Annotated in this window: 111 protein-coding genes and 2 tRNA genes (2 of these 113 only partly in view); 57 read left to right on the forward strand and 56 right to left on the reverse strand. The window is 60.8% G+C overall.

What is annotated here, in order from left to right:
- On the forward strand, positions 1 to 601 hold the 3' portion of the coding sequence (locus N434_RS09020) for a crotonase/enoyl-CoA hydratase family protein (RefSeq protein WP_110757600.1). Its footprint begins 158 nt before the window's first position; only the last 601 of its 759 coding nucleotides appear in the window; its start codon lies off the left edge, out of view; its stop codon occupies positions 599 to 601.
- Positions 602 to 892: 291 nt separating this feature from the next.
- Positions 893 to 1207 carry a hypothetical protein gene (locus N434_RS09025; RefSeq protein WP_110757283.1) on the forward strand — a complete coding sequence of 105 codons (315 nt, stop codon included), beginning with the start codon at positions 893 to 895 and terminating at the stop codon, positions 1205 to 1207.
- A gap of 11 nt (positions 1208 to 1218) precedes the next feature.
- Here N434_RS09025 and N434_RS09030 read toward each other — a convergent pair whose 3' ends face one another.
- Together N434_RS09030 and N434_RS09035 are read right to left on the reverse strand one after the other, a co-directional pair.
- Positions 1219 to 2469 carry a class I SAM-dependent RNA methyltransferase gene (locus N434_RS09030; RefSeq protein ID WP_110757285.1) on the reverse strand — a complete coding sequence of 417 codons (1251 nt, stop codon included), beginning with the start codon at positions 2467 to 2469 and terminating at the stop codon, positions 1219 to 1221.
- Complete coding sequence (locus N434_RS09035; protein ID WP_110757287.1) at positions 2466 to 3218, reverse strand: TlyA family RNA methyltransferase; 753 nt, start codon at positions 3216 to 3218, stop codon at positions 2466 to 2468. Before N434_RS09035 ends, N434_RS09030 begins: the two co-directional genes overlap by 4 nt.
- 270 nt (positions 3219 to 3488) lie before the next feature.
- Between N434_RS09035 and N434_RS09040 the strand changes: the two genes are divergently transcribed.
- Positions 3489 to 5510, forward strand: coding sequence for a methyl-accepting chemotaxis protein (locus tag N434_RS09040; RefSeq protein WP_110757289.1), 2022 nt, complete (start codon positions 3489 to 3491; stop codon positions 5508 to 5510).
- Between the two features lie 83 nt (positions 5511 to 5593).
- Here the strand turns inward: N434_RS09040 and N434_RS09045 are convergent, their stop codons facing one another.
- Positions 5594 to 6556, reverse strand: coding sequence for a nucleoside recognition domain-containing protein (locus tag N434_RS09045; protein ID WP_110757291.1), 963 nt, complete (start codon positions 6554 to 6556; stop codon positions 5594 to 5596).
- 119 nt (positions 6557 to 6675) lie between these two features.
- Between N434_RS09045 and N434_RS09050 the strand changes: the two genes are divergently transcribed.
- The 3 genes from N434_RS09050 to N434_RS09060 are packed head-to-tail and all read left to right on the forward strand — an operon-like array spanning position 6676 to position 7942.
- A complete protein-coding gene (locus tag N434_RS09050; RefSeq protein ID WP_110757293.1) occupies positions 6676 to 7128 on the forward strand; it encodes an Lrp/AsnC family transcriptional regulator in 453 nt (150 codons plus the stop codon).
- A 27-nt stretch (positions 7129 to 7155) separates the two neighbouring features.
- Positions 7156 to 7539 (forward strand): ACT domain-containing protein, encoded by a 384-nt coding sequence (locus N434_RS09055; protein ID WP_110757295.1) that lies wholly within the window; start codon positions 7156 to 7158, stop codon positions 7537 to 7539.
- A 40-nt stretch (positions 7540 to 7579) separates the two neighbouring features.
- On the forward strand, positions 7580 to 7942 hold the full coding sequence (locus N434_RS09060; protein ID WP_110757297.1) for a nuclear transport factor 2 family protein: 363 nt from the start codon (positions 7580 to 7582) through the stop codon (positions 7940 to 7942).
- A gap of 113 nt (positions 7943 to 8055) precedes the next feature.
- Here the strand turns inward: N434_RS09060 and N434_RS09065 are convergent, their stop codons facing one another.
- Together N434_RS09065 and N434_RS09070 are read right to left on the reverse strand one after the other, a co-directional pair.
- Positions 8056 to 8364, reverse strand: a complete 309-nt coding sequence (locus N434_RS09065; RefSeq protein ID WP_110757299.1) for a putative quinol monooxygenase — start codon at positions 8362 to 8364, stop codon at positions 8056 to 8058.
- Positions 8365 to 8369: 5 nt separating this feature from the next.
- A complete protein-coding gene (locus tag N434_RS09070; RefSeq protein ID WP_110757301.1) occupies positions 8370 to 9164 on the reverse strand; it encodes a helix-turn-helix domain-containing protein in 795 nt (264 codons plus the stop codon).
- A 107-nt stretch (positions 9165 to 9271) separates the two neighbouring features.
- On the opposite strand from N434_RS09070, the gene N434_RS09075 reads away from it, so the two are divergent.
- Positions 9272 to 9634 (forward strand): nuclear transport factor 2 family protein, encoded by a 363-nt coding sequence (locus N434_RS09075; RefSeq protein WP_110757303.1) that lies wholly within the window; start codon positions 9272 to 9274, stop codon positions 9632 to 9634.
- A gap of 42 nt (positions 9635 to 9676) precedes the next feature.
- Here N434_RS09075 and dxs read toward each other — a convergent pair whose 3' ends face one another.
- From dxs to N434_RS09110, 7 genes are all read right to left on the reverse strand, one after another.
- Positions 9677 to 11596, reverse strand: a complete 1920-nt coding sequence (gene dxs / locus N434_RS09080; RefSeq protein ID WP_065115027.1) for a 1-deoxy-D-xylulose-5-phosphate synthase — start codon at positions 11594 to 11596, stop codon at positions 9677 to 9679.
- Positions 11597 to 11695: 99 nt separating this feature from the next.
- On the reverse strand, positions 11696 to 12619 hold the full coding sequence (locus N434_RS09085) for a pirin family protein (RefSeq protein ID WP_065115028.1): 924 nt from the start codon (positions 12617 to 12619) through the stop codon (positions 11696 to 11698).
- Positions 12620 to 12879: 260 nt separating this feature from the next.
- A complete protein-coding gene (locus tag N434_RS09090) occupies positions 12880 to 13134 on the reverse strand; it encodes an exodeoxyribonuclease VII small subunit (protein WP_003503059.1) in 255 nt (84 codons plus the stop codon).
- Positions 13135 to 13136: 2 nt separating this feature from the next.
- Complete coding sequence (locus tag N434_RS09095; RefSeq protein ID WP_110757304.1) at positions 13137 to 14072, reverse strand: histone deacetylase family protein; 936 nt, start codon at positions 14070 to 14072, stop codon at positions 13137 to 13139.
- Positions 14073 to 14097: 25 nt separating this feature from the next.
- Positions 14098 to 14661: a biotin transporter BioY gene (locus tag N434_RS09100; protein WP_110757306.1), complete on the reverse strand. Its 564-nt coding sequence runs from the start codon at positions 14659 to 14661 to the stop codon at positions 14098 to 14100.
- Positions 14662 to 14692: 31 nt separating this feature from the next.
- Positions 14693 to 15298 carry a CbiQ family ECF transporter T component gene (locus N434_RS09105; RefSeq protein WP_110757307.1) on the reverse strand — a complete coding sequence of 202 codons (606 nt, stop codon included), beginning with the start codon at positions 15296 to 15298 and terminating at the stop codon, positions 14693 to 14695.
- Positions 15295 to 15975: an energy-coupling factor ABC transporter ATP-binding protein gene (locus tag N434_RS09110; protein ID WP_110757309.1), complete on the reverse strand. Its 681-nt coding sequence runs from the start codon at positions 15973 to 15975 to the stop codon at positions 15295 to 15297. The genes N434_RS09105 and N434_RS09110 overlap by 4 nt, the downstream gene beginning before the upstream one ends.
- Before the next feature lie 113 nt (positions 15976 to 16088).
- Here N434_RS09110 and N434_RS09115 point away from each other — a divergent pair, with 113 nt between their 5' ends.
- Entirely contained in the window at positions 16089 to 17285 is a 1197-nt protein-coding gene (locus tag N434_RS09115) for a winged helix-turn-helix domain-containing protein (RefSeq protein ID WP_110757311.1), read from the forward strand.
- Between the two features lie 242 nt (positions 17286 to 17527).
- Here N434_RS09115 and ribB read toward each other — a convergent pair whose 3' ends face one another.
- Genes ribB through N434_RS25485 form a run of 3 tightly spaced genes read right to left on the reverse strand, consistent with a single transcriptional unit; the run spans position 17528 to position 20092 of the window.
- The gene (gene ribB, locus N434_RS09120) at positions 17528 to 18628 is read right to left on the reverse strand and encodes a 3,4-dihydroxy-2-butanone-4-phosphate synthase (RefSeq protein WP_065115034.1); all 1101 of its coding nucleotides are present in this window, start codon (positions 18626 to 18628) and stop codon (positions 17528 to 17530) included.
- An 11-nt stretch (positions 18629 to 18639) separates the two neighbouring features.
- Complete coding sequence (gene aroC, locus N434_RS09125) at positions 18640 to 19737, reverse strand: chorismate synthase (RefSeq protein WP_110757312.1); 1098 nt, start codon at positions 19735 to 19737, stop codon at positions 18640 to 18642.
- Entirely contained in the window at positions 19727 to 20092 is a 366-nt protein-coding gene (locus N434_RS25485; RefSeq protein WP_162540186.1) for a hypothetical protein, read from the reverse strand. The genes aroC and N434_RS25485 overlap by 11 nt, the downstream gene beginning before the upstream one ends.
- A gap of 83 nt (positions 20093 to 20175) precedes the next feature.
- Here N434_RS25485 and N434_RS09130 point away from each other — a divergent pair, with 83 nt between their 5' ends.
- Positions 20176 to 20436, forward strand: coding sequence for a DUF1344 domain-containing protein (locus N434_RS09130; protein ID WP_006309807.1), 261 nt, complete (start codon positions 20176 to 20178; stop codon positions 20434 to 20436).
- 161 nt (positions 20437 to 20597) lie between these two features.
- Here the strand turns inward: N434_RS09130 and N434_RS09135 are convergent, their stop codons facing one another.
- From N434_RS09135 to N434_RS09150, 4 genes are all read right to left on the reverse strand, one after another.
- On the reverse strand, positions 20598 to 21191 hold the full coding sequence (locus N434_RS09135) for a histidine phosphatase family protein (protein WP_110757313.1): 594 nt from the start codon (positions 21189 to 21191) through the stop codon (positions 20598 to 20600).
- Between the two features lie 32 nt (positions 21192 to 21223).
- Positions 21224 to 22042: an enoyl-ACP reductase FabI gene (fabI, locus tag N434_RS09140; protein WP_065115037.1), complete on the reverse strand. Its 819-nt coding sequence runs from the start codon at positions 22040 to 22042 to the stop codon at positions 21224 to 21226.
- Positions 22043 to 22173: 131 nt separating this feature from the next.
- Complete coding sequence (locus tag N434_RS09145; RefSeq protein ID WP_110757314.1) at positions 22174 to 23289, reverse strand: DnaJ C-terminal domain-containing protein; 1116 nt, start codon at positions 23287 to 23289, stop codon at positions 22174 to 22176.
- 212 nt (positions 23290 to 23501) lie between these two features.
- A complete protein-coding gene (locus N434_RS09150; protein WP_065115038.1) occupies positions 23502 to 23951 on the reverse strand; it encodes an RT0821/Lpp0805 family surface protein in 450 nt (149 codons plus the stop codon).
- A 56-nt stretch (positions 23952 to 24007) separates the two neighbouring features.
- On the opposite strand from N434_RS09150, the gene pdxH reads away from it, so the two are divergent.
- Entirely contained in the window at positions 24008 to 24628 is a 621-nt protein-coding gene (gene pdxH, locus N434_RS09155; RefSeq protein WP_065115039.1) for a pyridoxamine 5'-phosphate oxidase, read from the forward strand.
- A gap of 30 nt (positions 24629 to 24658) precedes the next feature.
- Here the strand turns inward: pdxH and N434_RS09160 are convergent, their stop codons facing one another.
- Positions 24659 to 25438, reverse strand: coding sequence for a sulfite exporter TauE/SafE family protein (locus N434_RS09160; RefSeq protein WP_161991142.1), 780 nt, complete (start codon positions 25436 to 25438; stop codon positions 24659 to 24661).
- 151 nt (positions 25439 to 25589) lie between these two features.
- On the opposite strand from N434_RS09160, the gene N434_RS09165 reads away from it, so the two are divergent.
- Positions 25590 to 25895, forward strand: coding sequence for a pyrophosphohydrolase domain-containing protein (locus N434_RS09165; protein WP_065115041.1), 306 nt, complete (start codon positions 25590 to 25592; stop codon positions 25893 to 25895).
- A gap of 53 nt (positions 25896 to 25948) precedes the next feature.
- Here N434_RS09165 and N434_RS09170 read toward each other — a convergent pair whose 3' ends face one another.
- The 5 genes from N434_RS09170 to N434_RS09190 all read right to left on the reverse strand — a co-directional run bounded on the left by N434_RS09170 (position 25949) and on the right by N434_RS09190 (position 29922).
- A complete protein-coding gene (locus tag N434_RS09170) occupies positions 25949 to 26326 on the reverse strand; it encodes a hypothetical protein (protein ID WP_110757315.1) in 378 nt (125 codons plus the stop codon).
- Positions 26327 to 26454: 128 nt separating this feature from the next.
- On the reverse strand, positions 26455 to 27129 hold the full coding sequence (locus N434_RS09175; protein ID WP_110757316.1) for an HAD family hydrolase: 675 nt from the start codon (positions 27127 to 27129) through the stop codon (positions 26455 to 26457).
- Between the two features lie 4 nt (positions 27130 to 27133).
- On the reverse strand, positions 27134 to 27571 hold the full coding sequence (locus N434_RS09180) for a bleomycin resistance protein (RefSeq protein WP_110757604.1): 438 nt from the start codon (positions 27569 to 27571) through the stop codon (positions 27134 to 27136).
- Positions 27572 to 27898: 327 nt separating this feature from the next.
- The gene (gene tldD / locus N434_RS09185; RefSeq protein ID WP_110757318.1) at positions 27899 to 29314 is read right to left on the reverse strand and encodes a metalloprotease TldD; all 1416 of its coding nucleotides are present in this window, start codon (positions 29312 to 29314) and stop codon (positions 27899 to 27901) included.
- Positions 29315 to 29397: 83 nt separating this feature from the next.
- On the reverse strand, positions 29398 to 29922 hold the full coding sequence (locus N434_RS09190) for an invasion associated locus B family protein (protein WP_065116144.1): 525 nt from the start codon (positions 29920 to 29922) through the stop codon (positions 29398 to 29400).
- Between the two features lie 432 nt (positions 29923 to 30354).
- On the opposite strand from N434_RS09190, the gene coxB reads away from it, so the two are divergent.
- The 12 genes from coxB (at position 30355) to N434_RS09250 (ending at position 40550) form a co-directional block, all read left to right on the forward strand.
- Positions 30355 to 31218 (forward strand): cytochrome c oxidase subunit II, encoded by an 864-nt coding sequence (gene coxB / locus N434_RS09195; protein WP_065115046.1) that lies wholly within the window; start codon positions 30355 to 30357, stop codon positions 31216 to 31218.
- A gap of 18 nt (positions 31219 to 31236) precedes the next feature.
- The gene (gene ctaD, locus N434_RS09200; RefSeq protein ID WP_065115047.1) at positions 31237 to 32937 is read left to right on the forward strand and encodes a cytochrome c oxidase subunit I; all 1701 of its coding nucleotides are present in this window, start codon (positions 31237 to 31239) and stop codon (positions 32935 to 32937) included.
- A gap of 387 nt (positions 32938 to 33324) precedes the next feature.
- A complete protein-coding gene (locus tag N434_RS09205; RefSeq protein WP_065115048.1) occupies positions 33325 to 34278 on the forward strand; it encodes a heme o synthase in 954 nt (317 codons plus the stop codon).
- On the forward strand, positions 34278 to 34409 hold the full coding sequence (locus tag N434_RS26090; protein ID WP_003521105.1) for a cytochrome c oxidase system small membrane protein: 132 nt from the start codon (positions 34278 to 34280) through the stop codon (positions 34407 to 34409). Before N434_RS09205 ends, N434_RS26090 begins: the two co-directional genes overlap by 1 nt.
- A gap of 28 nt (positions 34410 to 34437) precedes the next feature.
- Positions 34438 to 35055, forward strand: coding sequence for a cytochrome c oxidase assembly protein (locus tag N434_RS09215; RefSeq protein WP_065115049.1), 618 nt, complete (start codon positions 34438 to 34440; stop codon positions 35053 to 35055).
- Between the two features lie 58 nt (positions 35056 to 35113).
- A complete protein-coding gene (locus N434_RS09220; RefSeq protein ID WP_046798508.1) occupies positions 35114 to 35989 on the forward strand; it encodes a cytochrome c oxidase subunit 3 in 876 nt (291 codons plus the stop codon).
- 361 nt (positions 35990 to 36350) lie between these two features.
- A complete protein-coding gene (locus N434_RS09225) occupies positions 36351 to 36737 on the forward strand; it encodes a DUF983 domain-containing protein (RefSeq protein ID WP_065115050.1) in 387 nt (128 codons plus the stop codon).
- Positions 36738 to 36747: 10 nt separating this feature from the next.
- On the forward strand, positions 36748 to 37482 hold the full coding sequence (locus N434_RS09230; RefSeq protein ID WP_110757321.1) for an SURF1 family protein: 735 nt from the start codon (positions 36748 to 36750) through the stop codon (positions 37480 to 37482).
- A 75-nt stretch (positions 37483 to 37557) separates the two neighbouring features.
- Positions 37558 to 38604, forward strand: a complete 1047-nt coding sequence (ispH, locus tag N434_RS09235; RefSeq protein ID WP_065115052.1) for a 4-hydroxy-3-methylbut-2-enyl diphosphate reductase — start codon at positions 37558 to 37560, stop codon at positions 38602 to 38604.
- 89 nt (positions 38605 to 38693) lie between these two features.
- Complete coding sequence (locus N434_RS09240) at positions 38694 to 39662, forward strand: homoserine kinase (RefSeq protein WP_110757323.1); 969 nt, start codon at positions 38694 to 38696, stop codon at positions 39660 to 39662.
- Complete coding sequence (gene rnhA / locus N434_RS09245) at positions 39659 to 40099, forward strand: ribonuclease HI (protein ID WP_110757325.1); 441 nt, start codon at positions 39659 to 39661, stop codon at positions 40097 to 40099. The genes N434_RS09240 and rnhA overlap by 4 nt, the downstream gene beginning before the upstream one ends.
- A 142-nt stretch (positions 40100 to 40241) precedes the next feature.
- A complete protein-coding gene (locus N434_RS09250; protein ID WP_065115054.1) occupies positions 40242 to 40550 on the forward strand; it encodes a Dabb family protein in 309 nt (102 codons plus the stop codon).
- Positions 40551 to 40696: 146 nt separating this feature from the next.
- Here N434_RS09250 and N434_RS09255 read toward each other — a convergent pair whose 3' ends face one another.
- Positions 40697 to 41182: a peroxiredoxin gene (locus N434_RS09255; RefSeq protein WP_110757327.1), complete on the reverse strand. Its 486-nt coding sequence runs from the start codon at positions 41180 to 41182 to the stop codon at positions 40697 to 40699.
- A 121-nt stretch (positions 41183 to 41303) separates the two neighbouring features.
- Positions 41304 to 42152, reverse strand: a complete 849-nt coding sequence (locus N434_RS09260; protein WP_110757329.1) for a protein-disulfide reductase DsbD domain-containing protein — start codon at positions 42150 to 42152, stop codon at positions 41304 to 41306.
- A 161-nt stretch (positions 42153 to 42313) separates the two neighbouring features.
- On the opposite strand from N434_RS09260, the gene N434_RS09265 reads away from it, so the two are divergent.
- The 3 genes from N434_RS09265 to N434_RS09275 all read left to right on the forward strand — a co-directional run bounded on the left by N434_RS09265 (position 42314) and on the right by N434_RS09275 (position 44553).
- Positions 42314 to 42919 carry a YqgE/AlgH family protein gene (locus tag N434_RS09265; RefSeq protein ID WP_003521117.1) on the forward strand — a complete coding sequence of 202 codons (606 nt, stop codon included), beginning with the start codon at positions 42314 to 42316 and terminating at the stop codon, positions 42917 to 42919.
- Positions 42920 to 43044: 125 nt separating this feature from the next.
- Positions 43045 to 43236 carry a CsbD family protein gene (locus N434_RS09270; protein ID WP_065115057.1) on the forward strand — a complete coding sequence of 64 codons (192 nt, stop codon included), beginning with the start codon at positions 43045 to 43047 and terminating at the stop codon, positions 43234 to 43236.
- 222 nt (positions 43237 to 43458) lie between these two features.
- A complete protein-coding gene (locus N434_RS09275; protein ID WP_110757331.1) occupies positions 43459 to 44553 on the forward strand; it encodes a zinc-binding metallopeptidase family protein in 1095 nt (364 codons plus the stop codon).
- A 256-nt stretch (positions 44554 to 44809) separates the two neighbouring features.
- On the opposite strand, the gene N434_RS09280 is transcribed toward N434_RS09275, so the two are convergent.
- From N434_RS09280 to thrC, 4 genes are all read right to left on the reverse strand, one after another.
- On the reverse strand, positions 44810 to 47725 hold the full coding sequence (locus N434_RS09280) for a sensor domain-containing phosphodiesterase (protein WP_110757333.1): 2916 nt from the start codon (positions 47723 to 47725) through the stop codon (positions 44810 to 44812).
- Complete coding sequence (locus N434_RS09285; RefSeq protein WP_065115060.1) at positions 47722 to 48321, reverse strand: GNAT family N-acetyltransferase; 600 nt, start codon at positions 48319 to 48321, stop codon at positions 47722 to 47724. The genes N434_RS09280 and N434_RS09285 overlap by 4 nt, the downstream gene beginning before the upstream one ends.
- A 93-nt stretch (positions 48322 to 48414) precedes the next feature.
- The gene (locus N434_RS09290; RefSeq protein ID WP_065115061.1) at positions 48415 to 49713 is read right to left on the reverse strand and encodes a M16 family metallopeptidase; all 1299 of its coding nucleotides are present in this window, start codon (positions 49711 to 49713) and stop codon (positions 48415 to 48417) included.
- A gap of 21 nt (positions 49714 to 49734) precedes the next feature.
- Positions 49735 to 51132 (reverse strand): threonine synthase, encoded by a 1398-nt coding sequence (gene thrC / locus N434_RS09295; protein ID WP_110757335.1) that lies wholly within the window; start codon positions 51130 to 51132, stop codon positions 49735 to 49737.
- 294 nt (positions 51133 to 51426) lie between these two features.
- Here thrC and N434_RS09300 point away from each other — a divergent pair, with 294 nt between their 5' ends.
- Positions 51427 to 51966: a PilZ domain-containing protein gene (locus N434_RS09300; protein ID WP_161991645.1), complete on the forward strand. Its 540-nt coding sequence runs from the start codon at positions 51427 to 51429 to the stop codon at positions 51964 to 51966.
- Positions 51967 to 52164: 198 nt separating this feature from the next.
- Here the strand turns inward: N434_RS09300 and N434_RS09305 are convergent, their stop codons facing one another.
- Complete coding sequence (locus N434_RS09305) at positions 52165 to 52854, reverse strand: HAD family hydrolase (RefSeq protein ID WP_065115063.1); 690 nt, start codon at positions 52852 to 52854, stop codon at positions 52165 to 52167.
- Positions 52855 to 53089: 235 nt separating this feature from the next.
- On the opposite strand from N434_RS09305, the gene N434_RS09310 reads away from it, so the two are divergent.
- Complete coding sequence (locus N434_RS09310) at positions 53090 to 53770, forward strand: GntR family transcriptional regulator (protein ID WP_110757338.1); 681 nt, start codon at positions 53090 to 53092, stop codon at positions 53768 to 53770.
- Between the two features lie 47 nt (positions 53771 to 53817).
- Entirely contained in the window at positions 53818 to 54294 is a 477-nt protein-coding gene (locus N434_RS09315; protein ID WP_110757340.1) for a DUF1284 domain-containing protein, read from the forward strand.
- A gap of 58 nt (positions 54295 to 54352) precedes the next feature.
- On the opposite strand, the gene N434_RS09320 is transcribed toward N434_RS09315, so the two are convergent.
- Positions 54353 to 55465: a hypothetical protein gene (locus N434_RS09320; RefSeq protein WP_110757342.1), complete on the reverse strand. Its 1113-nt coding sequence runs from the start codon at positions 55463 to 55465 to the stop codon at positions 54353 to 54355.
- A gap of 233 nt (positions 55466 to 55698) precedes the next feature.
- Between N434_RS09320 and N434_RS09330 the strand changes: the two genes are divergently transcribed.
- The 3 genes from N434_RS09330 to N434_RS09340 all read left to right on the forward strand — a co-directional run bounded on the left by N434_RS09330 (position 55699) and on the right by N434_RS09340 (position 59739).
- On the forward strand, positions 55699 to 56844 hold the full coding sequence (locus tag N434_RS09330) for a site-specific DNA-methyltransferase (RefSeq protein ID WP_110757344.1): 1146 nt from the start codon (positions 55699 to 55701) through the stop codon (positions 56842 to 56844).
- 556 nt (positions 56845 to 57400) lie between these two features.
- Entirely contained in the window at positions 57401 to 57877 is a 477-nt protein-coding gene (locus N434_RS09335; protein WP_110757346.1) for a hypothetical protein, read from the forward strand.
- A 347-nt stretch (positions 57878 to 58224) separates the two neighbouring features.
- A complete protein-coding gene (locus tag N434_RS09340; RefSeq protein ID WP_110757348.1) occupies positions 58225 to 59739 on the forward strand; it encodes a Do family serine endopeptidase in 1515 nt (504 codons plus the stop codon).
- 66 nt (positions 59740 to 59805) lie between these two features.
- On the opposite strand, the gene N434_RS09345 is transcribed toward N434_RS09340, so the two are convergent.
- Positions 59806 to 60417 (reverse strand): HAD family hydrolase, encoded by a 612-nt coding sequence (locus N434_RS09345; protein WP_110757349.1) that lies wholly within the window; start codon positions 60415 to 60417, stop codon positions 59806 to 59808.
- On the reverse strand, positions 60414 to 61526 hold the full coding sequence (gene mutY, locus N434_RS09350) for an A/G-specific adenine glycosylase (protein ID WP_110757607.1): 1113 nt from the start codon (positions 61524 to 61526) through the stop codon (positions 60414 to 60416). Before mutY ends, N434_RS09345 begins: the two co-directional genes overlap by 4 nt.
- A 126-nt stretch (positions 61527 to 61652) precedes the next feature.
- On the opposite strand from mutY, the gene N434_RS09355 reads away from it, so the two are divergent.
- The 4 genes from N434_RS09355 to N434_RS09370 all read left to right on the forward strand — a co-directional run bounded on the left by N434_RS09355 (position 61653) and on the right by N434_RS09370 (position 67027).
- The gene (locus N434_RS09355; RefSeq protein WP_110757351.1) at positions 61653 to 62117 is read left to right on the forward strand and encodes a hypothetical protein; all 465 of its coding nucleotides are present in this window, start codon (positions 61653 to 61655) and stop codon (positions 62115 to 62117) included.
- A 26-nt stretch (positions 62118 to 62143) separates the two neighbouring features.
- A complete protein-coding gene (locus tag N434_RS09360; protein ID WP_065116149.1) occupies positions 62144 to 62665 on the forward strand; it encodes a DUF721 domain-containing protein in 522 nt (173 codons plus the stop codon).
- A 129-nt stretch (positions 62666 to 62794) separates the two neighbouring features.
- Positions 62795 to 63475: a DsbA family protein gene (locus tag N434_RS09365; RefSeq protein WP_065115071.1), complete on the forward strand. Its 681-nt coding sequence runs from the start codon at positions 62795 to 62797 to the stop codon at positions 63473 to 63475.
- 84 nt (positions 63476 to 63559) lie between these two features.
- Positions 63560 to 67027 (forward strand): chromosome segregation SMC family protein, encoded by a 3468-nt coding sequence (locus tag N434_RS09370; protein ID WP_110757353.1) that lies wholly within the window; start codon positions 63560 to 63562, stop codon positions 67025 to 67027.
- A 739-nt stretch (positions 67028 to 67766) separates the two neighbouring features.
- On the opposite strand, the gene N434_RS09375 is transcribed toward N434_RS09370, so the two are convergent.
- The gene (locus N434_RS09375; RefSeq protein ID WP_110757354.1) at positions 67767 to 68744 is read right to left on the reverse strand and encodes a VOC family protein; all 978 of its coding nucleotides are present in this window, start codon (positions 68742 to 68744) and stop codon (positions 67767 to 67769) included.
- A gap of 227 nt (positions 68745 to 68971) precedes the next feature.
- Here N434_RS09375 and ppdK point away from each other — a divergent pair, with 227 nt between their 5' ends.
- Positions 68972 to 71698: a pyruvate, phosphate dikinase gene (gene ppdK, locus N434_RS09380; RefSeq protein ID WP_110757356.1), complete on the forward strand. Its 2727-nt coding sequence runs from the start codon at positions 68972 to 68974 to the stop codon at positions 71696 to 71698.
- On the opposite strand, the gene N434_RS09385 is transcribed toward ppdK, so the two are convergent.
- The 4 genes from N434_RS09385 to N434_RS09400 form a co-directional block, all read right to left on the reverse strand.
- A complete protein-coding gene (locus N434_RS09385; RefSeq protein WP_080825678.1) occupies positions 71676 to 71948 on the reverse strand; it encodes a hypothetical protein in 273 nt (90 codons plus the stop codon). The genes ppdK and N434_RS09385 overlap by 23 nt on opposite strands.
- A 170-nt stretch (positions 71949 to 72118) precedes the next feature.
- On the reverse strand, positions 72119 to 72715 hold the full coding sequence (locus tag N434_RS09390) for a demethoxyubiquinone hydroxylase family protein (protein ID WP_110757358.1): 597 nt from the start codon (positions 72713 to 72715) through the stop codon (positions 72119 to 72121).
- A 191-nt stretch (positions 72716 to 72906) separates the two neighbouring features.
- On the reverse strand, positions 72907 to 73305 hold the full coding sequence (locus N434_RS09395; RefSeq protein WP_065115076.1) for a hypothetical protein: 399 nt from the start codon (positions 73303 to 73305) through the stop codon (positions 72907 to 72909).
- A 150-nt stretch (positions 73306 to 73455) separates the two neighbouring features.
- A complete protein-coding gene (locus N434_RS09400) occupies positions 73456 to 74820 on the reverse strand; it encodes a dicarboxylate/amino acid:cation symporter (protein WP_110757360.1) in 1365 nt (454 codons plus the stop codon).
- 411 nt (positions 74821 to 75231) lie between these two features.
- Here N434_RS09400 and N434_RS09405 point away from each other — a divergent pair, with 411 nt between their 5' ends.
- Positions 75232 to 76152, forward strand: coding sequence for a DUF1499 domain-containing protein (locus N434_RS09405; protein WP_110757362.1), 921 nt, complete (start codon positions 75232 to 75234; stop codon positions 76150 to 76152).
- Between the two features lie 258 nt (positions 76153 to 76410).
- Here the strand turns inward: N434_RS09405 and N434_RS09410 are convergent, their stop codons facing one another.
- A complete protein-coding gene (locus tag N434_RS09410; protein WP_065116150.1) occupies positions 76411 to 77319 on the reverse strand; it encodes an MBL fold metallo-hydrolase in 909 nt (302 codons plus the stop codon).
- Positions 77320 to 77522: 203 nt separating this feature from the next.
- Here N434_RS09410 and N434_RS09415 point away from each other — a divergent pair.
- Together N434_RS09415 and N434_RS09420 are read left to right on the forward strand one after the other, a co-directional pair.
- Positions 77523 to 77597 (forward strand) — tRNA-Gln (locus N434_RS09415).
- Positions 77598 to 77925: 328 nt separating this feature from the next.
- Positions 77926 to 78303, forward strand: a complete 378-nt coding sequence (locus N434_RS09420; protein WP_110757364.1) for a hypothetical protein — start codon at positions 77926 to 77928, stop codon at positions 78301 to 78303.
- A gap of 353 nt (positions 78304 to 78656) precedes the next feature.
- Here N434_RS09420 and mqo read toward each other — a convergent pair whose 3' ends face one another.
- Together mqo and N434_RS09430 are read right to left on the reverse strand one after the other, a co-directional pair.
- Positions 78657 to 80390, reverse strand: coding sequence for a malate dehydrogenase (quinone) (mqo, locus tag N434_RS09425; RefSeq protein WP_181423924.1), 1734 nt, complete (start codon positions 80388 to 80390; stop codon positions 78657 to 78659).
- A 388-nt stretch (positions 80391 to 80778) separates the two neighbouring features.
- Positions 80779 to 81201: a hypothetical protein gene (locus N434_RS09430; RefSeq protein ID WP_065115080.1), complete on the reverse strand. Its 423-nt coding sequence runs from the start codon at positions 81199 to 81201 to the stop codon at positions 80779 to 80781.
- Between the two features lie 264 nt (positions 81202 to 81465).
- On the opposite strand from N434_RS09430, the gene N434_RS09435 reads away from it, so the two are divergent.
- Positions 81466 to 81542: transfer RNA gene (locus N434_RS09435), tRNA-Pro, on the forward strand.
- A gap of 112 nt (positions 81543 to 81654) precedes the next feature.
- On the forward strand, positions 81655 to 82047 hold the full coding sequence (locus tag N434_RS25750; RefSeq protein ID WP_181423925.1) for a hypothetical protein: 393 nt from the start codon (positions 81655 to 81657) through the stop codon (positions 82045 to 82047).
- 269 nt (positions 82048 to 82316) lie between these two features.
- Here N434_RS25750 and cysN read toward each other — a convergent pair whose 3' ends face one another.
- The 3 genes from cysN to N434_RS09455 are packed head-to-tail and all read right to left on the reverse strand — an operon-like array spanning position 82317 to position 85562.
- On the reverse strand, positions 82317 to 83798 hold the full coding sequence (gene cysN / locus N434_RS09445; RefSeq protein ID WP_110757366.1) for a sulfate adenylyltransferase subunit CysN: 1482 nt from the start codon (positions 83796 to 83798) through the stop codon (positions 82317 to 82319).
- Positions 83798 to 84751, reverse strand: a complete 954-nt coding sequence (gene cysD, locus N434_RS09450) for a sulfate adenylyltransferase subunit CysD (RefSeq protein WP_065115082.1) — start codon at positions 84749 to 84751, stop codon at positions 83798 to 83800. The genes cysN and cysD overlap by 1 nt, the downstream gene beginning before the upstream one ends.
- A gap of 28 nt (positions 84752 to 84779) precedes the next feature.
- Entirely contained in the window at positions 84780 to 85562 is a 783-nt protein-coding gene (locus N434_RS09455) for a phosphoadenylyl-sulfate reductase (protein ID WP_181423926.1), read from the reverse strand.
- Between the two features lie 204 nt (positions 85563 to 85766).
- Between N434_RS09455 and N434_RS09460 the strand changes: the two genes are divergently transcribed.
- The 5 genes from N434_RS09460 (at position 85767) to N434_RS09480 (ending at position 90694) form a co-directional block, all read left to right on the forward strand.
- Complete coding sequence (locus N434_RS09460) at positions 85767 to 86207, forward strand: RrF2 family transcriptional regulator (RefSeq protein WP_003520468.1); 441 nt, start codon at positions 85767 to 85769, stop codon at positions 86205 to 86207.
- A gap of 488 nt (positions 86208 to 86695) precedes the next feature.
- Positions 86696 to 87721 carry a sulfate ABC transporter substrate-binding protein gene (locus tag N434_RS09465; RefSeq protein WP_065115084.1) on the forward strand — a complete coding sequence of 342 codons (1026 nt, stop codon included), beginning with the start codon at positions 86696 to 86698 and terminating at the stop codon, positions 87719 to 87721.
- 198 nt (positions 87722 to 87919) lie between these two features.
- Positions 87920 to 88777 carry a sulfate ABC transporter permease subunit CysT gene (gene cysT / locus N434_RS09470; RefSeq protein ID WP_010971172.1) on the forward strand — a complete coding sequence of 286 codons (858 nt, stop codon included), beginning with the start codon at positions 87920 to 87922 and terminating at the stop codon, positions 88775 to 88777.
- Positions 88770 to 89642 (forward strand): sulfate ABC transporter permease subunit CysW, encoded by an 873-nt coding sequence (gene cysW, locus N434_RS09475; protein WP_110757368.1) that lies wholly within the window; start codon positions 88770 to 88772, stop codon positions 89640 to 89642. Before cysT ends, cysW begins: the two co-directional genes overlap by 8 nt.
- Before the next feature lie 11 nt (positions 89643 to 89653).
- Positions 89654 to 90694 carry a sulfate/molybdate ABC transporter ATP-binding protein gene (locus N434_RS09480; RefSeq protein WP_110757615.1) on the forward strand — a complete coding sequence of 347 codons (1041 nt, stop codon included), beginning with the start codon at positions 89654 to 89656 and terminating at the stop codon, positions 90692 to 90694.
- A 780-nt stretch (positions 90695 to 91474) separates the two neighbouring features.
- On the opposite strand, the gene N434_RS09495 is transcribed toward N434_RS09480, so the two are convergent.
- The 4 genes from N434_RS09495 to N434_RS09510 all read right to left on the reverse strand — a co-directional run bounded on the left by N434_RS09495 (position 91475) and on the right by N434_RS09510 (position 95846).
- Positions 91475 to 92488 carry an NAD(P)H-quinone oxidoreductase gene (locus tag N434_RS09495; RefSeq protein WP_181423927.1) on the reverse strand — a complete coding sequence of 338 codons (1014 nt, stop codon included), beginning with the start codon at positions 92486 to 92488 and terminating at the stop codon, positions 91475 to 91477.
- Between the two features lie 336 nt (positions 92489 to 92824).
- Entirely contained in the window at positions 92825 to 94627 is a 1803-nt protein-coding gene (locus N434_RS09500) for a GGDEF domain-containing protein (protein ID WP_110757370.1), read from the reverse strand.
- A gap of 182 nt (positions 94628 to 94809) precedes the next feature.
- Positions 94810 to 95046: a ribbon-helix-helix domain-containing protein gene (locus N434_RS09505; RefSeq protein WP_065116152.1), complete on the reverse strand. Its 237-nt coding sequence runs from the start codon at positions 95044 to 95046 to the stop codon at positions 94810 to 94812.
- Between the two features lie 251 nt (positions 95047 to 95297).
- Positions 95298 to 95846 carry an HdeD family acid-resistance protein gene (locus N434_RS09510; RefSeq protein WP_065115088.1) on the reverse strand — a complete coding sequence of 183 codons (549 nt, stop codon included), beginning with the start codon at positions 95844 to 95846 and terminating at the stop codon, positions 95298 to 95300.
- Positions 95847 to 96068: 222 nt separating this feature from the next.
- Between N434_RS09510 and betI the strand changes: the two genes are divergently transcribed.
- From betI to betA, 3 genes are all read left to right on the forward strand, one after another.
- Entirely contained in the window at positions 96069 to 96689 is a 621-nt protein-coding gene (betI, locus tag N434_RS09515; RefSeq protein ID WP_065115089.1) for a transcriptional regulator BetI, read from the forward strand.
- Between the two features lie 12 nt (positions 96690 to 96701).
- Entirely contained in the window at positions 96702 to 98174 is a 1473-nt protein-coding gene (gene betB / locus N434_RS09520; RefSeq protein ID WP_110757372.1) for a betaine-aldehyde dehydrogenase, read from the forward strand.
- Between the two features lie 87 nt (positions 98175 to 98261).
- On the forward strand, positions 98262 to 99911 hold the full coding sequence (betA, locus tag N434_RS09525) for a choline dehydrogenase (protein ID WP_110757374.1): 1650 nt from the start codon (positions 98262 to 98264) through the stop codon (positions 99909 to 99911).
- Positions 99912 to 99914: 3 nt separating this feature from the next.
- On the opposite strand, the gene N434_RS09530 is transcribed toward betA, so the two are convergent.
- On the reverse strand, positions 99915 to 100214 hold the full coding sequence (locus tag N434_RS09530; protein WP_110757376.1) for a type II toxin-antitoxin system RelE/ParE family toxin: 300 nt from the start codon (positions 100212 to 100214) through the stop codon (positions 99915 to 99917).
- The gene (locus tag N434_RS09535) at positions 100211 to 100486 is read right to left on the reverse strand and encodes a YlcI/YnfO family protein (RefSeq protein WP_065115092.1); all 276 of its coding nucleotides are present in this window, start codon (positions 100484 to 100486) and stop codon (positions 100211 to 100213) included. Before N434_RS09535 ends, N434_RS09530 begins: the two co-directional genes overlap by 4 nt.
- Positions 100487 to 100631: 145 nt before the next feature.
- On the opposite strand from N434_RS09535, the gene N434_RS09540 reads away from it, so the two are divergent.
- The gene (locus tag N434_RS09540; protein ID WP_181423928.1) at positions 100632 to 101975 is read left to right on the forward strand and encodes a chloride channel protein; all 1344 of its coding nucleotides are present in this window, start codon (positions 100632 to 100634) and stop codon (positions 101973 to 101975) included.
- A gap of 4 nt (positions 101976 to 101979) precedes the next feature.
- Here the strand turns inward: N434_RS09540 and N434_RS09545 are convergent, their stop codons facing one another.
- Positions 101980 to 102732 (reverse strand): DUF3750 domain-containing protein, encoded by a 753-nt coding sequence (locus N434_RS09545; protein WP_181423929.1) that lies wholly within the window; start codon positions 102730 to 102732, stop codon positions 101980 to 101982.
- A 73-nt stretch (positions 102733 to 102805) separates the two neighbouring features.
- On the opposite strand from N434_RS09545, the gene N434_RS09550 reads away from it, so the two are divergent.
- Positions 102806 to 103804: an asparaginase gene (locus tag N434_RS09550; RefSeq protein ID WP_110757620.1), complete on the forward strand. Its 999-nt coding sequence runs from the start codon at positions 102806 to 102808 to the stop codon at positions 103802 to 103804.
- Between the two features lie 160 nt (positions 103805 to 103964).
- Positions 103965 to 104585, forward strand: a complete 621-nt coding sequence (locus tag N434_RS09555; RefSeq protein ID WP_065115095.1) for a glutathione S-transferase family protein — start codon at positions 103965 to 103967, stop codon at positions 104583 to 104585.
- A gap of 84 nt (positions 104586 to 104669) precedes the next feature.
- On the opposite strand, the gene N434_RS09560 is transcribed toward N434_RS09555, so the two are convergent.
- Positions 104670 to 105329, reverse strand: a complete 660-nt coding sequence (locus N434_RS09560) for a glutathione S-transferase family protein (RefSeq protein WP_110757380.1) — start codon at positions 105327 to 105329, stop codon at positions 104670 to 104672.
- Positions 105330 to 105411: 82 nt separating this feature from the next.
- Positions 105412 to 105927, reverse strand: a complete 516-nt coding sequence (locus N434_RS09565) for a MarR family winged helix-turn-helix transcriptional regulator (RefSeq protein ID WP_065115097.1) — start codon at positions 105925 to 105927, stop codon at positions 105412 to 105414.
- 240 nt (positions 105928 to 106167) lie between these two features.
- Between N434_RS09565 and N434_RS09570 the strand changes: the two genes are divergently transcribed.
- The 4 genes from N434_RS09570 to N434_RS09585 all read left to right on the forward strand — a co-directional run bounded on the left by N434_RS09570 (position 106168) and on the right by N434_RS09585 (position 111697).
- A complete protein-coding gene (locus N434_RS09570; RefSeq protein ID WP_065115098.1) occupies positions 106168 to 107697 on the forward strand; it encodes an MDR family MFS transporter in 1530 nt (509 codons plus the stop codon).
- Between the two features lie 269 nt (positions 107698 to 107966).
- Entirely contained in the window at positions 107967 to 108977 is a 1011-nt protein-coding gene (locus N434_RS09575; protein ID WP_181423937.1) for a ligase-associated DNA damage response exonuclease, read from the forward strand.
- Between the two features lies 1 nt (position 108978).
- Complete coding sequence (locus tag N434_RS09580; protein ID WP_110757381.1) at positions 108979 to 110604, forward strand: cisplatin damage response ATP-dependent DNA ligase; 1626 nt, start codon at positions 108979 to 108981, stop codon at positions 110602 to 110604.
- Between the two features lie 127 nt (positions 110605 to 110731).
- Positions 110732 to 111697: an alpha/beta hydrolase family protein gene (locus N434_RS09585; protein ID WP_110757383.1), complete on the forward strand. Its 966-nt coding sequence runs from the start codon at positions 110732 to 110734 to the stop codon at positions 111695 to 111697.
- A 45-nt stretch (positions 111698 to 111742) separates the two neighbouring features.
- Here the strand turns inward: N434_RS09585 and N434_RS09590 are convergent, their stop codons facing one another.
- On the reverse strand, positions 111743 to 113322 hold the 3' portion of the coding sequence (locus N434_RS09590) for a heavy metal translocating P-type ATPase (protein WP_110757385.1). Its footprint extends 1114 nt past the window's final position; 1580 of the gene's 2694 nt are visible here — the last part of the coding sequence; the start codon falls outside the window, past its right edge — the gene reads right to left on this strand; its stop codon occupies positions 111743 to 111745.

Consider the following 113322-nt stretch of genomic DNA (forward strand, 5'->3'; position numbering starts at 1 on the left):
CGTCGTCGCCTTTCTCGGCACGGAAGGCTGCTTCTCCGCCGGCAACGACATGGCCGATTTCCTTGCCTTCGCCATGTCGGGCGGGAAGGGCAAGCTTGCCGCGCTCGAGCTTCTCAAAGCGCTCGTCGCCTTCGACAAGCCGCTGGTATCCGGCGTGGACGGGCTCGCCATCGGCATCGGCACGACACTGAACCTGCATTGCGACCTGACGGTCGCCTCCACACGCAGCCTGTTCAAGACTCCGTTCGTGGACCTGGCACTGGTGCCGGAAGCGGCCTCCAGCCTGCTCGTGCCGAAGCTTGCCGGTCACCAGCGCGCCTTTGCGCTGCTTGCCATGGGTGAGGGATTCTCGGCTGAGCAGGCGGTGCAGGCCGGCCTGATCTGGAAAGTCGTCGCCCCCGAGCATGTGGAGAGCGAAACGCTGGCGCTTGCCACCCGGCTTGCGGCCAAACCGCAGCAGGCGCTGAAGATCGCCCGCGATCTGGTGCGCGGCAACCCGGCCGATATTCTCGCCCGTATCGAAGAGGAAGGCCGCCATTTCATCGCGCAGCTGCAAAGTGTCGAAGCGCGCGCCGCCTTCGAGGCATTCATGCGCCGCTAGGCGTTCCCGCAGAAACAACGGCGATTGCTGAACTGGGAGCGCGCCACTTGTGTCTTCTCCCCGCCGGGGAGAAGTCCGCGGCAGCGGGATGAGGGGGCAAGCTCCCCGAAATCCGGCAACGTTGCCCCCTCATCCGACCCTTCGGGCCACCTTCTCCCCGGCGGGGAGAAGAAACTCGCGGCATCGTCGGAGTTTGGAAGCCTCTGTGCTTTTGAATACGGATTATATATCGTCCATCAAACCGGTCCGGCAAAACGGATCGCACAGACTCTCCGTCCGAAGGCCACCCGCATGCGTCACCTCGTTTTCGCCCTGTCCGTCTTTCTCTCCGCCGCAACTGTTGCAGAGGCGGCAGCGATCACACGCTTGCCGGTTTCGAGCAGCAATATCATTCTGGCGCAGTCGAGCGATGACGACAGCCCGAACTATAATTCCGGCAGCAACCGCAGCCACCAGCGCCGCGCGCGCTTCGTCTGCGTCATCACCCCGCCGGAAAGCGCCAATCGCCGCCGACCCTATATCTGCCCGATAGAGCAGGGCCGCGTCGGCGGTGCCTGCCGCTGCTCGGGTGTTGTTGGCAACGGCACGGTTGATACGGCCTGGTGATGATTTCCTGATTATTTCTCCAGCACCGCCACCGCTTCCACATGCGGCGACCACAGGAACTGATCGACCGGTGTGACGCGGGTGATGCGATAGCCGCCCTCCGTAAGAATGGCGAGATCGCGCGCCAGCGTCAGCGGATTGCAGCTGACAGCAACGATTTTCTTCACCGTGCTGCGGGCCAGTTCCTTGCACTGGAATTCCGCACCGGCGCGCGGTGGATCGAACACGACGGCGTCGTAATTCTTCAATTCGCTGACCATCAGCGGCCGGCGGAAAAGATCGCGTTTTTCGACGCTGACCGGTTTCAGACCCTGCGTATTGCGGGCGGCGAAATCCAATGCCTTCAGCGCCTTGTCTTCGGCTTCCACCGCATGCACCTTGCCGATGCGTGCCAGTCTGAGCGCAAATGTACCGGAACCACAGAAGAGATCGGCAATGCGTTTGGATTTGCCGATATGGGCAAGCACCAGTTCCGCCATGGCGTCTTCGGCCTGTTTCGTCGCCTGCGTGAAACCGCCGGCGGGCGGTGAGACCGGAACGCCGCCGAATTCGATGATCGGTTTTTGCGGTTCGATCAGGATTTCACCTGACAGCGAGACACGCGCGATACCGCGCATGGCAAGCACCGTTTCCGTCAGCGTCCGCCGCTGCCTGTCGTTGACCGACTTGATACCCTCGACGGAAATATCCAGACCGGAAAGCGTTTCGAGAACGGTCATCCGGAACGGCTCGGCATTCGCCACCATCGAAAGCCCGATGGCGCGGATGGCATCGAGCCGCGAGACGATGCCGGGCGAGGTGACGGGACATTCCTCGATGGCGACGATGTGATGGCTGTTCGCCTGGCTGAAACCGAGCAGCAGGCCCTTTTCCGTCTTGCGGGCGGCAAACACCGCGCGGCGGCGCTCGCCGGGGCGACAGATGACGAGGTCGTCCACATCAGGCGTCAGCCCCTTCGATTTCAGCGCCGAAACCACCAGCTCCCGCTTGTAGGCATGGTAAGGCTGATCGGAAAGATGCTGTAGCGAACAGCCGCCGCAGGTGCCGTTCCTGCCATCGGGGCCGAAGTGGCGGCAGGCAGGTTCGCGGCGCTCCGCCGAGGCTTCCGTGATTGACATGACGGTGCCGTGATCCTTCACCCTGGCGATGGCGACCGTCTCGCCGGGCAGCGTGAAGGGCACATAGACCGGACCGTCGGGACAGTGCGCGATGCCATCGCCCTGCGCGCCGAGGCTCTTGATGGTGACGGTCTGTGTGCTCATGGCTTTTCGCCTCCGAGAAGAAATTCGATATTGCCGTCGCCGCCGGAAATCGGCGAGGGAATGAGGCCGAGGCTTTTCCAGCCCATGTCCTCGGTCAGCCAGCGTTCCAGCTCGGCGGCCACGGCGGGCGCCGTTTCCGGCTCCTTCAGAAGCCCGGCCTTGCTGATGGCATCGCGGCCCGCCTCGAATTGCGGCTTGACCAGCAGAACCGCAAGAGCGCCCGGTTCCGCAAGCTCGAGTGCGGGGGCAAGTGCGAGCTTCAGCGAAATGAAGGACACGTCGGAAACGATGAAGCCGATCACCCGGTCATCGATGTCCTCGGCCGTCAGGAAACGGGCATTCAGCCCTTCCAGATTGGTCACGCGCGGATCGTTCTCGATCCTGGCATGCATCTGCCCGTGCCCGACATCGATGGCGGTGACGTGTTCGGCGCCACGCTCCAGCAGCACCTCGGTAAAACCGCCTGTGGAAGCGCCGACGTCGAGACAGTCATGACCCGATGGATCGAGCCGGAAATGATCGAGCGCCGCCACGAGCTTGAGCGCCGCGCGGGAAACATAGGCCTGTGCCGGGTCGCTGATGGCGATCTGCGCATTGCCGGCAACGGTCTGGCTCGGTTTGGTGACGGTCTTGCCGTTGACGCTCACGGTGCCGCGCGCAATCGCGTCGCGCGCACGCGAGCGGCTGGCAAAGTGGCCGAGCGACACAAGAAGCTGGTCAAGCCGTTCATTTTCAGATGTTTTGGACATGGTCCCGTTCAATGACCGTCAAACCCCGCCGATGCAAGCGATTTATCGCTGGAATGGCCCGGAATGCCGCTGCCGCCGGGCAAGGTTACATTGCACCGCAAAGTCAGAATGTTCGATTAATCCAATATAAAGGCTTGTATTGCACTTTGTGCGCAAGGCCCGTGCGGCCACCGGAACCTGCCATGACGGCATCTCCTCCAATCCACAAAATTGCGACCGTTGCAGCGCAGACGCTTGCTCCGAGGCATCGGGTCGCCGAGAGAGTTTGCGATGTCGCTGAAAAACTTCCCTATCAACATAAAGCTCATAGTCACCTTCTGTGCATTGATGAGCGTGTGTCTGCTCGCCTCCGCGGTCGTATTCTGGCAGACGCTGGGAAGCGAGCGCGTTGCGATCGACAACAACCGGACCAAGGATATCATCCAGGCGGTGGATGGTGCGACGGCCGCCATGCTGGAGCAGGCCGTCAACCAGCGTGGTTTCCTGCTGTTTCGCAGCGACAGCACCTATAATGACGTTTTCGCCCAGCGCGACCTGATGCTGAAGAAGCTCGACGAAGCCCGTGCGCTGGCCGCCGGACAGCCGGATATCCTCAACTCCATCGACGACATGCAGAAGTCCGCCACCGTGTTCTTCAAGGAACTGGCGGAACCGCAGATCGCCGCACGCAAGACCACGGAAGCGCCGATTTCCGAAATCATCGAGATCGGCCGCAATCAGGCCAAGGGTCAGCTTGACGGCTTTCGTGCTTCCGCCGCCAAGATCAAGGAACAGCTGAACGGCCTGTCCACCGCTTACGCGGTAGAACAGCAGGCGGCGGCGCTCAATCTGAAATACGCCCTTCTGGGTGGCGGCGCCGTTGCCGGTCTGCTCGCCGTTGTGCTCATCTGGGCACTGTCGCGCTCGATCGTCACGCCGATCGTCGGCATGACGGCGGCAATGAGCCGGCTTGCCGATGGCGACATGACCACGGAGGTTCCGGCCGTCGATCGCGGTGATGAAGTCGGCAAGATGGCGAAGGCCGTTCTGGTCTTCAAGCAGGCCGGGCTGGAAAAATCCCGCCTTGCCGGCGAGACCGAGCGTATGCGTTCCGCCACCGAAACCGAACGCCGCCACAACGAGGAAGAAAAGGCCAGGGACGAAGCCGCCAACGCCTTTGCACGCGACGAGCTGGGCAAGGGTCTGGCCGCACTTGCGGATGGCGATCTGGCCTACCGTATCGAAACGCCCTTCGTCCCGGCCATCGATCCCATCCGTATCGATTTCAACAGCGCGGTTGAAAAGCTGCAGCAGGCCCTGCGCACGGTCGGCGAGAACGCGGCTGCGATCAATGCCGGTGCTTCGGAAATGCTTTCCGCCGCCGACGACCTGTCGCGCCGCACCGAACAGCAGGCGGCCTCCATCGAGGAAACCGCTGCCGCTCTGGAAGAAGTCACCACCACGGTGCGTGACAGTGCGCGCGGCGCGGAAGATGCCGGCAATCTGGTCCAGCGCGCCCGCGCCGGTGCGGAAAAATCCGGCGTTGTCGTTCGCAGGGCGGTTGCCGCCATGCGCGAGATCGAAAAGTCCTCGGGCGAAATCGGCAATATCATCGGTGTCATCGACGATATCGCCTTCCAGACCAACCTGCTGGCGCTGAACGCCGGCGTGGAAGCCGCCCGCGCCGGTGATGCCGGCAAGGGCTTTGCGGTGGTGGCGCAGGAAGTCCGCGAACTTGCCCAGCGTTCGGCCAATGCCGCCAAGGAAATCAAGACGCTGATCGGCGCTTCCAGCCAGCAGGTCGAAAACGGCGTCAATCTTGTCGACGAGACCGGCAAGGCGCTGGAGCTCATCGTTTCGGAAGTCGAAGAGATCAACGCCCATGTCAGCGCCATCGTTGTCGCGTCACGCGAACAGGCGACCGGTCTGCAGGAAATCAACACGGCCGTGAACACCATGGATCAGGGCACGCAGCAGAATGCCGCCATGGTGGAACAGCAGACCGCCGCCAGCCATTCGCTTGCCCGTGAGGCGGAAGCGCTGAACAGCCTGCTCGGCCAGTTCCGGGTGGGCGGCGCACGCGCTGCCGTTGCGAGTGCCGGTGGATATTCTGCACCGCGCCAGTCTTCAGCCAAGCCTGCCTTCCAGCCGGCACCGGCCGCACCGGCCCGCAAGGCTCCGGTAAAATCGGCCTCCGCAACCGCAAGACCGGTGGCTTCGCCGGCCCGGGCGCTTGGCCAGAGCCTCGCCCGCGCCTTCGGCGGTGCTGCGGAAGCACCGGCTGCGAAAGATCAGGACTGGACGGAGTTCTGAGCCGGATTTTCCGGATTGAACCTACGAATTGGGGGCCGAAAGGCCCCCTTTTTACATCGGCTGTTTCAGACGGGCAGCGCCGCCTAGGTGCCCTGTAGCCTGAACATCCGCTGGAAAAACACCTCGTCGGACAGGCGGTGAAGCAGGGCGGCAATGACGGCGGTTGCGGCGATGGCGAAAACCAGCCGTCCGACCAGAACGCCATAAACATCGGCCCCCAGCGACATCACCACAAGTGTGTCTTCGATCACGCTATGGGCAAAACCCATGAACACACAGGATAGAAACACCTGACGTGGTGAGATCGCTCCTGATTGCGCTTCGCGGATCAGAAAACCCGCGCCATAGGAAATTCCCAGAAACAACCCGATGGCGGTGAGATGTTCGGCCTCGCCGCGAATGCCGGCAAGCCGCAAAAGGGGCGAAAGCGCCTTCATCATCAGTGCCAGAAGCCCGGTCAGCCTGAGGATTTCGAGGCCGAGGGACAGCACGAGAAGGATGACGAACATCCAGATCATGGTTTTACCGAGACCCAGAAGATAGTCCGCCCATTCCGGCGTGGCGCTCATGGCGATCCAGGCAGGGTTCACCGGCGCAGACAACCACCCCGTTGCTTCCAGAACCTGATGCAGGAGGAAGGCATAGAGCAATCCGCCACCGATGCGCAGCGCCGTGGTGACGAGCATGCCGGGTCCTGCCTTTTCGATGATCTTCTGCTCGATGGGCAGGCCGTGCGCGAAGAGGATAAGCGCCGAAAAGACCGTGATATCCGCGCCGCTGAGCGAGGAGGCGGGAACGAGTGTGAAGATAAGCGGCACGGCGCCCCAGATGCCGACCAGCATCGCTGTCAGCCAGGCGAGACCAAGCTCCGGCGGCAGCCCGATGATGTTCATGACAGGCGCGAAGGCCGGCGCCACCGCCTCTATCGCACCCATTCTCGACAATAGTTCGGTGAGGATGGCAATCGGAACGGTGATCCGCACCAGCACCCAGTAGATATCAAGCGTCTCCCGGGTCTTCTGCCAGATGGTGACGAAAATGGGCATGTGAGGCTCCTCGAAGGTTGTCCTCATCCTCTAGGCCGAACCCATTCGCATTTGTGGTCAAAGATTGCAGCTTCATGCAATTTTATTGCAAATATGTTAGCGAGAGATATGCTGCTGGTATGGATCGGATCGACCGGAAACTTCTGAACCTCTTGCAGGGCGATGCGTCGCGCACCAATGTGGATATGGCCGATGAGGTGGGGCTGTCTCCTTCCAGCTGCCTGCGCCGCCTGCAACGGCTGCGCAAATCGGGGGTGATCGACCGTATCGTCGCGATCCTCAACCCCGCAAAGGCCGGGCGCGTGATCAAGGCGCTGGTGACGGTGGAGCTGAAACTGCATGGCGAGCAGCATATGCGCCGCTTTCTGGATATTGCCATTGCCGAGGAGGCCGTGTCGCATGCCTATGCCGTGACAGGCGCAAGCGATGTCGTGCTGATGCTGCGCCTGCGTGACATGGAGGAATTCGATACCCTGTGCGACAGGCTGTTCCGGGACCAGCACAATGTCGCACGCTTCTTCACCATGGTCGTCATCAAGACGGCGAAAGAGGAAACGGCTATCAGGCTTTGAGCGATTTTCAGGAAAGGGAATGTCCATATGGCGCCGCGCGTTAAATTGCAGGTTTTGGATGGCTCATACGGGGTGGCGCGGCTTCAGGCGTCTGATCCCATTCCGGCGTGGGCCGACGGCGGCGGATTTGTCAGCATCAGCCGAACCGATGACGAACTTTCCGTCGTTTGCCGGGAAGATCGCATACCGCAGGATGTGCGGGTCGATGCGGGCTGGTCGTGTTTCAAGTTTCAGGGGCCATTTGCATTTGATGAGACGGGCATCGTCCTGTCGGTCATCGCGCCGTTGTCGACCAACGGGATTGGAATATTTGTGGTTTCGACCTTTGATGGAGACCACCTGCTGGTGAAATCGCACGATCTCGAAAAAACACGCGGTCTGCTGGCGGATGCGGGACATTCGCTCATTTAAAAATCCATGTCGCCACAATGATTTTCTGAAGAGGTACGTTTTGAAGAGTGAAATTGAACTGCCGGTGCAAAAGCAGCTCGAGGCCTATAACGCCCGTGACATCGATGCATTCATGGGCTGGTGGGCGGATGATTGTCAGTATTATGCCTTTCCGGCGACGCTTCTGGCGGGAAGTGCTGCAGAGATCAGGGCGCACCACATCGAGCGCTTCAAGGAGCCTGATCTGCATGGAAAATTGCTGACGCGCATTACCGTCGGGAATGTCGTCATCGACCACGAAACGGTTACGCGGAACTTCCCCGAAGGCAGGGGAGAGATCGACGTTGTCTGCATCTATGAAGTTGAAAACGGAAAGATTGCCAAGGCGTGGTTCAAATTGAGCGAACCGCGGATATTGTCTTGAAAACTCAGGCGTTCAGGAAATAAACGCTTGCTGCGATGGATTGGGACCATAAGGAGGTCCGAATCCGACTTCTGACCCCGCGTTGTCTACGCGGGGCTTGTCTGTTCCCCTGCCTATGCAGCGTGATCGGCCCGCATGGGATACCAGACGGAGATATCCCGTGGGGCTTCCAGAAGCTCGGGCAAGGCATCGTGCCATGCCTGACGATAGGGGCGATGAATCTGGACATCGATGACGTCCTGATGGTCGCTCCAGGTCTCATGCAGCAGGAAGCGGTTCTCGTTTTCACCGTCTCGATGCAGGGTGGCGTTCACGAAGGTCTTTTCGTGCCGCATGGCGTCGAGAAGCGCATTCAGCAATTCAAGAAAGCGCTCGCGCTGGCCGTCGCGGACCTGGAAGCCGATGAGATAGGTAGTGTGCACGGGTCTTACTCCTTTGTGCCTGGCATCAGGGCGGCACGGGTTGCCGCATCGGCGGGGTAGAAACATTCCAGCACCAGTTCGGACAGCGTGACGTCGGTTGCCGTTCCGAAAACCGTGGTGGTGGAGATGAAGCTCAGAACGGCGCCCGAGGCCGGATCGCGCAGTTGCAGCGGTATGGCCAGCGGATCGGCCCCGGCGGCATGGGGCGAGGCCTTCGGCGCGGGATAGGCCGAAAGCTCCGCATGCAAGTGGCAAAGCATCTCGTCTCCCGTTTCCTCGACCTGACGGCGCAGGCGCTCCAGCAGGTGATGCCGCCATTCGGCGAGGTTGACGATGCGCGAACTCAAGCCCTGCGGGTGCAGGCTGAGCCTCAGTGCGTTGAGCGGCGGGCGAAGCAGCTCTTCGGAAACACCGGCCAGAAGCGACGTGATCGCCTCATTGGCGAGAACGACGTTCCAGTGCCGGTCGACGGCAAGGGCGGGGAAGGGCATGTGGCCCTGCACCACGGTTTCGACGGCCTGCCGGGCCGCCACCATGTCGGGCGCATCCAGCGACCGTTCGGAATGAACAGGCGCATAACCCGCCGCCAGCATCAGCCGGTTGGCGGCGCGGGCGGGCATGGAAAGCTGCTGCGCCAGTTTCGCGAGCATCTCGCGGCTGGGGGATGAACGCCCGCTTTCCACAAAGCTCAGATGCCGCGCGGATATGTCCGCCTCTGTCGCCAGATCGAGCTGGCTCAACCTGCGGCGGGCACGCCATTCCTTCAGCACCTGGCCGACATGTTCTTGATGATGTGTCATGCCCCGCAGCCTAGCAGAACATATCGGCAATGCGATTACCTCCGAGGTAATTGTTCTGCTTCCCGACCGCCGGCATGTTTGGGCCGTCAACCAGAAGGAGCGCAATCATGACGCAACATCTCACAATCGCCCAGACCTATCTCGCAGCGTGGAACGAAGAGGACAATGAACGCCGCAGGCATCTCGTCGGTCAGGCATGGGCAGAAAATACGCGCTACGTCGATCCGCTGATGCAGGGCGAAGGCCAGCAGGGGATTGCCGCGATGATCGAGGCGGCGCGGCAGAAATTTCCGGGATATCGTTTCGTTCTTGCCGGCACCCCGGATGGCCACGGCAACTTCACCCGTTTCTCATGGCGTCTCATTTCGCCTGATGGGGACGATGTCGCTGGCGGTACCGATGTCGTCAGCCTGAATACCGAGGGACGGATCGAAAATGTCGTCGGTTTTCTCGATGGCGCTGCATCCTGAGAAAGAGGCGGGATGGTCCCACCTCCTGTCCCGGCAATCGTGTCAGCCGGCGAAACCGACACCGGCCTGACGTTGGCCGAGCGCATTGAACACGGTGGAAACGATGCCGGCCCGGTCAAGGCCGGCATTGGCATACATGGTTTCGGGCTTGGCCTGCTCCACCCACTGGTCGGGCAGGGTCAGCGTCCGGACCTTCGGGCCATGGTCGAGCAGGCCGGCGCTGGCCATGAAATGCAGCACATGCGCGCCGAAACCGCCGACAGAGCCTTCTTCGATCGTCACCAGAACCTCGTGATGGCTGGCCAGCTGGCGGATGAGGTCGAGATCGAGCGGCTTGGCGAAGCGCGCATCGGCAACCGTGGTGGAAAGGCCGGCCGCTTCAAGGTCTTCGGCCGCCGCCAGGCATTCCGCCAGCCGCGTGCCGAAGGAGAGCAGCGCGACCTTGGTGCCTTCCTTGATGATGCGACCCTTGCCTATCTGGAGAATCTCACCACGCGCGGGCATCTCGACGCCCACGCCTTCACCGCGCGGGTAACGGAAGGAAATCGGGCCTTCATCATAGGCCGCTGCCGTGCGCACCATATGTTTCAGCTCCGCCTCGTCCGAGGCCGCCATCACCACCATGCCGGGCAGGGTGGCGAGGAAAGTCGTGTCGAAGGAACCCGCATGGGTCGGCCCGTCAGCACCGACAAAACCGGCACGGTCGATGGGGAAACGCACGGGCAGGCTCTGGATGGCCACATCATGCACCAGCTGGTCGTAACCGCGTTGCAGGAAGGTGGAATAAAGCGCGCAGAACGGCTTGTAACCATCAGCCGCAAGCCCCGCCGCAAAGGTGACGGCATGCTGCTCGGCAATGCCGACATCGAAGGTGCGAGACGGGAAAAGCTCGGCCATCTTGTCGAGGCCCGTGCCGTTCGGCATGGCGGCCGTCACACCGATGATCTTTTCGTCGAGCGTCGCTTCCTGGATCAGGGCTTCGGCAAAGACGCTGGTATAGCTCGGCGCATTCGGCTTGGCTTTCGCCTGCGCGCCGGTGATGACGTCGAACTTGTTGACGCCGTGATATTTGTCGGCTGCGGCTTCCGCCGGCGCATAACCCTTGCCCTTCTGCGTCACCACATGGATGAGGACGGGGCCTTTCTGGTTGTCGCGCACATTGCGCAGCACCGGCAACAGATGATCGAAGGAATGACCGTCGATCGGGCCGATGTGATAGAAGCCAAGCTCCTCGAACAACGTGCCGCCGGTCACGTAACCGCGCGCATGGGTCACGGCGCGGGTAATGGCGCGGTCGATGGTCTTGCCGAGATAGGCCGTCAGTTTCTTGCCGAAATCGCGGAAACCCATATAGGTGCGGCCGGAGGCGAGGCGTGCCAGATAAGCGCTCATCGCGCCTGTCGGCGGCGCAATCGACATGTCGTTGTCGTTGAGGATGACGATCAGCCGCGCATCGAGCGCGCCGGCATTGTTCAATGCCTCAAACGCCATGCCCGCCGACATCGAGCCGTCGCCAATGATGGCTACGACCTTGCGGTCGCTGCCATCAAGACCCGCCGCCACCGCCATGCCGAGACCGGCGGAAATGGAGGTGGAGGAGTGGCCGGCGCCGAAGTCGTCATAGTCGCTTTCGGCCCGCCGGGTGAAACCGGAAAGCCCGCCTTCCTGTCGCAGCGTGCGGATGCGATCACGCCGGCCGGTAAGGATCTTGTGCGGATAACATTGATGGCCGACATCGAAGATCAGCCGGTCCTCGGGCGTGTTGAACACCTTATGGATGGCAATCGTCAGTTCCACCACGCCAAGGCCGGCACCCAGATGGCCACCGGTCTTCGACACGGCGTCAATCATCTCGTCGCGCAGTTCCCGTGCCAGTTCCGGCAGGTCGCGATCATCGATCTCCTTGAGATCGGAGGGAAAATTCACCCGGTCGAGCAATGGTGTCTGTGGCATTCCGGTCAATCGTTCGGCCTTTTCTTGTCGTCAGCAGGGCGTGCCAGAGCGTCTTTCATGTCGAAAGCCGACGGTGCAGCCCTGCATGTCGTACACTTCTATAGAATTTCAACCTTCCGGCAAAGGGACAAACTCTTCTTCGTCGCCGGGAACGATGTCGAAGCGTCCGGTTCTCCACTCCTGTTTGGCCTGTTCTATGCGTTCTTTTGATGACGAAACGAAGTTCCACCAGATGTAACGGCGCTCATTCAGCGCCGCCCCGCCAAAGATCATGATGTGACAGCCATTGCTGCCGGCCTGCAGCGTGATGTCGTCGCCGGGCCGGAAGACGAGCAGTTGATCGGCGGCGAAAATATCACCGGCAACATCCAGCGAACCGGACAGAATATAGATCGCCCGCTCCTCATGATCGGCGGAGAAGGGGAATTTTACCCCCGGCTCCAGCGAAAGATCGACATAAAGCGTATCGGTAAAGGACGAAACCGGGGAGGTGAGGCCTTCGAATTCGCCGATCACCACCCGGCCTGTCGCGCCCTTGAGGTCGATCAGCGGCATGTCTTCCTTCGCCGTGTGGGCAAAGGCGGGGGCGATTTCTTCCATATGGTCTGGCAGGGCAAGCCAGGTCTGCAGGCCGGACATGGAAAGCGGATGGCCACGCAGATTTTCCGGCGTGCGTTCCGAATGCACGATGCCACGCCCGGCCGTCATCAGGTTGATATCGCCGGGGCGGATGACAAGCTCGGTGCCGAGACTGTCCCGGTGCTTGATTTCGCCGTCGAACAGATAGGTAACAGTCGAAAGCCCGATATGCGGATGCGGCTTGACGTCGAGCGCCTCGCCCGCCTTCAGGATCGCCGGGCCCATGCGATCGAAAAAGATGAACGGCCCCACAAGCCGCCGTTGCCGGGTCGGCAGGGCGCGGCGCACGGCAAAGCCGCCAATATCGCTGGTGCGGGGAATGATCAGGTTCTCGATGGCATCGCAGGCAAAAGCATCACCCGCGACGGGATCGTTGCCGGGAAAGAAGGACATCGCAAGCTCCTCGTATCGTCTGGCGGGAGTTTAGCATAACCGAGGGGGAGGGGGAGTGTCGGGATATCGAACGCTGTGTTTGTGCATTGTCACTGGATGCGAGGGCGGCAATTGATCGTCTCCTCCCAACCTCCCTCATTCCTGTGCTTGTCACAGGAATCCAGCCGACGCGCGTCTGCGCGGCGGGAAGAGTCTTTTCAGCCCAAGGACTTGGTCTGGCTAGATTCCTGTGACAAGCACAGGAATGAGGGTAGGCCCAATCATTCCCCGTCCAGCGGCTCCACACCCTGCGGCTTGCCCGCACGATCGAGACGGATTTTCTCGATTCGCTTTTCGGCGGCGTTCAACAGCGTCTCGCAGTGTTTCTTCAGGGCTTCGCCGCGCTCGTAGATGGCGATTGATTCGTCCAGCGCCACGTCTCCGCGTTCCAGGCGTGCGACAATGCTTTCCAGCTCGGCGACGGCCTTTTCGAAGGAATAACCGCTGACATCGGCTGTGTTGGCATTTTCCGTCATGTTCAACCCTTCATCATTCTCAAAATATGCATGGCTGCCGATTCCGCCAGCCCTTCCAGATCATAACCACCTTCAAGCAGGCTGACGACCCGGTTCGATGCGTATTTGTCGGCCATCTCCAGAAGTCGGCCCGTAGCCCAGTCGAAATCCTCTCCCACCAGATTGATCTGTGCCAGCGGATCGCGGTGATGCGCGTCGAAACCGGCGGAGATGAGGATGAGATCAGGCGAAAAATCGGCAATCGCCGGCAGCACGCGGGATTTGAAGGCCTCGCGAAAATGGTCGCTGCCGGTGTTGGGCGAAAGCGGGGCGTTGACGATATTGTTCTTCGCGCCGGTTTCGTTTTTGTCGCCGCTCCACGGGTAAAGCGGCATCTGGTGGGTGGAACAGAACAGCACGGAACTGTCGTTCCAGAAGATGTCCTGCGTGCCGTTGCCGTGATGCACGTCCCAGTCGATGATGGCGATGCGCTCTGCCCCATGTTTTTTCTGGGCATGGCGGGCGGCGATGGCCACATTGTTGAAAAGACAGAAACCCATGGCCTTGGCGGTTTCCGCATGGTGGCCGGGCGGGCGGGCGGCGACGAAGACATTGTCGGCAGCGCCGGTAAACACGTCATCCACCGCAGCCATTGCCGCACCGATGCCGGTCAGCGCCGCCTGCAGGCTTTTCGGCGAGGCATAGGTATCCGCCTCGATGCGGTTGATCTCGCCATCCTCTTGCGGGATCTGCCGCATGACGGCAAGCAGATGCTCTTCCGGATGCGCCAGCAGCACCGCATCCTCATTGGCCTGCGGCGCTTCTTTCCGTTCCAGCCGCTCGAAATTCGGATGTTCGAGCGCGATGTTCAGCGAACGCAGGCGGTCCGGCCGCTCGGGGTGGCCGGAAGGCGTGATATGCTCGAGGAAGATCGGGTGTTCGTATAAACGCGTCGCCATGCTTTTCCTCCCGAAGAAAGTTTGCTCAGGCGCGTTGCGGCAGAAGCGGATAACCCGCCATCACGGCACGGCCGGCCAGTGCGGCAAGCACGGCCTTCAGCGCATCGCCGGGAATGAAGGCGAGCGAACCCATGAAGGCCTTCTCGAAACCAAGCCCGACAACCAGCGCCAGATAGGTGATGCCGAAAGCATAAAGCACGACCACGCCGCCGATGAGGCTGGCGACGAAGAAACCGATGCCCTGTGTGAGAGCGGACTGGCTGCGATTGACGAGTTTTTCCGAGAGCGTGCCGGTGACGAAGACGGCCGCGATCCAGCCGATCAGGAAGCCCGTCGTCGGCGTGGTGAAAATCGAAAGGCCGCCGCGTCCGCCCGACAGGACCGGCAGGCCGATGGCGGCAATCAGGATTGTCAGCAGCACCGCGAGCGTGCCGCGCTTCGCACCCAGCACGACGCCGGCCAGCATGACGCCGAGCGACTGCGCGGTGATCGGCACGGGAATGAAGCCGAGCGTGATCGGCGGCAGAAGCCCAAGTGCGATGATGATGGCGGAAAACAGCGAGATCAGTACAAGGTCGCGGGTCGTCATGGCTCGGAAACTCCGGATGGTTATCTGGCCGTCAGCTTTGGCCTCTGAAACCGCGCGCGTCAATGGCGTCGGCAATGGCATCGGCATCCTTCAACGTCATAATGACGAGTGGCACGATGATCGTCGCCATCCGCACGGGCAGACCGCGCGCCCGGTGTGCGTCACGCACCGCATGATACCGGTTGACGATCTCAGGCACGAACCGCACGACGAGCCCGACCGCAAGCCCGATATCGGCAGCCTTGACCAGCCCCAGCCTTTCGAGAGGGGCGGCGGCAAGCGTGATCTCATCCATGAATTGCGAGATGCTGACGGTGATGGTGACGGCGGTGGCAAGCAGCGCCAGCGCCGTCAGCCGCAAAAGATTGACTGTCGCATCATGGGCCGGGAGCAAAAGATAGCTGAAGGCCGCGACGAGGAAGATGGTCAGCATCACCGGCCGCAGCCGCAGGCCGATCTCCTGCAAGGATAGCCGCGTCTCGCGCAGGATGGCGGCCGCGAGAACCACGGCGCATCCCAGCAACAACAGATCGCGGGTAAGGAACAGCGCGATGCTGAAGACCATCAGCGTCAGGAGCTTGAGGCGCGGCGAGACGCGGTAGAGCCAGCCCGTGCCTTCAACGTGCAGCGATTTCATTGCGCCACCGCCGCGAGATATTGCGCCACGGCCTCTTCAGGCGCGGCGTCCGCAATCAGCGCGCCGCCGTGGAAAACCAGCACACGGTCGAAGCCTTCAAGCAGCGGCAGATCATGGGTAATGACGATGAGCGATTGCGACAGCGCCGCCATGGTCTTTTCCACGACAGCCCGGTTTTTGAGATCAAGCTGGTTGGTCGGTTCGTCGAGAATAAGGATGTGCGGTTCGGTAACCAGAAGCGCGGCCAGCGCCGCAAGTTGCAGCTCCCCGCCGGAAAGCTCGTGCGCGCGTCTCTCCTCAAGATGGGAAATGCCGAGCCGGGCAAGAACGGCCTTCACCCGGGCTTCGGTTTCCGCCCTGCCGAGACCGAGCCGTTTCAGCCCGAAGGCGACATCGTCGCGCACGATCGGCAGGATGATCTGGTTCTGCGGATTCTGGAAGATGAAACCGACCGTCTGCAGCACCGCCTTGGCGTCCGTCACGGTGTCGAGACCGTTCACCGCAACCTTGCCCTCGCTCGGCTTGTTCAGCCCGTTGATCAGCCGCGCAAAGGTGGTCTTGCCGGAACCATTGAGGCCGATCACGCCGATACGCCGTTCCGTCAATGTCAGAGACAGCGGCTGCAGGGCCTGCCGGCCCTCGAAAGCGACACCGGCGGCGTCGAAACGGATTTCCAAGCTTACATCCTCGCGCTCGTTTTCCGGTTCTATACCCCGTCATCAACAGAAGTGAAACAAGGAACAAAAAAAGAACATTGCAATCCTGAAAAAGCCGTCATACCTTCTGCTCCATGGTGATCAAGGTTTCAAACGAAGCGGCAAGACGAATTTTTCTGGCGCGGCAGGGGCTTTCCTCGCCGCCCGGCAAGGCGCTTTCCAAGAGCGACCTGCTGCAGCTGATAACCGATATCGGTTTTGTGCAGGTGGACAGCATCGGCACGGTGGAGCGCGCCCACCATCAGATCATCTTCTCCCGCAACCAGACCTACAGGCGTGATCATCTGACCACGCTTTTGGAAAAGGACCGCGCGCTGTTCGAGCACTGGACACATGACGCTTCCATCGTGCCGACGGAATTTTATCCCTATTGGAAGCATCGTTTCCGCCGCCGCGAGCCGATCATTCAGGAGCGCTGGCGCAAATGGCACGGCGAGGGTTTCGACGCCGCTTTCGGTGAAACGCTGGAGCGCATTGCGGCAACCGGCCCGGTTCTGGCGCGGGAGCTGAAGGAAGAGGGACACCAGTCCGGCGGCTGGTGGAACTGGCATCCGTCCAAGACCGCGCTCGAATATCTCTGGCACACCGGCAAGCTGGCGATTGCCGGCCGGGTGAATTTCCAGAAGGTCTATGACCTTGCCGAACGGGTCATTCCCGGCGAGCATCACGAAACCGAGGTGGAGCATGCGGAATTTGTCGACTGGGCCTGCCGGCAGGCGCTGAAGCGGCTGGGTTTCGCCACCCACGGCGAAATCGCCGCCTTTTTCGATCTCGTCACTCCGCAGGAGGCGAGGGACTGGGTCAAAAGCCATCGCGATGAACTCTGTGAGGTCTCACTTCTTGCAAGTGACGGCGACACTGCCCGCCCGTCCTATGCCTTTGCCGGTTTCACCGCCGACCTGACCGACGTGCCGGAACCCTCATCCCGCGTCCGCGTCCTCAGCCCCTTCGATCCGCTGTTGCGTGACCGCAACCGCACGGAGCGGCTGTTCGGCTTCTATTACCGCATCGAGGTCTTCGTGCCGGAGCCGAAACGGCAATATGGCTATTATGTCTTCCCGCTTCTGGAGGGCGACCGCGTGATCGGTCGCATCGACATGAAGGCGGATCGCAAGCGCGGTACGCTGGATGTTCGGCGCCTGTGGCTGGAACCGGGCGTGCGTGCCTCGGCGGGTAGGCTGGAGAAGCTCGACGCCGAACTGGCGCGGATCGCGAAATTTACGGGGGTGGAGAGCGTGAATTATCTGGAGGGCTGGCGGGAGAACGGATGAAGGTCTTTTCGTGGTACCCGAATGTAGTGGCTAGCCGGCAAACCCGACGTCATCCTCGCCCTTGAGGCGAGGATCCACAAGCCGCGGAAACAATGGCTTCAGTGCTCATGACTCCATGTGTCTGGAGCATCTCAAGCATGTCACGTCGGGAACTGCGGGATGGATCCTCGGCACAAGGCCGAGGATGACGCCGAGCGGACGGAGAGCACACCAACCGAAGTGCTCTCGCACCCCCCCCAAAATCAGCAGATATCCGTCGCCGAAATCTGGATGCCGAAGCCTTCAAGCCCGACATAATGCCGTTCGCGGGTGGTCAGCAGCTTGATGGAGCTGATGCCGAGATCTTTGAGGATCTGCGCGCCGAGACCGATTTCCAGCCATTCGTTTTCGCGCGAACGGGCCTGGGCATGTGCTTCGTCCGGGTCGCGCGCCTTGCGGCGTCCGGCCACCTGGCCGACGCCGACGGAGCCTTCGCGCAGATAGACGATGACACCGCGGCCTTCCTCGGCGATCTTCTGCATATAATGCCGCACCGGCTGGCGGTCGCCGAAAACGTCGTCGGCGACGTTTTCGGGGTGCAGGCGAACGGGAATGTCAATGCCATCGCGGATGTCACCGAAAATCACCGCCATGTGCTGCATCGGATCCCAGGGCAGGGAATAGGTCTGCGCCTTGGCCGGCCCGAAGGGCGTTTCGATGGTGAAGGAGGATTCCATCTCCACCAGCGTTTCCTTGCGCTGGCGATAGGCGATGAGATCGGCGACCGAAACGTGTTTCATGCCGTGTTTGTCGGCAAAATCCAGCACCTGCGGGCCGCGCATCACGCTGCCATCGTCATTCACCAGTTCGCTGATGACGCCGATGGGCGGCAGGCCGGCGAGACGGCAGAGATCGACCGCCGCTTCGGTATGGCCGGAGCGCATCAAGACGCCGCCCTCGCGGGAAATCAGCGGGAAGATATGGCCCGGCCGGGTGAAGTCGGAAGCGCCGACATTGGGGTTGGCGAGATTGCGCACCGTCAGGGTGCGGTCATCGGCGGAAATGCCCGTCGTTGTGCCGTGCTTGAAATCGACGCTGACGGTAAAGGCCGTCGTATGGGCGCTGTCATTTTCCGCCACCATGGCGTTGAGGTTCAGTCGCTTCGCCTCCTCGCGCGGCATGGGCGCACAGACGATGCCGGAGGTATGGCGCACGATCAGCGCCATTTTTTCAGGCGTGCAGTGAACTGCCGAAATGATCAGATCGCCTTCGTTCTCGCGGTCGTCATCGTCGGTCACGACAACGATTTCACCGGCTTCGAAAGCGCGGATGGCGTCCACGACGCGTTTCTGGTCATAGGCCATGACGATCCCCCTTATTTCAAACGGCCGGTCTGGCCGCGATCCCTCAGATAATGGTCGGCAACGGTGCAGGCCACCATCGCCTCACCAATCGGCACCGCGCGAATGCCGACGCAGGGGTCGTGGCGGCCCTTGGTGCGCACATCGACATTATTGCCGTCGGTATCGATCGACAGGCGCTCCGTCAGAATGGAGGAGGTGGGCTTGATGGCGAAGCGGGCGATGACAGGCTCACCGGTCGCAATACCGCCCAGAATGCCGCCGGCGTGGTTGGACAGGAAAATCGGCTTGCCGTCATTGCCCATGCGCATCTGGTCGGCATTTTCCTCGCCGGAAAGCTCGGCCGAGGCGAAACCTTCGCCGATCTCCACGCCCTTGACGGCGTTGATCGACATCAGGCTGGAGGCGATATCCTGATCGAGCTTGGCATAAATGGGAGCGCCGATGCCGGCGGGAACGCCTTCCGCCACCACTTCCACGACGGCGCCAATCGAGGAGCCTGCCTTGCGAATGCTGTCTAGATACTCTTCCCAGACAGGCACCATCGCCGCGTCCGGGCAGAAGAACGGGTTCTGGTCGACCTGATCCCAGTCCCAGTTATCGCGGTTGATCTTGTGCTTGCCGATCTGCACCAGCGCGCCGCGCACATTGAGGCTCGGCACCACCTTGCGGGCGATCGCACCGGCAGCGACACGCGCCGCCGTCTCGCGTGCGGAAGAACGCCCGCCGCCGCGATAGTCGCGAATGCCGTATTTCAGATCATAGGTGAAATCCGCATGGCCGGGGCGGAATCGCTTGGCGATCTCGCCATAATCCTTGGAACGCTGGTCGGTGTTTTCGATCAGCATGGAAATCGGCGTGCCCGTCGTTATCATCGTCTCGCCGTCCTCATCCAGCATCACGCCGGAAAGGACCTTGACGATATCATCCTCGCGACGCTGGGTGACGAAACGGCTCTGGCCGGGTTTGCGCTTGTCCATCCAGTGCTGCACCTCGGCAAGGGTAAACCGCAGGCCGGGCGGGCAGCCATCCACCACGCAGCCGAGTGCCGGCCCGTGGCTTTCTCCCCAGGTGGTAACGCGAAATAGATGACCGAAGCTGTTATGCGACATAGTTCTCAAAACCGGAAAACAGGGCGCCTGTGGACAGCGCCGTTTGAAACAAGCGAATTTGTCTTAGTGGAAAATCCGGGCAAGGCAAAAGCCTTTCTTTCTCAGTGGCCGGATAAGTGCGGTGCGGGCTATGGCAGCTCTCTGCCCTCATCCCTGTGGCACGCACATTACTGAGGTTGGGGGCGGCGATTCGCGCCGGGCGAAGATGTTTTTCGAAATGACGAAAATGTAAAAGCGCCGTCGTTTTCCACGCTAATCCGCAGTTTTCCAATATTGCTGCGAAATGCGGTGTAAAAATCACTAACGGCTTGAACACGATCCCAAATCCGTTCATCAATTGGGCCGAAAATGTCATGGTTGCGGGCAATTTCCGCCACATTCGAAAGGCAATTCTTCATGCATGTAAGGTTTTCACGCAAATCCACGAAAGCTAGATCGATGCGTATGATGATTGCCGCCCTTCTGGCCACCGCCAACCTGCTGATGCCCATCAACAGCTTCGCCCAGAGCGTCGACGTGGAAGGCACGATCAGCAAGATCGATGCGAACGGGCTGAGCATTACGCTCAACGACGGCAAGACCTATCGCGTGCCGGAAGAGTTCAACTTCGAAGGCCTGAAGGCGGGTGTGAAGGTCGTGGTTTTCTACACGGAAGTGGACGGGAAACGCGTGGTCGACGATCTTCAGGTCGTTGAGTAAGACCAGCCCCTTACTCAGCCCTTATGCTAAACCTCCGTTGTGAAACGAGCGGGTGCATCTAGCTTTCTTCTCCCCGGGGGGGAGAAGAAATGAGCGGCGACGTTTAGCCAAATAAAAGCGTATCAAGGAGGACGGTGCGGAGGCTTATGCTGCCTGATCCCTCACGACACCCACTCCGCACTGTTCCCGTCGATCTCAACCTTCAAAATCCGGTCCTGCGGGATTTGCGTGCGTGATGCCTCATCCTTGTCCATGCCAGAGACCAGCCGGAAGATCGAGCGGATGACGCCGCCGTGGCAGACGCAGACTGTGGGCCTGTCCACGGAGGAGAGCCATGCGCCGATGCGCCAGGAGAGGATTTCATAGCTTTCGGCGTCCTGGCCGGGAGGAATGAAATCCCACTTGTTGGCCTTGCGCGCCTTCACCCGGTCGGGAAACTCTTTTTTGAGTTCCGGCAGGGTCTGCCCCTCCCAGTCGCCGAAGGAAACTTCGATCAGGCGGTCGTCGGTGCGGTAGGCAAGGGGGTCGAGACCCATCGCGCCGCGCATCAGTTCCATGGTTTCGCGCGTGCGCCCAAGCGGGCTTGCCACATAGTCGAAATCCGTGGCCTGCTCGCCGAGCAAATGGGCGAGCAGCCTGCCATTGCCGACCGCCTGCTGGCGGCCGAAATCGTTGAGCGGAATGTCTTTCTGGCCCTGAAGCCGGCGTATCGCATTCCAGTCCGTTTGTCCGTGCCGGATCACATAGACGAGCAAGGCGATACCCCTGTTTCAAGCATTCCTGATGGTCAGTCCTTCACCACCGAAATGTCAGGCGCATCCACCGCCTTCATGCCGATGGTGTGATAACCGGAATCGACATGGTGGATTTCACCGGTCACCGCGGTCGAAAGATCGGACAGCAGGTAAAGCGCCGACTTGCCGACTTCCTCGATGGAAACGGTGCGCTTCAGCGGCGCATTATATTCGTTCCACTTGAGAATATAACGGAAGTCGCCGATGCCGGAAGCGGCAAGCGTCTTGATCGGGCCGGCGGAAACGGCGTTGACGCGGATGCCGCGATTGCCGAGGTCGACGGCGAGATAACGCACGCTGGCCTCGAGAGCGGCCTTGGCCACGCCCATGACGTTGTAGTTCGGCATGACCTTCTCGGCACCGTAATAGGTGAGCGTGATGATCGAGCCGCCGTCATTCATGACAGGCTCGGCACGCTTGGCGACGGCGGCCAGCGAGAAGACGGAAATATCCATCGTGCGGTTGAAATTGTCGCGGCTGGTGTCGAGGTAACGGCCCGTCAGCTCGTCCTTGTCGGAAAACGCAATGGCGTGCACGACGAAGTCGATCTTGCCCCAGTGCTTTTCCAGCGAAGCAAAAACGGCGTCGATCGTCTCGAGATCGGTCACGTCACAGTGGCCGGCCATGAAGGCGCCGAGTTCCTGTGCCAGCGGCTCGACGCGCTTCTTCAGCGCATCGCCCTGCCAGGTGAGCGCGAGTTCCGCACCTGCGTCCGCGCAGGCCTTTGCAATGCCCCAAGCGATTGAACGATTATTGGCGACGCCCATGATGAGGCCGCGTTTGCCAGCCATGAGGCCGGATGCCTGAGCCATTTTATGCTCCCTGATACTTTCGATTGATCCTGCCTATGGCATAGGCTGCAATCCTGTTCAAGATTGCCAAAGATCATCAACTGTTAGGGAGCGTAACAAAGGGTGCGTTGTCCCGGCTATTTGCAAAACTTTCACAAATAGAGGCCTTCGCGCATGTGCCGCATGAGGTCGGTCACCTTCTCGTCCGGCTTTTCAAGCAGGATGATGCGCAATTCTATGACAAGATCGCCCTGTCCGCCCGTGCCGTCGGCAAGGCCTTTGCCGGCAAGCCGCAGCACGCGATCCGAACCCGACCAGGCCGGAATGGTGAGATTTTCTTCGCCAAGCGGCGTGCGGACTTTCGTTTCGCAGCCGAGAACCGCATCGCTGAGCGAGAGCGGGAGCGTGGTGTGAATATCGAAGCCGCGAAGGGAAAAGGCGTCGTCGCGGGCCGAAAGCAGGGTCACGGCCAGATCACCACGCGCCATGTTGGGGAGCTTCAGCCCCTGTCCCTTCAGCCGCACCACATGGCCGTCCGTCATGCCGGCTTCAAGCTGGAAACGCACTTCGCGTTCGTCGGCAAGCGCCACGGTGATCCATCTGCGCTCCAGAAAATCGGCGACCGTGACGGTGGCTTCCGCCGTGATGTCGGGTGCCTTTTCGGGAACCGGCTGCGGTGTGCGGAACCGGCGCACGAGCGCGCTGAAGAGATTGGCGGCAAGCGAGGAGGGGACGGATTTGTCGTCAACCGCGCCGGGCTGAAGCGTCTCGCCGCTTGCCGGCGCGTCGCCTTTCGCTGCGCTGGCCGCGGCCTTCGCCGCTTCCGCCGCCTGCTGCACCTTGGGATCGTTCTGCGCCTCGGCGCCGAAAATCCGCTCGACCACATCCTCCGCCGTTTCCGCCTTCGCGTCGGCCCTCTGGCCGTTTTGCGCCCGGTTGCGGGCATCCGCGCGGGCCAGTTCCTCCATCAGCTTTTCAGCGGCCTTGGCGCGTTCGGCAGCCTCGCGCGCCGCTTCCCGCTGTTGCATGATGGTTTCGCCGCGTTGCTTCTTCTCGGCCGCCTTGCGGGCCTGATCGTAAAGATCGCGCTTCTTGGGGTCTTTCAGGAGATCATAGGCCTGCCCGATCTCGGCGAATCGCGCCGAGGCATCGGGGTCGTCGCGATTGGCGTCCGGATGGACGGTTTTCGCCTTCGTGCGCCAGGCGGCCTTGATTTCCTCATGGCGGGCGTCACGTTTCACGCCGAGGATCGAATATGGATCGCGCATGCGAAACACCAGTTACGTTGGCTCAGGCGCCTGCCGCCTTTCATGGCGCAATCCTGAAACTAACCCCTCCGAAAAGGGATGCCCGCGATCATTCGCCTGCACGCCCTCGGTTTAATCAACGTCGACTGTTGCAATAAGTTGCTAATCACTCCTTTACGCAGGAAGCGCGCCGCGCAGCACCCGGCTTTATTCCATGCGCCAAGGTAAATAGATTATTTCTGTTCGAAGCGGGTGAGCAGCCATTCGCCGGTTTCCGACAGGCAGGCCTGGCCGGCATAAGCCGCGACGCCCTCGAAGGAGTGGCGTGTCGTCCTGAAATCGCGGCAGACGAAGCCGCTGGACTTGTCTTCGTGAATGGCGGTGACAACACCGGCACTGCCGGTGGCGGCATTGGCCCAGGGCAGCGGCTGATCGGCAAGTTTGGCAAGATCGGCCGATGTCACCGCGTTGCGGATGGTCGCATCGTCGGTCTGTGCGGCATTGTTGGGCTGGTTGGGAACGGAAGCCGTGGAAAGCGAGCGGTCGACCTTGTCGCCGCCGAACAGATCGAGGCTGACGCATCCGCTCAGCACCACAAGCATTGACACGACGGCGGAAACTTCCGCTATCGACGAAAGGAGGCTCTTTGTTCGACTGTTCGACTTTGCTATGACGGTCACCATCTTTCACCAGAGATCATCTCTGGGGTCCAAATCAGCTCGGGAGCATTTTAGTCAATATGTCGGAAACGGAGTTAACATCCAGTGACTTCACGGAAGAAAATGAACCTTTCACCCTTTTTGCCGAATGGCTGAAGGATGCGACGGCTTCCGAAATCAACGATCCGAACGCGGTAGCGCTCGCAACCGTCGATGAAAACGGCCTGCCGAATGTGCGTATGGTGCTGTTGAAGGACGTCGACGATCGCGGTTTCGTCTTCTACACCAATTTCGAAAGCCAGAAGGGCCGGGAGATTCTTGGCCAGAAAAAAGCGGCCATGTGTTTCCACTGGAAGAGTCTCCGCCGGCAGGTGCGCCTGCGCGGCGAGGTGGAGATCGTCAGCGACGAGGAGGCGGATGCCTATTACGCCTCCCGCCCGCGCGGCAGCCGCATCGGCGCCTGGGCCTCCAAACAGTCGCGACCGCTGGAAGGCCGTTTCGCGCTGGAAAAGGCGGTGGCCGAATATACCGCCAAATATGCCATCGGCGATATTCCGCGCCCGCCCTACTGGTCCGGTTTCCGCATTCGCCCGGTCAGCATCGAATTCTGGCACGACCGCAAATTCCGCCTGCACGACCGCGTCGAATTCCGCCGCGAGACGCCGGATGCGCCGTGGTCCAAGGTTCGTATGTATCCTTGACGGCGGGGAGGGCAGGCCGGTGCGGCCTGCCTATTTCAACAGCGAATCGAACAGCGGCAGGCCGATGACGGCGGAAATGGCGATCAGGCCGTAACAGATGCGCCTGAATGCGGCCTCATCGGCAAATCCGTGCAGGCGCGCGCCGGCATAAAGACCCGCCCCGTAAAACGGCAGGGCCAGCAGGAAAAAAACGAAGACATCGGCGGTGAAAAGACCACCGAAAAAATAGCTTGCCGTCGAAATCACGGTCGAAACCGCGAAATAAAGAATGACATTGGCGCGCACGAAGGCGCCTTTGAGCGCCCCGCCAAGCCAATAGGCAACCACGGGCGGCCCACCCAGTTGCGCCGCACCCGAAAACAGCCCGGCCAGAAACCCGGTAAACAGGGTCAGAGGCGTCTTCGGCCGCCCGCTATATCGCCAGCCGGACAGCAGAAACAACAGAAGCACAACGACCACGGTGGAAATGATCCAGCGCAGGGTCAACGGATCGCCATGGGAAAGCAGCAGGGTTCCAAGCGGCACGCCGACAAGTGCGCCTGCCGCCATGGTGAAAACCTCGCGCCGGTCCGCCATGCGAAAGGCTGGCGGTATCATGCCAAGCGTCAACACGCCGTCCACCACCAGCAGAACCGCTGACGCGATGCGCGGTCCGACGATCGCGCTTGCCAGCGGAATGAAGATGAGTGCTGCGCCGAAGCCGGAAAAGCCGCGGGCGAGACCGGCGAGAAACGCCGCACCCGCAAACATGGCCAGCAGCGACGGGCTATGGGCGGTGATGAGGGACGAGAAAAAATCGAGATAAGGCATGGGTGACGGCACTGTTTCGAATGACTGTTCCTATCGCGACGGCGGGCATCTGTCGCGGAGATTTCCGTTCCGGGTCGCGAAACATCCTTTCGGATCGACGCGGCCGGAGAATCGTGGTTAGAGTTGTAACGCACGAACAAAGGATGAACAAATGTTTGCTGACATGATGCGTCGGTTTGAAGAGGCCTCGCAAAAATATGCTGCTGAAAACGGAATATTCCGCGACCCGGACTGGTACATGCTGAAGCTTCAGGAAGAGATTGGCGAGGTCACGCAGGCCTGGAACCGGCTGACGGGGCGGGGGCGCATCAAGGGCAGGAGCAAAGAGGAGATGAAGCGGGATCTGGCCGACGAAACCGCCGATCTCCTCGGCCATGTGCTGTTGCTGGCCCATTATAACGGTCTCGATATTGAAGGAGCGATCGAGCGAAAATGGCGTTTCAGGCCTGGGAGCTGACGATCCGCTGAAAAGGCTCAATCGTTGCGGCATCGTGCCTTTGGTCTGTTTTTTTATGACAGCGAGACGATAAAGAACAGGATCGCAAGAACGGCGGCTACCGGGGTCATGACCAGCCGTTCTGCGCGGCTCTTCGACATTGCGTTCAATCCAATGCTCACCGCAAGATAGCAGGCGATGATCCAGATGCCGGGTTCGATCCAGCTTGCCGGCCAGATCGTTGCGAAGCCTGCCTTTTGCAGCGGAAAAGACGCCATAAGGCCATAGATCGCAAGAGAAGCGACACTTGCAATTCTTTGCCTGACCGGCAGCACACGGCTTGCGCCGCCCCAGGCAAAACGGCCGAAAGGCGCACCGGCGGCGAGGGTGACCTGAAACGCGGAGAGAGCGAGCAATATAAGCGTTGCGAGCGACACGGCGACAAGCAGCATGACCACTCCGGTTATGGATGCGCCGACGGAGGCGCCTGACCAATATCGGCGTTCCGGCCGTTACGACCTCCGCTATAAGTCCAAATGGCGAAAGGCGTGTGACGCGCATTCACACCATGGCCCACTTTTCAGATCCGTAAAAGCCGTGCGTCTTGCAGCATGTCTGCCACCGCATGGAGATCGCCCATGACGGCAACGCACTTTTCCCGCATTTCTTCGGTCGGCGGCGCCACATCCGGCACCATGATCGTCATCATGCCGGCCGAAGCGGCCGAGCGCACACCGGAATAGGAATCTTCCAGCGCAAGGCAGCGGCCCGGCTCAAGGCCGAGGCGCTTTGCGGCGGTGAGATAGGGCATGGGTGCGGGTTTCGGTTCGGTATAATCGCCGCGCGCCACGATGGTGTCGAAGCGCCTGAGAAGATCGTAAGGGCCGAGATGGCGTGTGACCGATGTGTGCTGCGAAGATGTCGCGATGGCGCGGCGGATATCCAGCCGGTCGAGAAGATCGAGGATTTCGGCGACGCCGGGTTTCAGCGCCACACCCTCCGCCATCATCACACCGAGATGCCGCAGCCACGCGTCGCGAAAAGCATCCATGGGAAAATCCGCACCATAATCGGCAAAGATGGTGCCGGTGATGACATCCCAGGGACTGCCACAGACTTTCTGGTAGGTTTCGACCTGCATTCCATGGCCGCCTTCCTCCGAAGCCGCCAGAAATGAATCGCGATAAAGCACCTCGCTTTCAATCAGCAATCCGTCCATGTCGAAAACAACCGCATGCGGGCGAAAGGGCAGCATGGGCTTAACCGAACCGGAAGGGGCGTTCGCCCAGGCTCTCGAACGGGCGGATCAGATAACCGTCGGGATCGGCGACGATGAATTGCCGATTTCCGACCTCGACCGTGCCGCGCCTGTACCACTTCTCTTCCGGCGCCAGGACGAGATCGATCGAGGACCGCTCCAGCCGCGTGAGAATGGGTTGCAGGGAAGGAACGGCCAGCTGCAGGTTCATGCCGCGACCCAGCGGAAATTCCAGCCCGGCATTATCAGCCACGAAGGTCCGGGTCGCACCGATCTGGTCGATCATCACCTGGGCCTCATCGAGGGCAAGATAGGCGAAGCCCTCTTCGGGACGCTCATAAACCACATGAAAACCGATCAGGTCGCAATAAAAGGCGCGGCTTTTCAGCCAGTCGGTGACGGCAAGTTCCGGGACGAGGGCATTGCGTATGATGGTCATGGTCTCCTTGTGCCGCGCAGGCCCGGCGGTGGGAGGAGGGCCTGCCGTGAGGGTGATCTTATCGTCTTCTCGGTGAGGTGCCAGAGGAAACCTCATCATGGCAGCCATGTGCAAGGTTATGGGCTGGGATTGCTGCGGCAGGCTCAACGTTTCGCGTGACCGCAACTCTCTCTGCCGTCATGCCGGACTGAATCCGGCATCCAGCCAGCCCAAGTCCTGGGGCGGACAAGACTCTTCTCGCCGCGCAGACGCGCGTCGGCTGGATACCGGCTCAGGGCCGGTATGACGGAATTTGGGACAGACCGCAGTGATCCAACTCCGAATTCCTTACGCCTTCGTACCGCCAACGGTGATCTGGTCCATGCGCAGATGCGGTTGGCCAACGCCGACCGGCACCCATTGCCCGGCCTTGCCGCAATTGCCGATGCCCGTATCCAGTTTGGAATCATTGCCGATCATCGAGACGCGCTTCATCGCATCAGGTCCGTTGCCGATCAGCATGGCGCCCTTCACCGGCGCGCCGATCCTGCCGTTTTCGATGAGGTAAGCCTCGGTGCAGCCGAATACGAATTTGCCTGATGTAATATCCACCTGTCCGCCGCCGAAGGACACGGCATAGATACCCTTTTTGACCGAGGCGATGATCTCTTCCGGCGTCTTGTCGCCCGATAGCATGTAGGTATTGGTCATGCGCGGCATCGGCACATGGGCATAACCCTGCCGGCGGCCGTTGCCGGTGGCCTTCGCGCCCATCAGCCGGGCGTTCTGGCGGTCCTGCATATAGCCCACCAGCCTGCCATTCTCGATCAGCACATTATAAGCGGATGGCGTACCTTCGTCGTCGATGGTGAGCGAACCGCGACGGCTGTCGATGGTGCCGTCATCCACGACGGTGACGCCGGGGGCGGCCACCATCTCGCCCATCAGGCCGGCAAAGGCCGAGGTCTTCTTGCGGTTGAAATCGCCTTCCAGACCGTGACCGACCGCTTCATGCAGCATCACGCCCGGCCAGCCGGAGCCCAGCACCACATCCATGGTGCCGGCCGGTGCATCGATGGCGGTGAGGTTGACGAGCGCCTGGCGCAGCGCCTCATCCGCGCCGCGCTGCCAGCTTTCCGTGGTAATGAAATCGCCGAAGCCGACGCGGCCGCCAATGCCGTAAGAGCCGCTTTCCTGCCGGTCGCCTTCGCCGGCGACGACGGAAATATTGATGCGGGTCATCGGGCGTATATCGCTGACGCGATGGCCATCGGCGCGCAGAATATCCACCACCTGCCAGCTTGCGGAAATCGTCGCCGTCACCTGCCGGACGTTCGGGTCCTTATCACGCAGATAGGCATCGATATCGGTGAGCAGCTTCACCTTTTCCTCAAAGCTCGGGCTGCCGATCGGGTTTTCGTCGCCATAGAGCTTCTTGTTGGTACGCTGGGGTGCGGCGGCATAGGAACCGGAATATCCGCGCGTGACGGCGCCCACCGCATCCGAAGCGCGCTTCAGCGCACCTTCGGAAAGCTCACCGGCATGGGCGTAACCCACCGTCTCGCCGGCAACGGCGCGCAGGCCAAAACCCTGATCGGTGTTGAAGGAGCCGCCCTTGAGCCGGCCATTGTCGAAGGTCAGTGATTCGGCCTGGGCATGTTCGATGAAGAGTTCGCCATCGTCGGCGCCGACGAGCGCCTCTCCGACGAGCTTGCGCAATTGCGTTTCATCGCAATCGAAGAGTTTTACAAGATCGTCGGTCATGGGAGGCTCCAGTCATTATCGTTCAATGACCGATTTAGGCACTGGAGCGGGCAGACGCAAGGCTGCCCGTTGATGACGAGACGTTACGGCAGTGCGTCGTAGCCTTCGGCAAAGCCGGTCAGCTCGATCGGAATGCCGACGCGGTCCTGGTCGACGGATTCGCGCAGCGCGAAGACAGCGTTCTTGCCGGCGCGCAGCACCTTCAGCAGCTCGTCGTCAATATCCACTTCCACATAGCAGCCTTCGGAGAAGCAGCGGGTGAAATAAGCGCGGCCGATATTGTTGTTGTCGATATAAAGCTCCATGCCGTCCTTCAGCAGCACGCCAAGCGGCGCGAGGATACGCAGGATGCGCGACTTGCGGTCGGCGGTCTTCAGCACCACCACCGAAAGCCCCACTTCCGGGCGGTCGTCGGCAATCACGTTCTGCATCAGGGCGCATTGCTCTTCGGATGCGCCGGCCGGCTTGTCGCAGATGACAGACCATGCGCCATGCGTCGACTTCGGCGTGCCGGGCGGCTGCTGTTGCGCCAGCGCCGCTGCGGCGGGGGCGATGATGGCAAGACCGGCGGCGGCAAGAAAAGTGCGCGCGAGCGGGGAAAGACGCATGGATACCTCTGGGATTCGAATCAGTGCGGCTATTTTGACGCCATAATCCGGAAAAAAAAGCCTCGGGCCTTCAATTCCAGCGGAGTTGGGCGGAAATAGGACCTGTTCCCGCTTTGCGCGCACCCGATTTGCCGGCGCGGCATTCATTATCCGGCAGCCAAACCGTCGGGAAAATCGGGCCATGCCCGGTTTTGACCGGCGGAAAGCCCGTTCGGCCTGTCCTGCCGGACATCGGGTGCGGGAAAGTCGACCGCCAATTGACCAATGGCAAAATTGGCTCACATCCGTGTCCTGACGCATATTGCGGCAGAGGACAAACTGTGGTTTGAAGTTAGTACCATTAGCATGGATTCTGCGTCTGTGATTGATCTAGATCAGACGCGTGAGGGAGAGGGTACCGTGAGGAATAGGATTTACGCAGCACTGGCGGGGATGACCTGTCTGCTCACGGCTGTCGGCGCCCACGCCGATCAGCCGGTGCATTGGCAAATGGGCATGCAGGAGGCCGCCACGCCGATCATGCACGAAATACGCTGGTTCGAACAATATACATTGTGGTTCATTGTTCCGGTTACGCTTTTCGTTCTTGCGCTGCTCATCATCGTTGCCCTGAAGTTCCGCGCAGCGAAAAATCCGGTGGCTTCCAAGACCAGCCACAACACCACGATCGAGGTGGTGTGGACGCTCGCGCCTGTTCTCATTCTCCTGTTCCTCGCTTTCCCCTCGTTCAATCTTCTGAACGCGCAGCTGACGCAGCCGGAAAACCCGGACCTGACGCTGAAGGCAACCGCCACGCAATGGCTGTGGAGCTATGAATATGCCGCGGCCGAGGGCGCCGAGCCGCTCTCCTTCGACAGCTACATGCTGAAGGATCAGGATCGCGCTGCCGCGGGCAAGGAGGACAAGGCCCGCTATCCGCGTCTTCTCGCGGTCGACAATGAAATGGTCGTTCCTGTCGGCAAGACCGTGCGCCTTCTGGTGACGGCGGCGCCGACCGACGTCATCCACGCCTTCGCCATGCCGGCTTTCGGCGTCAAGATCGACGCCGTTCCGGGCCGCCTCAACGAAACCTGGTTCAAGCCGGAGAAGGAAGGCCTTTATTACGGCCAATGTTCCGAGCTTTGCGGCAAGGACCACGCCTTCATGCCCATCGCCATTCGGGTGGTTTCCGAACAGCAGTACAACGCCTGGCACGCCGCCGCCGCTTCCGATCTGAACGGCGCGAACCGGGCACTGATGGCCTCCGTCGACGGCGCTCCGCGCACGCTTGACGTTGCCGCCAACGAAACCAACTGACGACTTGGAGTGAGGACAATGGCTGGACCTTCCGCACACGACGATCATCACTCGCATGGTCATTCCGCTCATGACGATCATTCGCATGACGCGCATCATTCCCATAAGCCGGGCTTTTTCGCCCGCTGGTTCCTGTCGACGAACCACAAGGACATCGGCACGCTCTATCTGATCTTCGCGATCATCGCCGGTATTGTCGGCGGCGGGCTTTCCGTCGTCATGCGCATGGAGCTGCAGGAGCCGGGCATCCAGATATTCCACGGTCTGGCCTCCATGGTTTACGGCTTCGAGGGCGACGCCGCCATCGACGGCGGCAAGCACATGTTCAACGTGTTCACCACCGCGCACGCGCTCATCATGATCTTCTTCATGGTCATGCCGGCGATGATCGGCGGTTTTGCCAACTGGATGATCCCGATCATGATCGGCGCTCCTGACATGGCTTTCCCGCGCCTTAACAATATTTCCTTCTGGCTGATCGTTCCGGCCTTCATCCTGCTGCTCCTGTCGCTCTTCGTCGAAGGCCCGGCGGGTGCTTATGGTGTAGGCGGCGGCTGGACCATGTATCCGCCGCTATCGACGAGCGGTATGCCCGGACCGGCGGTGGATCTTGCGATCTTCTCGCTGCACGTCGCCGGCGCATCTTCGATCCTCGGCGCGATCAACTTCATCACCACCATTCTCAACATGCGCGCCCCGGGCATGACGCTGCACAAGATGCCGCTGTTTGCCTGGTCGGTTCTGGTCACCGCGTTCCTGCTCCTGCTGTCGCTGCCGGTTCTGGCGGGTGGCATCACCATGCTTCTGACCGACCGCAACTTCGGCACGGCGTTCTTCTCGCCGGAAGGCGGCGGTGATCCGATCCTCTACCAGCACCTGTTCTGGTTCTTCGGCCATCCGGAAGTGTACATCCTGATCCTGCCCGGCTTCGGCATCATCAGCCACATCGTGTCCACCTTCTCCAAGAAGCCGGTCTTCGGTTATCTCGGCATGGCCTATGCCATGGTCGCCATCGGCGCGGTCGGCTTCATCGTCTGGGCGCACCACATGTATACGGTCGGCCTGTCGCTCGAGGCGCAGCGCTACTTCGTCTTCGCCACCATGGTCATCGCGGTGCCGACGGGTATCAAGATCTTCTCGTGGATCGCGACGATGTGGGGCGGTTCGCTGACCTTCTCGACCCCGATGGTCTGGGCGATCGGCTTCATCTTCCTGTTCACGGTCGGTGGCGTTACCGGCGTGCAGCTCGCCAATGCCGGTCTCGACCGTTCGCTGCACGACACCTATTACGTCGTGGCTCACTTCCACTACGTCCTGTCGCTCGGCGCCGTCTTCGCGATCTTCGCCGGCTGGTATTACTGGTTCCCGAAGATCACCGGCTACATGTACAGCGAGTTCATCGGCAAGCTGCATTTCTGGGTCATGTTCGTCGGCGTGAACCTGATCTTCTTCCCGCAGCACTTCCTCGGTCTCGCCGGCATGCCGCGCCGCTACATCGATTATCCCGATGCCTATGCCGGCTGGAACATGGTATCGTCCTACGGTTCCTATATCTCGGCCGTTGCCGTGGGCATCTTCCTCTTCGGCGTCTGGGAAGCCTTCGCCAAGAAGCGGATCGCCGGCAACAATCCCTGGGGTGAAGGTGCAACGACACTCGAATGGCAGCTGTCTTCGCCGCCGCCTTACCACCAGTGGGAACAGCTTCCGCGCATTCGTTGATGCGCGGGCCGGAAGGCGCAGGCAAGGCTTGTGCATTCCGGTTGCTGAAAAGCGGGACGGCATGGTTTCCTCCATGCCGTTTCCGAAGGCAGGTGGGTCCGTTGCTGCGTGACATTTTGTCCAAGCGAAGCGCGTCGTCCGACATGATACATGCGCGGATGTGATAAATGCCAAGTTTGGCCTTTATGAATAAGCAGGCGCAGACGAGTGGCGGAATGGGCGTGGCGAAACGCCGGCGAAAGGCATCGGTTCGACCCGATGTCGACCGTGTCGTGACATTCGGACCCATGAACTGACGCGCCGCGCATGCCGGAAATCATCTTCGTTTTTCGGGCCGGTGCAGGAGATGCCGCGGCAAGCGTCATCTGAAAGAAAACAGGACAGGAAATGACCGTTATCGACAATCGCGACATGCTTGGCGCAGAAGGCTCCGAACTTTCGGAAGCCGGCGCACGCGATTATTTCGAATTGCTGAAACCGCGCGTCATGTCGCTCGTCGTCTTCACGGCCTTTGCGGGTCTCGTGCTTGCGCCCGGCGAAATCAACCCGGTTCTCGGCATCATCGCGATCCTCTGCATCGCGGTCGGCGCCGGCGCCTCCGGCGCGCTCAACATGTGGTACGATGCCGATATCGACGCCGTGATGAGCCGCACCGCCAGGCGGCCGATCCCCTCCGGCCGCATCGCGCCGCGTGAGGCCCTGGCCTTTGGATTGACGCTGTCAGCCTTTTCGGTGGTCATCCTCGGCCTTGCGGTCAACTGGTTCGCCGCCGGTCTGCTCGCCTTCACAATCTTCTTTTACGCCGTCGTTTATACGATGTGGCTGAAGCGCTCGACACCGCAGAACATCGTCATCGGCGGTGCCGCCGGCGCTTTCCCGCCCATGCTCGGCTGGGCCTGCGTCACCGGCGGTGTTTCGCTTGACAGCGTCATCCTGTTCCTCATCATCTTTTTGTGGACGCCTGCGCATTTCTGGGCGCTGGCGCTGTTCAAGATGCGCGATTACGGCTCCGTCGGCATTCCGATGATGCCGAATGTGGCGGGCGAGCGCTCTACCAAGAACCAGATGATCGTTTACGCCGTGCTGACGGCGGCCGCTGCCGTCGCGCCTTATTTCACGGGTCTGGCAAGCGCCGGTTACGGCATTTTCGCTGCCGTGCTGAGCGCGATCTTCGTTTATTGTTCGCTCGATGTCCGGCGCATGCCCGAGGGTGACGAGAAGATGCTGCCCGCCAAGAAGATGTTCGCCTATTCGGTGCTTTACCTCTTCGCCATCTTTTCCGGCCTTCTGGCCGATCATTTCGCGCCGGCCCTGAAGGCCGTGATTTCGGGAGTTCTGTGATGGAAACGGTGGAACTGAGCGCGGCGCAGAAAAAATCGAGACGCGGACGCAACATCGCGCTCGGCGTCCTGCTCGCCGGCCTGGTGGTGCTGTTCTACATCATCACCATCATCAAGATCGGCTCGCATTGAGGGCCGATTGAGGGGAGAGGAGGAGGACATGGCGAATATGGAAACGCAGACGGCAGGAACCGGCAGGCAACGGGTGAGCAATCGCTCCATCCTGGTGCTCTGTCTCGTATTCTTCTGCGCCATGATCGGCATGGCCTATGCCGCCGTGCCGCTCTACACCCTGTTCTGCCGCGTCACCGGTTATAACGGCACGACCCAGCGCGTCGAGCAATATTCGGACGTCATCCTCGACAAGACCATCAACGTCACCTTCGACGCCAACACGTCGAACGGCCTCAACTGGGATTTCCAGCCGGTCGACAGGATGGTCAAGCCGAAGATCGGCGAGACGGTGCAGGTGACCTTCAAGGCGACCAACCGCTCGCCCGTGGCGACCACGGGAACGGCGGTCTTCAACGTCACGCCCATGGAGGCGGGCGCCTATTTCAACAAGGTGGAGTGTTTCTGCTTCACCGAAACGACGCTGCAGCCGGGCGAAACACTGGAAATGCCGGTGGTTTTCTTTGTCGATCCCGACATCGCCACGGCGCGCGAAACCAAGAGCATTCATACTTTGACGCTGTCCTATACGTTTTATCCGGCCAAAACCGAAAAACCGGTTGCGTCCTTGCCGGTAAAGACCGAATCTGGCGAAAGCAAATTGTGAGAGGAGATCTGGCCTTCTTGAGGCCGGATCAGGGAAGAGATACCAGGGGATTGTCGCAATGGCAGACACGCATCAGAAGAACCACGACTACCACATCATAGACCCAAGCCCCTGGCCGCTTCTGGCCTCGATCGGCGCCTTCATCCTGACCTTCGGCGGCGTCTGTTACATGCGTTACCTGTCGGGCGGCTCGTTCAAGCTGTTCGGCGCGGAACTCGCCAATCCCTGGCTTTTCTATATCGGCCTCGTCATCGTGCTTTACACCATGTATGCGTGGTGGGCGGATACGATCAAGGAAGCCAATGAGGGCAGCCACACCCGGGTCGTGTCGCTGCATCTGCGTTACGGCATGATCATGTTCATCGCTTCGGAAGTGATGTTCTTCGTGGCGTGGTTCTGGGCCTATTTCGATGCCAGCCTCTTCCCGCATGAGGCCATTCAGGCGTCCCGCCTTGAATATACCGGCGGTCAATGGCCGCCCAAGGGTATCGAGGTCATCGATCCCTGGCACCTGCCGCTCTACAACACCGTTATCCTGCTGCTTTCCGGCACCTGCGTCACCTGGGCGCACCATGCGCTGCTGCATAATGACCGCAAGGGCCTGATCAGCGGCCTCGCGCTCACCGTGGCGCTCGGCGTGTTGTTCTCCACCGTGCAGGTTTACGAGTACATTCACGCCCCGTTCGATTTCAAGAACTCGATCTATGGCGCGACCTTCTTCATGGCCACCGGTTTTCATGGTTTCCACGTCTTCGTCGGCACGGTCTTCCTGCTGGTCTGCCTGTTCCGCGCCATTGCCGGCGGTTTCACGCCCAAGCAGCATTTCGGTTTCGAGGCTGCCGCCTGGTACTGGCACTTCGTTGACGTCGTCTGGCTGTTCCTGTTCTTCGCCATCTACATCTGGGGTGGCTGGGGCGCGCCGGTGCACGGGTAACCGACGCCGGATAGAGCCTCGCCCAGAGCAAGGCATTGCCTATGGAGCGAATGGGACCCACTTGTTTCTTCTCCCCGCCGGGGAGAAGTCTGCGGCAGCGGGATGAGGGGGCAAGGGTGAAGATAAGCCTGCAGCTCGCCCCTCATCCGACCCTTCGGGCCACCTTCTCCCCGGCGGGGAGAAGAAAGTCGCGGCACCGTCGAGCAACAAACAGATGCCCGGGTTTTGAGGCAAGCTTCCAATAGATTGGACGTCATTCTCGGGCCTGACCCGAGGATCCATAACCCGCTGAAATCGTGGGTCCTCGGGTCAAGCCCGGGGATGACGGACGAGGGGTTAGGCAACTTCGCGGGAGGTCATCATGTCAGAACCATCAAACGGCAATTTCGCACCTGTTGATCCCATCAAGGTCGGTCTGAAAGGCTGCTGCCCGCGTTGCGGCAATGGCCGGCTTTTCGACGGTTTCCTGACCCCGAAACCGGCATGCAGCGCCTGCGGGCTGGATTACGGCTTTGCCGATGCGGGCGATGGCCCGGCCGTCTTTGTCATGCTGATCGTCGGTTTTCTGGTCATCGGGCTGGCGCTCTGGGTCGATCAGCGTTTTGCCCCGCCCGTCTGGGTGCATGTCATGCTCTGGTTGCCGTTTACGGTAATTGTCTCCCTCGTGCTGCTGCGCAAGCTGAAAGGAATCATGATTGCGCTGCAATACCGCAACAATGCAAGCGAAGGCAGGCTTGATCGTGAATGAGGTGTCCCACATGAAGGCGGCGGACAGACGGGTCTGGTTCGCCGCGCCGCTGGTGCTGCTGGCGCTTGCCATCCTTCTCGGCCTCGGCACCTGGCAGGTGAAGCGGCTCTACTGGAAAGAGGCCCTGCTGGCCGATATCGAAGAGCGGCGCAACGCCAGCCCGGCCACGATTGCCGATATCGAGGCGATGGCGAAAAGCGGCGGCGATATCGAATATCGCAAGGTCAGCCTTTCCGGCACCTTCGATCATGCCCGTGAGCGGCATTTCTTCGCCACCCATCAGGGCCAGACCGGTTATTACATCTACACGCCGCTGACGCTTGCCGATGGCCGCATCCTTTTCGTCAATCGCGGCTTCGTGCCCTTCGAACTGAAAGATCCGGCCAAACGGCCTGACGGGCAGGTTTCCGGCGAGGTCACGATAACAGGGCTGGCCCGCGCGCCGCTGGTTGCAAAACCGTCCTCGCTGCTGCCGGACAATGATATCGCCAAGAACATCTTTTACTGGAAGGATCTGGCGGCGATGGCATCCAGTGCCGATATCCCGCCCGACCGGCTGGTCAATCTCTTCGTGGATGCTGATAATGCGCCAAATCCGGGCGGCTGGCCGCAGGGCGGCGTGACGCTGATAGATTTGCCCAACAATCACCTGCAATATGCGATAACGTGGTATGGCTTGGCGGCGGCCCTTGTCATCGTCGCCGGTTTTGCCTATTTCCGGAACGGTAAGGCGCAGGGTGAATAAAGCGCGCCCCGTCCGGTAGGGCCGTTTATCGGGCAAGACCACGGAGCTGGCCAAGGAGCTGGCCAAGGAGCTGGAATGAACATCGCTGTTTCCAAACCCCCTTTGACGATAAGGCTGTGCGGACCGCGCGGCTTTTGCGCGGGCGTGGACAGGGCGATCCAGATCGTCGTGCTGGCGCTGAAGGCCTATGGCGCCCCCGTCTATGTCCGTCACGAAATCGTGCATAACCGCTATGTGGTGGAAGGGCTGGAAGCAAAGGGTGCGGTTTTCGTAGAGGAACTGCACGAGATTCCCGCCGAGCACCGCGAGCAGCCGGTGGTCTTCTCGGCCCATGGCGTGCCGAAATCCGTGCCGGAGGATGCGCAGGCGCGTAATCTGTTTTATCTCGATGCCACTTGCCCGCTGGTCTCCAAGGTCCATAAGCAGGCCATGCGCCACCAGCGCCTCGGCCGCCATGTGGTGCTGATCGGCCATGCCGGCCACCCGGAGGTCATCGGCACCATGGGCCAGCTTCCGGAAGGAACGGTCTCGCTGATCGAGACGGTGGAAGATGCCGGCCGTTACGAGCCGGCGGACCGCGAAAATCTCGGCTTCGTCACCCAGACGACGCTTTCGGTCGATGATACCGCCGGTGTCATCGCCAGGCTGCAGGAACGTTTCCCGGCCATTCAGGCGCCCGCAGCCGACAGCATCTGTTACGCAACCACCAACCGGCAGGATGCGGTGAAACAGGCGGCCCCCGGCTGCGACCTCTTCATCGTTGTCGGCGCACCCAATTCTTCAAATTCCAAGCGGCTGGTGGAAGTGGCACTGCGCGCCGGTGCCAAGCGCTCCGTGCTGGTGCAGCGGGCCTCGGAAATCGACTGGAATGAAATCGGCGATATCCGCACCGTCGGCCTTTCAGCTGGCGCATCGGCGCCTGAGGTCATCGTTGATGAGATCATCGAGGCCTTCAAGGCGCGTTTCGATACCACGCTCGATCTCGCCGTGACGGTTGAGGAGACGGAACATTTCCTCGTCAATCGCGAGTTGCGCAGCATCGAGCTGACGACCGACGACATGGCTTTCGTCAACGGCAATGCCAGCAACGCCCTGCCGCCGAAAAGCGCCGCCGGTATTTAAAGCGGGGTGGTGCTGATGTGGGCGGTTTTCCCCACATACGCCATCCTCACCCGAGATTTCCATTCCATCCTTCACCAAGAGATTTGAAATTGGCAGTTTATACGGACATCACCGAAGATGATCTGAGGAATTTCCTCACGCAATATGACGTCGGCAGCCTGACCTCCTACAAGGGCATTGCCGAAGGCGTCGAAAACTCCAATTTCCTGCTGCACACCACCGGGGACCCGCTGATCCTGACACTTTATGAAAAGCGCGTGGAAAAAAACGATCTGCCCTTCTTCCTCGGTCTCATGCAGCATCTGGCTGCCAAGGGCCTGTCCTGCCCCCTGCCGCTGCCGCGCAAGGATGGCGAGTTGCTGGGCGAACTGTCGGGCCGCCCGGCGGCGCTCATCTCCTTCCTCGAAGGCATGTGGCTGAGAAAGCCGGAGGCAAAACATTGCCGTGAAGTCGGCAAGGCGCTGGCCGCGATGCATCTGGCCGGCGAGGGGTTCGAAATCAAGCGCCCGAATGCGCTCTCCGTCGAAGGCTGGAAGGTGCTGTGGGACAAATCCGAGGACCGCGCCGATGAGGTGGAGAAGGGCCTGAGGGACGAGATCCGTCCCGAGATCGATTATCTCGCCGCCCATTGGCCGAAGGATCTGCCCGCCGGCGTCATCCATGCGGATCTGTTCCAGGACAATGTGTTTTTCCTCGGCGATGAACTGTCCGGCCTGATCGATTTTTATTTCGCCTGCAACGACCTGCTCGCTTATGACGTGTCGATCTGCCTCAATGCCTGGTGCTTCGAAAAGGATGGCGCTTACAACGTCACCAAGGGCAAGGCGCTGCTGGAAGGTTACCAGTCGGTGCGCCCGCTGAGCGAGGCGGAACTGGAAGCGCTGCCACTGCTGGCGCGCGGTTCGGCGCTGCGTTTCTTCCTCACCCGCCTTTATGACTGGCTGACGACGCCGGAGGGCGCGCTGGTGGTCAAGAAGGACCCGCTGGAATATCTGCGCAAGCTGCGGTTCCACCGTTCCATCGCCACTGTCGCCGAATATGGGCTGGCGGGCGAATGAAACATGTCGATATTTTCACCGATGGCGCCTGCTCCGGCAATCCCGGTCCGGGCGGCTGGGGCGCCGTGCTGCGTTACGGCGAGGTGGAGAAGGAACTGTCCGGCGGTGAGGCCGAGACCACCAATAACCGCATGGAGCTGCTGGCGGCGATTTCGGCTCTCAATGCGCTGAAAAGCCCCTGCGACGTCGATCTTTATACCGATAGCGCCTATGTGAAGGACGGCATCACCAAGTGGATTTTCGGCTGGAAAAAGAAGGGCTGGAAAACCGCCGATAACAAGCCGGTCAAGAATGTTGAACTATGGCAGGCGCTGGAGGCGGCGCAGCAACGCCACAAGGTCACCCTGCACTGGGTCAAGGGCCATGCCGGCCACCCGGAAAACGAGCGTGCCGACGAGCTGGCGCGCAAGGGCATGGAGCCCTTCAAACGCCGGTAACGCAAGCCTGCTTTAGTTCCGCCTGGTTCAGTCGGGGTTGATTTGGTCCAGCCTCCATTTATCAGGGTTGTGAAAACCGAAACCCGACTTATCTTGTCGTCAAGGGCGTCCCCGGGGCGCCCAATGGAGGAGAGGAATCCGGATGATCCTGCATTGTGTATTTCTACGGTTCAAGGCCGCGACGGCGTCTTCTGAAAAACACGCGATATTCGAGGCGATCGCTGCCTTGAAGGACGTGATACCGGGCATCGTCGATGTGAAATACGGTCAGAATGTCTCACCCGAAGGGCTGAATGGCGGTTTTGTCGATGGCTTCATCGTGACGCTGGAAAGCCCCGAGGCCCGCGACGACTATCTGGCCCATCCACAGCATATGGAAGTGGGGGAGCGTCTCGTGTCGCTCACCGATGGCGGCCTGGCCGGGCTTCTGGTGTTTGATATGAATGTTTGAGAGAGCGGCTTTTCGCCGCTCTCTTCCGTCATGCTCGGCTTGCCCCGAGCATCTGCAATGTCTCGATTGAACGGGGCGCGATGTCATCCTCGGCACAGGGCCGGGGATGACGCCTTATCGAGGGCCAAGAGGCCTTCTTCTTAACGTCAAAGCTGCTCGATCATCGCCGCGGCGGCTGAAACCGTCGCCTGACCGGGGTTTTCTTCGACGTTGAGCGACTTCACCACACCGTCTTCCACCAGCATCGAATAACGCTTGGAGCGCACACCAAGCCCGCCTGCGGAAAGGTCGGCGTCGAGGCCGAGCGCCTTGGTAAAGGCGGCGTCCCAGTCGGCGAGGAAGTGGATTTTGCCCTGGCCGCCGGAAGACTGCGCCCATGCGCCCATCACGTGCCAGTCATTGACGGCGACGACGGCGATATCGTCGACGCCCTTGGCGAGAATGGCATCGCGGTTTTCGAGATAACCCGGCAGGTGGTTCAGCGAGCAGGTGGGGGTGAAAGCGCCGGGCACGGCGAAAAGAACCACCTTCTTGCCGCTGAAAAGCGCGTCCGTGGTGGTTTCCACCGGGCCGTCGGCCGTCTTTTCCTTGAAGGTTGCGGAAGGCAGTTTTTCGCCGATCTTGATGGTCATGTCCATGCTCCTGTGGTCGTTCGGTTCGCGCGACTATAGAGCACGGAAATGAAATCTGTCATGCGGTTTTCGAGGTAAATTCGAGAGCGAAACACCGGCTCGGCGATGCTCGAGGAAGCGCTCAGGGTTTAGGGAAATTCAGCATCGTTTCCATGGCCCGGTCGCCGGATTTGACCAGAATGGGCCAGCTGTTGCCCTGCACCTGATAGGTTTTCGGCAGCCCCTTGATGTTCATGTAGAAGGAGAGCTTGCGCTTGTCGCGCACCAGGTTCTGCGGCTCGTAATAGGCAAAGCCGGAGGGGCCGGCGATGAAGATCTCTGTCTCCTTCGGCGCGTTTTCCGGCAGTTGCAGCTGCACGCCGAGCATGGTCTTGTCGGGCGTGATGTGGAAGTCGATCACCTTGAAATCGTCGGATGCCGCTTCGGGCAGCGTTTCGCGCGCCTCCTCCAGCAGACGCCGTTCCTCGCGGTCGTCATCGTCCGCATTGCCGCGGTCGATCGAGAATGTCGCCTCGAAGGGGATACAGATATTCTGGCATACACCGATGAAGGCGGTGAGGTCGATCTTCCCGCCTGCCGCCGGGTCGGTTGCTTTCAGCTGGAACGGAAGGCTGACGGCGTGGTCATAGCCGATATCGGTGATATCGCCGTTCTCGATCAGCTTGGGAACCGGATAGGCCATGGTGGTAAGCGTCACACCGCTTGCCGCATCGGGCGTGATCTTGGGCGGTATGCCGGCTTCGCCCGGTTCGCGCCAGTAGGTTATCCACCCGTCCTTCGGCTCGATCTGCAGCACCCCGCGCACCACGCCGTCGGCATCCATGGCAAGGCTCGCCACGCGCATCTGGCCGCCTTCGCTTCTCGCCCAGTCGGTAATCTCGGCCCGGGCAGCCTGCATGCCGCCGAGGAAGGCGGTAAATGCGACCGCAAGGTGAAGATGTGAAAATCGAAAGAATATCCTGACGCTCATGCTTCCCGTCTAACCCAACATCGGCCGGCGGACCAGTTACGAATTCGTGCGGCCCATCATTTTCGGTTGATTGATGGAACGCTATGCCGCATCCTGTCCTTTGTCGAAGTGCGAACGCCGTTTTCCGTTAAACGACGGAATTCGGTCTGCTGGAGGCGCCGGTGAGCTTTTCAACCCTGATGGACAAACGCGAACGTGGCTTTCTCGATGGTCAGTTCCTCATCGCGATGCCGGGGCTGGACGACGGCAATTTTGCCCGTTCGGTGATCTATATCTGCGCCCATTCGGATGCCGGCGCCATGGGCTTCATCATCAACCGGCCGCAGCAGATCACTTTCACCGATATTTTGCTGCATCTGAAACTGGTCGATAGCAACGATGCCATCATGCTGCCCAACCGCACGCGTGAATTTCCGATCCAGTGCGGCGGCCCGGTCGAATCCGGCCGGGGTTTCGTGCTGCATTCCGATGATTATTTAAGCGAATCCAGCATCCCGGTCAGCGATGACATCTCGCTGACGGCGACGCTCGATATCGTTCGTGCCATCTCCAACGGCCGTGGCCCGCAAAGGGCCACCATGATGCTCGGTTATGCCGGCTGGGGGCCGGGCCAGCTGGAAAACGAGATCGCCAATAATGGCTGGCTGAATTGCCCGGCTGCGGAAGAGCTGATCTTCGACCGGGGGCTGGACAATAAATACGAGCGGGCACTGGCCCTGATGGGCGTCGATGCGCGCATGCTCTCCACGGATGCCGGTCACGCTTGAATCTGGCACGCCTGAATTTTCCGCTGCCCGCCCATCCAATTATGGGCTGGAACAAAATCCCGCCCCCTGACGTTACTCACCCGGAAAGCCGGACAGACAGTACGGTTCAACCAGGGAGCAGTAACATGGGTAGCACATCAGACAAGATCGCCGGTAAAGCCAACGAAGTTGCTGGCAAAATCAAGAAGAGCGTCGGCGAAGCGACGGGCAATAATGAATTGCGCGCCAAGGGTGCCGCCCAGGAAACCAAGGGCAAGGTTCAGACTTCTGTCGGCAAGGCGAAGGACGCCGTCAAGGGCGCCGTCGACCGCATGTAATCCCGCCTGACGGGACTGCGCCTTTCCACGATGCGGCGCCTGGAGCGCATGTGTTACCGCACATGCGCTCTTGTCGTGTGATGCAGATACTTTCCGTCAGAAGCGGAGTTTCTCGGAGCGCGATTGAACGGGACCGCCGGCAATCCAGCCGGGCGTCATCAACAGGAACTGAACTGTCCACTGCTCTTCCCAACTCCGTGATCCATCGCAAGGGTTTCATCAATGAAGCTTTTTTCCTGCGCTTCCTGCGGCCAGCCGGTCCATTTCGACAATCGTTTCTGCGTCTCCTGCGGCCATCGTCTGGCCTTTGTGCCGGAGCGGCTTTGCATGGAAGCGCTTGCGCCTGCCGGCGAGCCGAACTGGCAGATCGTCGCGGAGCCGGAAAAACAGGTGCGTTTCTGCGCCAATGAGGTGAACGACATCTGCAACTGGTCGGTGCCGGCGGAAAGCGATAGCGCCTTCTGCCCGGCTTGCAGCCATAATCGTCTGGTGCCTGACATCGCGACGGAACAGGGGATCGAACAGTGGCGTCGCATCAGCCAGGCGCAGCGGCATCTGTTTTATTCGATCCTTCGGCTGGGCCTGCCGCATCCCAACCGTGATGTTGATCCGGCCGGCGGCCTCGTCTTCGACTTTCTGGTCGATGCGGTGGCGCCCGACGGTTCCGTCATTCCGGCGATGACAGGACACGATGAGGGGCTGATCGCCATTCGCGCGGCGGAAGCCGACGACGTGACGCGCGAACAGGTGCGCGCCAACATGAATGAGCCGTATCGCACCCTGCTCGGCCATTTCCGCCATGAGGTCGGGCATTTCATCTGGAACAAGCTGGTGCGCGACGACAACCGGCTGGAAGCCTGCCGCGCCGTCTTCGGCGATGATCGTGAGGACTACGGCGCGGCGCTGCAGCGCAATTATGAACAGGGACCGCGTCCTGACTGGCAGGAAAGCTTCATAAGCTCCTATGCCTCGGTTCACCCCTGGGAGGACTTCGCCGAATGTTTCGCCCACTATCTGCATATCGTCGATACGCTGGAGACGGCACGCGCTTTCGGCGTGGCGGTCGACCCGGACGGACATGAGGAAATGGCGGCGGAGGTGACGTTCGATCCCTATAACGCCCGCAGCGCCGCGCAGCTGGTCAAGGCCTGGATTCCGCTGAGCGTCGCCATCAATTCCATTCAGCGCAGCATGGGGGAGGCGGACCTCTACCCCTTCGTGCTGACGCCGCCGGTGGTGGCGAAGATGGAGTTCATTCACGACCTGCTGCATGGGAGGGTGGCGTCGATAGTAGAGCAGAATTCGGTAGTGCAATGAATGCCGGGGAGGAGGAGAGGCCTGATCAGGGGAAGCATCGTTTTCTTCTCCCGTCATACCGGCCTTGTGCCGGTATCCAGCCAGCCCAAGTCCTTGGGCTGAAAGGAGCCTTTCTGCCGGGCAGACGCCCGTTGGCTGGATTCCTACTCAAGGCCGGAATGACGAAGAGGGGTTGTTTTCGTCAAGAGGGACAAGTCTGACCGTCGAGGAGAGGCGCATCACTGTGCCCCTCGCTTCCATTTCTCCCAATATCCCGTCACGAAGCCCGCTTCGTCGGCTGGAAGCGTTCGCGCAGAAGCTTCAGCGCCGTATCGCCCGAGACCGGGGTGCCGAACAGGAAGCTCTGGCCGAAATGGCAGTTCATGCGTGCCAGTTCCGCCGCATCTTCAGGCGTTTCGATGCCTTCCGCTACCACCTGCATGTCGAGCGCCCGCGCCATGGCGATGACGGAGCGCAGGAGCACGTTGCGTTTGTCGCTGGTATTGGCCACCAGCGCCTTGTCGAGCTTGATGGTGTCGAAGGGGAAGCGGGTCAGATAGGCGAGTGACGAATAGCCGGTGCCGAAATCGTCCATGGCGAGGCTGAGGCCCGTTTCCTTCAGCTTGGAAAGCACAAGCCGCGCCTGTTCCGGATTTTCCATGACGACGGATTCCGTCAGCTCCAGCTTCAGCTGCTGTGGATTGCAGCGCGTGCGGGTCAGCATGCTGCGCACGTCATTGTACAATTCGTTGTTCAGCAGCTGTGCGCTCGAAATATTGACGGAGATGAAGATCGGCATCTTCTCGATGGCATGTTGCCAGTCCATCAGGTCGGTCGCCGCCCGTTCCAGCGCAAACATGCCGAGCGGCTCGATCAGGCCGGAGGCTTCCGCGATGGGAATGAACTCGCTCGGCGGAATATTGCCGCGCTTGGGGTGCTCCCAGCGCATCAGGGCTTCAAAGCCGGCCAGCTCGCCATCGTCGAGCTTCACGATCGGCTGATAGGCGAGCGACAGTTCCTTGCGCTCGATGGCGCGGCGAAGGTCGCTTTCCATCTGCAACCGGTCGGTGCCTGAGGTGCGGAAGGCGGGGCGGAACGGCTCGACGCGGTTGCCGCCGGCGCGCTTGGCGCGGTACATGGCAAGTTCCGCATCGCTCAAGAGGCCGGCCGCACTTTCCTGCTGGTCGATCCATGAGACGAGGCCGATGGAGGCGGTGAGGATGATTTCGCGGTTGGCGAAATTGATCGGCACCATGATCGCCTTGTTCACCGCATCGGCGAAATCGGCAACCCGCTGCGGATCGCGCTCGGACGTCAGGATCAGGCCGAATTCGTCGCCGCCAAGACGCGCGAGCGTATCCTGCGGCTTCAGCAGACGGCGTAGACGCCGTGTCAGCGCGATGAGGATATTGTCGCCCGCGGCAATGCCCAGCGTGTCATTGACGAGCTTGTAGCGGTCGATATCGATCGCCATCACCGTCGGCTTCACCCCCTCGCTGTCGGAGGAAAGGTTGAGGATCGATTGCAGGCGGTCGAGGAAGACCTGCCGGTTCGGAAGTCCGGTCAGATTGTCGTTCATCGCATCCTGCAGCAGCCGCTCGACGGAATTCTTCTGCTCGGTAATATCGGTGATGGTGCCGACGCAGCGGATGATTTCGCCGTTGGAGCCAAGAACCGGCCGTGCCCGGATTTGCAGCCAGTGGAAATGCCCGTCCTCGGCGCGAATGCGGAATTCGTGGTTGAGGCGGCCCTTGCGATGGTCGAGCAGCACGTCGAGCGTCGCCTTGAACCGGTCGCGATCATCAGGGTGCAGACGTGGCAGCCAGTTGCGCGCCGCCCCATGCATGGCACCGGGTTCCAGCCCCAGCCGGTTGGAAATATCGGGCGTGGTGACGATGCGGTCGCGCGTCACATCCCAGTCCCAGACCGTGTCACCGCTGCCCGTCAGGGCCAGCGACTGGCGTTCGAGATCGGAGAACAGGCCCTGCTGATAGGCGCTGCCGGCAAAGGCGTGCTGGATGACAGTAAAGCCGATCAGAAGCACGATCAGCACCAGCCCGCCGCCGAGCGCCGGCTGCACGATGTCGTTGTCCAGTTGCCCCGTCACCGTCAGCCAGCTGCCGAACAGCCAGACGAGGATCAGCGCCCATGAGGGCACCAGGAGAATGGCCCGGTCATATTTGTTGAAACCGAGATAGATGATGAGCGCGATGCCGGCGGTTGCCGTCAGCGCGAAGGACACGCGGGCAATGCCTGATGCGACCGAAGGATCGTAGATCGCGACGCCGAACAGCAGCGCCAGCCCCACCACCCAGGCAAAGGTCGCATAACCCAGATGCGCATGCCATCGGTTGAGATTGAGATAGGTGAAGAGGAAGACCACGAAGCTGGAGGCGAGCGCCACTTCGGCGCCCGCCCTCCATATTCGCTGGTCGCTTGAGGTGACCGTGATGAGTTTTTCGAGAAAACCGAAATCGACGCAGATATAGGCAAGCACCGCCCAGGCGAGTGCGGCCGAGGCCGGCAGCACCGAGGTGCCCTTGACCACGAAAAGGATGGTCAAAAGCACGGCCAGCAGGCCGGCAATGCCGAGCACGATGCCGCGATAGAGCGTAAACGCGTTGATCGTGTCCTTGTAGGCTTCCGGCTCCCACAGATAGAGCTGCGGCAGCTGCGGCGTGGAAAGCTCGGCGACGAAGGTGATGACGGAGCCGGGGTTGAGCGTGATGCGGAACACGTCGGCATCCGGGCTCGGCTGCCGGTCGAGCGCAAAGCCTTCGCTTGGCGTGATCGCCATGATGCGCTGCGAGCCGAGATCGGGCCAGAACAGCTTGGAATTCACGAGGCGGAAATGCGGGGCGACGATGACGCGCTCCAGCTGCTCTTCCGACACGTTGGCAAGCGCGAAAACCGCCCAGTCGCCCTGGTGGTCAGTGGAACTGGCGCGCACCTCGATACGGCGGCGGATGCCGTCGGGGCCGGGCGCGGTCGAGACCTGAAAGGCTTCGCCCTGATTGGCATAGATATCGGTGGTGGCGGTGAGATCGAGAGCCGTGTCGTCACGGGAAATCTTCACCGGCTCGAAGGCGTAGGAATAAGAGGCGAAAAGCAGGAAAAGAAGGAAAAACGGCGCAGCCAGCGCGATTGCCGCCAGACGTTTCGCAAGGCGAGGCGCAGTGTGAGTGTAGGTCATGTATCGTACTTCGTTCCGCCGGAGCTTTGCTTGTCGGCAAGAAGGGAAAACATCATATGATCCCGCCATTGGCCATTGATTTTCAGATATTCCCGCAGGAGGCCTTCCCGCTGGAACCCGGCATTTTCGAGGAGCCGGATGCTTTTGAAGTTTTCCGGAATACAGGCTGCCTCGATACGGTGCAACTGAAGTCCGTTAAAGATGTATGGTATTACCAATTTTAATGCGGCAGACATATGGCCTTGGGCGGCGTGGCGTTCGCCGATCCAGTAGCCGATCATGCAGCTTTGCGCGGCACCCCGGCGGATGTAACCGATGGTGATGCCGCCGACCAGCAGTGTCTCCTTCTCGAACAGCAGGAACGACACCGCCGTGCCGGAGGAAAATTCCTGGCCGTTGCGCACCACGCGCAACCGGAAAGAGGATTCGGTCAGTTCGTCCGGCCGCCATGTGGGTTCCCATGGCTGCAGAAACTGCCGGCTTTCCGAGCGCAACACATGCCATTGCTTGAAATCGCTGTAGCGCGGCAGTCTGAGAAGATGATTGGCGCTGCGCAGTTCGGGCGTATCATTGTGTCGGGAAAGAAAACGCAGCATTCACGATCCCTGTGCGGCAGATATCGCCATCCGTAAGCAGGATGGCGAAAAAACTGAGCGGTTTCTGTCCTCAAATCCCGCTCTCATATCGGTTTATCCGTTCGCCTTTATCCTTGCGGGCTGCTGCGCGGAAAGTGCGGCAGTGACGTCTGAAAGAGGTGGCAGATGTTCGAGCGGGCCAATTGCGGACAATGTCGGAACTGTATCGAAAAACAGCCGTCCCGCAAGATCGGTCAGGCGTTCGCGCGTGATGTCGCCGAGGCGCTCCATCATCTCCTCATTGGGGATCGGCCGGCCGTAAAGCATCATCTGCCGGGCCATCTGGCCGGCGCGGGCGGCCGGGCTTTCCTGGCCCATCAGCAATTGCGCGCGGATCTGCGCCCGGGCGCGATCGATTTCTTCCTGATGGATGGTCTGCGAGGACTTGCGCAGCTCATCGAGAATGACGGGAACCAGTTCCGGCAGGTCGTTGCCGCCGGTTGCCGCGTGCACGCCGAAGATGCCGGTATCGGAAAAGCCCCAGTGGAAGGCATAGACCGAGTAACACAGGCCGCGATATTCGCGCACTTCCTGAAACAGGCGGGACGACATGCCGCCGCCGAGAATATTGGCGAGAATCTGCGAACAATAGAAATCGCGGGCGTGATAGGCCTTGCCCTCGAAGCCTAAAAGCACCTGCGCGTCCATCAGGTCGCGGGTCTCGCGGATTTCGCCACCGGTATAGATCGCCTTTTCCATGACCGGCGTTGCCGCGGGCACCAGCGGCAGCGAGGCGAAACGCTCCTCCACCTGCTTTACGAAGCTTTCGTGGTTCACGGCACCGGCCGCGACGACGAAGATGCGATCCGTTGTGTAATTGCGGGCGAGATAGTGCCTGATCTGGCCTGTCGTGAAGGATTGCACGGTGTCCGGCGTGCCGAGGATCGGCCGGCCGATGGTCTGGTCGCGATAGGCGACACCGGAGAAATTGTCGAAGATCACATCGTCAGGCGTATCGGTCGCAGCGCCGATTTCCTGCAGGATGACGTTTTTCTCGCGCTCCAGCTCGTCTTCATCGAACAGCGATTCCGTCAGGATGTCAGCAAGAATATCGACGGCGAGGGGGACGTGGTCTTTCAGGACGCGGGCGTAGTAGGAGGTGGTTTCCGTCGATGTCGCGGCGTTGACTTCGCCGCCGACATTTTCGATTTCTTCGGCGATCTGCCGGGCGGTGCGGCGTGCCGTGCCCTTGAATGCCATATGCTCGAGTAGATGGGCGATGCCGTGTTCGGCAGTCGTCTCGTTGCGGGACCCGGATTTGATCCACACCCCAAGAGCAACGCTTTCGAGATGCGGCATTCTTTCCGTCACAACGGTCAACCCGGACGAAAGCCGGGTCACATTAACTCTCATACTCAACGTCTTTCCGCGTCTCTATTTGCCGGCGCGTGCATGTTGGCCGATGAAGGTTTCCACGGCTTTCAGCTCTGTGTCCAGAATGTCGAAACGCTCCTCCCGGTTCATAATGTCAGCTAGCCATAGTGGAAGCGCCGGGTCGATTGCGCAAGCGGATTTTACAGCGGCCGGGAATTTAGCCGGGTGGGCGGTAGACAGAACTACCATCGGGCTTCCTGCTTTTTCGTGCTTTTCCGCCACGAAAACACCGGTCGCCGTATGCGGGTCGATCAGGTATCCGGTTTTCTCAAGCGTCTCGCGGATGGTCGCCGCCACCTGCTTTTCGGTGGCGCGGCCGGCGCGGAAATCGCGTCTGATGAATTTCAGTGCCTTCGGCGGAATTTCAAACGCGCCGGACTGCTTCAGACCGTCCATAGATGCCTTCACCGCCGCGGAATCGCGGTCATAGGCTTCAAACAGCAGGCGCTCGAAGTTGGACGAAATCTGGATATCCATGGAAGGCGAGGTGGTGGGCTTGACGCCACGCATCTCGTAACGGCCGGTCTTCAGCGTGCGCGCCAGAATGTCGTTGTCATTGGTGGCGATGACCAGCTTGTCGATCGGCAGGCCCATCTTCTTGGCGACGTAACCCGCAAAGATATCGCCGAAATTGCCGGTCGGAACGGTGAAGGACACCTTCCGGTCAGGGCCGCCGAGCGACAGCGACGCGGTGAAATAATAAACCACCTGCGCCATGATGCGCGCCCAGTTGATGGAGTTGACGCCGGAAAGCTTCACGCCGTCGCGGAACTTCACGTCGTTGAACATTTCTTTGACCAGCGTCTGGCAATCGTCGAAATTGCCGTTGATCGCCACCGCATGCACGTTGGAAGCGGTGGAGGTCGTCATCTGGCGCTGCTGCACCGGCGAGACCTTGCCGTTCGGGAAAAGGATGAAGATGTCGGTGCGCTCGCGCCCGGCAAAGGCGTCGATGGCCGCACCGCCCGTGTCGCCCGAGGTTGCGCCGACGATGGTGGCGCGTTCGCCGCGCTCAGTCAGCGTATAGTCCATCAGGCGGGCGAGAAGCTGCATCGCCACGTCCTTGAAGGCGAGCGTGGTGCCGTGGAAAAGCTCCAGCACGAAAGTGTTCGGACCGGTCTGCGTCAGCGGCGCGACGGCCGGATGGCGGAACGTCGAATAGGCGTCGTCGATCATCGCCCTGAACTTGTCGGCCGGAATTTCGCCGCCGGTGAAGCGGTAGAGAACCTCGAATGCGACGTCCTGATAGGATTTGCCGCGCAGGTTGCGGATTTCCTTCTTCGTCATGGAAGGCCATTCGCGGGGCACGTAAAGCCCGCCGTCCCGGCCAAGGCCCGCCAGAAGCGCGTCGCAGAAACCAAGCGAAGGGGCCGCACCCCGGGTCGATACATATTTCACGAGATAGTCCCCTGTCCTTAACCGGCCTTGTCCTTAACCGGTATGTCCGTCGCCGATCTTCGGCATCTTTTCCAGCAGCGTCTCACGGAAATGAGGCGATTGGCGAGGTATTGAAGGGCTTTTCTGAAAATTCAAGCAAAACCGAACATGCCAATCGATTTTTTCCGGCGTCGCTGCTATAGACCATCGCCAACCTGCGTGAAAGGTCAATAAACAGCGTCTCCGGTTCGGTTCCGGGACAATGGAGAGGGAATTAGAAGAGTGTCAGGGAATTTCTTGCGTTTGTCCGCCGCGATGTCGCTTCTGGCCGTCGTTGCAGGATGTAATTCCTCCAATCCGTCGGACTCGCTTGCCGTCAACCCTCCAGCTGCGCAGGCCAATGCCGTCACCCCGGTGGTGCAGGCCAACTGCCCGACGGTCACGGTTCTCGACGCCAACGCCGTGCACCGCGTTTACGCCGGCGGCGCCAAGGACGACCCGCAGAAACTCGCCTATCAGGTCTCGCTGTCAGACACGACACGCTCGTGCACCGCAAATGAATCCACGCTGACGGTGAATGTGCTGGCGCAGGGCCGCCTCGTTCCCGGCCCGATGGCCAAGCCCGGCCGCGTCACCGTGCCGATCCGGGTGACGGTGAAGGATGGCGACGGCGAGGTCTACGGCGAAACGACCAATTTCGCCATCGATGTGCCGGCAGGCTCCGCCGGCACGCAGTTCATCTTCAACAACGACCACGTTGCCATCCCCAATGGACCGGGCGGCGCACCGAGGTCGGTCAGCGTCTATATCGGCTTCGGCGGCGAGAGCGCGAAGGCGAAGACCAAGCGCCGGTGATTTGACGGGCTAGACGAAAAAAACCGGAGGCTGTTTTTACAGCCTCCGGTTTTTTATTGCTTACAGGCCGCCCAACATTCGCAACGTCATCCTTGGGCCTGTCCCGACAATTCAATCGCGTATCGGAAAATCAATCGGTTGCAGATGCTCGGGACAAGCCCGAGCATGACGGGGAGGCCCTGTGCCACGGCCACCTCCTCAGAAAGCGCCTTCCCACTCCGCCATCGCCGCGATCACGGCCGGCAGGTCCTGCATGCGTGAAATCACCGTTTCGGCGCCGGCATCGGTCAGCCGGTCGGCGTGGCTCGGATAGGTGTGGGATGCGCCGGTAAAGCCGATGACCCGCATGCCGGCGGCTCTTGCGCCATGGATGCCGTGCACGGAATCCTCGACCACGACCACGCGGTCGGGGGAAACGCCGAACTGGGCCGCGCCATGCAGGAAGATGTCGGGCTTCGGCTTTACCCGGTCGGGCCCGAGGTCCTTGGCGGAATAGATATGCGGCGCGAAATAGGGTTTCAGACCCACCTTCGTCAGCATCATGTCGAGGCGGTGGCTCGAGGAGTTCGAGCAGATGCAGCGCGGCGTCGTGAGGCGCGACAGCGCGAATTTCACGCCCTCGATGATCTTCACGTCGCGCTCCAGCCGCATGTCGAGCAGTTTTTCCGACTTGTCGAGCAGGGAAGCGGAGAGCGGGATACTGGCTTCGCTTTCCACTTGCAGGAGGATGTTCTTCCAGGTCATGCCGGCGAAACGCTCGCCCATTTCCTCGACGGAGATCGGATAACCGGCTTCGGTGAGCAGGCGGGATTCCACCTGTGCGGCGATGATTTCGGAATCGACCAGAACGCCGTCACAGTCGAAAATAATGAGGTCGAAGCCGCTCATGGGCGCTCCCTGTATCGGATTTGCTTGGAGGAAGGTGATGCCGGGCTTTTAGACCATGTCCGCGCCAAGCTCAACCGGTTCGCCCGCAAGGGTCGGTCCGGCCGGGCTCATGGCTTGCCCGGGCCGGAGACCGGGAATGGACAAGTGGCTGACGGATTTCGAATATTCCATCTTGCGCATCTGGAACCTGCAAAAACCGCTACACAGTCGCGCGGCATATGCGTTATGGGATATTATGCCCAAGTCAGTGAAAACCATACCTGAAGACACCATTGCCGCACGCATCAGCCGGACGCTCGCCGACCGTATCGTCCGCGGTGAGCTGTCGCCGGGCGAACGGCTGCGGCAGGATCATATCGCCGCCGAATTCGGCGCGTCGCATGTGCCGGTGCGCGAGGCCTTCCGCCGGCTGGAAGCGCAGGGGCTGGCCGCCAGCATTCCGCGCCGGGGTGTCCGGGTGGCGGATTTCGGCCTTGACGATGTGCGCGAAGTGGCGGAAATGCGCGCCGCCCTTGAGGTTCTGGCGCTGCGCCACGCCATTCCCAACATGACGTCAGCCATTCTCGACCAGGCCGAGGCCGCGACGCTGGAAGGTGACAGCGCCGTTGACGTGCAGCACTGGGAAGAGGCCAATCGCCGCTTCCATCGCCTCATCACCGCGCCCTGCAACATGCCGCGCCTGATGGAGGCGATCGACGGCCTGCATGCCGCAAGCGCCCGTTTCCTGTTTTCCGCCTGGCGGGCCGGCTGGGAGCGCCGCACGGATACTGACCACCGCGCAATCATCGACGCGTTGCGCGGCGGCCGCGCCGAAGAGGCGGTACGCATCCTTGACGGACACGTGCAATGGATCGGCCGCAAGGCCATCCGAACCTCGTCCGGCTCGGTGCGCGACGCCTTCGCCATCGTCGGATAGGCGGGCGGCCTGTGACTGTCCGGCTCCGCCCCCACCATCTTCTCTGTATGCTGACCTATGTCGGCAAGGGCTATACTTCCGGCTTCGTCGAAAATTACGACCGTGTCGCCGCCCGGCTGAATGCGGGCGAGGAGGATATCGAGCTGGTGGATGGACCGGATGATATCTGCACCGGCCTGCTCTGCGAAAGCCATGCCCACTGTTTCAACGAAGGCGTGGTGCAGCGGGACGAGGCGGCGCGGCTTTCAGTGTCGACACTTTTGAACGAGACGCTTGCCCCCGGAAAACGGCTGCGGGCAAGGCCGGACTTTCTTGCAAAAATGCGTCTCGCCTTCGCCGCCGGAGACATCCGGCAGGCCTGTCGTGGTTGCCAGTGGATAAGGCTGTGCGACCGTATCGCGGCATCAGGCTTCGCCGGGGTGAAGATAGGAGAGCGGCTGCAAACGACGGCCAAGCCCGCGACGCACTGTTCCAACCATCCGATGCTCAGACCTAAGGATGGGTGGTTCGGCCGCAAATTGTGACGCCTTCTCCTCCCTCACTCCTGTGACAAGCACAGGAATGAGGGCCGCGCCGTGCCAGTTACTCCGGCACATTCGTCTCGGTCCGCTCCGCCGCCTTCACCGTTGCCTTGATCTCCTTCGGGTCGCGCCCGGACCTCTTGTCGTAGCTCACCTTCACCGAATAATCGCCGGGATGCAGCGTTTCCTGATGCTGCGTACCATAACGGCCGGAAATTTCCTTCTGTGTACCCTGAAGATCCTTGGTGGTTTCGACGATATCGATCCGCTCCGCGCCGGGGGCGGTGATTGCGAGAACCCCGGCATCGAGATCAAGGGTGATTTCCGTGCGCTTTCCGGCGGTCACCGTGAAGGGCTGCTCCACCGTCACCTTGCCGAGACGGGCGCGCATGACGAAGTCTCCGGCCGGCATTTCCATCATCTTGCCCGTGCCATAGGTGCCGTTGATGGTCTGGCGTGTGCCATCAAGGGTTTCCTTGGCGGACATCGCCTCGAAACGGATGTCGTCGGTTTCGACGGCCCGGCCGCCCGCCGTATAGAGCGCCTTGGCGACGACCACGCCGCTTGGAATGACTAGCTCGTGGCTGATCGTTTCACCGGCCTTGATAGCAAGGGTTTCCTGCGCCCGCGCCGGACCTATGCTGCCGGTGAGGACAATCTCGCCCGCCGGTACGAAGACGGTGTTCTGGCCATAGACGCTGTCCTTGAAATCGCCCCTGGTGATTTCGGTTTTCGCCTGGGTTTCCACATCGCCGCCGGGACTGCGTTTCGGCACGACAGTCAGTTCCGCCGCGTCGAAATTCACCTTCGGCCTCGCGACGCTGCCATCCTTCACCTCGAAGGCAATTTCGCGGGTCACATTGCCCAGCGCCGCGACGCCGACATATTTGCCGGCCGGCAGCTTTGCCTCGAAGGTGGCGTCATAGGAGCCGCCGGCATTGACGTCGGTGCGTGCTCCGGCCCTGTCTGTCTTGTAGAAATCCCACCGCACCCTGTCGCTGTTGCCAAGCGAAGGGCCGCCGTCGAACAGCACCGCATCCGTCACCACGTTGAATTGCGCTGCCGGCGTCGGCGCCTGCGCCTGCGCCTGTAATGGCGATGGCAACGCCGCGGCAACAAGAGCGGCGCAGACGACATTCACGGAAAAAGAAGCCATTTTCATCATGGACCCCATTGCGGATTCCCCCTGCTTTTGCCGGCCCTCCCGCCGCGTAAGTCTGCGAACAGGAGAACCCGTTGTGCACAACGTTTTTGCGCCGCTTCGGGTTCCAAGCCTGTGGCCGCAAATCCCGGATGCCGGTCGCAACAACCATTTATTTTGCATTTTCCGTGACTTGTTCAGGCTTTGATAACCATCTTCGGTAACCATAAGCGTCAGTAGAGAGTAAGCGTATGGAGCGAGTACCAATGGCAGCAGTTTTTCCGCTGGCCGATTTTCGGCGTGCCGGTTTTGATCGTGCGGGCGAGAGTGACGCCTGGAAAGACAGCATCATCAAGGGTGATTGTGTCGCTGCCTTGGATGCCCTCCCGAGCCAGTCGGTCGATGCGATTTTCGCCGACCCGCCCTATAACCTCCAGCTTGGCGGCACGCTGCACCGGCCCGATCAGTCGCTGGTTGATGCCGTCGATGACGAATGGGACCAGTTCGCCTCCTTCGAGGCCTATGACGCCTTCACCCGCGCCTGGCTGCTCGCCTGCCGCCGCGTGCTGAAACCGAACGGCACCATCTGGGTCATCGGCTCCTATCACAATATCTTCCGCGTCGGCTCCATGCTCCAGAACCTCGATTTCTGGATCCTCAACGATATCGTCTGGCGCAAGACCAACCCCATGCCCAATTTCAAGGGCCGCCGTTTCCAGAACGCGCATGAGACCATGATCTGGGCGAGCCGCGATCCGAAAGCCAAGAGCTATACCTTCAATTACGAAGCGCTGAAGGCCTCCAACGACGATGTGCAGATGCGCTCCGACTGGCTGTTCCCGATCTGCAGCGGCAACGAGCGACTGAAGGGCGAGGACGGCAAGAAGGTGCATCCCACCCAGAAGCCGGAAGCGCTGCTGGCGCGCATCATCATGGCCTCCACCAAGCCGGGCGATATCGTGCTCGACCCGTTCTTCGGCTCAGGCACCACGGGTGCCGTTGCAAAACGTCTCGGCCGCCACTTCGTCGGCATCGAGCGCGAGCAGGATTATATCGACGCGGCATCCGCCCGCATCGCCGCCGTCGAGCCGCTCGGCAAGGCGGAACTGACCGTCATGACCGGCAAGAAGGCTGAGCCGCGCGTGGCCTTCAACACGCTGGTGGAAAGCGGCCTTGTGCGCCCGGGCCAGGTGCTGACGGATGTGCGACGCCGTTATAGCGCCATTATTCGTGCCGATGGTACTCTGGCATCCGGCGGGACCGCCGGCTCCATTCACCGCCTCGGCGCGAAGGTGCAGGGTCTCGACGCATGCAACGGGTGGACGTTCTGGCATTTCGAGGACGGCGACGAACTGAAGCCGATCGATGATCTCAGAACCATCATTCGCAGTGAAATGGCAAAGGCCGAATAGTCGAAAGCCTAAAAGGCTGAAGACGGACGATCCACCGCCCGCCCTTGTCAGAATACGTCTCTGTCCGGTTTAGTACCTTCAGTCCCGGATGGAGAACGACCAACGCCCGGCACCTCAGTGTCGGGCGTTGGTATATTCGAATATATAACTTTAGCCAGACAAGTTTCGCGCAAGAGACCGGTCATAGTGTCTGATGCAAAGCAGTGGTTGTGAAAATCCGGTTCGGACAGATCACGAAAACGCTGCTGTTCCATGCCGCTTGCGGCAGGACTGGCGCAGGCCGGAGACCGCCATTTCCGCCTGCGCCAATTTTCTTTTTTTGGGTTTTTGCAGGTTTTCCGACGCCTTCATGGCGGCCCGCCCGGCCAGAACTGGCTCCCGATCCTTAACGATAGATGTCCTGCGAGTTACGGAAGATTAACGTGACGCGATACGAGGCCGGGAGTACATATTCCTCCAGGCTGAGTGTCGCCGGCGACCGAAAACGATCGCGACGCGACGATGCGAGACAGCCGGATTCGCGGGCCATTGCCTGCGATGAACAAGGAGGCGTGCCATGCGCTCGCTTTTCAAGACAGTCACAATAGCATCCTTCGTTCTGGCGGCCGCCACCGGCGGTGCTTTCGCGGCCGGACATTCACATGGCGAGCATTCCGGCTCCGGCGGAATGCAGAGCGAACGATCCCATGATTTCGACCGGGGCGGCAGGCATTTCTTCCGCCACAATGATGACGACCTGTTCATGAACGACACATACATGGGCTACGCCAGCCCCGTCGTTTACGGGCAGGGACCACATCTGGTGCGTGTTCTCCATGAACTGCGCGTCGCCGATCACAGGATCGATTTCGAACGCCAGCAGGGCAGGCTGAGCGCCAGCGCGTTCAACAGGCTTGAAAATGAATCGTCCGCAATCCGTAACCAGGCATTGAAAACCGCCGACATGCATCGAGGCTATATTCCCATGAAGGCGTTTGCCACCCTTCAGGGCGAAGTACGCCAGCTTGACCGGAACATCGTCCGCATGAGCTGACCGGGGCTTTCCGTCCTCGCGCGGACGAGGATCGGTCATGCCACCACAAGGTCGTGCCGGAGAGCGGTGACAGGATAACAGCCCGCCCTCCGGCCTTCAGGACAAGCATTTCCAGCAAGACCGAGGAGCGGTTTTAGGCCCGGATAATGCGAGAAAACAAAGAGTTGGATCGTTTTGGTGATTCAGGGAAAAGCCGGAACGGTCCAGCCCCCCACGGGGTTGCGCGGACTTCGAAAGAAACGATTGGAAACTCAATAACCATGCGCCGGGCCGGATGCATGGGGCACGGCTGAGCCCGTTCCCCAGACGGCCGAGGCCGTAAGCATGTCCTCGAAAGGAGAAAGATCATGACCAGCATTCTTCGCAGATATCGCATCGCAGCTTTGCTTGGCGCAGCCTTTGTCGCCGCACCGCTCGCAATGCCCGTCTTTCTGCACAACACGCCCGCTTTCGCACAGGCCGGATTATCGGCCGTTCCCGGTCCCGTAACCTCGGGTGGCTCCTTTGCCGGGATCGTCGCGGCCGACAAGCCTGCTGTGGTGACCGTCACCACCGAAATGAAAACGCAGGAGCAGGCGACCGATGATACCACGCCGTTCGACCAGCAGTTTCGCCAGTTCTTCGGCGAGCAGGGCATTCCCCTGCCGCAGCAGCAGCCGCAGCAGCGCCAATCCCAGACCGCGGAAGCACTGGGTTCCGGCTTCATCATCTCGCCGGACGGCTATATCGTCACCAATAATCACGTCATCGACAATGCCACCTCCATCAAGGTGACGCTGGATGACGGCACGGAGCTTCCCGCCACGCTTGTCGGCGCTGATCCGAAATCAGACCTTGCCGTCCTCAAGATTGCTTCTCCCAAGCCTCTGGCAGTGATTTCTTGGGGGGATTCCGACAGGCTGAAGGCCGGCGATCAGATATTGGCGATCGGCAATCCGTTCGGCATCGGCACCACGGTCACGGCCGGCATCGTCTCGGCCCGCGGCCGCGATCTGCACAGCGGACCCTATGACGATTTCATCCAGATCGACGCGCCGATCAATCACGGCAATTCCGGTGGTCCGCTGGTCGATGTCGAAGGCAAGGTCGTTGGCATCAACACGGCGATCTATTCGCCGAATGGCGGCAGCGTCGGTGTCGGTTTCGCCATTCCCTCCGATCAGGCGCAGAATGTCGTCGTCCGCCTCATGAAGGATGGGTCGATCCACCACGGCTTCATTGGCGTCCAGATACAGCCGGTGACCCCTGACGTCGCCAATGCCATCGGCCTTGCCACGGCGGAAGGCGCGCTGGTCGCCAAGGTGGAAGCCGGCACTCCGGCAGGCCGCGCCGGCATCAGGACCGGCGACGTGATCACCGCGCTCGGCGGACAGGCGATCAAGTCCCCGCGCGACCTGTCGCGCATGGTCGCCGATCTGTCGCCGGGCCAGAAGGAACATGTCACGGTCTGGCGCCAGGGCGAGACGAAGGACGTGCTTCTGACCGTGGGTGGCAATGATGGCCAGAGCGCACAGACATCGTCTGACAACGGCCAGCAGAAGGGCGATGCCTCATCGCAAGCCCTGCCGATGATCGGTATCGGACTGGCGGATATCACCCCGGCGATCCGTGAAGCCCTCAATCTCCCGCAGGATGAGAAGGGCACGATCGTCGAAAGCGTGGCGCCCTCGAAACCCGCCGCCGAGGCCGGTTTGCAGGCGGGGGATGTGATCGTTTCGGTCAATCAGACCGCGGTGAAATCGGCTGCCGATGCCAAGGCGGCCATCGCCCAGGCCGGCAAGGCCGGACGCAAATCCGTTCTGCTGCTCATCCAGCGCGGCGATTCGCAGACCTATGTCGCCGTGCCCTTCGCACAGGGCTGAACCCCGGTTTTCCGGTGAAATCTCAAGGAACGGGCAACTCCATCGGAGCTGCCCGTTCCGTCATTTTCAGACATCCACCCCATAATCCCGCAAATCCTGCCGCAGCTTTTCCGCGCCGGTGAAGTGCACCGCCTGCCAGCCGGCCTGCTTTGCGCCCTCCACATTCGCCAGCGTATCGTCGATGAAGATGCTGGCTGCCGGGTTGAGGCCAAATTCCTTTGCGTGCAGATCGTAGATCGCCACGTCAGGCTTCAGGAGCTTCACATCGCCGGAGACCGTCACGCCGCGCGGCAGGGTGAGGAAGGGGAACATCTTCTGCGCCTCGCGGAACGTGTCGGAAGCGAAGTTGGTCAGCATCGTCACGTCGTGGCCGCTGTCGATCAGCGCAACCATGATCGCGACGCTGTCATCATAGGAATGCGAGACCATTTCGTGCCAGAACTTGCGGAAGGCGCGAATGTGCTCTTCCCGCTCGGGAAATTGCTCCAGCAACAGCGCTTCGGCATCCTCCCAGCGGCGACCGCGATCCTGTTCGAGGTTCCAGTCATGGGTGCAGACATTCTCGAAGAACCATTTGCGCTCGTCGGCATCGGGAATGAGGCGGCTATAGGGAATATGCGGATCGTAATGGATCAGCACCTTGCCGATGTCGAATACGATATGCTCAATCTTGGTCATCGAAACTTCCTGCTTTCATCGAATGCGGATGGAATAGCTTGGGTGATGACTTTTTTCATCACTGTTGGCAGTGCCTGTGCGTCAAGATTTGTAACCGGCTCCCACCATCCGTCATCCGGGCCGGTTTGAAGGCCGTCCGGCACCTGCGCGCGATAGACGGTGAGCCGCAGTTCGAAATGGGTGAAGACATGCACGATGACGCCCGCCGCTTGCCAGCCGGCGGCAAAGGGCGCGTGACTCGCTTCCGTGCCGCCGTCCATGCGGGCAGTCCATTCCGTTGTCGGCACCTCGGTCATGCCGCCGAGAAGCCCGCTTTCGATGCGCCGCCGCAGCAGGATTTCGCCGCTCGAATTCACCGCCACGAAGGCCGCGCCGAGCCGCACGGGCTTGGCCTTCTTCGCCGCCTTGACCGGAAAACGCTCCGGCTCGTCATGGGCAAGCGCCAGACAGGCGCCATTGAACGGACAGAGCGCGCAGGCCGGCCGTTTCGGCGTGCAGATCGTCGCGCCGAGATCCATCATCGCCTGAGCAAAGTCGCCGGGCCGATCGGCGGGCGTGAGCTCGGCCACCTTCGCTTTCATGGCCGGTTTGGAACCGGGCAGGGGAGCATCTATGACGAAGAGCCGGGAAATGACGCGCTCCACATTGCCGTCCATCACAGCCGCCTGCCGGTTAAACGCGATGGCCGCCACGGCGGCGGCGGTATAATCGCCGATGCCGGGCAACCTCTTCAGGCCCTCTTCCGTATCCGGAAAAGTGCCGCCATGGTCACGCGCCACGGCTTCCGCGCATTTCTTGAGGTTGCGGGCGCGGGCATAATAACCAAGCCCCGCCCACGCCGCCATGACATCCTCGACCGGTGCCGCCGCCAGATCGCTGACGGTTGGCCAGGCGGCGAGAAATTTCAGGAAATAAGGCTTTACCGCCTGCACCGTCGTCTGCTGCAGCATCACCTCCGACAGCCAGACGTGATAGGGATCGGCGCGTTTTCCCTGTGCCGCCATGGCCGGAGACGTGCGCCATGGCAGCTCGCGATGGTGCCGGTCGTACCATGCCAGAAGTTGTTCCGCCGTCGGATGTGATATGTGTTGTCGCGCATATGTGTTCATCGCCGCTGAACATAGAGACGGCGCGGCAATCTGCAACAGCAGCCTGTCGTGGCGAGGCGGAAAACCGCATCCGGCGGTGAACGCCACGACATCGAGACCCACCATCCGTTTCAGGAGGACCAACCCATGCCGAACGCGCTGCTGGAAAACATACCCCAACCGCTCCTCCATATTATTGGAGCTCTTCTCGCATTGTGCCTGATCATCAGCCTGCTGAACCGTATCGGGCGGCTGTGCTTTGGCACGCAGAACGGGGTCGCCCTGGTGACCGCGCGGGTAATCCGGCACATTCGTGAGCTGGAAATGACACGGGAAAAACCGTCACGCCGCTTCCGGATTTTTGAATCGGGTTTCTGGGCGATTTTTTGCCATGGCCTGTGGATATATCTGTTCGTCGTTCTGGCCTGCATGTTGGTGATTGCTTTTATCTCGGATAAGCCGGGCATCCTTCATCTGAAGATTTTGGCTGCGGGCTATTTCCTCTTTGGATGTTGGGTGGCGGGAATGATACGCTTGGACGCCCGCCGGGACTGGCGACGATTCCGTGCGCTGTTGCGCGGCGAAGAAGGTGACGATGGCGCGACCGCTTGAGGTCGTTTGCCTCTGTCAAGGAGAGCATGAAGAAACCTGCAGATTCGTTCCGCAAGGGCGTCGTACAGATCGCCGAAGTCGCCAACGGCATCATGGACCCCGTGCTGTCCAAACGGGCGGGCATCAACACGGCGTTGCTCGGCTCCTGGGACGAGATTGCCGGCGACGACTTTGCCGATTGCACCCGGCCGGAAAAGATCACATGGCCGCGCCGCGACGAGGGGCCGGATCGCGGCGGTTACCAGCCGGGCGTGCTGACGATTGCCTGCGAAGGCGCGCGCGCCCTGTTTCTCACCCATGCGCAGGGCGAACTGATTGCCCGCATCAACGGCTTTTTCGGCTTTCCGGCGGTGCGCCAGATCAGGATCGTGCAGAAACCGGTGTCCCAAACCGTCAACCGCCGGCGCAAACCGCAGCCCCTGCGCGGCGATGCGGCAAAACGTCTCGATGACATGATGGACGGCATCGAGAGCGAGGCGTTGCGCAAGGCGGTGGAGCGGCTTGGCACGGCGGTCCTGCAGAAAAAGCCGCGCGGCAGGACGATTTGATGTGGGCGCGCCGTCCTTGACTGGTCACAATTCTTTGACAAGAAGAGTCCAAAACCCCGCTTGTGATGAACAGGCTGTCGCTATATCGGAATCAACGGACAATAGAGTCTATTACCAACAGGTGCTTTCATGCATTTTCCCGAACTGACCATTTCCCGTCGCGGCCTTCTTGGCGGCGTTGCCCTTGCCGCCGTCGCTGCGGCCCTGCCGTTTGCCTTCACGCCCGGTATCGCCGAGGCGCAGGAACTGCCTGAATCCACCGGCGATGTGGATATGGCTGCGGTGATGAAGCCCGGCCCGCTGCCGGAAGCCGCACTCGGCGATGCCAACGCACCCGTCAAGATCGTCGAATACATGTCGATGACCTGCCCGCACTGCGCCAACTTCCACAACAAGACCTTCGAAGAAATCAAGAAGAAGTACATCGATACCGGCAAGGTCTATTTCGTGCTGCGCGAATTCCCGTTCGATCCGCGCGCCGCTGCCGCCTTCATGCTGGCGCGCTGCGCACCGGAAGGTCAGTATTTCCCCTTCGTTTCCATGCTGTTCAAGCAGCAGCAGAGCTGGGCTGTCGCCCAGGATGCGCGCGCCGCCCTGCTGCAAATGTCGAAAATGGCCGGTTTCTCACAGGAGTCTTTCGAGGCCTGCTTGACGAACCAGAAACTTCTGGATGATGTGAACGCAACCATGCAACGCGGTGCGACGGAATTCGGCGTCAACTCCACGCCGACTTTCATCATCAACGGCAAGAAATACGCAGGAGACATGTCGGTTGAAACCATGTCGGCTGTCATCGACAAGCTGCTCTGATCGCCGGACCCTGAAAGAAACGGGCGGCGGATATTTCCGCACGCCCGTTTTTTATTGCCCGTCTTCTTGCCGGGGCGTGACGGCATGAAGTTCAACAAGCTCCGTCTCGTCGGTTTCAAGTCCTTCGTCGAACCTTCCGAATTCATCATCGAGCCGGGGCTGACCGGTGTCGTCGGGCCGAATGGCTGCGGCAAGTCCAATCTGGTCGAAGCGCTGCGCTGGGTGATGGGCGAGAATTCCTACAAGAACATGCGCGCCTCCGGCATGGATGACGTCATCTTTTCCGGTTCCGGCAATCGCCCGGCCCGCAACACTGCCGAAGTCGGCCTTTACCTCGACAATTCCGACCGCACCGCGCCTGCCGCCTTCAACGATGCCGATGAAATTCAGGTCACACGCCGCATCGAGCGCGAAAACGGCTCCGTCTACCGCATCAATGGCAAGGAAGCCCGCGCCAAGGATGTGCAGCTGTTGTTCGCGGATGCCTCCACTGGCGCCCGCTCTCCCTCCATGGTCGGGCAGGGGCGTATCGGCGAACTCATCAACGCCAAGCCGCAGGCCCGCCGCCAGCTGCTGGAAGAGGCGGCCGGCATTTCCGGCCTGCATTCCCGCCGCCACGAAGCCGAGCTTCGCCTTCGCGCCGCCGAGACCAATCTGGAGCGGCTGGAGGATGTGACCGCCCAGCTGGAAAGCCAGATCGAAAGCCTGAAACGCCAGGCACGGCAGGCCAACCGTTTCAAGATGCTGTCAGCCGATATCCGCGCCCGCGAGGCGACCCTGTTGCACATCCGCTGGGTGGAGGCGAAGGAAGCCGAAGGCGAGGCGGAAAGCGCGCTTAATCAGGCCACGAATATCGTCGCCGAAAAGGCGCAAGGCCAGATGGAAGCGGCCAAGCAGCAGGGCATCGCCAGCCTCAAACTGCCGGAACTGCGTGAGGACGAGGCGCGTGTCGCCGCCGCCCTGCAACGACTGCAGATCGCCCGCACCCAGCTGGACGACGAAGCGAACCGCCTTCTGCGCCGCCGCGACGAGCTGGCCCGCCGCCTGTCGCAGCTTGGCGAGGATATTATCCGTGAGGAACGGCTGGTCTCGGACAATGCCCAGATACTCGCACGGCTCGATGAGGAAGAGGCCGAACTTCTCGAAATCCTCTCCGATTCCGGCCGCCATGCGGAAGAGATGCGCGAAGCCTTCGAAGCCGCGGCTGTCAAGCTTGCGGAAAGCGAAGCCGTTTTTACTGCCATTACGGCTGAGCGGGCCGAAGCCGCTGCCGCGCGTCAGCAGCTGGAGCGGGCGATCCGTGATCTTTCGGATCGCAAGCTGAGGCTGGAGCGACAGTCACAGGAAGCATCCGCCGAGATCGATGCCATCGACGAAAAACTCTCCGGCCTTCCCGATCCGTCCGAACGGCGCGAAGCGGTCGAGGCGGCGGAGATCGCGGTCGAGGATGCCCTGATCGTGGTGGAGGAAGCCGAAGCCGCCGTCGCGGAGGCCCGTTCCGCCGAAGCGCTGGCGCGCGCGCCGCTGGAAACGGCGCGAAATCGGCTGAACGCGCTCGATACGGAAGCGCGCACTATCACCAAAATCCTTGCTTCCAGCGCCGCCGCCAATGGCAGCTTTACGCCGGTGGCGGAAGAAATGACGGTGGAGCGCGGTTTCGAGGCGGCATTGGGTGCCGCCCTCGGCGACGATCTCGAAAGCTCGCTCGATCCCGCCGCGCCCGCCTATTGGGCCGGCAATGGCGATGGCGCGGATGATCCCGCGCTGCCGCAGGGTGCGAAACCGCTTCTGGATTATGCACGGGCGCCGGAAGCCCTGCGCCGCGCTTTGGCGCAGATTGGCGTCGTCGCCAACACGGCGGAAGCCCTGCGCCTGCTGCCGCATTTGAAGGCCGGCCAGCGGCTGGTGACGCGCGAAGGCGCGCTGTTGCGCTGGGACGGTCACATCGCTAGCGCCGATGCGCCGGGTGCCGCAGCACTTCGCCTGTCGCAGAAGAACCGCCTCGCTGAAATCGAGACAGAACTGGATGAGGCCCGCTCCATTCTGGATGAGGCCGAAGACCAGCTTGCCGCCAGAACCGAGGATATCCGCAGCAGCGAATTGCGGCTCTCTGAAGTGCGCGACCGAAGCCGTCTTGCGACCCGCCATCTTGCCGAGGCGCGCGAGGCGCTGACTGCGGCCGAACGGGCCTCGGGCGATCTGCTGCGCCGTCGCGATATCGTGTCCGAAGCACTGAACCAGATCGGCGCGCAGATCGACGAGATCGCCGTTCAGGAAGAAAACGCCCGCATCGAAATGGAAGATGCGCCCGATCTTTCCGTGCTCGATCTGCGGCTGCGCGAAAGCCAGCTCGAAGTTGCGACCGACCGCGGCCTTCTGGCGGAGGCCCGCGCCCGCCATGAGGGTGTGAGCCGCGAGGCGGAAAGCCGCCAGCGCAGAATTCAGGCGATAGGGCAGGAGCGCTCCACCTGGCAATCGCGGGCGGCCAGTGCGGCCGATCACATCGCGATATTGCGCGAACGCGAGGAAGAGGCGCGCGAGGAAATCGCCGAGCTGGACATAGCGCCGGAGGAGTTTGACGAAAAACGCCGCAACCTCCTCAATGAATTGCAGAAGACCGAGGATGCCCGCCGCGAGGCCGCCGACCGGCTGGCCGAAGCGGAAAACCTGCAGCGCGCCGCCGACCGTGTGGCGGCAACGGCGCTTTCGGAACTGGCCGAAGCCCGCGAAAAGCGCGGCCGCGCCGAAGAACGTCTGGTTTCCGCCCGCGAAAAGCGGCAGGAAACCGAACACCGCATCCGCGAAACGCTGAATACCGAGCCGCATATGGCGTTCCGCCTGACCGGCCTTGGCCCGGACCAGCCCAAGCCCGATATTCGCGATGTCGAGCGCGATCTCGACCGGCTGAAGATCGAACGCGAAAGGCTTGGCGCCGTCAATCTGCGTGCCGAGGAAGAGCAGGCCGAGCTTTCCGCCAAGCTCGAGGCGTTGATCAAGGAACGCGACGACATCATCGACGCCGTGCGCAAGCTGCGCGCCGGCATCCAGAACCTCAACCGCGAAGGCCGCGAGAGGTTGATTGCCGCTTTCGATGTGGTCAATTCGCAGTTCCAGCGGCTGTTCACCCATCTCTTCGGCGGCGGCACGGCGGAATTGCAGCTGATCGAATCCGACGATCCGCTGGAAGCGGGCCTGGAAATCCTAGCCCGTCCGCCGGGCAAGAAACCGCAGACCATGACGCTGCTTTCCGGCGGTGAGCAGGCGCTGACGGCCATGGCGCTGATCTTCGCGGTCTTCCTCACCAATCCCGCCCCCATCTGCGTGCTGGACGAGGTGGACGCGCCGCTCGACGACCACAATGTCGAACGTTACTGCAACCTGATGGACGAGATGGTGGCCTCCACCGAAACCCGCTTCGTCATCATCACCCACAATCCCATCACCATGGCGCGCATGAACCGCCTGTTCGGTGTCACCATGGCCGAACAGGGTGTATCGCAACTGGTATCGGTGGATTTGCAGACCGCCGAACAGCTGCGTGAGGCCGTCTGAGGCGGCTTGTCCGGGATCAGCCCCGACTTTTGCTCAATGTGAATTTATCTGGCCGTATCACCCATTCGGGTGAGCGACATCACGCGGCATTTTGCTATGTTTTTCGAAACAACCAAGGGCTCTCACCAGACCCCACCATCCGGTTTCCTGTACCGGATGGAATGCCTTGCGAGGCCGCTGCCGTGGCCTCGCAAGGCTTTCTTTTCCGGGCTCTGAGGGCGAGGTGGCTGCATGGCTGGTAATCGTTTCCGGGGCGCAAACCTCCTCCGTCATTCAGGCCTTGAGTCGGTATCCAGCCAGCCCAAGTCCTTGGGCTGAAAAGCGTCCTTCCCGACGCGCAGACGCGCGTCGGCTGGATTCCGGCGCAAGGCTGCTGCCGCCCCGTTTAAATTTCTGGATACCTTATATGGCCTGGAAGCTAGCGGTGAACGTTGCGCATTTTCTCGACATCATCCTTGGGCTTGTCCCAAGGATCTAAACAGGTCAAAAAATCAATCCGTTGCAGATCCTCGGGACAGGCCCCGGGGATGACGTCGGAGTGTTTGGCGAGGTTTGCCATTCATAGGACGATGGCCATACGTCATTCCTGTCCCAATGCTCGAAATTTAAACCGGACAGTAGCGTTTCAAGGCCGGAATGTCGGAAGGAGATGATGCTGCGAAGCCCTCTAAACGCTTAACCCGCCGTAACCGTCAATCGCGCAGTGTGCTCCGCATCATGCATGGAGACCAACCACCACTCACCCCGGCACCAGCCGCAGCCGCGTGCCCCATGGGTCGATAGCCTCAACCACATCGTTTTCCATCTCCACCAGCACATAGCCGGCTGCCCTGAGCCGCGTCTTCTGCGCCTCGAGATCGTCGGGATTGCGAACGGTGATTGAGAACCAGTCGAGGCCGGTTTCGGTGGCGTTGCGCGCCTTCGCGCCCCGGCTGTTCCAGCTGTTTACCGCCAGATGGTGGTGATATCCCCCCGAAGACAGGAACGATGCGTCCGAACGTGCATCCTGTGTCGGCTGCAGGCCGACAGCCTCTTCGTAAAAGGCGCGAGCGGCGGCAATCCCGCCGACCCTGAGGTGAATATGCCCGATGCGCATGGCCGGCGGGGCAGTCACATAGTCGCTTCTTTTGGTGTCGGTCAGCTTCACCAGATCGTCCACATCAAGCGGTTCGGTGCCCATTTTCACAACACGGCCGCTCCACACCCATGTGTCTTTCGGCCGGTCGCTGTAAACCTCGATCCCGTTGCCCTCGGGATCGTTGAGATAGATCGCCTCGCTGACATTGTGATCGGCGAAACCCGAAAGCGGCACCTGCCGGAGCGCGGCATGCACCAGCCAGCGGGCCAGATCCTTACGGCTCGGCATCAGATAGGCGATGTGGAACAGGCCGGCGGAAGTGGGACTTTCGTAATCGGCCGCCGGCTTGTGGACGAGATCGAGCAGCGGCACGCTTCCGACACCCAGCGTCACGCCTCTCGCCGTGCGTTCCACCTCGTTCATGCCCAGCACCGACCGGTAATAGTCGATCATCTGGTCGAGATCGCGCACGCGAAGCGCGGCCTGGCCGATATGCATCGGTGTCGTCAGGGCAAAGGGCAGTGCGGTGGCGGCATTTGCGGCGGGCGTGCCGCCCTCGGCTTTGAGCGCGCCGGCGAAAGCGGTGGCGGCGCAAGAAATTCCGGCGAATTTCAACGTGTGGCGGCGAGTAAATTGCATGAATAATCTCTTTGTCGGCGATGATAATGGTTAGGGAACACTCCGTTTCTGCGCACTACACGAATGCGTCAGTCCTGCTGTTATTTTGTGTTTAAGGCAATTCTGGCACCGGATTCGCCGCAATTATGCTGCACTGCGATGTAAACTGCACGTTGTGGCGTTTCCAACATGCCGGCAATGCTGTAGATGATAGAAAAATGACAACGCTTCTGGGTGGAGAGCGTGGAATGAAAAAATGGGTTTATACCTTCGGCAATGGTGCGGCCGAAGGCAGGGCAGGTGACGTTGCGATATTGGGCGGCAAGGGTGCGAACCTTGCCGAAATGGCAAGTCTCGGCCTTCCCGTTCCCCCCGGCCTTACCATCATAACCGACGCCTGCGCCCTTTATCACAAGAATGGCCGCGATCTTCCCGAAGAGCTGAAGCTGCAGGTCATGGCCGGCCTGCACGGCATGGAAACCGTGACCGGCAAGACCTTCGGCGGCAGCCAGTCGCCGCTGCTCATCTCCGTCCGCTCCGGCGCGCGCGCCTCCATGCCCGGCATGATGGATACCGTGCTGAACTTGGGTCTCAACGACCGCACCGTCGAGGCGCTGGGCCATGATGCGGGCGACGCGCGTTTCGCCTGGGACAGCTACCGCCGCTTCATCCAGATGTATGCCGATGTGGTCATGGGCCTCGACCACGAATTGTTCGAGGAAATTCTCGAGGACGAGAAAGGCCGCCTCGGCCATGAATACGATACCGACATGTCGGCGGTCGAGTGGCAGCATGTCGTTTCGCTTTATAAAAAGCTGATCGAGGATGAGCTGGACGAAGCCTTCCCGCAGGACTGTCACGTGCAGCTCTGGGGTGCCATCGGCGCCGTCTTCGCCAGCTGGACCAACCACCGCGCCGTGACCTACCGGCACCTGCACAATATTCCGGGGGACTGGGGCACGGCGGTCAACGTTCAGGCCATGGTCTTCGGCAATCTCGGCTCGTCCTCGGCAACCGGCGTCGCCTTTACCCGCAACCCCTCGACGGGTGAGGCGGAGCTTTACGGCGAATTCCTCGTCAATGCGCAAGGGGAAGATGTGGTGGCGGGCATCCGCACGCCGCAGTCGATCACCGAGGCCGCGCGTCTTGCCTCCGGCTCCGACAAGCCTTCCATGGAAAAGCTGATGCCGGAGGCGTTCAGTGAATTTCTGGCGATCTGCAAGCGGCTGGAAACCCATTATCGCGACATGCAGGATCTGGAATTCACCATCGAGCGCGGCAAGCTCTGGATGTTGCAGACCCGCTCCGGCAAGCGCACCACCCGCGCGGCGATGAAGATCGCCGTCGATATGGTGGAAGAGGGGCTGATTTCGCAGGAAGAAGCCGTCTGCCGCATCGAGCCCTCGTCGCTCGACCAGCTGCTTCACCCCACCATCGATCCCGGCACATCGCGCCCCATCATCGGCTCCGGCCTGCCCGCCTCTCCGGGGGCGGCGACGGGCGAAATCGTCTTTACCGCCGAAGAGGCGGTTGCGGCGGAAGCCGAAGGTCGCCGCGTCATTCTGGTGCGCATCGAAACCAGCCCGGAAGATATCCACGGCATGCACGCCGCCGAAGGCATCTTGACGACGCGCGGCGGCATGACCAGCCACGCCGCCGTGGTGGCACGCGGCATGGGCATTCCCTGCGTCACCGGCGCCGGCTCCATGCGCGTCGACATGCGCAACAAGGTGCTGATCGGCGTCGGCTGTATGTTGAAGCGCGGCGATGTCATCACCATCGACGGTTCTTCCGGCCGGGTGCTGAAGGGCGAGGTGCCGATGACGCAGCCGGAACTCTCGGGCGATTTCGGCAAGCTGATGGAGTGGGCCGACAGCCTGCGCCGCATGACGGTGCGCACCAACGCCGACACACCGGCCGACGCCCGCGCCGCCCGCGCCTTCGGCGCGGAAGGTATCGGTCTCTGCCGTACCGAACATATGTTCTTCGAGGGCGACCGTATCCATGTGATGCGCGAGATGATTCTCGCCGAAAGCGAAAAGGGCAGGCGGACGGCGCTCGATGAGCTTTTGCCGATGCAGCGTTCGGATTTCACCGAGCTTTTCCAGATCATGCACGGCCTGCCGGTGACGATCCGCCTGCTTGACCCGCCGCTGCACGAATTCCTGCCGAAGACCGATGGCGAAATCGTCGAAGTGGCCGCCGCCATGGGCATGCCGCAGACCGTGTTCCGCCAGCGGCTGGACGCGCTGCACGAATTCAACCCCATGCTCGGCCATCGCGGTTGCCGTCTCGCCATTTCCTATCCGGAAATCGCCGAGATGCAGGCGCGCGCCATTTTCGAAGCCGCCGTTGCCGCGGCGCGCATCACCGGCGCGCCGGTCGTGCCTGAAATCATGGTGCCGTTGGTCGGTCTGCGTTCGGAACTGGATTACGTCACCGAAGTCATCGACGGCGTCGCCGCTGCGGTGGCGCAGGAGACCGGCATGGAGATCGAATATCTCACCGGCACCATGATCGAGCTGCCGCGTGCTGCCCTGCGTGCCCATGTCATTGCCGAAGCGGCGGAATTTTTCTCCTTCGGCACTAACGACCTGACGCAGACCACCTTCGGTATCTCCCGTGACGATGCGGCGCGTTTCATCAATACCTATCAGCGCAAGGGCATCATCGAGCGCGACCCGTTCATCTCGCTCGATTTCGACGGCGTGGGAGAATTGATCCGCATTGCCGCCGAACGCGGCCGCCAGACGCGGCCGGAACTGAAGCTCGGCATCTGCGGTGAACATGGCGGCGATCCGGCCTCGATCCATTTCTGCGAGGATGCCGATCTCGACTACGTTTCCTGCTCGCCCTTCCGCGTGCCCATCGCCCGCCTGGCGGCGGCGCAGGCAACGCTGGCGGCGAAGAGGGATGAGGGCAGGGTGGCGAGCAATGTCGCCTTCATTCCCGTCAGGGGTTCTGTCGGACGATGATCTGACGCTCGACGACGACCGGCCGGTAGAACATGTCGCGGTTCATCTGCGCCTGCCAGGCGCGGTTGTCGGCGCGGCGGTCCATTTCCAGATCGAGAAGGCAACCGGCCATCGGGTCCGTGCCGGGGCGGAAACCATAACCCCGGCATGTCGCCTCATCCCGCGCCCGGCGCTCTTCCGGCGTCAGCGTCTGGCAGGCGGTGAGCGCCATGAGGGCGGCAAGCGAACCGAGGACGATGGAAACACGCATCTTGTTTCTCCCTTAACATGACAGCCGTACGGCACTTTTATTGCCGCGATTGATACGCCTGTTTTGATACGGGGAAAAGCCGCGTTGGGGCGGAAAGTTGCGTTTGGCAAGGGAACTTCTTCGCCGTCATGTGGGCCTTGAACCGGCATCCACTTGCTTGAGCCTCGGCATCAGGACTGTCTGGAACGCGCCATTTCAGCGCGCATCCAGCTTGAGTCTCCCCATGTCGAGAGCCAGATCATCAGATCGGTGAGAAAGCCGATAATCGGCAGCAGAAGCATATGGCCCAAACCGCGCGTCGTCTGGTTTTTCTCTGCCTCGTGCAGATGAGCCAATTCCTGTTCCTGAATTGAAGCGATAAGCCTATGCAGCTCGGGATCTCTTGTTTGCAGGAAGGCCAATTGATCTTCCAGATGGCGGTGAACGGTGCTTTCAACGGCTTCGGTGCAAATCCAGACCATGTTGCGTCCGCCGAGCGCGGTCAGAAAACCGAGCAGGAAACCGCCAAGGCTCCAAAACGCCATTACACGACAAGGCTTTGCGCTTCTGGATGGCATGGCGTCCCGAAACCGGCGGCAATGATCGATCTCGTCTTTCCGCATTTCCTGAAGAGCGGGTACGATGTCTGGAAACAGCCGGTGAGCCATCCATATCTGTGCGCCGTAGATACGAATGGCGCCAAACTCGCCGGCGTGATTGACCTTGAGAATGCGCCGAACGGTACGCGCCGGGTCGTCTTTGCCGGGACTGCCAGACGTTCGAAACATTACCAAAGCGCGTTCCATTCCAGCTAAATGCAGCAGATGCTACCGGCACTAAGAGAGGCGGTTGTGACCACGATTGATAAGCCTGTTTCGATGCCGGGAGAACCCCATTTGGCGCGGAAAGTTGTATCCGCCAAAGCGGAGATGCAGATTCCGCAGCCTCCGTCGTTCCGAACCAAACGTCCTGATTTCGCTCACGAATCGCGAAGAAAAGACGGCGGGAACAAACCCTGTTGAATGAGCCAGTCGCCAAGCAGAAGTGTGAGGATGGCGATGAGGACGATGCCGCCGATAAACGCGAAGAGGCCGAGCGTGGCGCGGGTCCACCGGCGGGTTTGATAGAGGTAAATCGCAAGCCCGATGGGTGCGAGCAGAACGGTGGTGATCTTGGCGGCGGAGCTGCGCCGGAGGTCCCGCTTTTCGGCATCCTCTATCTGCCACCAGGCAAACAGCGTGATGATGCCGATCATCTGCACCAGATCGTTTGCGGTAAAGGATGCTGGAGGCCCGGCAGGCCAGACGGCCGCGTCGATCAGAAGCCCAAGCGAGATGAAAGCAAGCAGGCCGACATAGATCCAGTTACGTTTCGCCATGCACAGTTTCCGCTCTAAATTGCGTTATTGTCCGTGCCGCTATCGCTATCGATGAAATTATCGCCGTCAACCCCAAACTATCGGGGGCAACGGGAATGGCCCGCATGGGGCGTTTCCTTTTTCACCGGAAACGCCCCATGATTATCGCTGTCAGGCCGGCGCTGCTTCCCTGTCGTCGAGTGCGTCGATATCCTTGGCGTTATTGTAGACGGCCTCATCGAGAATGCCCTCGCGCTTGGCGACGATGGTGGGCACCAGCGCCTGGCCGGCGACGTTGACCGCCGTGCGGCCCATGTCGAGGATCGGGTCGATGGCAAGCAGCAGGCCCACACCTTCCAGCGGCAGGCCGAGCGTGGAAAGCGTCAGCGTCAGCATCACCACGGCACCCGTGAGGCCAGCCGTTGCGGCCGAACCGAGCACCGAGACGAAGACGATCAGCACATATTCCTGAATGCCGAGCGGCACCTGGAAGAACTGCGCGATGAAGATCGCCGAAATCGCCGGATAGATGGCGGCGCAGCCGTCCATCTTGGTGGTGGCGCCGAGCGGCACGGAGAAGGCGGCATATTCGCGCGGCACGCCAAGGCTCTTTTCCGTCACGGTTTCGGTGACGGGCAGCGTGCCGATGGAGGAACGCGACACGAAAGCGAGCTGGATGGCCGGCCATGCGCCCGCAAAGAAGCGCGACGGCTTCAGGCCATGGGCGATCAGCAGCACCGGATAGACCACGAAGAGCACCAGCGCCAGACCGATATAAACGGCCGCCGCATACCAGCCGAGCTGCGAAAGCGTCGTCCAGCCATATTGGTCAACCGCGCGGCCAAGCAGGCCGATGGTGCCGATGGGCGTGAGGCGGATGACCCACCACAGGATTTTCCGCACGATGGCGAGCAGCGACTGGTTGAAGGCGAGGAACGGCTCCGCCGCCTTGCCCGCTTTCAATGCGGCCACACCAAAGGCAATCGAGACGACGAGCAGTTGCAGCACGTTGAAATTCAGCGAGGTGCTGCCGGAGCCGTTGCTGATTTTGGTCGACGCTTCGAGGCCGAAGACGTTGGCCGGAACCAGGCCCTTGAGGAAGTCCAGCCACGAACCGGTGGAGGAGGGGGCGGCGGCGGCCGTATTGGCTATCGCCGTGTTGACGCCGGGCTGAATGACGAGGCCGAGCACGATGCCGATAACCACGGCGATGAGCGCCGTGATGGCGAACCACAGAAGTGTCTGCCAGACAAGCTTTGCCGCATTGGAGAGGTTCTTGAGATTGGCGATGGAGGCGACGATGGCCGTGAAGATCAGCGGCGGAACCAGCGCGCGCAAAAGCTGCACGAAAATGCTGCCGATGGTCTGCAGCGTCACCGAAAGCCCGTTCGGGCTGCCGGCGGCATCAGGGCCGATGTTGCGCGCAACGAGCCCGAGCAGCAGGCCGATGACCATGGCGATCAGAACCTGAAAGCCGAAATTGCGATAAAAGGGTTTAGGCCCGGAGGGGCCGGCGGACGTCGTTGCCTGTGACATGACATGTCTCTTTATTGTGCAAGAAAACGAGAATGTTGCACTTTTTACACGCATTCTCGAGGGAGGTCGCCGAGGATACGCCGATTTCCTCAGCAATTAAGGGATGAACGTGCGTATTTGTTGCATTCTCGAGGTATTATTCTCTTGAATGGAGGAAATCAGGAAAAATATTCTAGTTCTTCGCCGCCCCGGCTTCTTGCCGGGATGATAGATGCCGGAGACCCGGAAAGCCCGTGCATTTGGTGAAGGAGCGGTGCCTGGGCGTCGTGATCAGCTTTTACCCGCGGATCGAACCCGTCCTTTGTTTTCCTCGCCGTAAATCCGGTCTATGACATCATATGCAGGTGATTCCCCGCCAGAATTCGGGTGCAACGCTTTCAAGCCAATAGGATCCAACGGATATCCGCTTCCATGACTGTGCGTTTCGTCCGGCCTTTTTCGGTTGCAGCCTATCTTTCCCGTTATCTCGGTCTTGCGGCGCTTGCGCTGTTTCTCATTGCCGCGGGCATACATCGGTTCGGACCGTTGACGACGCCCGACCTTGTCGGGCTGCTCATCATTGCCGCCGGAATCGCTCTCGCGGCCGTGCTTCTGGCGCTGGTCGGCCTTGAGCGGCTGTGGACCAGGGGCGCGCGCGGCGGGCTTTCGGCGCTGGCCGCCTTGCTTCTGTCGGCCCTGCCGCTTGGCGTGGCCGGATACGGCGCCTTTCTTTATTGGCAGCAGCCGAAGATTTACGACATTTCCACCGATCTGACCGACGTGCCGGAATGGCTGGTGACACCCACGGCCAACCAGCAATGGCTGGCAAGGCCCGCCACCGTTGCGAAAGAGGACCGGGACGCGCAGGCGATTGCCTATGCCAGCCTCGCCGGCCGCCGTTATGAGGGGGCGATCGACCGCATCTACACCGCCGCCAAAAAAATGGCGGTTGCGCAGAATATCCGCATCGCCCATACCAAGGGCGTCATTGGTGCCGAGGAAGCGCCCGCAATCGGCATTCCCGAGCAGGACAAGACGACGCCCGCCGAAGAGGGGCCGGTGGAAGACCTGCCCTCCATCGTGCCGGTGCCCACGGCGCGGCCGAGTGACGCGCCGCAGCCCACCTTCTTTAACGGCAGCGGCGTGGTGCTGATGCAGGGTGAGACCCGCACGCGCATCTGGGGCCTGCGTTTCGATATTCTCATCCGGCTGAAAGAAGAGGCGGAAACCACCATCGTCGATGTCCGAGTCGCCTCCCGCTACGGCCCGCACGATCTCGGCATGGGTGCTGCGATCGCGGAAGCCTATCTCGACGCGCTGGATGCGGAAATGCAGGGGCTGAACGACAACTGAAGCCAGAAGGCAAAGTTACACGTCGGCCGGATGGATCGCGACCTCACCGCCTGTTTCTTCTCCCCGAGGGGGAGAAGGTGGCCCGAAGGGTCGGATGAGGGGGGAGCCCTCTCCGTAAATCGTGAATCTCGCCCTCTCATCCCGCTGCCGCGGACTTCTCCCCGGCGGGGAGAAGAAACAGATGGCACCCGCTCATGCTCCAGCGAAAAGGGGCGGCGGGCACGAAAGCATGTTGCGAACTCGCTGGTTAAAATCCCGTCACGCCGGAAAATACTCACCCGAGAGCGAAGGCGCGCCATCCGTCCGCACCTCACCCTTTTCGATCAGATCCTCGATATGCGCGAGTACCGAAAGTGCGGCCGCGCCATGCAGGCGCTTGTCGGTGCTGGCATAGATCACCTTCACCATGTCGGCGATAAGCCGGTCGCCTTCGCGGATACGTTTCAGAACCGCCTTTTCGCGCATGCGGCGGTGAGCGCGAAGCCCGCGCATGAAAGCGGCGGGATCGGTGACCGGGCCGCCATGGCCGGGCAGGAACAGCCGGTCGTCACGGGTGAGCAACCGCTCCAGCGAGGCCATGTAATCGCTCATCGCCCCATCCGGCGGCGCGACGATGGTGGTGGCCCAGGCCATGACGTGATCGGCGGAAAAGACGATGCCGCTGCCATCGAGCGCAAAGGCGGCATGGTTGGCGGTGTGTCCCGGTGTATGCAGGGCGGTCAGCGCCCAGCCGTCACCGGAAAGGCTCTGCCCGTCGCCAAGTGCGATATCGGGTACAAAAGCCATGTCGGAGCTTTCGGCAAAGGGATTGGTCTCACCCGCATGCAGCGGCCGGGCGGCGCGGTGCGGGCCTTCCGCCACCGTCAGCGCCCCGGTCGCCTCCTTCAGCCGCCGGGCGAGCGGCGAGTGATCGCGGTGGGTATGGCTGACGAAGATATGGGTGACCTCGCGGCCCTTCAGCGCCGCCATCAGCGCCTGAAAATGCGCTTCATCCTCCGGGCCGGGATCGATGACGGCGACGGAACGGTCGCCGACGATATAGGAGTTGGTGCCATGAAAAGTGAAGGCGGACGGATTGTTGACGGTGAGGCGCTGGATCAGCGGGGCGACAGGAACCGCCTCGCCATAAGCCGGCTGAAAATCGAGATCGAATGCCGGGTCCGCCATCAAGACCTCCTGAATGAATGCCATGCCGCCAGTGCCGGCGCCGCCCGCCGCACAATCGCCAAGCCCTATCACGCCGTCTGCGGCGCGGCACCCAAAAAGCTTGGATTTTGTGAAAAAAACGGCCGCCGGGTCATTGCCGCGCCGGTCCGGCTTTGCTAATCAGGCGCGGTTCAGGCAGCGGCGTTTCGCCTTCGCTGCCCTGTTGGGGCGTCGCCAAGCGGTAAGGCACCGGTTTTTGGTACCGGCATTCCCAGGTTCGAATCCTGGCGCCCCAGCCAAATTTTCTTACCGCAGTTAAATAAAAGACTTAGACGTAGATGCGTACCTCACTATGTACTCGTTTGCCGCAAGATTTGAACTCTTTCGACCACCTATGTTGCGTGAGTGATAGTCGCCCATGTTCTGCCAAGCAGTTAGCGGCGTCATCATCGGAAGTGAGGAAGCTGGAAGCGCGCCGCAACCTCATTGATAAATGGTTATTGCCCGAACTATCGAACAGTGACCTTGATACTATCGGCTGTGGATACCTGTGCGTCGCGAATATTATCGCAATATTCGTAGGATATAGTGTGCGTCTTGTGCCTTGCCTTTTGGGGATTTAATTGAATGAAGACGACTTTACTTCTCTGTGCAGCAGCGATTGCATTGGCTGGCTGCCAGACTCCGGCACCACAATCCGTTTTGGATTCGCAACGTCCACCGTCCAGACCGATTAAACGTGACTATGTGGACGCCATGCGCGGAACTATCAAACCCGGTTATTTCACAAAAGCCCAGATTTCGAGCGTAGTGCTGCTCGATCCTAAAAGGCAGATTTACGCTTACTGCACGCGTACAGCGGAACGTTCCAACCCCGATTGGTCGTATATTGGCGTAGCCGTGTACCAGAATTTGAGCGTGGACGCCTCAAAGAATGACTACCGCTGCCGTGACAAGCGGTTGCGTTACTATGATTTTCCTGAGTTGCTGAACATGAAGTCCTGATAGAGCCGGGCAGGCGGCGCACAGCTCGTCTTCCGCGCCGCCCATCTTCACTCCCGTGCTGGAGACCATGCAAGGAAATTTCAGGAGAAGTTCGGGGTCTCAGCGAAAGACAGCAGAAGCCACAGGCGTCACCTCGTAACGCTCCAACGGTATCTGAAGGTGACCTGACGTCATCCGATGATGATCGGCTTACCACTCCACGCTATAACCCAGGATACCATTAAGCGCGAAAACCTGTCCTCCGTCATTCTCGGGTCAAGCCCGAGGATGAGTGCGGGAAAGGCGTGCATCAACAAAAAACGCCGCGTATCCAGAGACACGCGGCGTCCAATCCTAAATCTCGCGACGATGCCTTAAAGCGCGATATCCGGCACCTTCTTCACCGGCGCACCCGCAGGCGCCGCACCGCGGCCCTTCAGTGCCTCAAGGTCGATCTGCGGCGGGGTGGGCAGCTGCAGGTGTTCGGCCGTGTAGGCCCATTCCTCACGTACCTTTTCCGGGTCGTCATTGAGCTTGGTGCCGTAGCTCGGCACGATCTGGCGGATCTTGGCCTGCCATTCCGGTGTCGCCACCTTGTCCTTGAACACCTTTTCCAGGACGCTCAGCATGATCGGGGCTGCGGTGGAAGCACCCGGCGAAGCGCCGAGCAGGCCGGCGATGCTGCCGTCCTGTGCGGAGACGACTTCCGTGCCGAGCCGCAGCACGCCGCCCTTTTCCTCGTCGCGCTTGATGATCTGCACACGCTGGCCAGCCTGCCACAGGCGCCATTCGCCCTGCTTGGCATTCGGGAAATATTCCTGCAGCGCGGCAAAACGGTCGTCATCCGACATCATCAGCTGGCCGGCGAGATATTCCACCAGCGGATATTCATCGATGCCCACCCGCACCATCGGCCAGGCATTGCTGGTCGTGACGGAGGAGACGAGATCGAAATAGGAGCCTTCCTTCAGGAACTTGGTGGAGAAGGTGGCGAAAGGTCCGAACAGGATGACGCGCTTGCCACCCAGCACGCGGGTGTCGAGATGCGGAACCGACATGGGCGGTGAGCCGACCGAAGCCTTGCCATAGGCCTTGGCCAGATGCTGCATCGTCACATCGGGGTTTTCGTTGATGAGGAACGAGCCGCCCACGGGGAAGCCGGCATAATCATCGGCTTCCGGGATGCCGGACATCTGCAGCAGATGCAGTGCGCCGCCGCCGGCGCCGATGAACACGAATTTCGCATCCACCACCTGTTCGGCATCGGTCTTGGTGTTGGTATAGGTCACGCGCCAGCTGCCATCGGCATTGCGCTGGATATCGGAAACCTCGCTATTGACCTGAAGGTCGAAATTCTGGTCGCCCTGCAGATGTGAGACGAATTGCCGGGTGATTTCGCCGAATTCCATGTCGGTGCCGAGCGGCGACCAGGTCGCGCCGATCTTCTGGGAAGGATCGCGGCCTTCCATCATCAGCGGCACCCACTTCTTGATCTGCTCGGGATCGGTGGAATATTCCATGCCGGCGAAAAGCGGGCTGGCCTTGAGCGCCTGATAGCGCTTTTCCAGATAGGCGACGTTCTCGTCACCCCAGACGAAGCTCATATGCGGCGTGTGGTTGATGAAGGAGCGCGGGTTCTTCAAGACGCCGTTGCGCACCTGCCAGGCCCAGAACTGCCGGGAAATCTGGAAGGATTCGTTGATGTTGACGGCCTGGGTGATCTTGATGTTGCCGTTGTCGTCTTCCGGCGTGTAGTTGAGTTCGGCGAGCGCCGAGTGGCCGGTGCCGGCATTGTTCCAGCCATTCGAGCTTTCAAGCGCCACGCCATCCAGCCGCTCCAGCATCTGCATCGACCAGGTGGGTTCGAGTTCGCGCAGCCACACACCGAGCGTCGCGCTCATGATGCCGCCGCCGATCAAAAGCACATCGACCTTCTTGGCGGTCGTGCTGGCGAGAAGCGGAGAGGAGGGCAGCGCTGCTGCGGCAATCCCGGCAAGCGCGCCACCCAGAACCTGACGGCGGTTCATGGGAAACGCGTGGGAAAGGGAAGTGTCCTGGGAAAGATCAGTGAGCTGGGATTTGTCTTGATCGATGGGAGTCACGGCCATACCTGATTCTTGTTTTGTGTTAAAAACACTCCTCCCAACCGCCCCGTTATAGCAAAGCGCAAAGCGGCACAACCCGGAGCAATTCACTCCAGTTCAAGCGCTTTTGCATGGGTTTTGCCGGGACATATGGTCGCAACGGCGAATTTTATGGTTTTGCCAATCGTCATTTTTGTGACTGTGAAGATTAGCTGAGGCTTTCAAACGGTTGAAATGCCTCTCCCGGCCGGATATCGCGGAAAGGCCCTCTGACGCCGTTTGCTGGGCGTCGTGGACCGCAGGGTGCCTGCCTTACGCAAAATTTTTTTCAGAAAAATGACGATAATCCCGAAAAAGTGAAAAGGCCCGCCGGTTCGGGCGGGCCCTGCCTGTTCGGTTTTGGGCCAAAGGCTCAGTTTGCGGCGAGGAATTCCGCGCAGTAGCTGGGACCGTTGACGCCGGGGCGGTCGGAGACCGTGCGCACCGAGGTGATCGTATAGTTGCTGGAAACGGTCAGTTGCACCGTGCAGGAGAGCGAGGCGGTGCGGGCGGGCGAAATCTGCCGGCCCTTCTTGCCGTCCTTGCCTTCTTCGAACCTGGCCGGAACGGTGGCCTTCTTGTAGCCGCCGCGCCAGTTATAGATGGTCGAGCTGCCGGATTCCGTGTCGCTCAGCGGCGGGCCGAATTTTGCGAAGAAAATGCCTGCCGACTGGCCGACCCACCGCGTTTCAACGGGGCTCTTCTGGGTGAAGGAGGGAGTGGAACCGCCCGTGGAGGTGGTGCAGGCCGAGAGCGCAATGGCAAACGCTGCGAGCGTTACGCTGCGAAATAGCATGGTGAAATGTCCTTTGTGCCGTGTCCGGCATCCCGCCGGTCATTCCGTTCCCCTAGCAGATTTGGCGGCGGCGGGCAGGGGAGGTATGCGGCCCGATGAAAATTTCCTGCCACAATTGCTTTTTTGTAACGTTTTGCAGCCTTGCGCCCCGTGTTGCGGGCGACTGGCGGTGCTGTTTCACCCGAGGCGAAAAACTTGTCATAAAAAATGCAATAAGCCGCTTGTCGAATGCCGGAGGCTGGTCTATAGAAGCGCCGCTGGTCACGGAGTGTAGCGCAGTCTGGTAGCGCACCACGTTCGGGACGTGGGGGTCGGAGGTTCGAATCCTCTCACTCCGACCAGCTTGAAGCCCAATAGATACAGCGGCTTGCAACTGATCCCGATATTTCCTGAAAATCCCCAAATAAAAGTCTTGTACCGAAACCGGACCGGTTTGGAGCGTATTCGCCGCTCTTGTCTGAAAATCCGGGCGCGGGTGCGAATAAGTGCCTTCAAATTCCCGCTCTTCAATCGGTGCCTGATTTGGGATGCGGTGGTGCCACCTTTGGGGCTTTTGTTGCCATAACCGCCTGCCTGAACGAAAGAGGCCCGTCGCTCCGCCAAGCGCCAGGCCTCAATGTCGCGGCCTTGTTTCAGGGGACGCGCGACACGCGTCGTCTTAGAATCGCCAATCCTGATCCACAACCTAAGAAGTTACCCGTCACCGCCATTGGCCCTGAATTTCAAGGGCATCGTGATGATCAACTTATCGCGATCAAAAAAGAGGCCCGCTGTTTTTACAAACAACGAGCCTCTGTTGGGCCGCTTGGCGGAGCGACCACGTGCAAATTCGCCTTTTGCGCATGAACGTCAAATGAACAAACGGCTTCTTCCGATGCCGAGAAACAACCCGTAAAAATCAGGGGCGTCATGGATCGGAAAGCCGCCTCCGCCGTTATCCAACCATAACAACGATGGAGGATAGCATGCTGAAGGGTATCGCATTGTGGGCTATGGGCGTTCCGATCTTCGTGATCATTTTGCTTTATATGTTTGTATTTTAAGCTGGTTCGGGGCTCTCGAACAAAAAATGCGACCGCTTGACGGTCGCTTTTTGTTGCCTGCATACGCGTCTGTCAGTCGAGGTCGCCGATCAGTCGCGAGGCTGTCGCCGCATCCGTGCGGCGGATGTCGATCTCGTCGCGGTGTTTGGCCAGCAGTTCGCTCGCCAGCAGCTTTTCAGCAAGGCCCGCGGGCAGCGAGAGGATGACCCTGTCGCCCTTTTCTTCCGTCGCACCCGTGCTGCGTTTGCCGGCGATCATGCCGCCCGCAACCGTGTTGTTGGTGTCGGGATCGATCAGGATGAAGGAGCCGGTCGCCCGGTTCTGTTCATAGGGATCGAAGATCGCCGTCTCATCGAAGGAAAGCCGCACCTTGCCGATGGCATTCATCGGCAGCGAGGTTTCATGCGCCTGCCATTCGCCTTCCTTCAGGTTCAGCTGGCTGACAGGCTGCACGCTGACACGCTGGCGGCGGCTGCCGCTTTTCAGCCAGTAGCGCTTGCCTGCCTCGATGCCGCCAGGCTGCAACGCCACGATCTGGGCGTCGAAGGCAAGGCCGGTCTGCGGCTGCGCCTCGATGGAAACGATCATGTCGCCGCGTGACACATCCACCTGACGGTCGAGGACGAGCGTGACCGCATCGCCCGCGACGGCGGCGTTGCGCACCAGATCGAAGGTGACGATCTGCTTGACGTTCGCGACCATGCCGGAAGGCAGGACGACGACGCTGTCGCCCGGCTTTACCGAACCGCCGGCAACCGTGCCCTGATAACCGCGGAAGCTTTCACCGGGGCGCGAGACACGCTGCACCGGCAGGCGGAAGCCGCCGGACTGCGCGGAGCGCACGGTGGCAAGCTCCAGCGTTTCCACCAGCGTCGGGCCTTCATACCAGGGCATGGAGGCCTTGCCTGATAGCACGACATTTTCGCCCTTCAGCGCCGACATCGGAATGGCGGTGATCTGCTTGATGCCGAGATTGGAGGCGAAATCGCGGAACTCATGGGCGATCAGTTCGAAACCGGCCTTGTCATAGTTGGTCAGGTCGATCTTGTTGACGGCCAGCACGAATTGCCGGATGCCCATCAACGCCGCAATGGTGGCGTGACGGCGTGTCTGTTCCAGAATGCCGGTGCGCGCATCGACGAGCAACACGGCGAGATCGGCGGTGGAAGCGCCGGTCGCCATGTTGCGGGTATATTGTTCATGACCGGGGGTGTCGGCCACGATGAAGGCGCGCCGGTCGGTGGCGAAATAACGATAGGCGACATCGATGGTGATGCCCTGTTCGCGCTCCGCCTGCAAACCATCCAGCAGCAGCGCGAAATCGGGCAGGCCGAGATCGTTCTGCTTGCCGCTGTCGCGGTGCAGGGTTGCGGCCTGATCTTCCTTGACGGCTTTGGTGTCCCAGAGAAGACGGCCGATCAGGGTGGATTTGCCATCATCCACGCTGCCGCAGGTGATGAGGCGCAGCGGACGCGTATCGCGCGTTGCCTTCGAATGTTCGGCAAAGGGCAGAATGGTGGCGGAAGAGGGGGGATTGATGGCGGCAGCACTCATCAGAAATACCCCTCGCGCTTCTTCTTCTCCATCGAGCCGGACTGGTCGCGGTCAATCGCGCGGCCCTGCCGTTCGGAAACGGTGGCGATTTCGAGTTCCGCGATGACGTCCTGAAGCGTCGCCGCCTCGGAACGGATGGCGCCGGTCAGCGGGAAGCAGCCGAGCGTGCGGAAGCGGATCGAGCCGTGCTTGATCTCTTCGCCGGGCAGCAGCTCCAGCCGCTCGTCTTCGGCAAGGATCATCATGCCGTCGCGTTCGACATATGGGCGCTCGGCCGCGTAATAGAGCGGCACCAGCGGAATGTTTTCCGCCTCGATGTAACGCCAGATATCCACTTCGGTCCAGTTGGAGAGCGGAAAAGCGCGCACGCTTTCACCCTTGCGGACCATGCCGTTATAGATGTTCCACAGTTCCGGGCGCTGGTTGCGCGGGTCCCATTTATGATCGGGCGTGCGGAAGGAGTAGATGCGTTCCTTGGCGCGGCTCGCTTCCTCGTCGCGCCGTGCACCGCCGAAGGCCGCATCGAACTGGCCGGCATCCAGCGCCTGCCGCAATGCCTCGGTCTTCATGATGTCGGTGTAGAGCGCCGATCCATGTGAGAAGGGGGTGACGTTTTCCGACGCGCCACGCGGGTTGGTGTAGGAAATCAGGTCGAGATCGTATTCCTTGACGATATTGTCGCGGAATTCGATCATTTCCTTGAACTTCCAGCCGGTATTGACATGCAGCAGCGGGAAGGGAATGCGACCGGGGAAAAACGCCTTGCGCGCCAGGTGCAGCAGCACGGACGAATCCTTGCCGATGGAATAGAGCATCACGGGCTTGTCGAATTCGGCGGCGACTTCGCGGAAGATGTGAATGGCTTCGTTTTCAAGCGCCTTCAGATGGGGGTCGAGCGGCGGCTTGGATGCGACAGTATTCTTGCTGTCCGTCTCGTGGACTGCGTTGGACATTGTGAACTCCGGGAGATGTACTGAAAGATTATCGTTGCGGGATGGCGGAAACGGCGGATGTCTGCTCCGCACCGGCGACGTGAAGACCGCATTCGCGCTTCTCGTCGTTTTCCCACCACCATCGTCCGGCGCGCTCAGGCTCGCCGGGCTTGATGGCGCGCGTACACGGCTCGCAGCCGATGGAGGGATAACCGCGCTGATGCAACGGGTTGACGGGGATGTTTTCCTTGGCGACATGCTCGCGGATGAGGTCGATATCCCAGTCAGCCAGGGGATTGATCTTGATGAAATTGCGATCCGCATCGAACTCGGCGAACGGCGTCGTGGCACGATTGCCGGACTGGCCGCGACGAAGGCCGGTGATCCAGAAGGCGGCGCCATCAAGCGCCTTGCCGAGCGGGATCAGCTTTCTGACATGACAGCAGGCGTGACGGGCTTCGACGCTTTCGTAAAAGCCGTTCAGGCCGTATTTTTCGGCATAGGCGTCGATATCGTCCTGCTCCGGCCGGAAGCGGCGGATTTCGATGCCGAAACGCTCTTCGGTTTCATCGATGAGATCGACGGTTTCCTTGAACAGCCGGCCGGTCTCCAGCGTCACGACATCGATCGGCAACCGATGCGTGCCGATGGCGGCGGTGATGACCTGATCCTCGATGCCGAGGCTGGTGGTGAAGACGGCGCGCCCGCCAAGGCCGGCGATAAACGAAAGCCGACCCGCCAGATCGAGCCCGGCAAGCGTGGCGTCGAGGGAGGCGGCATCGGCAGAGGCATTTGCTGAATTGATCGTCATTGTCACGTCCGGGATTTCCATGGCCGATTATTGTTGAAATCCGGCCTATGGAACAGAAATGACAGTCTTTGTGCGCTGCACTTGAGAGCAAAAATGCCTCTCGCGCGCGTGGTATGAGCAAAAGATACCCGTTCACCTTCTTCGCAGCTTGGATTTGAATTGTGACAACTTCTGCGCTAAGCCGGAATTGCCGGGTTTCCGGGCTTGTGGTCTACTGGTTTTACGATGATTTCGCAGAAGGCAAAATACGCGCTGAGGGCGCTCCTTTCGCTGGCCAAGGCCGACGGTGCCTGTCCTGTGCAGATTTCCGACATTGCCCGCGAACAGGCCATTCCGAAAAAGTTTCTGGAACAGATCCTTCTCGAAATGAAGAAGGAACGCCTTGTCGAAAGCCGGCGTGGCAAGCAGGGCGGTTATCTGCTGGCGCGCCCGGCTGCGGATATCACCTTCGGCGAGGTGCTGCGCCTCATCGACGGGCCGCTTGCCCCCTTGCCCTGCCTGTCGCAGACCGCCTATCGCCGCTGCGAGGATTGCGACGGTGAAAAGCAGTGCGAAATCCGCCACGTCTTTGCCCGCGTGGCCGATGCGACGCGCAACATCCTTTTCAACACCACCATCGCCGATGCCGTGGCCGGTGTCGAAGTGCCCGAGCTTTTGACGGCCTAGCACCACACCATCCGCGACCTCCACCCACGAACTCCACCGTCATCCTCGGGCTTGACCCGAGGATCCATGGTCAGGCTGGGTTGTGGATCCTCGGGTCAAGCCCGAGGATGACCGGGGGAGAGGGCATACCGGCCTGTCGGCACATGGTCCTGCAACTTGTGACACGAGTTTCGCAGTGGTGGATGCTCAAACAACGAAACAGGCGGCAGAGCCCTTAGCTGTCGCCCTTCTGCGTCCCTCAAACGAAAAAATCGTCTAAAACCCCATAATATTTTTCGCCATCGCGGCAAAAAATCGGCAAAAATGTGAAACGGTTTTGCATTCAGCAAAGTTTTACACGACGCTTGTTGCGCCTTTCGCTTATGCTGCGCTGTATTTGTTGCCCGGGAAAACGCTCTCGGGAAACACTTTTTCGATCGTATTCGGCCTCATTGACCAACTCTACTCAACCGGTAGAGTTAAGCCATCGCAATCAGGAGGGAATACCGATGTCCAAGCTTCTGTCCGGTTTGAGCGTTGTTGCGCTTAGCCTCTCACTGGCACTTGGCGGCGCTGGCTCGGCCGCCGCGCAGACCAAGCTGCTCAACGTGTCCTACGATCCGACCCGTGAGCTCTACAAGGATTTCAACGAGGCCTTCGCCAAGAAGTGGAAGGCCGACACCGGCGAGGATATCACCATCCAGCAGTCGCATGGCGGCTCCGGCAAGCAGGCGCGCTCGGTCATCGACGGTCTGGAAGCGGATGTGGTGACGCTGGCGCTGCAGAGCGACATTGACGCCATCGTCGAAAATTCCGGCAAGATCAACAAGGACTGGCGCACCCGCCTGCCGCACAATTCGTCGCCTTACACCTCGACCATCGTTTTCCTGGTGCGCAAGGGCAACCCCAAGGGCATCCATAATTGGGGCGATCTGGTGAAGGGCGATATCCAGATCGTCACACCGAACCCGAAAACATCCGGCGGTGCCCGCTGGAACTATCTTGCTGCCTGGGCCTGGGCCAATGAAGAATTCAAGGGCGATCAGGAGAAGATCAAGGCCTATGTCGGCGATCTCTACAAGCGCGCCCCGGTTCTCGATACCGGCGCCCGCGGCTCCACGGTGACCTTCGCCCAGCGCCAGATCGGCGATGTGCTGCTGGCCTGGGAAAACGAAGCCTATCTCGCCGGCCAGGAATTCGGCGCTGATGCCTTCGATATCGTCGTGCCGCCGATCTCGATCCTTGCCGAACCGCCGGTCGCCGTGGTTGACGCCAATGTCGACGCCAAGGGCACCCGCAAGGCGGCGGAAGCCTATCTGCAATATCTCTATTCCGACGAAGGACAGAATATTGCGGCCAAGCACTTCTACCGTCCGTCCAACCCCGCCGTTGTCTCCAAGGACCTGCTGAAGCAGCTGCCTGACATCAAGCTCGTCACCATCGATGATCCGATCTTCGGTGGTTGGGCCAAGGCGCAGCCTGAACATTTTGGCGATGGCGGCATCTTCGACCAGATTTACAAGCCCGCAAAGTAAGCGGATGATGGGGTGAAACGCGATCACCCCCGTCCGCAGGGACAAGACGATAAGAGCCTGATCGACCGGACGCCGTGCCGGTCGATACTTTATAATAAACGCCGGGGAACGCCGGCTCCCAGAGGGCATTTCCAGGAAAAGCGGACCCCGGTTTCCTGTCCTGGAAATGTACAAAAACAAAGATTATCCGGAGCCTTGATGAGCAATAATACATCCGGAAACAGGTGGAAATGGCGGCAGTCGAGCGTCATACCCGGCTTCGGCCTGACGTTTGGTTACACCGTCACCTATCTGTTTCTCATCATTCTTATTCCGCTCGGCGGCCTTGTCTGGTCCACGGCGAAACTTGGTTTTGCAGATTTTATCGCGATTGCCACCGATAGCCGCACGCTGAATGCGCTGCGCGTCAGCTTCGGCACCGCCTTCATCGCCGCTCTGGTCAACGCCGTTTTCGGCGTCATCGTCGCCTGGGTGCTGACACGGTATCGTTTCCCCGGTCGCCGTTTCGTTGATGCCATCGTCGATCTGCCCTTTGCCCTGCCAACGGCGGTGGCCGGTATCGCGCTGACCACGCTTTATGCCAATCGCGGCTGGGTCGGCTCGCTGTTCGAACCCTTCGGCATCAAGATCGCGTTCACGCCGACCGGCATCGTCATCGCCCTGATCTTCATCGGCCTGCCCTTTGTGGTGCGCACGGTGCAGCCGGTCATGGAAGAGATCGACCGGCAGGTGGAAGAAGTGGCGGCAACGCTCGGCGCCAACCGTTTCCAGACCATCACCCGCGTTCTGCTGCCAAGCCTCACGCCCGCCATTCTCACCGGTTTTGCGCTCGCCTTCGCGCGCGGTGTCGGCGAATATGGCTCGGTCATCTTCATCGCCGGCAATATCCCTTATGTCTCGGAAATCGCGCCGCTCCTCATCGTCATCCGGCTGGAAGAGTTCAATTATGCGGCCGCGACCGGCATCGCCACCATCATGCTGATCATCTCGTTTGCCATGCTGTTCCTCATCAATCTCATTCAGGCCTGGAGCCGCAAGAGGTACGGTTATGTCTGAGACCGCTTCCCGCACTGCCCCCCGGCCGTTTCGCGATCCCGCCAGCGAAAGCCTTCCCGCCCGGCTGGCGCTGATCGCCATCGCGTTCCTGTTCCTGGCGGCCTTCCTCGTGCTGCCGCTCGTCTCGGTGTTCTTCGAAGCCTTCCGCAAGGGCGGGGAAGCCTTCTGGGAAGCCATCGTCGAGCCGGATGCGCTGTCGGCCATCCGCCTGACTTTGCTTGTCGCCGCCATCTCGGTGCCGCTCAACGTGGTCTTCGGGGTTGCCGCCGCCTGGGCGATTGCCAAGTTCGAATTCAAGGGCAAGGCGTTCCTGATTACGCTGATCGACCTGCCATTCTCGATCTCGCCGGTTATATCAGGTCTGGTCTATGTCATCCTGTTCTCCGCCCACAGCGTGCTTGGCCCATGGCTGAAGAGTTACGGCATTGAAATCCTGTTTGCCGTGCCGGGCATCGTGCTCGCCACCATCTTCGTCACCTTTCCCTTCGTCGCGCGTGAACTGATCCCGCTGATGCAGGATCAGGGCAATGGCGATGAAGAAGCGGCGATTTCGCTTGGCGCTTCCGGCTGGCAGACCTTCTGGTATGTCACGCTGCCCAATATCAAATGGGGCCTGCTTTATGGCGTGCTGCTCTGCAACGCCCGCGCCATGGGCGAGTTCGGCGCCGTCTCCGTCGTGTCAGGCCATATTCGTGGTGAGACCAACACCATGCCGCTGCACGTGGAGATACTCTATAATGAGTACAATATCGGCGCGGCCTTCGCTGTGGCGACGCTGCTGGCCGGTCTGGCACTGGTGACGCTCGTTCTCAAAACCATTCTCGAAATACGCTTTGGCGCGGGCAACGCAGCCGGCAAGCATTGAAAGGCATCTTCATGGAAGTGAAAGTTTCCGGCATCACCAAGCAGTTCGATCGGTTTCCGGCGCTGAACGACGTGTCGCTCGACATTCGTTCCGGTGAGTTGATCGCGCTGCTCGGTCCTTCCGGCTCCGGTAAGACGACGCTGCTGCGTCTGATCGCCGGCCTCGAACAGCCGACGCAGGGTCAAATCTTCTTCGGTGATGAGGATGCGTCGCACCGCACGGTGCAGGAGCGCAATGTCGGTTTCGTGTTCCAACATTACGCCCTGTTCCGTCACATGACGGTGGCCGACAATATCGCCTTTGGCCTCAAGGTGCGCCCCTCCGCCAACCGCCCGCCGAAAGCCGAGATCCGCAAACGCGTATCCGAACTTCTCGACATGGTGCATCTCTCCGGTCTTGAAAAGCGCTATCCAACCCAGCTTTCCGGCGGTCAACGCCAGCGCGTGGCGCTCGCCCGCGCCGTCGCCATCGAGCCGAAGGTTCTGCTTCTCGATGAGCCCTTCGGCGCGCTCGACGCCAAGGTGCGCAAGGAGCTGCGCCGCTGGCTGCGCGAATTCCACGACCGCACCGGCCACACCACCGTTTTCGTCACCCACGATCAGGAAGAAGCGCTGGAACTGGCTGACCGCGTCGTCGTCATGAGCCAGGGCAAGATCGAACAGGTCGGAACGGCCGATGATGTCTATGATACGCCCAACTCCCCCTTCGTCTTCTCCTTCATCGGCGAATCCTCCAGCCTGCCGGTGACGATCCGCGATGGCCATGTGCTGTTCCAGGGCGAAAGCATCGGCATCGATGAGAGCGGCACGGGTGAGGGCGAGCTGTTCTTCCGGCCTGAAGATGTGGCACTGACGGAAGAAAAAGACGCGCTTTACGGCAAGGTCACCACCTGCCGCCGCCTTGCCGGCACCCGCATCGCCGAAATCGACATCGCTAATAACGGCCATGAGCCCTATCACCTCGAAATCGAAGTGCCGCTCAATGCCGCCGTGGCCGTTGGCGCGGAACTGCGCTTTCGCCCGACGCGGTGGAAGGTGTTCGGGAAGAAATAGGGAGAGGTGACCGCAAACGACGGTCGCTGATTTGTCGCTCTCTAACGCGCGTCACGTTTAATCTGATTCCACAGTACACCGCAGTTGAAATCATCGACGGTGCTGGGTGCCGCTACCCCCCTCTGTCCTGCCGGACATCTCCCCCTCAAGGGGGGAGATCGTTCTGTGGCGAGGTCTCGCACCTCTCAACGGTCGAGAATGAAGTGGCGAGAAAGCCTCTTGCCAATCTCCCCCCTTGAGGGGGAGATGTCCGGCAGGACAGAGGGGGGTAACGACACCCACCACCGTCGATGATTTCAACTGTGGTGTACTGTGATCTCATTCATGCGGCGCGCTTTGGATCTTTGTTTTTAAGCATGTCTCCCAAAACCGCTGCACAGTTTTGGGAGACATGCTTTGGTTCTCCGTCATACCGGCCTCGAGCCGGTATCCAGCCAGCCCAAGTCCTTGGGCTGAAAGGAGTTCTTCTCATCGCAAGAGAGCCGCACCGGCATTCGAGGCGCAGATTTCCCCAATCGTTGAAGTACTAGGCAAAAAAAAACGGAAAAGGGCCGCCGAAGCGACCCTTCCATGAGTTTGGTCCTGTTTACAGACCCGGGACTGTTTCTCAACGTTCCGAAGGCAGAAGAGGTTTACAACGAGGGCTGCCCCGTCGAAAACACACCCTTTCCATTGCCTGCACCAGAGACCGAAATCTCACTAGACATTGGATCACCTCCTTCCGATACGTTGAACATAACTAGAAGGTAGTACGATTCGTGAGTAATGCAAGAGGTACCGTCACGACACCCGCATCACGATCTTGCCGATATGATTGCTGCTTTCCATCAGCCGGTGCGCGTCCACAACCTCGTCCAGCGTGAAGACCCGGTTGATGACCGGCGCAACCTGGCCACTTTCGACGAGCGGCCAAACCTGCTGGATGAGGTCGTCGCGGATGGCGCGTTTTTCGTCGGCGGTGCGGGGGCGCATGGTGGAGCCGGTGACGGTGAGGCGTTTGACCATGATCGGGGTGAGATTGACCTTCTCGGCAACCGCGCCGCCCAGAAAGGCGATGATGGACAGGCAGCCATCCTTGGCGAGTGCGGAAAGGTTCTTTTCGAAGTAGGCCGCACCGATCATGTCGAGAACGACATCGACGCCCTTGCCGCCGGTCTCGGTCTTGATCACGGCGGCGAAATCCTCTTCGCGGTAGTTGATCGCGCGTTTGGCGCCAAGCGTTACGCAGGCTTCGCATTTCTCCGCCGAACCGGCCGTGGCATAGACCTCGGCCCCAAAGGCTTTGGCAAGCTGGATCGCCGTCGTGCCGATGCCGCTGGTGCCGCCATGAATGAGGACGGTTTCGCCTTCGGTCAGACCCGCCATCTGGAACAGATTGGCCCAGACGGTGAAGAAGGTTTCCGGCAGCGCTGCCGCCTTGACGGCATCATAACCCTTGGGAAAGGGCAGGGCCTGGCCGGCCGGCACGGTGCAATATTCCGCATAGCCGCCGCCATTGGCGAGCGCGCAGACTTTATCACCCGGTTTGAATTCGGTGACACCTTCACCGAGCGCAACCACCCCTCCGGCGATTTCCAGCCCGAGGATGGGGCTTGCGTCCTTCGGCGGCGGATACGTGCCCTGCCTCTGCGCGACATCGGGACGGTTGACCCCCGCCGCCTCGACCTTCACGAGAATCTCGCCTTTTTCGGGTTTCGGCAAAGGCGCCTGCGAAAGCCGCATGACCTCCGGGCCGCCATGGGAGGGAAGGTCGATGAAGCGCATTGTTTCGGGCAGGATCGTGGGATCGGACATGGGCGAGGGCAACTCCCTGAGGATTGGCGTTCCCTTAAAATGTAGGCCGGATGCGTTCTTTAGGGAAGGCGGCTCTTTGACGCTGGGGCGTGTTGCGCATTTCTGGAGACACGGGCTTGGAGTATGCCGCTCACCCCCCTCTGTCCTGCCGGACATCTCCCCCTCAAGGGGGGAGATCGGCAGGAAGCACTAACGTCACTTCATTCTCAAACGTTGAGATGGCCGAGGCCTTGCCGCTTGCCGATCTCCCCCCTTGAGGGGGAGATGTCCGGCAGGACAGAGGGGGGTGAGCGGCGCGCGCAGAGGCGAACCTATCCCACGCCCCGTGTCCATTTCTCAATGTGCCTCGCCGAACACCCGGATGACCAGCCCGCCTTCGCTTTCCTTCGCGGCGGTTTTCACGCTGGCGATTTCGCTGCCGATGCGCTCGGGATTGGCGATGATCAGCCCTTTCGGCAGGGTAAGAACGCCGATCGAGCAGCGCAGCAGGGCGAAGTCCCGCTCGTTGCCGCGGCGGTCGAGCCCGGCCATGCGGCCGGCCAGCCGGTCCTCCGGCGAATAGAGTTCGGCCACGTCGTCATGGAAATCGCTGAGCAGACGCTCGAGGATTTCCGTCAGTTCCTCCACCGTCCAGTCCCGCACGCCGATGAAGAAATCGTCGCCGCCAATATGGCCGAGAAAGCAGTCGCCGGCGAAAAAGTAACGGCGCATCAGCGCCGAAAACAGGGTGATGGCGTGGTCGCCGGCGTTGAAGCCGTATTTGTCGTTGAAGGGTTTGAAATTGTCGAAGTCGCAATAGCAGAAGAAGCGGGTCTCGTCGCCGTCGCTGCAGCTGTCGGCAATGAAGCCGCCAATCGCACGGTTTCCGGGCAGCGCCGTCAGCGGGTTCTGATCCTGCGCCATCTTCAGCTGCTTTTCATTGATGACCTTGATGAGCGAGGCGGCGGAGACGATGCCGGCGTAACGCATGTTTTCGGTCAGGATGATGCAGGCGCTGCCGCCCATGCTGGCGAACATGTTCATCAGCTGGTCCGCATCGGCATCGAGGCCGACAATCGGGGCGGGATCGACGAAATGGGAGATGGTGCGCTCATAGATCTTGTTCTTGAGCAGGTCGCGGCCGAAAGGCCGGTAGATATATTCCTTGAGGTGATATTCGTTGATGACACCGCGCGGTTCGCCATTGGCGTTGAGAACCGGGAAGAATGCCTGCTGCGGGTTCCTGCGGAACAGTTCGAAGACATTGTCGACGCTGTCATGCTCATAGACTGTGGGAAGACGCTCGATTTCGCGGCGGATCAGGATTTCGTCCAGCGTCTGGCTGCTGCGGCGCGCGGTGCCGATGCGGTTGAGGTGCGGAAAACTCTCGGGAAGTTCGCTGGTGAAGACCGTCGGCTTGGCAATCAGCCAGCCCTGCACCAGGTCGACGCCGAATTCGCGGCAGGTGAGGAATTCCGCTTCGGTCTCGATGCCTTCCGCAATCACCCGCACGCCGAGGACATGGGCGATGTTGACGATGTTGCGCACAAGGTGCTGCTTGCGCGGAAGATGGTCGACACCGTTGATGAAGTGCCGGTCGATCTTCAGGTAATCCAGCGGAAAGTCGCACAGAAGTTTCATTTCGCCGTGGCCGGCGCCGAAATCGTCGATGGCGAGCTTGAAGCCTTCCTTGCGCATCCGGGCAATCAGCGCCGTGAATTCCGGCACGCTGGTATTGTCGAAACGTTCGGAAAGCTCGAAGCAGATGGATGAGGCGGGAATGCCCGCCCGCGCCAGATGGCCGACAAGCTTGTCGAGAATGGCGTCGCCCTGGGAAATCAGCCGCACATCGAGATTGAGGAAAAGCGTGGCGGAGGAAAAATCGGGCAGGGTTGAAAATTTCGCCAGCGCACGGCTGGCCAGCATCTGTTCGAAAGCCTTGAGTTCGCCGCCCTGCGCCGCCTGATCGAGAAGCGCCAGCGGATTGGAAAACCCGAGCCGGTCATGGCCGCGCATCAGCGATTCATAACCGAAGATCGTGCCTGTCGTCGCCTCCACAATCGGCTGGAACGCGGTTTCGAGCACAAGCTTCGCCATGGGAAACATGTGCCCGGAGGCAAAGCGCCTTATGACATCGTTCTCCATCGTGACGGCCTGCATTTCGTTCTCCGCTATTGACCGCTCCCTTGATTGCATGGCGTGAAAAATCCGCCATACGGGGAGCCGTTTGTTTTACGGCGAACAATTGCAGATGACAGGTCAACAAAAGCTTTCACGACTGTGAAGCTTTGATGAACGTTTTGTCACAGACCCCTCAATATAGGGGGTCGCAGGCGAGGGCATCAGGCCCGGCGTGCATGCCCGGTGTGAGCGGCATAGAGTTCCGCAACATTCATGCGTTCCCGGTCCGCTTCGACAGGCGCGGAAGGCTTCGTTTCAGTGCCTTGCTGGGCGGAGGCCGCCCATAGTCTCAGCGCTGCCCTGACGACCTCGCTGCCGGATGCATAAGCGCCGCAATTCACGGCCTCGCGCATTCTTGCTGCCTGTTCCGGGGAAATCGATACTGTTACCATTGGCATGATATCACTCCCTTCTTCAATGACCGCGATAAGCGACCCGATGGATGTCCGCACGGCGGACGGGGCGATGGCGGTCTTTTGCGGACGGTCATTTTTGACGTTTCGTCTGGGCGCCGCTTCCAGCGAAATTGGTATCATCGTTCATCTTACCACAAAACGCGTTCCATACCCAATTTGCAGTATATGGGGGTTTAGTTTTTCCCCGCCCGGCATGGATCCGGTATGGCTTGGCATCCGTGCCGTATTGACCCTTATGAACGCATGGCCATGGCGACGGCAATCATTGCAAAGCCCTGCATGATCAGGTCTATCGCCAGAAACAGACCCAGCACCCAAAGGCTGTTGACGGGCCAGCCGGCGGCGATCACCAGACCGGCGAGGGCGGTCACCGCACCCGCTGCGGCAACCCAGCCCCAACCCGTCGAAGGCTTCAGCCGGAAGCCGACGACGAGACGGAAGACGCCGGCGACAACCAGAGAAATCGCCATCAGCAATGTCAGCACAGCCGCCGTCAGATCGGGGTTCTGGAAGGCGATGACGCCGGCAATGGCGTAAAGCAGGCCGCTCAGCGTCCAGAACAGAACGCTTTCCCATCCCTTCACCTGAAAGGCGTGAAGAAGCTGCAGAATGCCGCCCATCAGCATCATGATGCCGACATAAAAGACGGATGCGACGGTGGCGACGAGAAGATTGCCGAGCGCAATGACGCCGAAGGCCAGAAGAACGAGGCCCAGGGCGAGGAACCAGCCCCACTTTGCTCTCAGTGGTGAAAATCCAGGCGCATTGAGACTTTGGGTCATCTCGCTGTCTCCATGAACGGTCGCGATCAACGCTATCACGATTGCATCCTAGCGCAACGTATATGCCGAAGATTTGATTCAAATCACGGCGGCCTTGGCCGGCAAAACCTCCACTCGCTGCCGCCTGCTGGCCAACAAGCGGATACGCGACATAAAATGGCGCGTTTTTTATTGATTGATCAGTCAATCAAGAATAATTTGCCATCCGTCAAGGAGACCATTATGCCCAAGATCGGAATGGAGCCTCTGCGCCGCAAGGCGCTGGTGGATGCGGCGCTTCGCACCATAGGCCACCATGGTTCGCTGAATGTGACGATGTCGGATATCGCCCGGGAAGCGGGTGTGTCGGCCGCCCTCGCGCATCATTATTTCGGCAGCAAGCAGCAGCTTCTGCTGGAAACCATCCGCAGCCTGCTGCGCGACCTCAGGCGCGATGCCGTGGCGGCTTTGACCCGCGCTTCCGGCCCGCGCGAAAGGTTGAGCGCCATCGTGCATGTCTCCTTCCAGAGCGACCAGTTCACGCCCGAAACGGTGGCGGCATGGCTTGCCTTTTATGTCGAGGCGCAGCGCTCGGAAGAAACCCGGCGCCTGCTCGTGCTTTATTCGCGCCGCCTGCGCTCCAACCTCATGGCCAGCCTCAACCGGCTTTGCCCGCCCGACGATGCGGCACGGATCGCGGAAGGGGCGGCGGCCCTGATCGACGGGCTTTATATCAGGCACAGCCTGCGTTCGGCCCCCCTCGGCATCGCCTCGGCGCCGGCGCTCGTCGAGGATTATTTCGACATGCAGCTCAAATCTTTTCCCGATGGACAGCGCCAAAAGCCGTCCATCCGCGTTCTTTAAGGAGACTTCGACATGACCACGCTCAAGGCGCAGCCGAAAGCCTCGCATTTCATCGACGGGGATTATGTTGAAGATACTGCCGGCACTGTCATCGAAAGCATCTTTCCGGCCACCGGCGAGGTGATCGCGAGGCTGCACGCGGCAACGCCTGCCATCGTCGAGCGCGCCATCGCCTCGGCCAAACGTGCCCAGAAGGAATGGGCGGCGATGAGCCCCATGGCGCGCGGCCGCATCCTCAAACGCGCCGCCGATATCATGCGCGAGCGCAACGATGCGCTTTCGACGCTGGAGACGCTGGATGCCGGCAAGCCCATTCAGGAAACCATCGTCGCCGATCCGACGTCCGGCGCGGATGCCTTCGAATTTTTCGGTGGTATCGCGCCTTCCGCGCTGAACGGCGACTACATCCCCCTCGGTGGCGATTTCGCCTATACCAAGCGCGTGCCGCTCGGCGTCTGCGTCGGCATCGGCGCCTGGAACTATCCGCAGCAGATCGCCTGCTGGAAGGCGGCACCCGCGCTGGTCGCCGGCAACGCCATGGTCTTCAAGCCCTCGGAAAATACCCCGCTTGGCGCCTTGAAGATCGCCGAAATCCTGATCGAGGCCGGTCTGCCCAAGGGCCTGTTCAACGTCATTCAGGGTGATCGCGATACCGGGCCGCTGCTCATCAACCACCCCGATGTCGCCAAGGTCTCGCTCACCGGCTCGGTGCCGACCGGCCGCAAGGTGGCCGCTGCCGCTGCCGGGCATCTGAAGCACGTGACCATGGAACTCGGCGGCAAGTCGCCGCTGATCGTCTTCGACGACGCCGATATCGAAAGCGCTGTCGGCGGGGCCATGCTCGGCAATTTTTATTCCTCCGGTCAGGTCTGCTCCAACGGCACCCGCGTCTTCGTACAGAAAAAGGCCAAGGACCGTTTCCTCGAAAACCTGAAGCGCCGCACCGAGGCGATGATCCTCGGCGATCCGCTCGATTATGCCACCCATCTCGGCCCGCTGGTCTCCAAGGCCCAGCAGGAGAAGGTTCTCGCCTATATCGAAAAGGGCAAGGCGGAGGGCGCGACGCTTATCACCGGCGGCGGCATTCCCAACAATGTGTCGGGTGAGGGGGCTTACGTTCAGCCGACCGTGTTTGCCGATGTGACGGATGCCATGACCATCGCCCGCGAGGAAATCTTCGGGCCCGTCATGTGTGTGCTGGATTTCGAGGATGAGGACGAGGTTCTCGCCCGCGCCAACGCCACCGAATTTGGCCTCGCCGGCGGCGTCTTCACTGCCGACCTCGCCCGCGCCCATCGCGTGGTCGATCAGCTGGAGGCGGGCACGCTTTGGATCAATACCTATAATCTCTGCCCAGTCGAAATCCCCTTCGGCGGCTCGAAACAATCCGGCTTCGGGCGGGAGAATTCGGCGGCGGCGCTGGAGCATTATAGCGAGTTGAAGACGGTTTATGTGAGCACGGGGAAGGTGGACGCGCCTTATTGACGGTTGGTGGGCAGGGCAGAGGGGGGTAAAGCCCCACCCACTGACAGTCAATCAATCGGAACCAACGCTCATCGGAGAGAGCAGATCATGCAAGCAGATTACGTCATCGTCGGCTCCGGCTCCGCAGGTTCCGCCATCGCCTACCGCCTGTCGGAAGACGGTCGTTATTCCGTCATCGTCATCGAGGCCGGCGGGTCGGATTTCGGCCCCTTCATCCAGATGCCGGCCGCACTCGCATGGCCGATGAGCATGAAGCGCTATAATTGGGGCTATCTCTCCGAGCCCGAACCGAACCTCGACAACCGCCGCATCACCGCACCGCGCGGAAAAGTCATCGGCGGTTCGTCCTCCATCAACGGTCTCGTCTACGTGCGTGGCCATGCCGAGGATTTCAACCGCTGGGAGGAGCTTGGCGCGCATGGCTGGGCCTATGCGGATGTGCTGCCTTACTTCAAGCGCATGGAACACAGCCATGGCGGCGAGGAGGGCTGGCGCGGGACGGATGGGCCGCTGCATGTACAGCGCGGCCCGGTCAACAATCCGCTGTTTCACGCCTTCATTCAGGCCGGCGCGCAGGCCGGTTTCGAGCTGACCGACGATTATAACGGCTCCAAGCAGGAGGGTTTCGGGCTGATGGAGCAGACGATCCATCATGGCCGCCGCTGGTCCGCCGCCAATGCCTATCTTCGGCCGGCGCTGAAGCGCGGCAACGTCACGCTGGTCAACGGTTTCGCCCGCAAGGTCGTCATCGAGAACGGCCGTGCGGTCGGTGTCGAGATCGAGCGCAAGGGCGTAGTCGAAACCATCAAGGCCAGTCGCGAGGTCATCGTCTCGGCATCCTCGTTCAATTCGCCGAAACTGCTGATGCTCTCGGGCATCGGCCCCGCTGCGCATCTCAAAGACATGGGCATTGAGGTAAAGGCGGATCGTCCGGGCGTGGGCGCAAATCTTCAGGACCATATGGAGTTTTATTTCCAGCAGGTCTCCACCAAGCCCGTCTCGCTATACTCCTGGCTGCCGTGGTTCTGGCAGGGGGTGGCGGGGGCGCAATGGCTGCTGTCGAAAGGCGGACTTGGCGCTTCCAACCAATTCGAGGCCTGTGCCTTCCTGCGCTCAGCTCCCGGCCTGAAACAGCCTGATATCCAGTATCATTTCCTGCCGGTCGCCATTTCCTATGATGGCAAGGCGGCGGCGAAAAGCCATGGTTTTCAGGTGCATGTCGGCTACAACCTGTCGAAATCGCGCGGCAACGTCACGCTGCGCTCAGCCGATCCGAAAGACGATCCCGTCATTCGTTTCAACTATATGAGCCACCCGGAAGACTGGGAAAAATTCCGCCATTGCGTCCGCCTGACGCGCGAAATCTTCAGCCAGAAGGCCTTCGACGATTTTCGCGGGCCGGAAATCCAGCCGGGTGAAAAAGTGGCGAGCGACGATGAGATCGACGCCTTCTTGCGGGAACATCTGGAAAGCGCCTATCACCCCTGCGGCACCTGCCGGATGGGCGACAGAGACGACCCGATGGCCGTCGTCGATCCCGAATGCCGGGTGATCGGGGTGGAGGGCTTAAGGGTGGCGGACAGCTCGATCTTCCCGCATGTGACCTATGGCAACCTCAACGGCCCGTCGATCATGACCGGCGAAAAGGCGGCGGATCATATTCTCGGCAAGACCCCGTTGCCACGCTCCAATCAGGAGCCGTGGGTAAACCCGCGCGCGGCCGCCAGCGATCGGTGAGGATCAATGATAATCGTCCTCGCGCTGGTGGCGGATCGCGAGGATTGTTACTTTCTCGGCATTCTCTATCTCAAAAAGAATGACATAGCCTGACGATCCAAACGGAACGAGAAATTCCCGTAGAAACGAATTTTGCGCGTCAACTTTTCTGCAGCTCAAGGGAAAATCCGCAAGTGCAGAGATTCCTTTTTCTATTGCCCTGTAAGCTCGCGCCGCCGCGTGTTTGTCTTGGCGCAGGAGATGCGAATAAAGGCGCATCATATTGTCGCGCGCTCTGTCGGCCAGAAAAACCTGATATGTCACTTGTCGTCGTCTTCGGCGAGCTTTGCGTCGAGCATGGCTTTCAGTTCTGCAAGAACATCTTCCGCCCTGTGGTAAATGCCGGTTTTCTTCGACTCTTCACGTGCCGCCAAGCCGCGTGCGATGAAATCCGCCTGCGATTTACGGATTTCAACTTCCCGCCTTACAGAATTCTCAACGAAGGATGATAGCGTCTCACCATCCTTCAGTACGCTTTCTGCTGCTTCACGGAAATCGGCCGTCACACGCAGTGACGGTAATGTCGAAGTTTTCATCTCGTCGCTCCATGCGTCGCATTTGCGATGCACATCATCTCCCACCTCTTGAAAAGAGTCAAATGCAAAACTTGCAAAGCTGGGTATCCAGGCAGATAAAAGGCCGTCCTACCCGCCTGTACCGAAATCACCGATCTGGACCGCCATGCCCGTCGACTACAAAAAGCTGAAGATGCTCCGCCGTTCCCGTGTCGTGTGGGGTTCGTGGCGGGTGTGGAGGCCGAGGGCGGTTTTCTGGATTGGCGCGATTGCGGTCGGCCTTATCAGCGTCGGCTTTGCATGGCTTGCGGATCGATCCCAGCACCTTTTCTTTGCGGCAACCTCATCGGGCGAATGGGCCTTTCTGCTGCCGCTCATCGTCACGCCGCTCGGCTTCACGCTCTGCGCATGGCTGGCGATCACGGTTTTCCCCAATGCCGGCGGCAGCGGCATTCCGCAGGCGATTGCGGCGCGGCACCTGCGTGATGATGTGGACCGTTCACGGCTTCTGTCGCTGAAACTCGCTTTCGGTAAGGTGGTGCTGACGGTCGCCGGCCTTCTCTCCGGCGCTTCCATCGGCCGTGAAGGGCCAACCGTTCAGGTCGGGGCCTCCATCATGCTGCAGGCCGCCCGCTGGGGTGGCATCGCGCAGGCCAGGGGTCTCATTCTTGCCGGCTCGGCGGCAGGCATTGCGGCGGCCTTCAACACGCCGCTCGCGGGCATTGTCTTCGCCATTGAGGAAATGAGCAAGACCTACGAATCCCGTGCCAACGGCCTTGTCCTCACGGCCGTCATCCTCTCCGGTCTTGCGTCGCTCGCCCTGGTTGGCAGCTATACCTATTTCGGCACAAGTTCGGTCATGGCGAAAACCACGATGGACTGGCTGCTGGTGTTGATCTGCGGCGTTGGCGGCGGCGCATTTGGCGCGCTGTTCAGCGCCGGCGCCCTGAGATTGTCCGCGCGTATCCGGCGTTTCGCCCAGACCATGCCATTGAAACGGATGCTGGCGGTGGCGGCCGTCTGCGGCCTTGCCTCCGCTGTCATCGGTATTGCAACGGGCGGCGCGACCTTCGGAACGGGTTACGAACAGGCACGCGCCGCGATCGAGGGAGAAGCCGCTCCGGCATTCTTTTTCCTCGAAAAGCTGGCGGCGACGTTCCTTGCCATGATGTCGGGCATCCCGGGCGGCATCTTCGCACCGTCCTTGTCGGTGGGCGCGGGTTTCGGCAGCACCATGGCAAGCCTGCTCGGCACCAGCATCGGCCTCGGCGCAATCGTCGGCATGGCGGGATATTTCGCCGGCGTGGTGCAGGCGCCGATGACGGCTTTCGTCATCATTCTCGAAATGACCGGTAATCATGAAGGCGTCATTCCCATCATGGCCGCGTCGATGCTGGGGTATCTGACGTCGCGGCTTTTCTCCCGCGAGCCGCTTTATCACGGCCTGTCGCGGGTCTTCATCGCCCAGAGCATCCGCGCCCGGCGCGCAGCTCAGGCCAGCGAAACGTAACGTTTTAAGCGCGGATTCCCGCCACCCCGAAATAACCGAGCCCCGGTATCTTCACGCCGGGCCGGCCAAAATCGAAGCCGGCGACGAGGCCGAGAAAATTGATCTCGAAACCGCTGCGCGCACCCGCCGAAACGCCGAACAACCCACCGAGCGACACGCTTGCATCCTTCCAGTCGTCGGCAATGTGATAGAACGCCCCGTTCGGCAGATAGTCGCGGCCCACCGCGTCGGGCGGCAATACCACGCCCAGTTCCGGCACGCTGCGCAGCACATGGGCAACGAAGGTGTTGGAGTTGGGGCCGGGATAGATGCGATAGCCGCCCGGTCGGCCATAGGGGTAATCGGCAATCGCCTTTTCGATCCTCGGAATAAGTTTTTCCGCTTCCGCGCCGTGAATGGCCACGACCTGGCGCGGCGTGTTGGAATACCAGAAGGCATCCGCCGCATAACCATTGTGGCGGATCGGCGTGCCCCAGCCCACTTTGTCATAACGGTCATAGGTCGTGGCACCCGGCTTTTTCAGCACGACCCACGCATGGCTGGCGACAGAGCCCTTGAAACCGCCGGTCATGGCGGAAAAGACGTAGACGGCGGCTTGCCCGTCATTGGTCGCTGCCGGCAGCATGCCGGAGGAAGACCATTTCGCGGCGCTCCAGCCCTGCGGGTGGTCCTTCATGGCCCATAAACCGGCCGACGCCAGTGCGGGCAGCAGGTAGATAACGGCAATCGCCAGCAGCAGACGTTTTGCAAATTTCACTGATAGCCCCGTGCATCGAAAAATCAATTGCGGTATCAACCACATGAAATCAGAATTTTTTGAGGCTGCGAACATGAACAATTCCGTTACCGTCGAAGTCGTCAGGGGCAACCTTGTCGAAAGCCGCCATCAGGGCCTTGCCGTGGTGGTGGATGGCGATGGCGGCATTCTGTTTTCGGCTGGCGATATCGAGCGCGGCATCTTCCCGCGTTCCGCCTGCAAGGCCATGCAGGCGCTGCCGCTGGTGGAAAGCGGTGCCGCGGATGCCTATGGCTTCGGTAACCGCGAACTGGCACTTGCCTGCTCCTCCCATTCCGGCGAGGACGCGCATGTGGAACTCGCCGCTTCGATGCTGGCGAAAGCGGGCAGGGATGCCGATACGCTGGAATGCGGCGCGCACTGGTCGTCCGACCAGAAAACCATCATCCATCAGGCCCGCACGCTGGAAAAGCCGACGGCGCTTCACAATAATTGCTCCGGCAAGCATTCCGGCTTCATCTGCGCCTGCTGCCACACCGGCACGGATCCCAGAGGTTATGTCGGCTACGATCATCCGCTGCAGCGGGAAATCCGCGCCACGATGGCAAGCCTGACGGGTGCGGCTCTCGGTCAGGACAATTGCGGCGTCGATGGCTGCTCCATCCCCACCTATGCCGTGCCGCTCAAAGGGCTGGCGCATGGTTTCGCGAAAATGACGACGGGCAGGGGGCTGGAAGCGGGCCGTGCGAAAGCGTCGCGCCGTCTCGTCGAGGCCTGCATGGCGGAGCCCTTTTACGTGGCGGGCACCGGCCGCGCCTGCACGAAACTGATGCAGATCGCGCCGGGGAAAATCTTCGCAAAGACCGGCGCTGAAGGCGTTTTTGTCGCCGCCCTGCCGGAAAAGGGCATTGCCATGGCGGTGAAATGCGAGGATGGCACCACGCGCGCGGCCGAAGCCATGGTCTCGGCACTGCTCGCCCGCTATTTCGATGAGGGCAGCGCCGAAAAGCAGGCTCTGACAGGCATGGCCAACCGGCAGATGCGCAACTGGAACGGCATCCATGTCGGCGATGTCAGAGTCGTCGGATTGTAAAATCCGGCATCAAAAACACGATAAAACCTTTGACGCGGCCGGTTGCCGGCACGATGATGGTTCGCCCTGTGCGTGATGGCCGACTCCCGGCCGCCGGCAGGGCCCGGCGTCTGCGACAGGAAGAGGTGGACGCCTTCATTGTCCTGGAGGTCGCATATCCATGTTCACACTGTTTTTCTCCCCCGGTTCCTGCTCGCGCGCCAGCCATATCGTGCTTGAGGAATCGGGCCTGCCCTACACGGCCCACCGCGTCAATTTCGCCGAGGGCGAACAGCGCTCCGAGACATTTCTGAAGATCAATCCGAAAGGCCGCGTACCGGCGCTCGCCACCGCGAGCGGCGTGCTGACCGAGACCCCGGCCATCCTCGCCTTCATCGCCCAGATGGCTCCGGAGAAGAAGCTCGCGCCGCTTGACGATCCCTTCGAATTCGCCGTCATGCAGTCCTTCAACGCCTATATTTCTTCCACCGTGCATGTCGCCCACGCCCATGGCCGGCGCGGCAGCCGCTGGGCGAACGAGGAGAGTTCGTTTGCGGATATGAAGGCAAAGGTGCCGCAGACCATGGGCGAGTGTTTCGAACTGATCGAGCACGGCCTCCTGCACGGCCCGTGGGTTCTGGGCACGGCCTATTCGGTGGCCGATCCCTATCTTTTCGTCATGTCCGGCTGGCTGGAAAGCGACGGTGTGGACATTGCCCGCTTCCCGAAGGTGCATGACCACTTTCGCCGCATGAACGACCGCCCGGCGGTGCAGCGGGCCTTGGCGAGCGAGAGGGGTTAATAGTTACTGCCGTCATCCTCGGGACAAGCCCGAGGATGACGTTGAGTACGGAGGGACGTCTCCAGTCCGCGCCCAAAGCTCGTGTCAAGCCGCCTCGGCCGCGCGCGTATCCCACATGGTCTTGAACGCCGTGCGGGCCTGGCAACGATCCAGCCAGGCCTTCAACGCCGGATGGGTATCGAACAGTGGCTTGTGGCCCTGCGCGTAACGGACGATTTCCGCCGCGTTGAGATCGGCCACGGTGAAACGGTCGCCCACCAGATAGTCGTGGCTGGAAAGATGTTGCTCCAGCACCCGGAAGGGGCGCTTCAGCAGACGGGCGGCGACATCGATCACCGCTTTGCCGCTGTCGCTTTCCGACAGGCCTTCGGCGATGGCGGAGGAAATTTTCAGCGAATTGGTCTCGATTTCGGTCGCGGCAAAGAAAGACCATTGCAGCATCGCCGCATCTTCCTTCAGATCGACCGGGGCGAGCGGCCCGCCATATTTGCGCGCCAGGTAGAGATTGATGGCCATGGATTCGTAAAGCACCATGCCGTCATCCTCGATGCAGGGAATGGTGCCCATCGGGTTGACGGCGAGGAACGTGGGTGACAGCGTGTTGAGCGGCGCGTCCGCTGCCAGCGGATCGGCAAGGCGGCGGGCCTGTATGACCGGCACATGCCTGAATTCTATGCCCAGTTCCCCTGCCAGCCACAGCGTGCGCGTGGCGCGGGAGCGGTAGACACCGTAAATCGTCAACATCGAAATTACCCCTTGACCAGTTCGATGCGCGGCACGTTACGGTTTCGTTGTTTTAAAGTGAAGTTGCAGATCGCCGGGGCAGCTATGATTTTTTCTGATCCGTGAAGAAGTCCGTATCCGGGGAGAGCCGGTATTCGAAACGGTCGATGAACCGCTCGAACAGGCGCGCGAAAGTCTCCACATCGTCGGCCGGCCATCCCTCCATCACATCCTCGATGACGCTCATCTTGGTGCGGCGCATTTCCTGCAGCAGGCTGGTGCCGAGCGGCGTGATCTCGACGATGCTGCGACGGCCATCCTCCTGCGAGACACCGCGCTTCAGCAGGCCGCGCCCGACCATATCCGCGACGACCCGGCTGCCACGGGAAGGATCGATGCGCATGCCCTCGGCAATCGCACCGACGGTGACATCGCCTTCGGCACGGCGCAGAATATCCAGAACGTCAATATGCGAGAGTTCGAGACCCGGAGCGAGCTTGGCAAGTGCCATGCGGCCGATGATGCGGCGGCCGATCATGATGCGCATGCGCGTCATCGTATTGCCGATCCGCTTGATGTCCTCAGGCAGATCCTCGTTCCAGTTTTCCTCACTCACCACGCTTTGCCGTTCCTTTCATTGCCAGTTCGCGATCACATTTAGAGCATTTCCAGTAAAAGTGCGTAGCGGTTTTACATCAGGACAATGCGCAAAAACAAAAACATGGAGCGCGCCCGACGCTTCGATTTAACCGGACGCGCTCGTCCAGTAGCATGGATGTCAAAAACTTGCCATTGACATATATGTGCTGATAGCACACAAATTGTCGCAGCAAAACCGCCGGAACTCAACGAGATTTTCATGGATATGTCCGCAGCCCCCGTGGCGCCGCTTGTGTCGGATCATCGGCGCAGGCTCATCGTCTTTCTGTTTCTGATGCTGGCCATGTTCATGGCGACCCTCGACAACCAGATCGTATCGACAGCACTTCCCACCATCGTCGGCGAGTTCGGCGCGCTGGAGCGCTTCGGCTGGATCGGCTCGGCCTATCTTCTGGCGACCAGCGCGGTCATGCCTGTTTATGGCAAGCTCGGCGATCTGTTCGGGCGCAAATATGTGATGATCGCGGCGGTCATCATCTTCACGCTCGGCTCGCTTGCCTGCGGTCTGGCCTGGTCGATGGATTCGCTGATTGCGGCGCGGGTCCTGCAGGGGCTTGGCGGCGGCGGCATCATGGTGTCGATCTTCTCCGTCAATGCGGATCTGTTCGAGCCGCGTGAACGCGCCCGCTACCAGAGCTATTCCAGCCTCACCATCATGGCGTCGGGCAGTGTAGGCCCGATCCTCGGCGGCACGATGAGCGACCTGTTCGGCTGGCGATCAATCTTCCTCATCAACCTGCCGCTTGGCATCATCGTCATTGCGGGCCTAGCGCTGATGTTGCCTTACCGTCGCCCGGCGCGCCAGCCGAAGATCGATTATCTCGGCGCGGTCCTCCTGGCGGCCACCATTGCCAGCGTGGTCTTCTGGGCCGACAGCAGCGAATTGTTCGGTTCGCTGATCGCGGCCCCAAGCCTCGGTATCATCGCCTTCGCCGTCATTGCCGCTTTCCTCTGGGTGCAGGTGGAGCGGCGTGCGCCGGAACCCGTCGTACCGCTCAGGCTGTTCAAGGATTCGACCTTTCCGTTATTGATGATCGTCTCGCTGACCAGCGGCGGTATCGGTATCGGCATGGTCAATTATTATGCCCTGTTCCTGCAGACCACGACCGGGCTTTCGCCCTCCCATGCCGGCCTGTTCTTCATCGCCGTCACCGGCGGCATCGTCATGGGCTCGCTTTCGGCGGGACGGCTGATTTCGATCACCGGCGTTTACAAGCCCTTCTCGGTGGCGGGTCTTTCCATCAACCTCATCGCCATGCTGCTGTTCACGCAGATGCATGCCGGAACGCCGCTTCCGCTGATCGCCGCGCTGATGTTGGCGCAGGGCTTCGCCGTTGGCCTCGGCCAGCAGGCGCCGATCATCGGTGTGCAGAATTCCGCGCCCAAGGCGGATATCGGTGCCGCGAGCGGCGCGGTGACCCTGACCCGCATGGGGGGCGCCGCCATTGCCATTTCGGTCTATGGCGCCATCGTATCGTCGAGCCTCAAGGGCGTGGCGGTCGATATTCCCGGTGTCGGCAGAATAGAGGAACTGACGCCGAAAATGCTCTCCGAACTGCCCGCCGCCTCACAGGCCGCCGTCGCCTCGCTTTATTCGGATGCGTTTACGCCGCTCTTCTTCGCCGCGGCCGCAACCGCCGCCATCGGCCTTGCGGCGGCGCTGATGCTGAAACCGGTGCGATTGCCGGCGGCGGTGCAGGCAAAGCCGGCCGAAGGGGCGGGGGAGTAGGCAGGTCGACAGGCCGTTGTGAACGCTGGTTTTGTGCTGAAACCTCTCCTCCGTCATACCGGCCTTGAGCCGGTATCCAGTTAGCCCAAGTCCTTGGGCTGAGAGAGCTCTTCCCGCCGCGCAGACGCGCGGCTGCTAGATTCCGGCTCAAGGCCGGAATGACGGGAGATGCTTACAAAACAAAAACGCCCCCACTGGAAATTTAACGCCCGTTCCGCGTTATGCTCGCAGCACTTTACATTCGCGCGGGCGGCCCTATCTCAATGAATATGAAGCCGGAACAGCTGCTGAATTCCACGCCCAAGGGCCTTTATTGCCCGGCGGGCGATTTTTATATCGACCCCGTGCGCCCGGTGGCGCGGGCGCTCATCACCCATGGCCATTCCGATCACGCCCGTGCCGGCCATGGCGCGGTGCTGGCCACGCGCCAGACGCTGGATATCATGCGTATCCGCTATGGGGAGGATTTCTGCGGTAGCGAGCAGGCGGTCGCATTCGGTGAGAGGGTGGAGGTGAACGGCGTCACCGTCGGTTTCCATCCCGCCGGCCATGTGCTGGGTTCGGCGCAAATCTCCGTGGAAATGAACGGCCTGCGCATCGTCGCGTCCGGCGATTACAAGCGGGGTGTCGACCCCACATGCGCGCCCTTCGAGACGGTACCCTGCGATGTCTTCATCACCGAGGCCACCTTCGGTCTGCCGGTGTTTCACCATCCGCTGCCGCGCGTGGAAATCGGCAAGCTGCTGACCTCCATCCGGCAGTTTCCTGAACGCACCCATCTCGTCGGGGCCTATTCGCTCGGCAAGGCGCAGCGCGTTATCAGGCTTTTGCGCGACAATGGTTATGTCGATCCGATCTACATTCACGGCGCACTGGCGCGGCTTTGCGATTATTACGTCTCGCAGGGTATCGATCTCGGCGATCTAAGACCCGCAACGCTCGAAAAAAGCGATCCTTCCGCCTTCAAGGGCGCCATCGTCGTCGGCCCGCCCTCGGCCTTTCAAGAACGCTGGGCGCGGCGCTTCAACGAACCGCTCATCGCCTTCGCCTCCGGCTGGATGATGGTGCGGCAGCGGGCGAAGCAGGGGGGCGTGGAATTGCCGCTGGTCATATCAGACCATTGCGACTGGCCGGAACTCCTGGAAACCATTGGGGAAATCGGTCCGCAGGCCGTCTGGGTCACCCATGGCCGTGAGGAGGCGCTGGTCCGCTGGTGTCAATTGCAGGGCATTGCGGCCAAGCCGCTGCATCTCGTCGGTTACGAGGATGAGGGGGATTGAGATGAAAGCCTTCGCCACCCTTCTCGACCGCCTTGTTCTCACTCCCTCGCGCAACGGCAAGCTGAAGCTTCTCACTGATTATTTCCGCGATACGCCCGATCCCGACCGGGGTTACGGGCTGGCGGCGATTGCCGGCACGCTGGACCTGAAAAGCGTCAAGCCTGCCCTGCTGCGCGATCTGGTGCTGGAGCGCATGGACGAGGTGCTGTTCCGTTATTCCTACGACTATGTCGGCGATCTGGCCGAAACCATTTCGCTGGTCTGGGGCAATATCGGCGGTGCTGACGATTCCGAGGCGCAGGACCCGCGCCTCGGCGAAGTCGTCACATTGATGAATTCTCTGGGGCGTACCGAGGTGCGCGGCGCGGTGCGCGATCTGCTCGACCGGCTCGATACCTCCTCGCGTTTCGCTTTCCTCAAACTCGCAACCGGCAGCCTGCGCATCGGTGTCTCGGCGCGGCTGGCGCGACAGGCGCTGGCGGATTTCGCGGATAAAGACATCACCGAAATCGAGACCCTCTGGCACGGGCTGACACCGCCCTATACGCCGCTTTTCGCATGGCTTGAGGGGAAATCCGGGCGGCCGGTGCTGGCGACGCCCGCCATCTTCCATTCGGTGATGCTGGCGACGCCGGTTTCCGATGGCGACCTCGATGCGCTGGACCCGGCCGATTACGCGGCCGAATGGAAATGGGACGGCATTCGCGTGCAATTGTCCCGTGCCGGTGGAACGCGAAAACTCTATTCCCGCTCCGGCGACGATATTTCCGGCGCTTTCCCTGACGTTCTGGAGGCGATCGATTTCGAAGGCGTGATGGATGGCGAATTGCTGATTGGCGGGACAGCGCGCTCCAACAATCTCACCCGCACCTTCTCGGATTTACAGCAGCGGCTGAACCGCAAGACGGTGACAACGAAGATGCTGGATGATTATCCCGCCTTCATCCGCGCTTACGATCTGCTGTTCGAGGGCGAGAGCGATATTCGCGCGCAGAGCTATCTGGAGCGCCGTGGCAGGCTGTCGGATATCATCGATCACGCACCGCATGACCGTTTCGACCTCTCGCCGCTGATCGGCTTTTCCAGCTGGCAGGAACTGGACGCCCTGCGCGCCGCGCCGCCCGATCCGGTGATCGAAGGCGTGATGATCAAGCGCCGCGACAGCGCCTATCAGGCCGGTCGCGCCAAGGGGCCGTGGTTCAAGTGGAAGCGCGATCCCTACAATATCGATGCCGTCATGATGTATGCGCAGCGCGGCCACGGCAAAAGGTCGAGCTATTATTCCGATTTCACCTTCGGTGTGTGGGCGGAAGGCGAGGATGGCGAACAGCTCGTTCCCGTGGGCAAGGCCTATTTCGGTTTCACCGACGCGGAACTCGAAGTGCTGGACAAGTTCGTGCGCGACAACACCGTCGAGCGTTTCGGCCCGGTGCGGGCGGTGCGGGCCACGCCGGATTTCGGTTTTGTGCTGGAAGTGGCCTTTGAGGGCATCAATCGCTCCACCCGCCACAAATCCGGCGTCGCCATGCGGTTTCCGCGCATTGCGCGGCTGAGAGCCGACAAGCTGCCGGCCGAAGCGGACCGGCTTTCGACGCTGGTTGCGATGATCGATGGTGCGGAAGGGTAAGGTGGCCGTCCAGAAATTGCCATGAATGCTGCGAATACATTGTTGTCATTCGCGAATCCGTGATTGGACAGTCTCTCGCCGCAGTGCTGAACTGCTAATATTACCATCCCCGTCTTCAGGTGTATTCATGGCAGATAAGCGCCTTCTTTCCTCAGCCTTCGGACAGGAAGAAAGCGGCACTATATGCCCGGGCCTGACGCGGCGTGGCCTGCTTGCGGGTGCCATGGGCCTGTCGGCGGCGGCGCTTCTGCCGCAGGGCGCAAAAGCGGGCATTGCCACGCCTCAGGTTCTGCCACTGGAACGGCAGGATTATGCGGTGGCGCGTCAGCACTTCCACACCCGTCTGTTGCGAAAAATGGCGGCGCCGGAGAAATCCTCGGCCCTCGGCACGCCACCCGGGGCGCAGCGCGTCACCTATCCGGGCGGGCCGGATGGTTCCATCGAGCTGGTCGCCTGGCTCTCCCATTACCAGCCATCAAAAACGCTGAAACCCGCGGTCCTGTTTCTCCATGGCGGCAACGCCACCGGTGATGGCCACTGGGCGCTGATGAAGCCCTATTGGGAAGCGGGTTTCGTCGTGCTTCTACCGTCCTTCCGTGGAGAAAATGGCCAGAGTGGCAATTACTCCGGCTTTTATGACGAAACGGCGGATGCGCTGGCGGCGGCAACCTATCTGGAAAACCTGCCGGGCATAGACAGCAGGCGCTTTTTCATTGCCGGTCATTCCAATGGCGGCACACTGACGCTTCTGGCCGCCATGAGCCGCAGGTTCCGTGCCGCAGCCCCCATCTCGGCCGGCGTCAATTCATGGCGTTATTTCAACCGCTATACCGACGAGATCTGTTTCGACGAGACCGACGAGCGCGAATTCATCATGCGTTCCTCCGTCTGTTTCGGCCCCAGCCTCAAATGTCCGGCGCTGTTGCTGCGCGGCGATGAGGAGCGGCCTTTCGACGCCGATCACCAGCTTTTCGTGGATCGTGCCCTGACATCCGGGTTCAAGGTCGACAAAAAGCTTTTGCCCGGCACGCATATCGGTGTGGTGCCGGGCGCGGTGGTGGAAAGCATCCGCTTCTTCAATCAATTCGCCTGAAAAGGGCCGAAAACCGCCGCTGCGGTTTTCGGCCCTTCCGTGAAATCAGGCGCTCTTCTTGAAATAACCGAGCAGCCGCATGGCATTGGCGGTCACCAGAACCGTCGCGCCGGTATCGGCGAAGACGGCGAGCCACAGGCCGGAAAGGCCGGTGACGGTCGTGACCAGAAACACCGCCTTCAGGCCGAGCGCGATGGTCACATTCTGGCGGATGTTGCTCATGGTGGCGCGCGACAGGCCGATGAGGCGGGCGGCATCGCCGACATTGTTGCGCATCAGCGCCGCATCGGCGGCTTCCATAGCCACATCGGTGCCCGAGCCGATGGCGACACCGACGCTGGCGGCGGCAAGGGCGGGCGCATCGTTGATGCCGTCACCCACCATCACCACGGTCTTCTTTGCCGCAAGCTTGCGGATTTCCTCGACCTTGTTCTGCGGCAGGAGTTCGCCGCGCGCTTCAAGGCCCAGCGTGTTGCCGATGGCACGCGCCGTGCGGGCATTGTCGCCCGACAGCATCAGCGAGGAAATGCCCATTTCCTTCAGCGCCCTGACGCCGTCAGCCGCATCCTTGCGCGGTTCGTCGCGCATGGCGAAGAGGCCGCTTGCCGCACCGCCGGCCATGACGACGGCCACCGTCTTGCCTTCGCTCTCAAGCGCAGTGATGCGGTCGGCAAGCTCCTTCGAGACGGTGCCCACCTCGGTCGCAAAGCGCGGCGCGCCGATGAACAGCTTCTTTCCGCCAACGGTGCCCTGCATGCCGCGACCGGAAATCGCCTTGATATCCGAACCGGGCAGGGGCTTCACGCCGGCCTTTTCGGCATGGTTGACGATGGCTCTGGCAAGCGGATGGCTCGATTCATGCTCGATGGTGGCGGCTTCGGCGATCAGCCCGGTCTCGTTGCCGTCAAGCGCCACCACGTCGGTCACCACAGGTTCGCCAAGCGTCAGCGTGCCTGTTTTGTCGAAGGCGACGGTTTCGGTGCGCGCCAGCATCTCGATGACGGCGCCGCCCTTCACCAGCATGCCGTGCCGGGCCGCAGCCGAAAGGCTGGAGGCTATTGCCGCGGGAACGGAGATGACCAGCGCGCAGGGGCAACCGATGAGCAGCAGCGCCAGGCCGCGGTAAATCCACGTATCCCAGTCACCGAGGCCGACAAGCGGTGGCACGATGATGGTGAGCACGGAGATCGCCACGATCAGCGGCATGTAATAACGCGAGAAATTCTGGATGAAGCGCTCGGTCGGCGCGCGCGCATCCTGCGCTTCCTCGACCAGCGTGATGATGCGGGCGATGGTGTTGTCTTCCGGCGCGCGGTCGACGCGGATGCGCAGCGAACCGTCATGGTTGATCGAACCGGCAAAGACGCGGGCGCCTTTTTCCTTGGCGACCGGGATGCTTTCGCCGGTCATCGGCGATTCGTCGACGCTCGATTCGCCCTCCATCACCACGCCATCGGCGGAGATGCGGTCACCGGGCCGCGCCACGACCACCTGGCCGATGCGGACCTGATCGGCCGGCACCTGCCGCAACGTGCCGTTTTCTTCCACCAGCGCTGTCTTCGGCAGCAGCGAGCCAAGCGCCTTGATGCCGGAACGTGCCCGCGCGGCTGCAAAGCCCTCAAGCA

It is taken from the genome of Rhizobium sp. UGM030330-04 (assembly GCF_003208455.1).
Lineage (GTDB): Bacteria > Pseudomonadota > Alphaproteobacteria > Rhizobiales > Rhizobiaceae > Agrobacterium > Agrobacterium rhizogenes_A.

Bases quoted from the DNA above. Each gene is read 5' to 3' on its own strand.
- N434_RS09025 (WP_110757283.1), top strand. From the start codon at position 893: ATGCGTCACCTCGTTTTCGCCCTGTCCGTCTTTCTCTCCGCCGCAACT.
- N434_RS09030 (WP_110757285.1), bottom strand. From the start codon at position 2,469: ATGAGCACACAGACCGTCACCATCAAGAGCCTCGGCGCGCAGGGCGAT.
- N434_RS09035 (WP_110757287.1), bottom strand. From the start codon at position 3,218: ATGTCCAAAACATCTGAAAATGAACGGCTTGACCAGCTTCTTGTGTCG.
- N434_RS09040 (WP_110757289.1), top strand. From the start codon at position 3,489: ATGTCGCTGAAAAACTTCCCTATCAACATAAAGCTCATAGTCACCTTC.
- N434_RS09045 (WP_110757291.1), bottom strand. From the start codon at position 6,556: ATGCCCATTTTCGTCACCATCTGGCAGAAGACCCGGGAGACGCTTGAT.
- N434_RS09050 (WP_110757293.1), top strand. From the start codon at position 6,676: ATGGATCGGATCGACCGGAAACTTCTGAACCTCTTGCAGGGCGATGCG.
- N434_RS09055 (WP_110757295.1), top strand. From the start codon at position 7,156: ATGGCGCCGCGCGTTAAATTGCAGGTTTTGGATGGCTCATACGGGGTG.
- N434_RS09070 (WP_110757301.1), bottom strand. From the start codon at position 9,164: ATGACACATCATCAAGAACATGTCGGCCAGGTGCTGAAGGAATGGCGT.
- N434_RS09075 (WP_110757303.1), top strand. From the start codon at position 9,272: ATGACGCAACATCTCACAATCGCCCAGACCTATCTCGCAGCGTGGAAC.
- N434_RS09085 (WP_065115028.1), bottom strand. From the start codon at position 12,619: ATGTCCTTCTTTCCCGGCAACGATCCCGTCGCGGGTGATGCTTTTGCC.
- N434_RS09090 (WP_003503059.1), bottom strand. From the start codon at position 13,134: ATGACGGAAAATGCCAACACAGCCGATGTCAGCGGTTATTCCTTCGAA.
- N434_RS09095 (WP_110757304.1), bottom strand. From the start codon at position 14,072: ATGGCGACGCGTTTATACGAACACCCGATCTTCCTCGAGCATATCACG.
- N434_RS09100 (WP_110757306.1), bottom strand. From the start codon at position 14,661: ATGACGACCCGCGACCTTGTACTGATCTCGCTGTTTTCCGCCATCATC.
- N434_RS09105 (WP_110757307.1), bottom strand. From the start codon at position 15,298: ATGAAATCGCTGCACGTTGAAGGCACGGGCTGGCTCTACCGCGTCTCG.
- N434_RS09115 (WP_110757311.1), top strand. From the start codon at position 16,089: ATGGTGATCAAGGTTTCAAACGAAGCGGCAAGACGAATTTTTCTGGCG.
- ribB (WP_065115034.1), bottom strand. From the start codon at position 18,628: ATGGCCTATGACCAGAAACGCGTCGTGGACGCCATCCGCGCTTTCGAA.
- aroC (WP_110757312.1), bottom strand. From the start codon at position 19,737: ATGTCGCATAACAGCTTCGGTCATCTATTTCGCGTTACCACCTGGGGA.
- N434_RS25485 (WP_162540186.1), bottom strand. From the start codon at position 20,092: ATGACATTTTCGGCCCAATTGATGAACGGATTTGGGATCGTGTTCAAG.
- N434_RS09130 (WP_006309807.1), top strand. From the start codon at position 20,176: ATGCGTATGATGATTGCCGCCCTTCTGGCCACCGCCAACCTGCTGATG.
- fabI (WP_065115037.1), bottom strand. From the start codon at position 22,042: ATGGCTCAGGCATCCGGCCTCATGGCTGGCAAACGCGGCCTCATCATG.
- N434_RS09145 (WP_110757314.1), bottom strand. From the start codon at position 23,289: ATGCGCGATCCATATTCGATCCTCGGCGTGAAACGTGACGCCCGCCAT.
- N434_RS09150 (WP_065115038.1), bottom strand. From the start codon at position 23,951: ATGGTGACCGTCATAGCAAAGTCGAACAGTCGAACAAAGAGCCTCCTT.
- pdxH (WP_065115039.1), top strand. From the start codon at position 24,008: ATGTCGGAAACGGAGTTAACATCCAGTGACTTCACGGAAGAAAATGAA.
- N434_RS09160 (WP_161991142.1), bottom strand. From the start codon at position 25,438: ATGCCTTATCTCGATTTTTTCTCGTCCCTCATCACCGCCCATAGCCCG.
- N434_RS09165 (WP_065115041.1), top strand. From the start codon at position 25,590: ATGTTTGCTGACATGATGCGTCGGTTTGAAGAGGCCTCGCAAAAATAT.
- N434_RS09170 (WP_110757315.1), bottom strand. From the start codon at position 26,326: ATGCTGCTTGTCGCCGTGTCGCTCGCAACGCTTATATTGCTCGCTCTC.
- N434_RS09175 (WP_110757316.1), bottom strand. From the start codon at position 27,129: ATGCTGCCCTTTCGCCCGCATGCGGTTGTTTTCGACATGGACGGATTG.
- N434_RS09180 (WP_110757604.1), bottom strand. From the start codon at position 27,571: ATGACCATCATACGCAATGCCCTCGTCCCGGAACTTGCCGTCACCGAC.
- tldD (WP_110757318.1), bottom strand. From the start codon at position 29,314: ATGACCGACGATCTTGTAAAACTCTTCGATTGCGATGAAACGCAATTG.
- N434_RS09190 (WP_065116144.1), bottom strand. From the start codon at position 29,922: ATGCGTCTTTCCCCGCTCGCGCGCACTTTTCTTGCCGCCGCCGGTCTT.
- coxB (WP_065115046.1), top strand. From the start codon at position 30,355: ATGACCTGTCTGCTCACGGCTGTCGGCGCCCACGCCGATCAGCCGGTG.
- ctaD (WP_065115047.1), top strand. From the start codon at position 31,237: ATGGCTGGACCTTCCGCACACGACGATCATCACTCGCATGGTCATTCC.
- N434_RS09205 (WP_065115048.1), top strand. From the start codon at position 33,325: ATGACCGTTATCGACAATCGCGACATGCTTGGCGCAGAAGGCTCCGAA.
- N434_RS26090 (WP_003521105.1), top strand. From the start codon at position 34,278: ATGGAAACGGTGGAACTGAGCGCGGCGCAGAAAAAATCGAGACGCGGA.
- N434_RS09215 (WP_065115049.1), top strand. From the start codon at position 34,438: ATGGCGAATATGGAAACGCAGACGGCAGGAACCGGCAGGCAACGGGTG.
- N434_RS09220 (WP_046798508.1), top strand. From the start codon at position 35,114: ATGGCAGACACGCATCAGAAGAACCACGACTACCACATCATAGACCCA.
- N434_RS09225 (WP_065115050.1), top strand. From the start codon at position 36,351: ATGTCAGAACCATCAAACGGCAATTTCGCACCTGTTGATCCCATCAAG.
- N434_RS09230 (WP_110757321.1), top strand. From the start codon at position 36,748: ATGAAGGCGGCGGACAGACGGGTCTGGTTCGCCGCGCCGCTGGTGCTG.
- ispH (WP_065115052.1), top strand. From the start codon at position 37,558: ATGAACATCGCTGTTTCCAAACCCCCTTTGACGATAAGGCTGTGCGGA.
- rnhA (WP_110757325.1), top strand. From the start codon at position 39,659: ATGAAACATGTCGATATTTTCACCGATGGCGCCTGCTCCGGCAATCCC.
- N434_RS09250 (WP_065115054.1), top strand. From the start codon at position 40,242: ATGATCCTGCATTGTGTATTTCTACGGTTCAAGGCCGCGACGGCGTCT.
- N434_RS09255 (WP_110757327.1), bottom strand. From the start codon at position 41,182: ATGACCATCAAGATCGGCGAAAAACTGCCTTCCGCAACCTTCAAGGAA.
- N434_RS09260 (WP_110757329.1), bottom strand. From the start codon at position 42,152: ATGAGCGTCAGGATATTCTTTCGATTTTCACATCTTCACCTTGCGGTC.
- N434_RS09270 (WP_065115057.1), top strand. From the start codon at position 43,045: ATGGGTAGCACATCAGACAAGATCGCCGGTAAAGCCAACGAAGTTGCT.
- N434_RS09275 (WP_110757331.1), top strand. From the start codon at position 43,459: ATGAAGCTTTTTTCCTGCGCTTCCTGCGGCCAGCCGGTCCATTTCGAC.
- N434_RS09280 (WP_110757333.1), bottom strand. From the start codon at position 47,725: ATGACCTACACTCACACTGCGCCTCGCCTTGCGAAACGTCTGGCGGCA.
- N434_RS09285 (WP_065115060.1), bottom strand. From the start codon at position 48,321: ATGCTGCGTTTTCTTTCCCGACACAATGATACGCCCGAACTGCGCAGC.
- N434_RS09290 (WP_065115061.1), bottom strand. From the start codon at position 49,713: ATGAGAGTTAATGTGACCCGGCTTTCGTCCGGGTTGACCGTTGTGACG.
- N434_RS09300 (WP_161991645.1), top strand. From the start codon at position 51,427: ATGTCGCTTCTGGCCGTCGTTGCAGGATGTAATTCCTCCAATCCGTCG.
- N434_RS09305 (WP_065115063.1), bottom strand. From the start codon at position 52,854: ATGAGCGGCTTCGACCTCATTATTTTCGACTGTGACGGCGTTCTGGTC.
- N434_RS09310 (WP_110757338.1), top strand. From the start codon at position 53,090: ATGCCCAAGTCAGTGAAAACCATACCTGAAGACACCATTGCCGCACGC.
- N434_RS09315 (WP_110757340.1), top strand. From the start codon at position 53,818: ATGCTGACCTATGTCGGCAAGGGCTATACTTCCGGCTTCGTCGAAAAT.
- N434_RS09320 (WP_110757342.1), bottom strand. From the start codon at position 55,465: ATGGGGTCCATGATGAAAATGGCTTCTTTTTCCGTGAATGTCGTCTGC.
- N434_RS09330 (WP_110757344.1), top strand. From the start codon at position 55,699: ATGGCAGCAGTTTTTCCGCTGGCCGATTTTCGGCGTGCCGGTTTTGAT.
- N434_RS09335 (WP_110757346.1), top strand. From the start codon at position 57,401: ATGCGCTCGCTTTTCAAGACAGTCACAATAGCATCCTTCGTTCTGGCG.
- N434_RS09340 (WP_110757348.1), top strand. From the start codon at position 58,225: ATGACCAGCATTCTTCGCAGATATCGCATCGCAGCTTTGCTTGGCGCA.
- N434_RS09345 (WP_110757349.1), bottom strand. From the start codon at position 60,417: ATGACCAAGATTGAGCATATCGTATTCGACATCGGCAAGGTGCTGATC.
- mutY (WP_110757607.1), bottom strand. From the start codon at position 61,526: ATGAACACATATGCGCGACAACACATATCACATCCGACGGCGGAACAA.
- N434_RS09355 (WP_110757351.1), top strand. From the start codon at position 61,653: ATGCCGAACGCGCTGCTGGAAAACATACCCCAACCGCTCCTCCATATT.
- N434_RS09360 (WP_065116149.1), top strand. From the start codon at position 62,144: ATGAAGAAACCTGCAGATTCGTTCCGCAAGGGCGTCGTACAGATCGCC.
- N434_RS09365 (WP_065115071.1), top strand. From the start codon at position 62,795: ATGCATTTTCCCGAACTGACCATTTCCCGTCGCGGCCTTCTTGGCGGC.
- N434_RS09370 (WP_110757353.1), top strand. From the start codon at position 63,560: ATGAAGTTCAACAAGCTCCGTCTCGTCGGTTTCAAGTCCTTCGTCGAA.
- N434_RS09375 (WP_110757354.1), bottom strand. From the start codon at position 68,744: ATGCAATTTACTCGCCGCCACACGTTGAAATTCGCCGGAATTTCTTGC.
- ppdK (WP_110757356.1), top strand. From the start codon at position 68,972: ATGAAAAAATGGGTTTATACCTTCGGCAATGGTGCGGCCGAAGGCAGG.
- N434_RS09385 (WP_080825678.1), bottom strand. From the start codon at position 71,948: ATGCGTGTTTCCATCGTCCTCGGTTCGCTTGCCGCCCTCATGGCGCTC.
- N434_RS09390 (WP_110757358.1), bottom strand. From the start codon at position 72,715: ATGTTTCGAACGTCTGGCAGTCCCGGCAAAGACGACCCGGCGCGTACC.
- N434_RS09395 (WP_065115076.1), bottom strand. From the start codon at position 73,305: ATGGCGAAACGTAACTGGATCTATGTCGGCCTGCTTGCTTTCATCTCG.
- N434_RS09400 (WP_110757360.1), bottom strand. From the start codon at position 74,820: ATGTCACAGGCAACGACGTCCGCCGGCCCCTCCGGGCCTAAACCCTTT.
- N434_RS09405 (WP_110757362.1), top strand. From the start codon at position 75,232: ATGACTGTGCGTTTCGTCCGGCCTTTTTCGGTTGCAGCCTATCTTTCC.
- N434_RS09410 (WP_065116150.1), bottom strand. From the start codon at position 77,319: ATGGCGGACCCGGCATTCGATCTCGATTTTCAGCCGGCTTATGGCGAG.
- N434_RS09420 (WP_110757364.1), top strand. From the start codon at position 77,926: ATGAAGACGACTTTACTTCTCTGTGCAGCAGCGATTGCATTGGCTGGC.
- mqo (WP_181423924.1), bottom strand. From the start codon at position 80,390: ATGGCCGTGACTCCCATCGATCAAGACAAATCCCAGCTCACTGATCTT.
- N434_RS09430 (WP_065115080.1), bottom strand. From the start codon at position 81,201: ATGCTATTTCGCAGCGTAACGCTCGCAGCGTTTGCCATTGCGCTCTCG.
- cysN (WP_110757366.1), bottom strand. From the start codon at position 83,798: ATGAGTGCTGCCGCCATCAATCCCCCCTCTTCCGCCACCATTCTGCCC.
- cysD (WP_065115082.1), bottom strand. From the start codon at position 84,751: ATGTCCAACGCAGTCCACGAGACGGACAGCAAGAATACTGTCGCATCC.
- N434_RS09455 (WP_181423926.1), bottom strand. From the start codon at position 85,562: ATGGAAATCCCGGACGTGACAATGACGATCAATTCAGCAAATGCCTCT.
- N434_RS09460 (WP_003520468.1), top strand. From the start codon at position 85,767: ATGATTTCGCAGAAGGCAAAATACGCGCTGAGGGCGCTCCTTTCGCTG.
- N434_RS09465 (WP_065115084.1), top strand. From the start codon at position 86,696: ATGTCCAAGCTTCTGTCCGGTTTGAGCGTTGTTGCGCTTAGCCTCTCA.
- cysT (WP_010971172.1), top strand. From the start codon at position 87,920: ATGAGCAATAATACATCCGGAAACAGGTGGAAATGGCGGCAGTCGAGC.
- cysW (WP_110757368.1), top strand. From the start codon at position 88,770: ATGTCTGAGACCGCTTCCCGCACTGCCCCCCGGCCGTTTCGCGATCCC.
- N434_RS09480 (WP_110757615.1), top strand. From the start codon at position 89,654: ATGGAAGTGAAAGTTTCCGGCATCACCAAGCAGTTCGATCGGTTTCCG.
- N434_RS09495 (WP_181423927.1), bottom strand. From the start codon at position 92,488: ATGTCCGATCCCACGATCCTGCCCGAAACAATGCGCTTCATCGACCTT.
- N434_RS09500 (WP_110757370.1), bottom strand. From the start codon at position 94,627: ATGCAGGCCGTCACGATGGAGAACGATGTCATAAGGCGCTTTGCCTCC.
- N434_RS09505 (WP_065116152.1), bottom strand. From the start codon at position 95,046: ATGCCAATGGTAACAGTATCGATTTCCCCGGAACAGGCAGCAAGAATG.
- N434_RS09510 (WP_065115088.1), bottom strand. From the start codon at position 95,846: ATGACCCAAAGTCTCAATGCGCCTGGATTTTCACCACTGAGAGCAAAG.
- betI (WP_065115089.1), top strand. From the start codon at position 96,069: ATGCCCAAGATCGGAATGGAGCCTCTGCGCCGCAAGGCGCTGGTGGAT.
- betB (WP_110757372.1), top strand. From the start codon at position 96,702: ATGACCACGCTCAAGGCGCAGCCGAAAGCCTCGCATTTCATCGACGGG.
- betA (WP_110757374.1), top strand. From the start codon at position 98,262: ATGCAAGCAGATTACGTCATCGTCGGCTCCGGCTCCGCAGGTTCCGCC.
- N434_RS09535 (WP_065115092.1), bottom strand. From the start codon at position 100,486: ATGAAAACTTCGACATTACCGTCACTGCGTGTGACGGCCGATTTCCGT.
- N434_RS09540 (WP_181423928.1), top strand. From the start codon at position 100,632: ATGCCCGTCGACTACAAAAAGCTGAAGATGCTCCGCCGTTCCCGTGTC.
- N434_RS09550 (WP_110757620.1), top strand. From the start codon at position 102,806: ATGAACAATTCCGTTACCGTCGAAGTCGTCAGGGGCAACCTTGTCGAA.
- N434_RS09555 (WP_065115095.1), top strand. From the start codon at position 103,965: ATGTTCACACTGTTTTTCTCCCCCGGTTCCTGCTCGCGCGCCAGCCAT.
- N434_RS09560 (WP_110757380.1), bottom strand. From the start codon at position 105,329: ATGTTGACGATTTACGGTGTCTACCGCTCCCGCGCCACGCGCACGCTG.
- N434_RS09570 (WP_065115098.1), top strand. From the start codon at position 106,168: ATGGATATGTCCGCAGCCCCCGTGGCGCCGCTTGTGTCGGATCATCGG.
- N434_RS09575 (WP_181423937.1), top strand. From the start codon at position 107,967: ATGAAGCCGGAACAGCTGCTGAATTCCACGCCCAAGGGCCTTTATTGC.
- N434_RS09580 (WP_110757381.1), top strand. From the start codon at position 108,979: ATGAAAGCCTTCGCCACCCTTCTCGACCGCCTTGTTCTCACTCCCTCG.
- N434_RS09585 (WP_110757383.1), top strand. From the start codon at position 110,732: ATGGCAGATAAGCGCCTTCTTTCCTCAGCCTTCGGACAGGAAGAAAGC.